The organism is Rhizobium sp. YTU87027 (assembly GCF_050644135.1).
In the GTDB taxonomy this organism is placed as follows: domain Bacteria; phylum Pseudomonadota; class Alphaproteobacteria; order Rhizobiales; family Rhizobiaceae; genus Rhizobium.
Window position 1 is genome coordinate 2,955,001 of sequence record NZ_CP098440.1, and the last position, 110,354, is coordinate 3,065,354.

116 protein-coding genes, 2 tRNA genes and 2 pseudogenes (1 of these 120 running past the window's edge) are annotated in these 110,354 nt (G+C 60.8%); 58 read left to right on the top strand and 62 right to left on the bottom strand.

The genetic code is table 11. The annotated features are described in order from the left end of the window. The first annotated feature begins 246 nt into the window (after positions 1-246). Positions 247-2,187, top strand: coding sequence for a M23 family metallopeptidase (locus NBG89_RS14630; RefSeq protein ID WP_431320551.1), 1,941 nt, complete (start codon positions 247-249; stop codon positions 2,185-2,187). Positions 2,188-2,245: 58 nt separating this feature from the next. Here the strand turns inward: NBG89_RS14630 and clpB are convergent, their stop codons facing one another. After that, entirely contained in the window at positions 2,246-4,849 is a 2,604-nt protein-coding gene (gene clpB, locus NBG89_RS14635; RefSeq protein WP_431320552.1) for an ATP-dependent chaperone ClpB, read from the bottom strand. A 44-nt stretch (positions 4,850-4,893) separates the two neighbouring features. Between clpB and NBG89_RS14640 the strand changes: the two genes are divergently transcribed. After that, complete coding sequence (locus tag NBG89_RS14640; protein WP_431320553.1) at positions 4,894-5,109, top strand: hypothetical protein; 216 nt, start codon at positions 4,894-4,896, stop codon at positions 5,107-5,109. Here the strand turns inward: NBG89_RS14640 and NBG89_RS14645 are convergent. Next, positions 5,102-5,374, bottom strand: a complete 273-nt coding sequence (locus NBG89_RS14645; protein ID WP_431322699.1) for a DUF1214 domain-containing protein — start codon at positions 5,372-5,374, stop codon at positions 5,102-5,104. The two genes, NBG89_RS14640 and NBG89_RS14645, sit on opposite strands and share 8 nt — an antisense overlap. Then, a complete protein-coding gene (locus tag NBG89_RS14650) occupies positions 5,287-5,829 on the bottom strand; it encodes a DUF1214 domain-containing protein (RefSeq protein ID WP_431320554.1) in 543 nt (180 codons plus the stop codon). The genes NBG89_RS14645 and NBG89_RS14650 overlap by 88 nt, the downstream gene beginning before the upstream one ends. Positions 5,830-5,869: 40 nt before the next feature. Between NBG89_RS14650 and NBG89_RS14655 the strand changes: the two genes are divergently transcribed. Continuing rightward, positions 5,870-5,995: a hypothetical protein gene (locus NBG89_RS14655; protein WP_431320555.1), complete on the top strand. Its 126-nt coding sequence runs from the start codon at positions 5,870-5,872 to the stop codon at positions 5,993-5,995. A 115-nt stretch (positions 5,996-6,110) separates the two neighbouring features. Here the strand turns inward: NBG89_RS14655 and NBG89_RS14660 are convergent, their stop codons facing one another. The 5 genes from NBG89_RS14660 to NBG89_RS14680 form a co-directional block, all read right to left on the bottom strand. Further along, on the bottom strand, positions 6,111-6,896 hold the full coding sequence (locus tag NBG89_RS14660) for a DUF4167 domain-containing protein (protein WP_431320556.1): 786 nt from the start codon (positions 6,894-6,896) through the stop codon (positions 6,111-6,113). A 344-nt stretch (positions 6,897-7,240) separates the two neighbouring features. After that, the gene (gene prmC / locus NBG89_RS14665) at positions 7,241-8,122 is read right to left on the bottom strand and encodes a peptide chain release factor N(5)-glutamine methyltransferase (RefSeq protein WP_431320557.1); all 882 of its coding nucleotides are present in this window, start codon (positions 8,120-8,122) and stop codon (positions 7,241-7,243) included. Next, complete coding sequence (gene prfA, locus NBG89_RS14670; RefSeq protein WP_088704679.1) at positions 8,119-9,198, bottom strand: peptide chain release factor 1; 1,080 nt, start codon at positions 9,196-9,198, stop codon at positions 8,119-8,121. Before prfA ends, prmC begins: the two co-directional genes overlap by 4 nt. 28 nt (positions 9,199-9,226) lie before the next feature. After that, on the bottom strand, positions 9,227-11,494 hold the full coding sequence (ptsP, locus tag NBG89_RS14675; RefSeq protein WP_431320558.1) for a phosphoenolpyruvate--protein phosphotransferase: 2,268 nt from the start codon (positions 11,492-11,494) through the stop codon (positions 9,227-9,229). Positions 11,495-11,583: 89 nt separating this feature from the next. Continuing rightward, positions 11,584-12,858, bottom strand: a complete 1,275-nt coding sequence (locus NBG89_RS14680) for an aspartate kinase (protein ID WP_088693687.1) — start codon at positions 12,856-12,858, stop codon at positions 11,584-11,586. A gap of 368 nt (positions 12,859-13,226) precedes the next feature. On the opposite strand from NBG89_RS14680, the gene NBG89_RS14685 reads away from it, so the two are divergent. From NBG89_RS14685 to NBG89_RS14695, 3 genes are all read left to right on the top strand, one after another. Then, on the top strand, positions 13,227-13,439 hold the full coding sequence (locus NBG89_RS14685; RefSeq protein WP_431320559.1) for a hypothetical protein: 213 nt from the start codon (positions 13,227-13,229) through the stop codon (positions 13,437-13,439). Between the two features lie 56 nt (positions 13,440-13,495). After that, positions 13,496-14,599, top strand: coding sequence for an NADH:flavin oxidoreductase/NADH oxidase (locus tag NBG89_RS14690; RefSeq protein ID WP_431320560.1), 1,104 nt, complete (start codon positions 13,496-13,498; stop codon positions 14,597-14,599). Between the two features lie 181 nt (positions 14,600-14,780). Further along, complete coding sequence (locus NBG89_RS14695) at positions 14,781-16,988, top strand: CHASE2 domain-containing protein (protein WP_431320561.1); 2,208 nt, start codon at positions 14,781-14,783, stop codon at positions 16,986-16,988. On the opposite strand, the gene NBG89_RS14700 is transcribed toward NBG89_RS14695, so the two are convergent. Continuing rightward, positions 16,985-17,947, bottom strand: a complete 963-nt coding sequence (locus NBG89_RS14700) for a FecR family protein (protein WP_431320562.1) — start codon at positions 17,945-17,947, stop codon at positions 16,985-16,987. The two genes, NBG89_RS14695 and NBG89_RS14700, sit on opposite strands and share 4 nt — an antisense overlap. A gap of 189 nt (positions 17,948-18,136) precedes the next feature. Between NBG89_RS14700 and ubiG the strand changes: the two genes are divergently transcribed. Further along, positions 18,137-18,886 carry a bifunctional 2-polyprenyl-6-hydroxyphenol methylase/3-demethylubiquinol 3-O-methyltransferase UbiG gene (ubiG, locus tag NBG89_RS14705; protein ID WP_431320563.1) on the top strand — a complete coding sequence of 250 codons (750 nt, stop codon included), beginning with the start codon at positions 18,137-18,139 and terminating at the stop codon, positions 18,884-18,886. 10 nt (positions 18,887-18,896) lie between these two features. On the opposite strand, the gene NBG89_RS14710 is transcribed toward ubiG, so the two are convergent. The 6 genes from NBG89_RS14710 to NBG89_RS14735 form a co-directional block, all read right to left on the bottom strand. Beyond that, a complete protein-coding gene (locus NBG89_RS14710; RefSeq protein ID WP_431320564.1) occupies positions 18,897-19,775 on the bottom strand; it encodes an SDR family NAD(P)-dependent oxidoreductase in 879 nt (292 codons plus the stop codon). After that, positions 19,772-20,557 (bottom strand): hypothetical protein, encoded by a 786-nt coding sequence (locus NBG89_RS14715; RefSeq protein WP_431320565.1) that lies wholly within the window; start codon positions 20,555-20,557, stop codon positions 19,772-19,774. The genes NBG89_RS14710 and NBG89_RS14715 overlap by 4 nt, the downstream gene beginning before the upstream one ends. A 10-nt stretch (positions 20,558-20,567) precedes the next feature. Then, positions 20,568-21,155 (bottom strand): protein-S-isoprenylcysteine O-methyltransferase, encoded by a 588-nt coding sequence (locus NBG89_RS14720; protein WP_088693695.1) that lies wholly within the window; start codon positions 21,153-21,155, stop codon positions 20,568-20,570. Between the two features lie 57 nt (positions 21,156-21,212). Next, positions 21,213-21,791, bottom strand: coding sequence for a hypothetical protein (locus NBG89_RS14725; RefSeq protein ID WP_431320566.1), 579 nt, complete (start codon positions 21,789-21,791; stop codon positions 21,213-21,215). 151 nt (positions 21,792-21,942) lie between these two features. After that, the gene (locus tag NBG89_RS14730) at positions 21,943-22,074 is read right to left on the bottom strand and encodes an ABC transporter (protein ID WP_088693697.1); all 132 of its coding nucleotides are present in this window, start codon (positions 22,072-22,074) and stop codon (positions 21,943-21,945) included. Between the two features lie 170 nt (positions 22,075-22,244). Further along, positions 22,245-22,829 (bottom strand): L,D-transpeptidase, encoded by a 585-nt coding sequence (locus tag NBG89_RS14735; RefSeq protein ID WP_088693698.1) that lies wholly within the window; start codon positions 22,827-22,829, stop codon positions 22,245-22,247. Between the two features lie 294 nt (positions 22,830-23,123). Here NBG89_RS14735 and NBG89_RS14740 point away from each other — a divergent pair, with 294 nt between their 5' ends. After that, positions 23,124-23,879, top strand: a complete 756-nt coding sequence (locus NBG89_RS14740) for an SDR family NAD(P)-dependent oxidoreductase (RefSeq protein WP_431320567.1) — start codon at positions 23,124-23,126, stop codon at positions 23,877-23,879. Here the strand turns inward: NBG89_RS14740 and NBG89_RS14745 are convergent. The 4 genes and pseudogenes from NBG89_RS14745 to NBG89_RS14760 form a co-directional block, all read right to left on the bottom strand. Beyond that, positions 23,876-24,304, bottom strand: coding sequence for a DUF1178 family protein (locus tag NBG89_RS14745; RefSeq protein WP_431320568.1), 429 nt, complete (start codon positions 24,302-24,304; stop codon positions 23,876-23,878). The genes NBG89_RS14740 and NBG89_RS14745 overlap by 4 nt on opposite strands. After that, positions 24,301-25,158, bottom strand: coding sequence for a carbon-nitrogen hydrolase family protein (locus NBG89_RS14750; RefSeq protein WP_431320569.1), 858 nt, complete (start codon positions 25,156-25,158; stop codon positions 24,301-24,303). Before NBG89_RS14750 ends, NBG89_RS14745 begins: the two co-directional genes overlap by 4 nt. Before the next feature lie 9 nt (positions 25,159-25,167). Then, complete coding sequence (gene grxC / locus NBG89_RS14755; RefSeq protein ID WP_088693702.1) at positions 25,168-25,425, bottom strand: glutaredoxin 3; 258 nt, start codon at positions 25,423-25,425, stop codon at positions 25,168-25,170. Between the two features lie 32 nt (positions 25,426-25,457). Further along, positions 25,458-26,230 (bottom strand): annotated as a pseudogene (locus NBG89_RS14760) (ComF family protein). Positions 26,231-26,322: 92 nt separating this feature from the next. On the opposite strand from NBG89_RS14760, the gene NBG89_RS14765 reads away from it, so the two are divergent. Next, a complete protein-coding gene (locus NBG89_RS14765; protein WP_431320570.1) occupies positions 26,323-27,207 on the top strand; it encodes a methyltransferase domain-containing protein in 885 nt (294 codons plus the stop codon). 8 nt (positions 27,208-27,215) lie between these two features. Here the strand turns inward: NBG89_RS14765 and NBG89_RS14770 are convergent, their stop codons facing one another. The 6 genes from NBG89_RS14770 to NBG89_RS14795 all read right to left on the bottom strand — a co-directional run bounded on the left by NBG89_RS14770 (position 27,216) and on the right by NBG89_RS14795 (position 31,333). Next, a complete protein-coding gene (locus NBG89_RS14770) occupies positions 27,216-27,380 on the bottom strand; it encodes a Flp family type IVb pilin (protein WP_088693710.1) in 165 nt (54 codons plus the stop codon). Between the two features lie 66 nt (positions 27,381-27,446). Continuing rightward, on the bottom strand, positions 27,447-27,764 hold the full coding sequence (locus NBG89_RS14775; protein ID WP_088693704.1) for a hypothetical protein: 318 nt from the start codon (positions 27,762-27,764) through the stop codon (positions 27,447-27,449). 123 nt (positions 27,765-27,887) lie between these two features. Then, a complete protein-coding gene (mutT, locus tag NBG89_RS14780; protein ID WP_088693705.1) occupies positions 27,888-28,301 on the bottom strand; it encodes an 8-oxo-dGTP diphosphatase MutT in 414 nt (137 codons plus the stop codon). After that, complete coding sequence (locus NBG89_RS14785; RefSeq protein WP_431320571.1) at positions 28,298-29,119, bottom strand: GNAT family N-acetyltransferase; 822 nt, start codon at positions 29,117-29,119, stop codon at positions 28,298-28,300. Before NBG89_RS14785 ends, mutT begins: the two co-directional genes overlap by 4 nt. Further along, positions 29,088-30,329: a bifunctional glutamate N-acetyltransferase/amino-acid acetyltransferase ArgJ gene (gene argJ / locus NBG89_RS14790; protein WP_431320572.1), complete on the bottom strand. Its 1,242-nt coding sequence runs from the start codon at positions 30,327-30,329 to the stop codon at positions 29,088-29,090. Before argJ ends, NBG89_RS14785 begins: the two co-directional genes overlap by 32 nt. 116 nt (positions 30,330-30,445) lie before the next feature. Continuing rightward, positions 30,446-31,333: a peptidylprolyl isomerase gene (locus NBG89_RS14795; RefSeq protein WP_431320573.1), complete on the bottom strand. Its 888-nt coding sequence runs from the start codon at positions 31,331-31,333 to the stop codon at positions 30,446-30,448. A 246-nt stretch (positions 31,334-31,579) separates the two neighbouring features. On the opposite strand from NBG89_RS14795, the gene secA reads away from it, so the two are divergent. The 3 genes from secA to NBG89_RS14810 all read left to right on the top strand — a co-directional run bounded on the left by secA (position 31,580) and on the right by NBG89_RS14810 (position 37,165). After that, positions 31,580-34,294: a preprotein translocase subunit SecA gene (secA, locus tag NBG89_RS14800; protein ID WP_431320574.1), complete on the top strand. Its 2,715-nt coding sequence runs from the start codon at positions 31,580-31,582 to the stop codon at positions 34,292-34,294. A 164-nt stretch (positions 34,295-34,458) separates the two neighbouring features. Beyond that, positions 34,459-35,871 (top strand): lipopolysaccharide biosynthesis protein, encoded by a 1,413-nt coding sequence (locus NBG89_RS14805; protein ID WP_431322700.1) that lies wholly within the window; start codon positions 34,459-34,461, stop codon positions 35,869-35,871. A gap of 4 nt (positions 35,872-35,875) precedes the next feature. After that, a complete protein-coding gene (locus tag NBG89_RS14810; RefSeq protein ID WP_431320575.1) occupies positions 35,876-37,165 on the top strand; it encodes a GNAT family N-acetyltransferase in 1,290 nt (429 codons plus the stop codon). 21 nt (positions 37,166-37,186) lie between these two features. Here NBG89_RS14810 and NBG89_RS14815 read toward each other — a convergent pair whose 3' ends face one another. Continuing rightward, the gene (locus NBG89_RS14815; RefSeq protein WP_431320576.1) at positions 37,187-38,815 is read right to left on the bottom strand and encodes an AMP-binding protein; all 1,629 of its coding nucleotides are present in this window, start codon (positions 38,813-38,815) and stop codon (positions 37,187-37,189) included. A gap of 181 nt (positions 38,816-38,996) precedes the next feature. Here NBG89_RS14815 and NBG89_RS14820 point away from each other — a divergent pair, with 181 nt between their 5' ends. Both NBG89_RS14820 and NBG89_RS14825 read left to right on the top strand, forming a co-directional pair. Continuing rightward, positions 38,997-39,977 (top strand): aldo/keto reductase, encoded by a 981-nt coding sequence (locus NBG89_RS14820; protein WP_431320577.1) that lies wholly within the window; start codon positions 38,997-38,999, stop codon positions 39,975-39,977. Positions 39,978-40,048: 71 nt separating this feature from the next. After that, positions 40,049-40,843 carry a class I SAM-dependent methyltransferase gene (locus NBG89_RS14825; protein WP_431320578.1) on the top strand — a complete coding sequence of 265 codons (795 nt, stop codon included), beginning with the start codon at positions 40,049-40,051 and terminating at the stop codon, positions 40,841-40,843. Here the strand turns inward: NBG89_RS14825 and NBG89_RS14830 are convergent. Beyond that, complete coding sequence (locus NBG89_RS14830; protein ID WP_431320579.1) at positions 40,840-41,424, bottom strand: TetR/AcrR family transcriptional regulator; 585 nt, start codon at positions 41,422-41,424, stop codon at positions 40,840-40,842. The genes NBG89_RS14825 and NBG89_RS14830 overlap by 4 nt on opposite strands. Positions 41,425-41,548: 124 nt before the next feature. Here NBG89_RS14830 and NBG89_RS14835 point away from each other — a divergent pair, with 124 nt between their 5' ends. The 3 genes and pseudogenes from NBG89_RS14835 to NBG89_RS14845 all read left to right on the top strand — a co-directional run. Then, positions 41,549-42,847, top strand: coding sequence for an MFS transporter (locus NBG89_RS14835; RefSeq protein WP_431320580.1), 1,299 nt, complete (start codon positions 41,549-41,551; stop codon positions 42,845-42,847). A gap of 112 nt (positions 42,848-42,959) precedes the next feature. After that, a tRNA-Leu gene (locus NBG89_RS14840) sits at positions 42,960-43,044 on the top strand. A gap of 190 nt (positions 43,045-43,234) precedes the next feature. Continuing rightward, positions 43,235-43,978 (top strand): annotated as a pseudogene (locus NBG89_RS14845) (sulfatase-like hydrolase/transferase); the annotation flags it as partial. 129 nt (positions 43,979-44,107) lie between these two features. Here the strand turns inward: NBG89_RS14845 and NBG89_RS14850 are convergent. Next, complete coding sequence (locus tag NBG89_RS14850; RefSeq protein WP_431320581.1) at positions 44,108-45,238, bottom strand: ArnT family glycosyltransferase; 1,131 nt, start codon at positions 45,236-45,238, stop codon at positions 44,108-44,110. 273 nt (positions 45,239-45,511) lie between these two features. Between NBG89_RS14850 and NBG89_RS14855 the strand changes: the two genes are divergently transcribed. The 3 genes from NBG89_RS14855 to NBG89_RS14865 all read left to right on the top strand — a co-directional run bounded on the left by NBG89_RS14855 (position 45,512) and on the right by NBG89_RS14865 (position 48,517). Next, positions 45,512-47,263, top strand: coding sequence for a cation:proton antiporter (locus tag NBG89_RS14855; RefSeq protein ID WP_431320582.1), 1,752 nt, complete (start codon positions 45,512-45,514; stop codon positions 47,261-47,263). 122 nt (positions 47,264-47,385) lie between these two features. Then, positions 47,386-47,982 carry a YqaA family protein gene (locus NBG89_RS14860; RefSeq protein ID WP_431320583.1) on the top strand — a complete coding sequence of 199 codons (597 nt, stop codon included), beginning with the start codon at positions 47,386-47,388 and terminating at the stop codon, positions 47,980-47,982. A gap of 22 nt (positions 47,983-48,004) precedes the next feature. Further along, positions 48,005-48,517 (top strand): disulfide bond formation protein B, encoded by a 513-nt coding sequence (locus NBG89_RS14865; RefSeq protein WP_431320584.1) that lies wholly within the window; start codon positions 48,005-48,007, stop codon positions 48,515-48,517. 21 nt (positions 48,518-48,538) lie between these two features. Here NBG89_RS14865 and NBG89_RS14870 read toward each other — a convergent pair whose 3' ends face one another. Both NBG89_RS14870 and NBG89_RS14875 read right to left on the bottom strand, forming a co-directional pair. After that, on the bottom strand, positions 48,539-49,096 hold the full coding sequence (locus tag NBG89_RS14870) for an HNH endonuclease (protein ID WP_007527985.1): 558 nt from the start codon (positions 49,094-49,096) through the stop codon (positions 48,539-48,541). Positions 49,097-49,207: 111 nt separating this feature from the next. After that, a complete protein-coding gene (locus NBG89_RS14875; RefSeq protein WP_431320585.1) occupies positions 49,208-49,894 on the bottom strand; it encodes a DNA-3-methyladenine glycosylase family protein in 687 nt (228 codons plus the stop codon). Between NBG89_RS14875 and gluQRS the strand changes: the two genes are divergently transcribed. Continuing rightward, positions 49,893-50,774, top strand: coding sequence for a tRNA glutamyl-Q(34) synthetase GluQRS (gene gluQRS / locus NBG89_RS14880; protein ID WP_431320586.1), 882 nt, complete (start codon positions 49,893-49,895; stop codon positions 50,772-50,774). The genes NBG89_RS14875 and gluQRS overlap by 2 nt on opposite strands. Here gluQRS and NBG89_RS14885 read toward each other — a convergent pair. Further along, complete coding sequence (locus NBG89_RS14885) at positions 50,739-51,653, bottom strand: YihY/virulence factor BrkB family protein (protein ID WP_088693464.1); 915 nt, start codon at positions 51,651-51,653, stop codon at positions 50,739-50,741. The two genes, gluQRS and NBG89_RS14885, sit on opposite strands and share 36 nt — an antisense overlap. Before the next feature lie 77 nt (positions 51,654-51,730). Between NBG89_RS14885 and NBG89_RS14890 the strand changes: the two genes are divergently transcribed. The 7 genes from NBG89_RS14890 to NBG89_RS14920 all read left to right on the top strand — a co-directional run bounded on the left by NBG89_RS14890 (position 51,731) and on the right by NBG89_RS14920 (position 57,129). After that, positions 51,731-52,564: an SDR family oxidoreductase gene (locus NBG89_RS14890; protein ID WP_431320587.1), complete on the top strand. Its 834-nt coding sequence runs from the start codon at positions 51,731-51,733 to the stop codon at positions 52,562-52,564. A gap of 20 nt (positions 52,565-52,584) precedes the next feature. Beyond that, positions 52,585-52,788 (top strand): twin transmembrane helix small protein, encoded by a 204-nt coding sequence (locus NBG89_RS14895; protein WP_007790735.1) that lies wholly within the window; start codon positions 52,585-52,587, stop codon positions 52,786-52,788. A 24-nt stretch (positions 52,789-52,812) separates the two neighbouring features. Next, positions 52,813-53,391: a cob(I)yrinic acid a,c-diamide adenosyltransferase gene (locus NBG89_RS14900; RefSeq protein ID WP_088693462.1), complete on the top strand. Its 579-nt coding sequence runs from the start codon at positions 52,813-52,815 to the stop codon at positions 53,389-53,391. Positions 53,392-53,434: 43 nt separating this feature from the next. Next, positions 53,435-54,226, top strand: a complete 792-nt coding sequence (locus NBG89_RS14905; RefSeq protein ID WP_431320588.1) for a rhomboid family intramembrane serine protease — start codon at positions 53,435-53,437, stop codon at positions 54,224-54,226. 168 nt (positions 54,227-54,394) lie between these two features. After that, a complete protein-coding gene (locus NBG89_RS14910; RefSeq protein WP_431320589.1) occupies positions 54,395-55,144 on the top strand; it encodes an electron transfer flavoprotein subunit beta/FixA family protein in 750 nt (249 codons plus the stop codon). A gap of 25 nt (positions 55,145-55,169) precedes the next feature. Further along, complete coding sequence (locus NBG89_RS14915) at positions 55,170-56,099, top strand: electron transfer flavoprotein subunit alpha/FixB family protein (RefSeq protein ID WP_431320590.1); 930 nt, start codon at positions 55,170-55,172, stop codon at positions 56,097-56,099. 148 nt (positions 56,100-56,247) lie between these two features. Beyond that, positions 56,248-57,129 carry a 3-hydroxybutyryl-CoA dehydrogenase gene (locus NBG89_RS14920; RefSeq protein ID WP_088693457.1) on the top strand — a complete coding sequence of 294 codons (882 nt, stop codon included), beginning with the start codon at positions 56,248-56,250 and terminating at the stop codon, positions 57,127-57,129. 41 nt (positions 57,130-57,170) lie between these two features. Here NBG89_RS14920 and NBG89_RS14925 read toward each other — a convergent pair whose 3' ends face one another. The 4 genes from NBG89_RS14925 to tlpA form a co-directional block, all read right to left on the bottom strand. Next, on the bottom strand, positions 57,171-57,701 hold the full coding sequence (locus NBG89_RS14925; RefSeq protein ID WP_431320591.1) for a hypothetical protein: 531 nt from the start codon (positions 57,699-57,701) through the stop codon (positions 57,171-57,173). 434 nt (positions 57,702-58,135) lie between these two features. Next, positions 58,136-58,429 (bottom strand): YciI family protein, encoded by a 294-nt coding sequence (locus NBG89_RS14930; RefSeq protein ID WP_431320592.1) that lies wholly within the window; start codon positions 58,427-58,429, stop codon positions 58,136-58,138. Positions 58,430-58,442: 13 nt separating this feature from the next. Then, on the bottom strand, positions 58,443-59,024 hold the full coding sequence (locus NBG89_RS14935) for a TetR/AcrR family transcriptional regulator (RefSeq protein WP_431320593.1): 582 nt from the start codon (positions 59,022-59,024) through the stop codon (positions 58,443-58,445). A gap of 247 nt (positions 59,025-59,271) precedes the next feature. Then, complete coding sequence (tlpA, locus tag NBG89_RS14940) at positions 59,272-59,934, bottom strand: thiol:disulfide interchange protein TlpA (RefSeq protein ID WP_431320594.1); 663 nt, start codon at positions 59,932-59,934, stop codon at positions 59,272-59,274. A 41-nt stretch (positions 59,935-59,975) separates the two neighbouring features. Between tlpA and argH the strand changes: the two genes are divergently transcribed. The 6 genes from argH (at position 59,976) to NBG89_RS14970 (ending at position 66,874) form a co-directional block, all read left to right on the top strand. Beyond that, positions 59,976-61,376 carry an argininosuccinate lyase gene (argH, locus tag NBG89_RS14945; RefSeq protein ID WP_431320595.1) on the top strand — a complete coding sequence of 467 codons (1,401 nt, stop codon included), beginning with the start codon at positions 59,976-59,978 and terminating at the stop codon, positions 61,374-61,376. Positions 61,377-61,455: 79 nt separating this feature from the next. Then, positions 61,456-61,650: an LPS translocon maturation chaperone LptM gene (lptM, locus tag NBG89_RS14950; protein ID WP_088693451.1), complete on the top strand. Its 195-nt coding sequence runs from the start codon at positions 61,456-61,458 to the stop codon at positions 61,648-61,650. Positions 61,651-61,662: 12 nt separating this feature from the next. After that, a complete protein-coding gene (gene lysA / locus NBG89_RS14955) occupies positions 61,663-62,931 on the top strand; it encodes a diaminopimelate decarboxylase (protein WP_431320596.1) in 1,269 nt (422 codons plus the stop codon). Positions 62,932-63,103: 172 nt separating this feature from the next. Next, the gene (locus tag NBG89_RS14960; RefSeq protein ID WP_431320597.1) at positions 63,104-65,794 is read left to right on the top strand and encodes a TIGR02302 family protein; all 2,691 of its coding nucleotides are present in this window, start codon (positions 63,104-63,106) and stop codon (positions 65,792-65,794) included. 121 nt (positions 65,795-65,915) lie between these two features. Beyond that, positions 65,916-66,248 carry a hypothetical protein gene (locus tag NBG89_RS14965; protein ID WP_431320598.1) on the top strand — a complete coding sequence of 111 codons (333 nt, stop codon included), beginning with the start codon at positions 65,916-65,918 and terminating at the stop codon, positions 66,246-66,248. Positions 66,249-66,424: 176 nt separating this feature from the next. Then, on the top strand, positions 66,425-66,874 hold the full coding sequence (locus NBG89_RS14970; protein WP_088693448.1) for a hypothetical protein: 450 nt from the start codon (positions 66,425-66,427) through the stop codon (positions 66,872-66,874). Positions 66,875-66,897: 23 nt separating this feature from the next. Here NBG89_RS14970 and NBG89_RS14975 read toward each other — a convergent pair whose 3' ends face one another. The 3 genes from NBG89_RS14975 to NBG89_RS14985 form a co-directional block, all read right to left on the bottom strand. Beyond that, positions 66,898-67,257 carry a response regulator gene (locus tag NBG89_RS14975; RefSeq protein ID WP_007789408.1) on the bottom strand — a complete coding sequence of 120 codons (360 nt, stop codon included), beginning with the start codon at positions 67,255-67,257 and terminating at the stop codon, positions 66,898-66,900. 137 nt (positions 67,258-67,394) lie between these two features. Beyond that, positions 67,395-67,937, bottom strand: a complete 543-nt coding sequence (gene hpt, locus NBG89_RS14980) for a hypoxanthine phosphoribosyltransferase (protein WP_007528026.1) — start codon at positions 67,935-67,937, stop codon at positions 67,395-67,397. 65 nt (positions 67,938-68,002) lie between these two features. Next, positions 68,003-68,722: a hypothetical protein gene (locus NBG89_RS14985; RefSeq protein WP_431320599.1), complete on the bottom strand. Its 720-nt coding sequence runs from the start codon at positions 68,720-68,722 to the stop codon at positions 68,003-68,005. Positions 68,723-68,871: 149 nt separating this feature from the next. On the opposite strand from NBG89_RS14985, the gene ftsE reads away from it, so the two are divergent. From ftsE to NBG89_RS15005, 4 genes are all read left to right on the top strand, one after another. Next, the gene (gene ftsE, locus NBG89_RS14990) at positions 68,872-69,531 is read left to right on the top strand and encodes a cell division ATP-binding protein FtsE (RefSeq protein ID WP_431322701.1); all 660 of its coding nucleotides are present in this window, start codon (positions 68,872-68,874) and stop codon (positions 69,529-69,531) included. A 55-nt stretch (positions 69,532-69,586) separates the two neighbouring features. Continuing rightward, positions 69,587-70,534, top strand: coding sequence for a cell division protein FtsX (locus tag NBG89_RS14995; protein ID WP_431322702.1), 948 nt, complete (start codon positions 69,587-69,589; stop codon positions 70,532-70,534). Between the two features lie 68 nt (positions 70,535-70,602). Continuing rightward, positions 70,603-71,313 (top strand): YdcF family protein, encoded by a 711-nt coding sequence (locus NBG89_RS15000; RefSeq protein ID WP_431320600.1) that lies wholly within the window; start codon positions 70,603-70,605, stop codon positions 71,311-71,313. An 84-nt stretch (positions 71,314-71,397) separates the two neighbouring features. Then, on the top strand, positions 71,398-72,195 hold the full coding sequence (locus tag NBG89_RS15005; RefSeq protein ID WP_431320601.1) for a lysophospholipid acyltransferase family protein: 798 nt from the start codon (positions 71,398-71,400) through the stop codon (positions 72,193-72,195). 4 nt (positions 72,196-72,199) lie between these two features. Here the strand turns inward: NBG89_RS15005 and NBG89_RS15010 are convergent, their stop codons facing one another. Next, complete coding sequence (locus NBG89_RS15010; RefSeq protein WP_431320602.1) at positions 72,200-72,733, bottom strand: gamma-glutamylcyclotransferase; 534 nt, start codon at positions 72,731-72,733, stop codon at positions 72,200-72,202. Positions 72,734-72,784: 51 nt separating this feature from the next. On the opposite strand from NBG89_RS15010, the gene NBG89_RS15015 reads away from it, so the two are divergent. Beyond that, positions 72,785-73,783: a DUF2125 domain-containing protein gene (locus NBG89_RS15015; RefSeq protein ID WP_431320603.1), complete on the top strand. Its 999-nt coding sequence runs from the start codon at positions 72,785-72,787 to the stop codon at positions 73,781-73,783. Positions 73,784-73,785: 2 nt separating this feature from the next. Here the strand turns inward: NBG89_RS15015 and NBG89_RS15020 are convergent, their stop codons facing one another. From NBG89_RS15020 to NBG89_RS15030, 3 genes are all read right to left on the bottom strand, one after another. Continuing rightward, on the bottom strand, positions 73,786-74,715 hold the full coding sequence (locus NBG89_RS15020) for a prephenate/arogenate dehydrogenase family protein (protein ID WP_431320604.1): 930 nt from the start codon (positions 74,713-74,715) through the stop codon (positions 73,786-73,788). Next, on the bottom strand, positions 74,712-75,821 hold the full coding sequence (gene hisC, locus NBG89_RS15025; RefSeq protein WP_431320605.1) for a histidinol-phosphate transaminase: 1,110 nt from the start codon (positions 75,819-75,821) through the stop codon (positions 74,712-74,714). The genes NBG89_RS15020 and hisC overlap by 4 nt, the downstream gene beginning before the upstream one ends. 106 nt (positions 75,822-75,927) lie before the next feature. Next, a complete protein-coding gene (locus tag NBG89_RS15030; RefSeq protein WP_088693439.1) occupies positions 75,928-76,704 on the bottom strand; it encodes a class I SAM-dependent methyltransferase in 777 nt (258 codons plus the stop codon). A gap of 54 nt (positions 76,705-76,758) precedes the next feature. On the opposite strand from NBG89_RS15030, the gene gloB reads away from it, so the two are divergent. Together gloB and NBG89_RS15040 are read left to right on the top strand one after the other, a co-directional pair. Next, positions 76,759-77,529: a hydroxyacylglutathione hydrolase gene (gene gloB, locus NBG89_RS15035; RefSeq protein ID WP_088693438.1), complete on the top strand. Its 771-nt coding sequence runs from the start codon at positions 76,759-76,761 to the stop codon at positions 77,527-77,529. Next, entirely contained in the window at positions 77,529-77,951 is a 423-nt protein-coding gene (locus NBG89_RS15040) for a cupin domain-containing protein (RefSeq protein ID WP_431320606.1), read from the top strand. Before gloB ends, NBG89_RS15040 begins: the two co-directional genes overlap by 1 nt. Before the next feature lie 3 nt (positions 77,952-77,954). Here the strand turns inward: NBG89_RS15040 and yddG are convergent, their stop codons facing one another. Together yddG and NBG89_RS15050 are read right to left on the bottom strand one after the other, a co-directional pair. Further along, the gene (gene yddG / locus NBG89_RS15045; protein WP_431320607.1) at positions 77,955-78,851 is read right to left on the bottom strand and encodes an aromatic amino acid exporter YddG; all 897 of its coding nucleotides are present in this window, start codon (positions 78,849-78,851) and stop codon (positions 77,955-77,957) included. A gap of 29 nt (positions 78,852-78,880) precedes the next feature. After that, entirely contained in the window at positions 78,881-79,657 is a 777-nt protein-coding gene (locus NBG89_RS15050) for a DUF3108 domain-containing protein (RefSeq protein WP_431320608.1), read from the bottom strand. A 237-nt stretch (positions 79,658-79,894) separates the two neighbouring features. Here NBG89_RS15050 and rpmB point away from each other — a divergent pair, with 237 nt between their 5' ends. The 4 genes from rpmB (at position 79,895) to NBG89_RS15070 (ending at position 82,653) form a co-directional block, all read left to right on the top strand. Continuing rightward, positions 79,895-80,191: a 50S ribosomal protein L28 gene (gene rpmB, locus NBG89_RS15055; RefSeq protein WP_007528060.1), complete on the top strand. Its 297-nt coding sequence runs from the start codon at positions 79,895-79,897 to the stop codon at positions 80,189-80,191. A gap of 119 nt (positions 80,192-80,310) precedes the next feature. Further along, the gene (locus tag NBG89_RS15060; RefSeq protein WP_431320609.1) at positions 80,311-80,946 is read left to right on the top strand and encodes a queuosine precursor transporter; all 636 of its coding nucleotides are present in this window, start codon (positions 80,311-80,313) and stop codon (positions 80,944-80,946) included. 200 nt (positions 80,947-81,146) lie between these two features. Then, positions 81,147-81,488: a hypothetical protein gene (locus NBG89_RS15065; RefSeq protein ID WP_431320610.1), complete on the top strand. Its 342-nt coding sequence runs from the start codon at positions 81,147-81,149 to the stop codon at positions 81,486-81,488. A 139-nt stretch (positions 81,489-81,627) separates the two neighbouring features. Continuing rightward, complete coding sequence (locus NBG89_RS15070; RefSeq protein WP_431320611.1) at positions 81,628-82,653, top strand: porin; 1,026 nt, start codon at positions 81,628-81,630, stop codon at positions 82,651-82,653. A gap of 43 nt (positions 82,654-82,696) precedes the next feature. On the opposite strand, the gene NBG89_RS15075 is transcribed toward NBG89_RS15070, so the two are convergent. From NBG89_RS15075 to NBG89_RS15090, 4 genes are all read right to left on the bottom strand, one after another. After that, positions 82,697-83,728, bottom strand: coding sequence for an esterase-like activity of phytase family protein (locus NBG89_RS15075; protein WP_431320612.1), 1,032 nt, complete (start codon positions 83,726-83,728; stop codon positions 82,697-82,699). A gap of 20 nt (positions 83,729-83,748) precedes the next feature. After that, positions 83,749-85,650: a cobaltochelatase subunit CobT gene (gene cobT / locus NBG89_RS15080; RefSeq protein WP_431320613.1), complete on the bottom strand. Its 1,902-nt coding sequence runs from the start codon at positions 85,648-85,650 to the stop codon at positions 83,749-83,751. Positions 85,651-85,662: 12 nt separating this feature from the next. Further along, the gene (gene cobS / locus NBG89_RS15085) at positions 85,663-86,655 is read right to left on the bottom strand and encodes a cobaltochelatase subunit CobS (protein ID WP_007528066.1); all 993 of its coding nucleotides are present in this window, start codon (positions 86,653-86,655) and stop codon (positions 85,663-85,665) included. Between the two features lie 312 nt (positions 86,656-86,967). After that, a complete protein-coding gene (locus tag NBG89_RS15090) occupies positions 86,968-87,579 on the bottom strand; it encodes a J domain-containing protein (protein ID WP_088693429.1) in 612 nt (203 codons plus the stop codon). A gap of 100 nt (positions 87,580-87,679) precedes the next feature. Between NBG89_RS15090 and NBG89_RS15095 the strand changes: the two genes are divergently transcribed. Continuing rightward, positions 87,680-87,961: a BolA family protein gene (locus tag NBG89_RS15095; RefSeq protein ID WP_088693479.1), complete on the top strand. Its 282-nt coding sequence runs from the start codon at positions 87,680-87,682 to the stop codon at positions 87,959-87,961. Between the two features lie 68 nt (positions 87,962-88,029). Here NBG89_RS15095 and NBG89_RS15100 read toward each other — a convergent pair whose 3' ends face one another. The 4 genes from NBG89_RS15100 to NBG89_RS15115 form a co-directional block, all read right to left on the bottom strand. Further along, positions 88,030-88,509 (bottom strand): DUF2938 domain-containing protein, encoded by a 480-nt coding sequence (locus NBG89_RS15100; RefSeq protein ID WP_431320614.1) that lies wholly within the window; start codon positions 88,507-88,509, stop codon positions 88,030-88,032. A gap of 67 nt (positions 88,510-88,576) precedes the next feature. Then, a complete protein-coding gene (locus NBG89_RS15105) occupies positions 88,577-89,887 on the bottom strand; it encodes an HlyC/CorC family transporter (RefSeq protein ID WP_088693427.1) in 1,311 nt (436 codons plus the stop codon). Then, positions 89,884-91,014 carry a 3-dehydroquinate synthase gene (gene aroB, locus NBG89_RS15110; protein ID WP_431320615.1) on the bottom strand — a complete coding sequence of 377 codons (1,131 nt, stop codon included), beginning with the start codon at positions 91,012-91,014 and terminating at the stop codon, positions 89,884-89,886. Before aroB ends, NBG89_RS15105 begins: the two co-directional genes overlap by 4 nt. Then, entirely contained in the window at positions 91,011-91,601 is a 591-nt protein-coding gene (locus NBG89_RS15115; RefSeq protein WP_088693425.1) for a shikimate kinase, read from the bottom strand. The genes aroB and NBG89_RS15115 overlap by 4 nt, the downstream gene beginning before the upstream one ends. Before the next feature lie 146 nt (positions 91,602-91,747). Between NBG89_RS15115 and NBG89_RS15120 the strand changes: the two genes are divergently transcribed. The 5 genes from NBG89_RS15120 (at position 91,748) to NBG89_RS15140 (ending at position 95,539) form a co-directional block, all read left to right on the top strand. Continuing rightward, positions 91,748-91,924: a hypothetical protein gene (locus NBG89_RS15120; RefSeq protein ID WP_007789465.1), complete on the top strand. Its 177-nt coding sequence runs from the start codon at positions 91,748-91,750 to the stop codon at positions 91,922-91,924. 4 nt (positions 91,925-91,928) lie between these two features. Then, on the top strand, positions 91,929-92,882 hold the full coding sequence (gene xerD, locus NBG89_RS15125) for a site-specific tyrosine recombinase XerD (RefSeq protein ID WP_431320616.1): 954 nt from the start codon (positions 91,929-91,931) through the stop codon (positions 92,880-92,882). A 63-nt stretch (positions 92,883-92,945) separates the two neighbouring features. Next, positions 92,946-93,899, top strand: a complete 954-nt coding sequence (locus NBG89_RS15130) for an acetyl-CoA carboxylase carboxyltransferase subunit alpha (protein WP_431320617.1) — start codon at positions 92,946-92,948, stop codon at positions 93,897-93,899. 187 nt (positions 93,900-94,086) lie between these two features. Beyond that, positions 94,087-95,310: a L,D-transpeptidase family protein gene (locus NBG89_RS15135; RefSeq protein ID WP_431320618.1), complete on the top strand. Its 1,224-nt coding sequence runs from the start codon at positions 94,087-94,089 to the stop codon at positions 95,308-95,310. A 4-nt stretch (positions 95,311-95,314) separates the two neighbouring features. After that, on the top strand, positions 95,315-95,539 hold the full coding sequence (locus NBG89_RS15140; protein WP_431320619.1) for a sulfurtransferase TusA family protein: 225 nt from the start codon (positions 95,315-95,317) through the stop codon (positions 95,537-95,539). Between the two features lies 1 nt (position 95,540). Here NBG89_RS15140 and NBG89_RS15145 read toward each other — a convergent pair whose 3' ends face one another. Both NBG89_RS15145 and NBG89_RS15150 read right to left on the bottom strand, forming a co-directional pair. After that, positions 95,541-96,710, bottom strand: a complete 1,170-nt coding sequence (locus tag NBG89_RS15145; RefSeq protein WP_431320620.1) for a CobW family GTP-binding protein — start codon at positions 96,708-96,710, stop codon at positions 95,541-95,543. 12 nt (positions 96,711-96,722) lie between these two features. After that, a complete protein-coding gene (locus NBG89_RS15150) occupies positions 96,723-97,850 on the bottom strand; it encodes a D-alanyl-D-alanine carboxypeptidase family protein (RefSeq protein WP_431320621.1) in 1,128 nt (375 codons plus the stop codon). Between the two features lie 156 nt (positions 97,851-98,006). Between NBG89_RS15150 and NBG89_RS15155 the strand changes: the two genes are divergently transcribed. The 3 genes from NBG89_RS15155 (at position 98,007) to NBG89_RS15165 (ending at position 100,732) form a co-directional block, all read left to right on the top strand. Continuing rightward, positions 98,007-99,170: a M20 aminoacylase family protein gene (locus NBG89_RS15155; RefSeq protein ID WP_431320622.1), complete on the top strand. Its 1,164-nt coding sequence runs from the start codon at positions 98,007-98,009 to the stop codon at positions 99,168-99,170. A 73-nt stretch (positions 99,171-99,243) separates the two neighbouring features. Further along, a tRNA-Arg gene (locus tag NBG89_RS15160) sits at positions 99,244-99,320 on the top strand. Between the two features lie 1,058 nt (positions 99,321-100,378). Further along, positions 100,379-100,732 carry a hypothetical protein gene (locus NBG89_RS15165; protein ID WP_431320623.1) on the top strand — a complete coding sequence of 118 codons (354 nt, stop codon included), beginning with the start codon at positions 100,379-100,381 and terminating at the stop codon, positions 100,730-100,732. Positions 100,733-100,781: 49 nt separating this feature from the next. Here the strand turns inward: NBG89_RS15165 and NBG89_RS15170 are convergent, their stop codons facing one another. From NBG89_RS15170 to NBG89_RS15185, 4 genes are read right to left on the bottom strand one after another with little or no spacing between them, the layout of a single operon-like run. Next, entirely contained in the window at positions 100,782-101,579 is a 798-nt protein-coding gene (locus NBG89_RS15170) for a 3-methyl-2-oxobutanoate hydroxymethyltransferase (RefSeq protein ID WP_431320624.1), read from the bottom strand. A 30-nt stretch (positions 101,580-101,609) separates the two neighbouring features. Then, positions 101,610-102,836, bottom strand: a complete 1,227-nt coding sequence (locus NBG89_RS15175) for an NAD(P)/FAD-dependent oxidoreductase (RefSeq protein ID WP_431320625.1) — start codon at positions 102,834-102,836, stop codon at positions 101,610-101,612. Positions 102,837-102,846: 10 nt separating this feature from the next. Then, positions 102,847-103,161, bottom strand: a complete 315-nt coding sequence (locus tag NBG89_RS15180; protein WP_431322703.1) for a MocE family 2Fe-2S type ferredoxin — start codon at positions 103,159-103,161, stop codon at positions 102,847-102,849. Between the two features lie 34 nt (positions 103,162-103,195). Then, positions 103,196-104,284, bottom strand: coding sequence for a fatty acid desaturase family protein (locus tag NBG89_RS15185; RefSeq protein WP_431320626.1), 1,089 nt, complete (start codon positions 104,282-104,284; stop codon positions 103,196-103,198). 142 nt (positions 104,285-104,426) lie between these two features. On the opposite strand from NBG89_RS15185, the gene NBG89_RS15190 reads away from it, so the two are divergent. Beyond that, positions 104,427-105,458 carry a LacI family DNA-binding transcriptional regulator gene (locus tag NBG89_RS15190; RefSeq protein ID WP_431320627.1) on the top strand — a complete coding sequence of 344 codons (1,032 nt, stop codon included), beginning with the start codon at positions 104,427-104,429 and terminating at the stop codon, positions 105,456-105,458. Between the two features lie 71 nt (positions 105,459-105,529). On the opposite strand, the gene NBG89_RS15195 is transcribed toward NBG89_RS15190, so the two are convergent. Further along, positions 105,530-106,180, bottom strand: a complete 651-nt coding sequence (locus NBG89_RS15195) for a ThuA domain-containing protein (RefSeq protein ID WP_431320628.1) — start codon at positions 106,178-106,180, stop codon at positions 105,530-105,532. A gap of 175 nt (positions 106,181-106,355) precedes the next feature. On the opposite strand from NBG89_RS15195, the gene NBG89_RS15200 reads away from it, so the two are divergent. Then, positions 106,356-106,502 carry a hypothetical protein gene (locus NBG89_RS15200; RefSeq protein ID WP_431320629.1) on the top strand — a complete coding sequence of 49 codons (147 nt, stop codon included), beginning with the start codon at positions 106,356-106,358 and terminating at the stop codon, positions 106,500-106,502. A gap of 7 nt (positions 106,503-106,509) precedes the next feature. On the opposite strand, the gene NBG89_RS15205 is transcribed toward NBG89_RS15200, so the two are convergent. After that, positions 106,510-106,776, bottom strand: a complete 267-nt coding sequence (locus NBG89_RS15205; RefSeq protein ID WP_431320630.1) for a BON domain-containing protein — start codon at positions 106,774-106,776, stop codon at positions 106,510-106,512. A gap of 188 nt (positions 106,777-106,964) precedes the next feature. Here NBG89_RS15205 and dxr point away from each other — a divergent pair, with 188 nt between their 5' ends. After that, complete coding sequence (gene dxr / locus NBG89_RS15210; RefSeq protein WP_431320631.1) at positions 106,965-108,158, top strand: 1-deoxy-D-xylulose-5-phosphate reductoisomerase; 1,194 nt, start codon at positions 106,965-106,967, stop codon at positions 108,156-108,158. Further along, a complete protein-coding gene (locus NBG89_RS15215) occupies positions 108,085-108,774 on the top strand; it encodes a phosphatase PAP2 family protein (RefSeq protein WP_431322704.1) in 690 nt (229 codons plus the stop codon). Before dxr ends, NBG89_RS15215 begins: the two co-directional genes overlap by 74 nt. 94 nt (positions 108,775-108,868) lie before the next feature. On the opposite strand, the gene hemA is transcribed toward NBG89_RS15215, so the two are convergent. After that, a complete protein-coding gene (gene hemA / locus NBG89_RS15220; protein WP_431322705.1) occupies positions 108,869-110,083 on the bottom strand; it encodes a 5-aminolevulinate synthase in 1,215 nt (404 codons plus the stop codon). Between the two features lie 191 nt (positions 110,084-110,274). Next, positions 110,275-110,354: the 3' portion of an FAD binding domain-containing protein gene (locus tag NBG89_RS15225; protein WP_431320632.1), read on the bottom strand. It continues 718 nt past the right edge of the window; only the last 80 of its 798 coding nucleotides appear in the window; its start codon lies off the right edge, out of view; its stop codon occupies positions 110,275-110,277.

The following is a 110,354-nucleotide window of genomic DNA, read 5'->3' on the forward strand; positions in this document are numbered from 1 at the left end:
CAGAGGCGAACATTTCAGTCCGGAGATTGCGCCAATAGCCGGATCATTTCCAAGAAAATAGGGGCCGAAAACGCGATGGCGAGGTTCTTCGCCCTCACATCTTCACAATCAGATGGTCTCAAGGGCGAATGATTTGGGTACGCACATGCGCGCTCATTTGACTTCTATTGCCAAACTATGCACTTTTCGGCGCCAGCCAACGCTGCCCCCGAAGACGCCCACCGAAAGGACGCGGATCCACCTGCCATGATGACGGAGAAGATGATGATCCGCTCGTTCGGCAACGAGCCGCCGCTTCTCGCCGATGGCAGGCGCGCACCCGACCGCCGCGAGGTTTCATTACGCTGGCTTTCGGGTACGTTCCTCACCGGCATTACATCGAGCGTGCTGATGGGCGTGGCCCTCTTCGCCGCACTGGACGGTCGCCAGCAGCTGGCGATCCCTGCCGAGGCCTACGCCAATATCAATACCGAGGCTCATGCCGATACCGACGTGACGCGCGGCAGCCGCCTGATTGCCTCCGCGATTGCCGCCAAGCCGTCGGACCGCAAGATCATGGAGGTCTCGACCGTCGTCCACGAGGGCGACAAGGAAGTTGTCCGCCGCCAACCCTTCGCACGTGTGAAGATGACGCTGGCCGCCAACCACGTCGCGACCGAGGACTATCCGAGCTTCAACCCCTTGACGATCTTCTCGGCGGACGAGCCCGATGCACAGCCGAACGTTCGCACCGGGCAGATCTACGGTTCCGACGTGGAGTCGGAAGTCAGCCTGAAAACGGTGGCCTATCCCACCACGAAGGATGGTCTTCAGGTCGCGCCCGGCATGACGCTAGACGAGATCGAGGAGAACGTGCGCTCAAACGGCTCCATCCTCACCGATGGCGCAGCCCAGGTAGCGGCACTCTACTATGTCGACCCCCGGCGCTTCTCTACCGATGACAACGACGTTGACCTGACAGCCGGCCTGACGGCGCGCGTGCTCGAGCAGAACATGACGGTCTCCGCACCGGAGTCGATCACCCCGCAGACGGAAGAGTTCGCCGACGATATCATCCCGGTGCGCCAGGTGACCTCGATCATCAAGGCGATGACGGATTCGGGTTATCCGGAGCCGCAGGCCAAGGGCCTGTCCGGCTATCTGTCGCCAATCATCGGATCGGACGACCTCGAAAAAGGCGATGTGCTCCGCATCGGTATCCTGCAGAAAGGCGAACAGGCCAAGATCATTCGCGCCAGCGTCTACCGCGGCAGCCGCCATCTTGTCACCGTGGCGCTCGACGACCACGATCGGTTCGTCGCCGGCCACGAGCCACCGCAAATCGATGCGGTCACGACCGCCTTCGACGACAGCTCGACATCGATCCCGTCCAACCAGAATCTGCCGCGCGTCTATGATGGTATCTATCGTGCGGCGTTGTCCTACGGCATGACCAAGGACATGACCGCGCTGATCATCAAGTTGCTGGCGAGCAGCGTCGATTTCCAGGCGGAACTGCGCCCGACCGATACGCTGGAGGCCTTCTTCTCCGTTGCCGATTCCAACGGGCAGGCAACGGCTGCTTCCGAGCTTCTCTATGTCAATGCCCGCTTCGGTGATACGCAGACCCGCTTCTACCGCTTCCAGGATCCGGAAGACGGTTCGATCGACTACTTCGATCAGGACGGCAAAAGCATTCGGCAATTCCTGCTGCGCAATCCCGTCCCGAACGGCATCTTCAAATCAGGCTTCGGCATGCGCCGGCACCCGATCCTGGGCTTTGCCCGCATGCATACCGGTGTCGATTGGGCGGCGCCGCGGGGCACGGCGATCATCGCGGTCGGTAACGGCACCGTCGAGAAGGCCGGCTGGGACTCCGGCGGCTACGGCAACCAGACCATCGTCCGCCATGCCAACGGCTACGAATCCTCCTACAATCACCAGAGCGCCATTGCAAAGGGCGTCGTTCCCGGTGCCAAGGTGCGCCAGGGCCAGGTGATCGGCTGGGTCGGCACAACAGGCGAATCCACCGGTCCGCATCTGCACTACGAGATGATCGTCAACGGCACCAAGGTCGACCCGCTGCGCGTACGTCTGCCAGGCGGCAAGTCGCTGAACGGCGAAGCGCTGGCAAAGTTCGAGGACGAACGGCAGCGCATCGACACTCTCCTCGGCAATCAGCCGCCGCCGCAGGTCGCCAGCAATTAACAGTATCCAACAAAAATGGCGGCCGGAGCCGCCATTTTCCTTGGGACTGTCGCGCGCCTTAAGCCGCTTCGTTGGCCGCAGAATTCCGTGTCCGGAACAGCAGCCGGTCCGTACCGCTGGTGATTTTCACCGTGGAGCCGTCAGGCACCTGCCCGGAAAGGATCTGTTCGGCGAGCGGATCCTGCACATGCCTCTGGATCACCCGCTTCAGCGGACGCGCGCCATAGACCGGGTCGTAACCCTTGTTGGCGAGCCAGTTCCGAGCATCGTCGTCGAGTTCGAGCGTGATCTTGCGCTCGGTAAGCAGCGCTACCAGACGCTTCAGCTGGATATCAACGATCGCGCCCATTTCCTCGCGCTTCAGGCGGTGGAATAGAATGATCTCGTCTATGCGATTCAGGAATTCCGGCCGGAAGTGACCGCGCACAACCTCCATCACCTGCTCGCGAACCGCCTCGCTGTCGTCCCCTTCCTTGAGCTGGGTCAGGTACTCGGCGCCGAGGTTCGACGTCATGATGATCATCGTGTTGCGGAAATCGACCGTCCGGCCCTGACCATCGGTGAGGCGGCCATCATCGAGAACCTGCAACAGGACATTGAAGACGTCGGGATGCGCCTTCTCGATTTCATCGAATAGCACGACCTGGTATGGCCGGCGGCGAACAGCCTCGGTCAGCGCGCCACCTTCATCATAGCCAACATAGCCGGGAGGAGCACCGATCAGCCGGGCCACGGAGTGCTTCTCCATGTACTCGGACATATCCATGCGTACCATCGCCGTTTCGTCGTCGAAGAGGAAGCGAGCAAGCGCCTTGGTCAGTTCCGTCTTACCGACGCCGGTCGGGCCGAGGAAGATGAACGAGCCGATCGGCCGGTTCGGATCCTGCAGTCCGGCACGGGCGCGGCGGACGGCACGCGACACGGCCTGAACCGCATCACCCTGGCCGATCACCGATTTCGCCAGCTCGTCTTCCATCCGCAGCAGTTTGTCGCGTTCGCCTTCCAGCATCTTGTCGACAGGAATGCCGGTCCAGCGGGAGACGACATGCGCAATGTTGTCGGGGGTCACGACCTCCTGCACCATGGCGCTGCGATCGCTGTCCTGCTGCTCCGCTTCGCTGAGTTTCTTTTCCAGCTCCGGAATGACGCCGTAGGTCAACTCGCCGGCGCGTTGGAACTCGCCCTTGCGCTGAGCAATCGCGAGTTCGTTTCGAGCCTCGTCCAACTGCTTCTTGAGGTCTGCGGCCAGGCCGAGCTTCTGCTTTTCCGCCTGCCAGCGGGCCGTCAACGCATTGGCCTCTTCCTCCAGGTCGGTCAGTTCGGTTTCAAGCCGCGTCAACCGGTCGGCAGAAGCGACATCCGTTTCCTTCTTCAAAGCTTCGCGCTCGATCTTCAGCTGCATGATGCGCCGATCGAGTTCGTCGAGCTCCTCAGGCTTGGAATCCACCTGCATGCGCAGCCGCGCAGCGGCTTCGTCCATCAAGTCGATTGCCTTGTCGGGCAGGAAACGGTCGGTGATGTAGCGGTTGGAAAGCGTCGCAGCCGCAACCAGGGCCGAATCCGAGATGCGAACCTTGTGATGCTGCTCGTATTTTTCCTTGAGACCGCGCAGGATCGAGATCGTGTCCTCGACCGTCGGCTCCTCGACCATGACAGGCTGGAAGCGGCGAGCAAGGGCAGGATCTTTTTCGACATGCTTGCGGTATTCGTCGAGCGTGGTCGCACCGACGCAATGCAACTCGCCGCGGGCAAGCGCAGGCTTGAGCAGATTGGAGGCGTCCATCGCCCCATCCGCCTTGCCGGCACCAACAAGCGTGTGCATTTCGTCGATGAAGAGGATGATCTCGCCGTTTTCGGCCTGCACTTCGTTGAGCACGGCCTTCAGCCGCTCTTCGAACTCGCCGCGATACTTGGCACCCGCAATCAGCGCGCCCATGTCGAGCGCCATCAGCTTCTTGTCCTTGAGTGACTCAGGCACATCGCCATTGACAATGCGCAGCGCAAGACCTTCGACAATCGCGGTCTTGCCGACGCCGGGCTCACCGATCAGCACTGGATTGTTCTTGGTGCGGCGCGACAGAACCTGGATCGTGCGGCGGATTTCGTCGTCACGGCCAATAACAGGATCCAGCTTGCCCTCGCGAGCCTCGCCAGTCAGATCGCGGGCGTATTTTTTCAGCGAGTCGAAGCCCTGTTCGGCATTCGAGCTGTCGGCGGTGCGGCCCTTGCGGATTTCGTTTATGACCTGATTGAGCGCAAGTGCGGTGACGCCGGCATTCTTAAGCGTCGTCGACGTCGAAGCCGAAGACTCGATCGCCAACGCCTGTAGCAGGCGCTCGACGGTGACAAAGCTGTCGCCAGCCTTCTTGGCTGCCTCTTCGGCCGTCGAAAGAACCTTGGCAAGCGGCTGCGCAAGATAGATCTGCCCGTTGCCGCCGGAAACCTTCGGCAGCTTGGCGAGCGCGGCATCGTTGGCGAGGCGCGCAGCCTTGGGATCACCACCTGCGCGTTCAATCAGCGATGCGGCCATGCCCTGGTCGTCGTCAAGCAGCACTTTCAGAACATGTTCGGGCGTGAACTGCTGGTGCCCCTGCGCAAGCGCATAGGTCTGGGCGGACTGAATAAAACCGCGCACCCGCTCGGAGTATTTTTCGATATTCATGCTGTACCTCCATGGATCGCCCTGCCCTTATAAGGCACAGGCCGATGACTGAGATTGAGCTCCCTCAAAACGGCAAGCCCATTGTTCCACCACGTTTGGGATTTGTGGTTGAAGAACTTGGGCTGGATATGGTGGAGGATTTGAAAAGTTTAAAGGGGGGCAGGAAGCGAAAAACCCCGGGCCTTGCGACCTGGGGTTCATATTTTGTATCGGTCTCCGCAGGATGGCTTTTGCCAGCGGACAGTCGCTGGCTCACTTGATTTCTTCGATGTCATTGGGCTTCCAAGAACCGTCGAAGGCGGGCTGCGTCGGTCCGTAAATGCGAATGTAGCTGAACCAGCCGCGTCCGGGCTGGGTCTTGATCCAGCGACCCTCGCCATCTTTAGGCGGCGTAGGGCCAAAATAGAGATCGACCGGCTTGGATGTATCGATGTCCTTCAGCTCGAGAGCGAGCGCAAGGTCGCCTTGTTCTGATCGGTCTGGACCTCCGAACGCGTCTGTGCGTCGTAAAGCGTTACAGACCAGAACAGCTTGCCTGAAACTGGCTGCGCGATAGTCAGCTTGTATGACTTGCCGCCGTCCAGAAACGCACCGCTACCGTCTCGCGCGCCGAGCCAATACAGCGACCCGGCACCGGCAGACCGCCGGAACATGGCCGGCGACGTAACAATCGCCTGTGCGAACCAGCGATCGCGTGCCTCCAGATCAACGCCCATCGGCGTCTCGAACTGTGCTTCGTTGGGAACAAGACCGACCCACTCCCACTTGCGGTCCGGCCATGCGAAGCGATCGGGCCGGTCGCTATCGAAGGCCGATGCGATAAGCTGGTCTCGACCAACCTTCGCGGCCTTTTCAATGATAGCCTTCGCACGATCGTCTGGAGCAAACGGCTTACCCTTTTTGATACCGAGCGTCGCAAGCAGCCCGTACATAGGCGTGAACTTCTCGACCAACGGCTCCTCATCAATGATCCGGTTCAACACCTGCCAGAACTGGATATTGTCCTCTCATTTGAGAGATGTGCTGTCCATTGTCCTGTCGGTCGTATCGATGATCGGCATGGGTGTCGGCTTCCTAGGCGTTGAAAAATCCAAGTACGTTACGGTAACAGCCGCGGCGTTTGCGCTGAGCTTTGCGCGGTGGTGATCGAGGAAGATGGCCCGCGCCTGTTGTCATTAGCCGCGATCACCTGGGGCATGGCCACAAAAAAGGTCGCTCCGAGGAGCGACCTTCTACCACCAAATCGGATCGCGAGATCCGGTTATTCCGAAGCGGCATCCGCCAAAGCAGGAGCATCGCTGGGCTCTGCACCCTCGGCCGAAGCCTCGCCTTCTGCGGCGCGGCGCGGACGACGCGGACGGCTGCCGGCAGTGCGGCGACGCGGCTGGCGTTCGCGTGGCTGGCCCGCGGCACTTTCCTCGTCCATCGAAACCTCTGCCGGGATACCTTCGATCTCCGGCTGCGGACCGCTGCCATCGATGACTTCGGGCTGCGGAGCTGCAACTACGGCTTCAACCGGAGCAGGCTGCTGTTCCTGACGCCGCGGCTGGCGCGGTTGCTCGTCATTACGACGTGGCGGCTCATCGTGGCGGCGCTGCGACTGCTCGCCCGAACGGCGCTGCTGATGCTCATGCTGCTGACGCGGCGGCTGGACGATGACGACATCGTCGTTGTCGATGCCTTCGACATCGTCGCCCTCGCGCTCGACGCCTTCACTGAATTCATTGCGGTCGTCGCGCTGGAAGCGCTCCTGCATCTGGGCCTGTGCGGCAGCAATGATGCGGTTATAGTGTTCGGCATGCTGCAGGTAGTTTTCGGCGATGACACGGTCACCCGAGCTCTGCGCGTCGCGAGCGAGCTGCGCATACTTTTCAGCGATATGCTGTGCGGTACCGCGGATCTTAACGTCTGGGCCGGAGCTGTCGTAGGTCCGCGTCAGCGGATTGCCGCCCTTGCGGTTGAAGTTGTTGTTATTGTTATTTCCACCACCGCCGCCGCCGTTGTTGCCACGCCCGCGACCGCGCTTGTTCTGCTGTCCTGGCCTCATAGATCGTTCACCTGAATTCTCTGTTTGTTGTGGAGTTATGGCACCAACCGCCGTGGCCGGTTCACCGGCTCAGGGCCCTCGTGCCGCAAGCATACTGCGCCTTCGCGCCAACCTGCCGCTTGTTCTCAAGTCAGTTTGACTGATTCACGCATTGGGTCGTGTTCAACCTTTGAAGCTCTCGTTTAAAAGAGCGGACCCCCGAGGCCGAGCTAGTATCGAACGACTCACCGTTCTGTCCTATCTCTCCAATGCGCAGGGTCAACCTATATTGCTTCCCGTGGAAATCCAAGCGTTTTCTTCGCAATGGCACCAATGTCCTGTTCGATGCTTTAAGCTGTCACGCATCACTTGAGCGCGAACACAAGCGCCCGGTCATTCTGGCCGTAATCCTTTACGGATTCCAGAAGCTTGAAGCCCTCAGCCTCGAAAACGTCTGTCACGTCATTTCGCTGGTCGTAGCCGATCTCAAGTCCCACAACGCCGTTCGGCTGCATGAACCTTGCCGCATCCTTGGCGATGGTTCTGTAGGCGTCAAGTCCATCCTGGCCGCCATCCAGTGCGGCATGGGGATCAAATTTCGTCACTTCGGGAGCGAGAGTGTGAACAACCTTAGAAGCGATATAGGGCGGATTTGAGACAATCGCATGAAACGCGCCGTGGATATTTTCAAACCAGCTGGACTGAATGGCTTCAAAGCGATCCTGCAATCTGTTTCTTTCCGCGTTTGATTGTGCCGTCCTCAACGCATCAGCCGATATATCGCTGCCGACGCCTGACGCTTCCGGACATTCGCTCAATAGCGCCAGGCATATCGCCCCGGTTCCGGTTCCCAGATCAAGGATATGGATATGGCCCTCGGTATTTGCAAGATCACGCAGATAAGGAAGCATCGTATCGACGAGAATTTCCGTATCGGGCCGTGGCTCAAGGGTCTCCACGGAGAGCGACAATGGCAAACCATAGAACTCGCGTTCGCCGAGAATACGGTGAACCGGCTCATGCGCCAACCGGCGCTCGATCGCCTGCTCGATCATTGCCGTCTGATCTGTGCTGACGGTTTCGCCGCCACGCGTCACGATGGCGGTCGTCGAAAGTCCAAGCAGCCCTGCGACGAGCACACGAGCGTCAGCCGGAGCGCTGTCGATGCCAGCTTCGGTGAAGCGACGGCGAGCCTCAGCCAGCAATTGGGAAACCGTAGGCTCGGCCTGTTTCCCGCTCATGCTCATTGCTGCTCGCCGAGTTGTGCCAACTGGCTCGCCTGGTAGTCGGCCATCAACGCATCGACTACCTCGTCGATTTCGCCGACCATCATCCGATCGAGCTTGTAGAGCGTCAGATTGATGCGGTGGTCCGTCACCCGCCCCTGCGGGAAGTTGTAGGTGCGGATGCGCTCCGAGCGGTCACCGGAACCAACCTGGCTCTTACGGTCGGCGGAACGCTCGCTTTCGGCGCGCTGGCGCTCGGCGTCATAGAGGCGTGAGCGCAGAACCTGCATCGCCTTGGCGCGGTTCTGGTGCTGCGACTTCTCAGAGCTGGTGACCACGATGCCGGTCGGCAGGTGGGTAATGCGAACGGCAGAGTCAGTGGTGTTAACGTGCTGGCCGCCGGCACCAGAGGAGCGCATCGTATCGATGCGGATGTCTTCCGGCCGGATCTCGATGTCGATTTCCTCTGCCTCCGGCAGAACCGCGACGGTGGCGGCCGAGGTATGGATGCGGCCGCCGGCTTCCGTTTCGGGGACACGTTGGACACGGTGGACGCCGGATTCGAATTTCAGCTTGGCGAACACGCCCTTGCCGGTGATCGTCGCGATGATTTCCTTGAAGCCGCCCGCTTCGCCGTCGCTCGACGACAGCACCTCCACCTTCCAGCCATGAGCGGCTGCGTAACGCTCATACATCCGGAACAGGTCGCCAGCAAAGAGCGCAGCCTCGGAACCGCCCGTGCCGGCACGGATTTCCAAAATCGCGCTCTTCTCGTCGGCCGCGTCCTTCGGCAGCAACAGGATCTGGATTTCCTGCTCCAGCGCCTCCAGCCGCTCCTTCACGTCAGGGAGTTCCAGCTCGGCCAGATCGCGCATTTCGCGGTCCACCGACCTGTCGTTCAGCAAGGTTTCGAGGTCCGCGAGCTCAGCTATCGCCTTCTCGTAGGCGCGGATCTTCGTGACGACGGGCTGCAGCTCGGAATATTCGGAGGCAAGCTTGACGTAGACATCGGCCGAAGGGCCAGCCGACATGCGCGCTTCGATCTCGCCAAAACGGCGTTCCAGCTCGCGCATCTTTTCAACGGGAAGCTTCGCCACCCTTCACTCCGATTCTGCTTGTCTTCAACTAAAGAGGAATATTGTGAGCGTCGGCGAAGTGGGCAAGCACGTCGCGCATCGGGGTCGCCGACTTGGTATCGTCAAGCGCCTCGTTCACCACCTTTGCCAGCGCCTCGGCGTCTAGGCCGAGCAACATCGCCTTGACCGGACCAATAGACGCCGGCGACATCGATACCGAACGGAAGCCGATGCCGAGCAGTGCCATTGCCGAGATCGGCTTGCCGGCCAGTTCGCCGCACAGCGTCACCGGCGTATTATTGCGCTCGCCCGCACGCACGATGTCGCGCAGGATCCTGAGGAACGGTTTGCCCAGCGGATCGAAACGGTCGGAAACGCGCGCATTGCCGCGATCGACCGCCATCGAGAACTGGAAGAGGTCGTTCGAGCCGACCGAAACGAAATCGACCGCCGCCATCAGCTCGTCGAGCTGCCAGAGCAGCGCCGGCACCTCCAGCATCGCGCCGAATTGCAGCTTGCGCGGCAGGCCGTGGCCGAAGCGGGAAAGGTGTTGAACTTCCTTCTGCAGGAGCTCACGCACCGCAGCGATCTCGGAAACTTCGGTCACCATCGGCACCATCAGCTTCAGCTCGATGCCGGCAGCCGCCTTCAGCATGGCGCGCAACTGCGTGCGCAGCAGACCCGGACGATCGAGCGACAGGCGGATCGCCCGCCAGCCGAGCGCCGGATTTTCTTCTTCGTGGCCACGGAAATAGGGAACGACCTTGTCGCCGCCGATATCAAGCGTGCGGAAGGTCACGACCCGCCCGGCTGCCTGCTTCAGCACGTTGCGATAAAACAACTCCTGCTCTTCCGCCTTCGGCATGGTGGAAGCAATCATGAACTGCAGTTCGGTGCGGAATAGACCGATCCCTTCGGCGCCGGAGTCCGAAAGCTGCGGCAAATCAACCAGCAGTCCGGCATTCATCATCAACGATACGCGTTGCCCGTCCTTGGTGCGCGGCTCGACGGAGCGCAGCGCCCGGAACTGTTCCTGCCGGCGGGCGCGGAACCGCACTTTTTCCTCGTAGGAGCGCTGATGCTCCGGCATAGGGCGAAGATGCACATGCCCGCCATCGCCATCGATGATGACGGCATCACCGTTTTCGGCGAGCGCCACCACACCGGCAGCCTGCCCGATCACGGGAATGCCCATGGCGCGCGCGACGATCACCACATGGCTCGTCACCGCGCCTTCTTCCAGCACGAGGCCACGCACATTGGCACGCGGATAATCGAGCAATTCGGCGGCGCCCATGGCACGCGCCAGAATGATGGCGTCGCTCGGGAAACCATCCCCCGCGGTGCGGCCGGTATAGCCCGTCAGCTGCCGCAGCAGCCGGTTCGCGAGATCTTCAAAATCGTGCATCCGCTCCCGCAGATAGGGATCGGTCATGCGGATCATGCGCGCCTTGGTGTCGCTCTGCACCTTCTCGACCGCGGCTTCCGCCGTCAGGCCGTTGCGGATCGCCTCCTCGAGCTTACGCACCCAACCCTGGTCGTGGGCAAACATACGATAGGTTTCGAGAACCTCGCGGTGCTCGCCCTCCATCGATACGTCGCGCTGCGACAGAAGGTCGTCGATCGAGATGCGAAGCGACCCGAGCGCCTCACCCAAGCGGCGGATTTCCTTCTCGGAATCCTCGTTCAGCAGGTTGGTGACGACGATACGCGGCTCGTGCAGCACGACATAACCGAGGCCGATACCTTCGTTATAGGTGTCACCATCGATGGTCACCGAACGTGTCAGGTCGAGTTCGAGACCGGGCTTGGTGATTTTCTTGAGCTCACCGGTGGCGATCATCTCGGCCAGCACCATCGCGGTCGTCTCGAGCGCTTCGAGCTCTTCTTCGCGGTAGGTGCGGCTTGCCTTGTTCTGCACGACCAGAACGCCGAGCGAACGACCCGTGCGCAGGATCGGCACGCCGAGGAAGGAATGATAGATCTCTTCGCCGGTTTCCGGCAGGTAGCGGAAGGCTGGATGCGATTGCGCGTCGGATAGATTGAGCGGCTGCGCCGATGCCGCGATCGTACCGACTAGGCCCTGTCCCATCTTGAGTTGGGACAGGTGGACCGCTTCCTTGTTCAGACCTTCGGTTGCATAGAGTTCGAGCACGCCGTCGGCACGCAGCACGTAGACGGAGCAGACCTCCGCCACCATGTTGCCTGCGATCTGGCGAACGATCCGGTCGAGACGCTCCTGCGGCTCCAGCGGCTCCGCCATCAACTCGCGTAGCCGCTTGAGCAGCACGCGCGGACCGCCAGAAAGGTCTCTCATTGCGTCTCAAGCTCCAAAACAAACATCAAAGTCTGACAGCCATTGGCCGCGTGACTTTTCAACTTGAACGCGCGGCAGCCTGTTCAGAATCAGTTCTTATCCAGACCGTAGCAGGAATGCAAAGTCCTGACAGCGAGTTCTGCATACGGACCGTCGATCAGGATCGAAATTTTGATCTCGGACGTCGTGATCGCCTTGATATTGATGCCCTTGTCGGCCAGCGCCTTGAATGCGGTGGCGGCAACGCCCGCATGGCTGCGCATGCCGATGCCGATGACGGACACCTTCACAAGACCCGATTCGTTCTGAACGACGTCGTAGCCGATCTTTTCCTTGTTCTCGCCGAGGACCTTGATCGCCTTGTCGACGTCGCCCGACGGGACCGTGAAGGTCATGTCGGTCTTCGAGCCATCTTCGGAGATGTTCTGGACGATCATGTCGACGTTGATGTGGCTTTCGGCCAGCGGTCCGAAGATCGCGGCGGAAACGCCCGGCCGGTCTGCAAGACGGCGAAGGGAGATCTGAGCCTCATCCTTGGCATAGGCGATGCCGGTGACTACTTCCTGTTCCACGATTTCATCCTCGTCACAAATCAGCGTTCCGGGCGGATTCAAGAAGTCACCCATGCCCGGAGCATCGGGATCTTCGAAAGAGGAGCGCACGAAGGTACGGACCTTGTGCACCATGGCAAGCTCGACCGAACGAACCTGCAGGACCTTCGCGCCGAGCGAGGCCATTTCGAGCATTTCCTCGAAGGCAATCTTCTTCAGGCGGCGTGCTTGTGGCACGATGCGCGGGTCCGTCGTGTAGACGCCGTCGACGTCGGTGTAGATGTCGCAGCGATCGGCCTTAACCGCAGCCGCGATCGCAACCGCCGAGGTATCCGAGCCGCCGCGGCCAAGCGTCGCGATGCGGTTGTCGGGTCCCAGACCCTGGAAACCGGCGATGACGGCAACCTGGCCTTCGCCCATACGCTTGATGATGTCGGAGCCATCAATATCGAGAATGCGTGCGGCACCATGGGCGTTGTCCGTCCGGATCGGGATCTGCCATCCCTGCCAGGAGCGAGCATTGATATCCATCGCCTGCAGCGCGATCGCGAGCAACCCGGAGGTCACCTGCTCGCCGGATGCAACAACGGCGTCATATTCGCGGGCATCGTAGAACGGCGAATTGGCGCCGACAACCTTCGGCGTGCCCTGCACCCAGCCGACCAGCTCGTTGGTCTTGCCGGACATGGCCGAGACGACGACCGCCACTTCATGGCCGGCATCGACTTCACGTTTCACATGGCGGGCAACGTTCTTGATGCGGTCCAGATCAGCGACGGAGGTCCCGCCGAATTTCATTACGATGCGTGCCATATGCCTCTACCACGACCTAGTGCCGAGAGAGACCAAAGCCAGACCCGGCATCACGAACCCTGCATGGAGCCGCATGGCTGAAGAGCCAGGAATTGGGAGTTTCTGGAACCCTTCTAAGGCCCTGCGCCCCAAGGGCCCAAGTTGCCGCGTCTCTTAGCGAGTTTGTAGGGGGGTGGCAAGGTGTGGAAAGGAGATTGCCGGCGTGCCGGCGTGGAAGGCAGAAGCCATCCTTGAAGTGGACACGCACGGCGCTATTTCTGCCCATCTGCTCTACCTTTCACACACAGGACAGTATGGGGAGCGATTTGCCTTTGGACGAAATGAACCACGCTGAGCGCCGACGAAGCTTGGTGCACCTTGAAGGACTGATGGCAACCCTGAAGCCTCTTGCCAATGCAAGCGAGAACACAAAGCTCTGCGTGGCGATGACAAGGGTGCAGGCGCTCTTGCGGGACAGTCTTGACGAAATGGCCGAAGCATCGAATCCGGTCACCGATGAAATTGTCGAGGAGGCCGTTCAAATCGTCGCAGAGATTGAATTCAGGCTGACGATGGGCCTTCGTTCTGGCACCGTTCATTAACATACGGACAACAGAAGCAGCCGGTCCTTGCGTCCATGTTTTAGAGGGGATCAAGCTTGTCGCAGCCCGTTCTGTTCACACCGTTTCGCGTCCGCAATGTTGAGCTGGCAAATCGGATCGTTATTGCGCCGATGTGCCAGTATTCTGCCAAGAATGGCTGCATGACCGATTGGCATATGATCCATCTCGGTCAACTGGCTTTGTCAGGCGCCGCGTTGCTGACGATCGAGGCCACGGCGGTCGTTCCCGAGGGACGGATCACGTTTGCGGACGTCGGGCTCTACGACGATAGCACCGAAGCGGCAATGGCCCGCACTCTCGAAGCCATCCGCCGTTGGTCCGATACGCCAATTGCCGTGCAGCTTGCCCATGCTGGTCGCAAGGCGTCCACAGAGGTTCCTTGGCGCGGCGGCTCGCCGTTTCCTCCCGATCATTCGAATGGCTGGCAGACCGAGGCTCCGTCCGCGATTGCTTTCAATCCCAACTCTGTGCCGCCGACGGCGTTGGATCGGGAGGGCCTGAAACGCGTACGGGACGCATTTGCCGCCGCCGCGGTTCGCGCTGCGAGGATCGGCATCGATGCTGTTCAGATTCACGGCGCACACGGCTATCTGCTGCATCAGTTCCTGTCCCCGTTGTCCAATCAGCGCTCCGACGAATATGGCGGCTCGCTCGAAAACCGCATGCGGTTTCCTCTAGAGGTATTCGAGGCCGTTAAGGCGGCCTTGCCGTCCGACAGAGCTCTGACGATGCGGGTGTCGGCAACGGACTGGGTCGAGGGCGGCCTGGACATCGATCAAGTCATAGCCTTTGCGCAGAATCTTAAATCAAGGGGATGTGACGCAATTCACGTATCCAGCGGCGGGCTTCATCCCGCCCAGCAGATCCCCATTGGCCCCAACTACCAGGTACCGCTCGCGCGCGCGATCAAATCTGCCATCGATATCCCTGTTGTCGCTGTGGGCCTGATCACCGAACCGATACAAGCCGAAGCCATTGTCGCCACCGGCGATGCCGATCTTGTCGCTCTCGCCCGCGCGGTCCTCTACGATCCCCGTTGGCCGTGGCATGCTGCAGCTGAACTCGGTGGCCAGGTGAAGGCCGCCAACCAATATCTCCGCTGCCAGCCATCGCAGTTCAAATCGCTATTCGTGACCTGACGGCGGCCTGTAAGCGTTCAGCTAGGGCTCCGTACAGGCTATCGCGATATCGGAACTCCCGCCGCCCGAAAGGCGCAGTTGCATCACGCCACGGAAACAGGCAGCCTGACTGCGCCGAGAAGACGCCGGACATGCACCGACCTGCGTCCATCGCCTCCGACGCAAGGGCTCCGACTGCAAAATGACGCGTGCGCAGCAAATCGGCGTTATCATTGGCCTCGCGATCGTCGCAGCCTTTACGGTGCTGCGAGCGAGCGACCCGCCGCTCCTGCGGCAGCTGCGCGACATCACCTTTGACGAATACCAGCGCATTTCACCACGCGCTTTCGAGCCGACGCCCGTGCGCATTATCGATATCGACGAGGCATCGCTCAAGGAATTCGGCCAATGGCCCTGGCCGCGCGACCGGCTTGCGCTGCTCGTCGAACGGCTATCCGACATGGGAGCCGCGGCGATTGCTTTCGACGTCCTGTTCGCCGAACCTGACCGCCTCTCGCCGCGCACGGTCATGCGCGACGTCGCGGGCGTTGACCCTACGCTACTGAGCCGGCTGCCTGACAATGATGAACTTTTCGCCGAGGCAATCGCCGGGCGCCCTGTGGTGCTCGGTTTCGGCCTGACGACCGAGGGTAACTACCGACCACCGGTGAAGGCAGGTTTTGCCTTTACCGGCGAAAGCCCGGTCAATGCCCCTCCGCGGCTCGATGCGGCAACACCGGTGCGCCCGCAACTGCAAATCAATGCCACGGGCCTCGGCCATATCAGCCTCAACCCCGGCAATCCCTCTGCCGTCGTACGCAAGGTGCCGCTCTTTTTGACCGACGGTGAGCAGCTTTATCCAAATCTCGCGATCGAGGCTCTGCGCGTCGCTCAAGGCGCTTCAACCTACGTTCTTGCCGCCGCTCCCGAAGCTCCAGACACGCTGACATCAGTCAAGATCGGCGAGTTCGTCGTACCGGTCACGGCGAGCGGTGAACTGTGGCTATATACCAGTCCTGATGTCGCCGAACGCTATATCTCCGCCGGCAAGATCCTTGCCCCGCAGGGCGTCGATCCGCAAATCGCCGCCGCCATCGACGGAAGCATCGTCTTTGTCGGGACATCCTCTGCCGGTCTGCAGGACATCCGCACGACTGCGCTCGGCCAGAACGTCCCCGGTGTTTCCATGCACGCCCAGACCGTCGAGCAAATCCTGACCGGACACTTTCTCTCCCGGCCCGATTGGGCAGATGGCATGGAAATCCTCGCGATTGCGGTATTGGGCACGATCCTTGTGGTGCTTACGACCTTCGTCAGCCCGGCCGTAGCACTCGCCTGCGGCCTTTGCATCACGGCGCTAGCGCTCGCTGCTTCATGGTTTGCCTTTTTCTCCTGGGGCCTGCTCTTCGATCCGCTCGCACCAATCATTGCCGGCTCGATCATCCATTTCGCCGCCACCTCCTTTCGTATCCTCGTCATCGACCGCGAACGGCGCGAAGTCCGCCGCGCCTTCGGGCAGTATCTCTCGCCCTCGCTGCTCTATCGGATTGAGCACACCCGCAATGCGATGCGCCTTGGAGGCGACGACCGCGAACTGACGGTGATGTTCGTTGACGTTCGCGGTTTCACCGAACTCAGCGAGCGGCTGCAGCCGGCCGAAGTCGTCCGCTTCCTGAACACGTTGCTCGATGCGCTGAGCCGCCACGTGACCGCCAACGAGGGCACGCTCGACAAGTTCATCGGCGACTCGATCATGGCCTTCTGGAACGCCCCGGTGGATGTGCAGGACCACCCTGCGAAGGCAGTCCGCGCCGCCCTTGCCATGCGTGAAACGCTCGCTTCACTCAACGCATCGGATGCATTCGGCTTCGGTAGGGAGTATCAGGTCGGCATTGGCATCGGCATTCACACAGGCCTTGCCTGCGTCGGCAACATGGGGGCCGAGACGCGCTTCAACTATTCCGCCGTCGGCGATGCGGTGAACGTTGCCGCGCGTATCGAATCCGCCTGCAAGGAAGTTGGCTTCGACATCCTCGTCTCGGAGACCACGGCCGGCGAACTATCACATTTCGCGCTCCTCGACGCCGGCCTGCTTGGGCTGAAGGGCAAAAGCAGCAGGGCGCGCCTCTACGCTGTTGTCGGCGGTGAACACGTTCGGAGCTCCGGCGCCTTTGCTGACATGCAGCGCATTCATTCGGAGCTTGTCGCGGCACTCCGCGCCCATTCGCCGGATAGCCGGAAGATGCTCAACATCGCCAAGCTCAAGGCAGCGGAACTGACGGCAACATTGCCTCAATTCTACAGCCGCCTCGGGCGTCGCGCCGACCACTTCCGTGACAGCCAAGCTACCGACGACGATAGCACTCGGGTGGGCTTGCCGCGCGAAACCAAGTTGCATCTTGAGCCTTAGTAATTGCCGCTGCGGCCTTCGCGACCATAACCACCGTCGCGATCGTGGTCGTCGTCATCATCCCCGTCATGCCCTCGGTGATCACGGTCATGGTGGTCTCGATCGTGGTGGTCCCGATCGTGGTGATGATGCTCGGGCTTGTCCGGTTTATCCGGTTTATCCGGCGGATTCGGCGCCTGTTGCGGTGTCTGCTGTGGAGCCTGCGGCGCTTGTTGTGGCGCCTGCGGTGCAGGTCGCTCCTGCTGTTGCTGTGGCTGCGGCCGATCCTGGCGGTCCTGGCGCAACGATGCCAGCCCACAACTGGTGCGAATGCCGCCAAGTGCCCCGGAAAGCTGCTGATCTCCGGAAAGGAACGGCAATGCGCGTGGATTGCTGAGTGTCTGGAGCGTACGGCGGTCAACCTTGCTGGGATCGGTCATCCTGCCGCCGCGTGTTGCAATCACGCAATCGCACTGCTGACGCAGCTGCCTGCAGCCGCCAGGCCCGCAGAAGCTTGCCGCGCCGTTCAACAAGACGATGGCGGTCGTGCCATTTGGTCCGACGTAGAAATCGAAGGCCGTGCCGCGTACCCCGATGGTTCCGGCCGGCGTCACGATCGAATAGGCCGAGGAGGCCGAATTGCCGCTGATCCACCGGAACGTCCCCTTCGCCGCCTTGATTGAAAGCCGCTTCACCGACGCAGAATCGTCATAGACGAACTTGTCGATCACCACCGTTGAACCGGCGCCAACCGCAAGCTTCGTGCCGTCCTTGAAGATGAACTGCCCGAGGCCGGATGTGGAGGTTCGAATGCGCTCATCGCGGTGAACTGGTGATCGAACGACGAGTGGACCGGTTTCGCCCGTCACCTCCGTACGGATCAATGTCGCCTGCCCCACCGGCTCGGCTGAAAACGCCTGCATCGGCCCAAACAACGCAACAAACAGGCTCGCAACGACAGCACCACAGAAGCGAGACATGGTCGACCCCCAACAAACTATCAGTATATTAGCATATTGTTAACTTTAGCGTCTCCTCATCTTCTTGGTGTAGGCAGCGTCACAGTTCGCCTTACCTGAAAGTTGCTTGCGACACCGCATCCCCCATCCGCTCTTGACTTCCGCGCGGCTTCGTCCGACTTCACTCGGAACGAATGCGAGGAACGGAACATGAGCGAAGCGGCAAAAAGCACGATCGACCAAGGAGAGGTGGACCGCTTCTCGGCGATGGCGGCGGAATGGTGGAGCCCTACCGGCAAGTTCAAGCCGCTGCACAAGTTCAATCCCGTACGGCTCGCGTACATCCGCGATAAAGCCGCGGAAAACTTCGGACGCGACATCCGCAGCGCGAAGCCGCTGGACGGTCTTCGCGTTCTCGATATCGGCTGTGGCGGCGGCCTGCTGTCGGAGCCGGTTGCGCGCATGGGTGCCAGCGTCGTCGGTGCGGACCCGTCGGAGAAGAACATCGGCATTGCCTCGACGCATGCCAAGGCGTCTGGCGTGCCTGTCGATTACCGCGCGGTAACGGCCGAACAACTTGCGGAAGCCGGCGAGACCTTCGACATCGTTCTCAACATGGAAGTCGTGGAACACGTCGCCGACGTCGATTTCTTCCTGGCCACCTGCGCCCAGATGGTTCGGCCGGGCGGCCTGATGTTTGTCGCGACCATCAATCGGACGATGAAGGCCGCCGCGCTCGCCATCTTTGCTGCGGAAAATATCCTGCGGTGGCTGCCGCGCGGCACGCACCAGTATGAGAAACTTGTCCGCCCGGAAGAGATTGAAAAGCCTGTCACGGCAAACGGCCTCTCGATCATCGATCGCACCGGGGTCTTCTTCAATCCGCTGTCAAATCAGTGGAATTTGTCGAAGGACATGGACGTGAACTACATGATGCTGGCGAAACGCGCCAGCCAATAGCCGTTGGGGCTCAGACGCCCGCTCGGCGCGCCTGCCGTGAGCCGCAGCACTCCTTGAAAGGCTTGCCGGAGCCACAAGGACACAAGTCGCGACTGCGCCGTTGCAGGCGACCGATCAAAGGCACCTTCACCGCCGATGGCAGAGCGGATGCCAAGAAGGCCACTAGCTTCGCCGAAAAGCCTGGCACCATCAGGCGGCGACCGGACTTGAACCCGCGCCAGGCGCGCTCTGCCACATAGTCGGAGCTGAGCTTCGGGAGGATCTTGAACAAGGTAGCCCGGCCCGCGCCTGACCGCTCCAGGAACTCCGTCGCAACGGGTCCGGGCGCGACACAGGTTACCGTCACGCCGGTCGCTTTGACCTCTTGATGCAAAGCCTCCGAAAAGGAGCGGACGAAGGCCTTGCTGGCATAGTATAGCGCCATGTTCGGACCCGGTGTGAAGCCGGCAATGGAACCGAGATTGAGCACGCCGCCGTGCCCACGGGCGACCATTTCCGGCAGGAATTGCAGCGTCATGTCGGTCAGCGCGCGAATGTTGAGGTCGACCATCCCAAGCTGGTCGGCAGTCGGCAGCGTCGTCGCCGGACCGCGCAAACCATAACCAGCACTGTTGACCAAAACGTCGCAGACCAAGCCGTGGGACGTGAGGAAGTCCTTCAGTCGTGTCGAGGCGTCGGCCGCAAGAAGATCGAGCGAAAAGGTGAACGCCTGGCCACCCGCCGCTTTCACATCATCTGCTGCAGCAGCCAGTCCATCCGACGACCGTGCAACGAGGACGACAATCGCACCTTCGCGCGCAGCGACATTGGCGATAGCTCGGCCAATGCCGCGGGACGCACCGACGACGACGACGGCGGGGCGCAACGTTTCACGCTGTTGGTCTGTCATGATACCTTTCCCGACGCCACTTCGCCCGGGGTTGCGCCAGTTGACGCCATGCCCCGAACTTCGTCCGTGACCGCTCCGTTCAGGATATTTTCGAAGCGAATCAGGGCGCGGGCGACATTGGCACCGTCCATGACGCGATGGTCATAGTGGATGCGGACGGTGACCGTTCCGTCTTCGGAGATCGAGCCATAGTTGAAAATCGTGGTCAGCGGCGTCATCGGATTGAGCGATTCTGCGCCAAGCCCCGAATAGACCGAGAGTTGGAATGTGCCGAAGCGGCGTCCGCGTTGCCGCCCTAGATTGAGCCCCAGCCACATCAGCAGCCAACGGATCGGGCCAGGCGCACGCGCAAATTTCAGCGCCTTGCGGAACTGCTTGATTTCGTGAATCGGCTTTGACCGGGCAGCAAGAAACAGTTGCTCGATCTCGGCTATCGACCGATGCTCCGGGTCTTCGATCGTGCTCAGCAGAACGATCCGCTCGCCCTCGTACTCGCGCTCGTGGGCCACGGAGGCGATACTGACCGGATATTCGTAGAGCTGGGGCCGGGGCAGCTTGACATAAGCGCGCCGCAGGTCCGGCACATCCTGGCTGAGCAGCGCATAGCCCTTCAGAAACAACACTGTCCAGGATGTCTTGCTCTGCTGCGCCGTCCGCGCCTGTTGCAATGGCCCGAGGTTCATCTGTCGCTGCACCGTCACGCGCGGCACACCGATCGAGAACCGCATCAGGTCCCCAACCAGCCGTCGTGATGGTGATAGTTTGATGGCACGTCCCCGCATCAGGCGTCCTCTAGTAGATGTAGGGGATAATTCGCTTCGTCCGGTCCATGTAGGCGCGATACTCAGGGCCGAAAATCTCCAGCATCATGCGCTCTTCCTTGTCGACCCGCAAAAAGAAGAGGACTGCGAAGCCAATCACGCCCGCTAGGCCAACCACCCAATTCGCCAGCAGAAACGCCTGGCCGAGCGCCATCAGCAGGAACGACGTATACATGGGGTGGCGGACGAGTGCATAGGGACCATGAGAAATCAGCTCGTGCTTCTCGCGAATCTGCAGCGTGATCGACCAGTTTCGGCCGAGCGCCTTGTGAGTCCTGCGGAAGACCCACATAGCCGAGCAAAACAATACCGCGCCGAGGATCACCGCCCATAGATGCGCCGTATAGTCGGCAGCTTCAGGCTTCCCCGTGGCGACATAAAAGCCGGGAACGAACGCGAGTCCTATGAGCGCGGCCGAAAGACCAAGCACTTCTACTCCCGAGCGACGGTCGCTCACAACCCTCGTTCGCCTCGCGCGACGTTCCGAAGGATAGCGAATTGCGTACCAAGCAATGATGCCAAGCACCCATATGATTTTGCCAATGAGAGCGACGCTCAATTCAGATCACCGGAGCCCTTCATGTGGAAGCGATGACCCGACGGGCTCGCTCCGCACTCACGTATTCATCTCTCGAAGCTTTGTAATGAACTCTTGCGGACGAAGCCAGATGCTGGGCGTCTTGTATCCCATGGAACTGGCGATCTCGCCGACGAAATTGTTGCAATTATCCACGGTGGCCTGCCACAACTTCGATTTTGCCTGCAGTTCCCGAATGAAGGCGACGGTCTTGTTATACTCGGCTTCAGTCAGCAAAATCCTCCAGCTTGCCGAACGATAGGCTTCCTCAAGATCGCCATCCGTTGCGCCGGTCGTTGCCGGTACGGGAATGAAGTGCCCAAGGACGTAAGGCGCGGCATCGGGAGAAGCAGGCGCAAGACCGGCGACCTGCGGATTGATCATCCCGCCGGCCTTGTTTAGGCGCCCGAAGACCGCATAGGTATGGCCATAGGTCAGGGCGTAGCGCGAACGGAATTCGATGAAGTATTGGCCGTCGCGCTGTACGGCTTTGCCGACTTGCGCACCATTTGCGTCCGAGGTGAACCTCGGTTGCGGTGGCTTGTCGTCCGATTGGCAGGATGTGAGCGCGAGAGCGATGAGAAACAGGAGGGATAGGTGGCCTTTTGCAAGCGTCATAACTACGCTTCATCTCCGAGATCGAATGAGCACAGACCACCAAGCAAAAGTGCCAGCCTAAGGTTGTGCATTTGCCCGAAGGCAGCCCGGCTCCGACAACGATTCGGGGGAGGGGCTACGAAGTCCCTCCCCCTTGCTCAAAGGTCAGGTGTTACTTAGTGATTGGTGCGGCCTCTGCCACCGGCGGCGGGGCTTTGCCCTTGCCTTTACCAACTGCTCCGCAAGCCGTCAGGCTCGAAACGGAAAACAACGCAACAAGGCACATGATTAGGATTCTGCTCATCAAACTAGTCCTCTCCGTTAGCATGGAATAGGTTATCGAAGGCAACGATTCTACTAATAGCGGTAAATTAGCTGCAAGCCAAGTGCAGAAAGGGCACAGTGCCACCTCGCGTCGCGCAGGCGACGCGCAATGCTAACAGACGGTGGCAATATCGATACAAAATGTAAGTATCATATGACCAAAACGCTGGTCCCCACGGGCGCGCGGCCGTAGAGGTGAACGATGTCTTCATTTGTCATGCGGATGCAACCATTCGACACCGCCTGTCCGATCAGCCACGGTTCATTTGTCCCGTGGATACGGAAGTAGGTATCCTGCCCGCCACGGTAGAGATAGAGCGCCGCAGCACCGAGAGGATTGTTTTCCCCTCCGGGAACCCCCCCAGCATACTGCGCCAACCGCGGCTTGCGTTCGATCATGCTCGCAGTCGGCGTCCATGATGGCCACTCGGCCTTCCGCCCGACAACGGCATTGCCCTTCAGGGTGAGACCTTCTTCCCCGACCGCAACACCATAGCGCGTGGCACGGCCTTCGGCCTCGACATAGTAAAGATAACGCTCGTAGGTGTTGACAATGATGCTACCCGGCTGTTCGCTGCCCGAATACGCAACCTCCCGTCGCCGATTGCGGTAGCTGGTGGCACCTGTCGAAGCAAAGGGATTCCCTATCGGCCAACTCGCTGTGGTGCATCCAGAGGTCATCAAAGCCACACAGCCCAAGATTAGGCCACGGCGCGTAATATGGTCGTTGTCCATCGTTACCTGCTGATTATGGTGAGCCCTATTGCCTTCCTTTAGCATCCCATTGTTTTCAGGCCAAGCCATCGTCGGATCGCTCCGGCGCTCTTCTGTGCAGAAACCTCCCTATCGTTGTATAAGTCCTTCATAATGTCCCCCAATGAGAAGGCACCTCTTGCGGTAACATGTGCCGCAAAGCTAGGTTGGAACGGTTCGCGCCGTAACGTCGGCGCCTACACGGAGGATTTCAAGGAGGTTGCAACTGTTCGCGTTTGAATTGATCTGGCTGCAGGGGAGCGGTAGCAAGAAACAATGAATCTTGGTTTCGAAGGAAAAGTGGCGATTGTCACGGGCGCAGGCTCGGGGATTGGCGCGGCCATCTCCCGGCAATTGGCTGAGGAGGGTGCGCAGGTTGTTGTCGCGGACATCAATGCCGAAGCAGCAGAGCGCGTTGCTGCGGAGATTCGCGAAAAAGGGGGAAAATCTCGCCATTTTGTCGTCGATGTTACCGATGCGGCGGCGGTTGAAAAGCTGGTTGCAGCAACCGCCGATGCGTGCGGCGGCCTGCATCTTGCGGTCAACAATGCGGGCGTCGATGGTGTGCGCAGGGCGACGGGAGACTACCCGCTCGACAACTGGCACAAGCTGATGGACGTCAACCTCAACAGCGTTTTCTACTGCATGAAATACGAAATCGGGGCCATGCTGGCTGGTGGCGGCGGGGCGATCGTCAACGTGTCGTCCGTGCTCGGTGCCGTCGCATTGCCGATAGCATGCGCCTATACGGCGGCCAAGCACGGTGTCGTGGGACTGACAAAGGCGGCCGCGATAGAGTATGCGCGTCTGGGCATCCGCATCAACGCGGTCGGCCCCGGCTGGATTGAAACACCGCTTTCGTCAGAACATCGCGATATCGCGAGCAGCCGCCGCATGGAGGCACTGCAGCCGATGGGCAGGCGCGGCACACCGGAGGAAGTGGCAGCACTCACCTGTTTCCTATTGTCGGAGCAGGCAAGCTTCATCACCGGCAGCTACCATCTCGTAGACGGAGCTTACAGCGCGCACTAATTCACATCGTCGGGCAGAACAGGCAGGGCGGCAATCTCGATGCCCTCGTCAAGAAGCGCTTGCGCTTCATCCATAGTGGTCTGCCCGATGATCCCGCGCGCGTCGCTCTCTCCATAGTGGATCTTGCGCGCTTCCTCGGGAAACCGCGTTCCGACGTCCTCGGAATTGGCTTTGATCGTCGCGACGGCCTCTTTCAGCTTCTGGAACGCGTCCCGACGCATCGTATCCATCGCGAGCGTCTGCATCTCGTCCTTCTTGCGCGCCGTCGAGACGGAGGGCGCCATCAGGAGCTTGGAGATGGATGTGGAATTGCAGACGGGACAGGTCAGAAAGCCCGATGCGACCTGGCGATCGAAATCGGCACTTTCGGAAAACCAGCCTTCGAATTCATGAGCATTTTCACAGCGCAGGGAATAACGGATCAAGCGGCCACGCCTCCTGCGACTTCCCCTGCAACCCTCTCGATGGAAAAATCACGGTCGTTTTTCAGGTTCGGAATCTTGTCGTGGGCGGCCTTGACGGCAGCGGTGTCGATGTCGGCGAGAATGACAGCTTCGCCTTGCGGACCGGCCGAAGCCAGCACCTTGCCCCACGGATCGATGATCATCGAATGACCAAAAGTCTCGCGCCCGTCCTCGTGACGACCGGCCTGAGCAGCGGCAACCACAAAAACGCCGTTCTCGATTGCGCGTGCCCGCAGCAGGATTTCCCAATGCGCTTCGCCCGTCTGCTTCGTGAAGGCAGCAGGTACGGTCATTACTTCGGCCCCGGCAACGGCCTGGGCGCGGAAAAGCGCGGGGAAGCGAACATCATAGCAAATCGCAAAGCCCATTTCGGCGAAGGGAAGCGACAACACGCGCGCCTCGGAGCCCGGGCGGTAGGCCGCGCTCTCGCGCCAGCTCTCGCCGTTGTCGAGATCGACGTCGAACATGTGGATCTTGTCGTAACGATTGAGGATCTTGCCGTCGGGGCCGAAGAGATAGCCGCGGTTGGCGAGCTTACCGTCATCGAGCGCGATGGCGGTGGAGCCCACGTGCGTGAAGATGCCCAGATCCCGGGCCAACTCCGAACCGGTTCGGACGATGACATCGTTGGTTTCGTCGCGCAGCAACGCCTTGGCAGCCGCCCGGTCGCGCTGCAGCATGCCTGTCATCTCAGGCGTCTGCACATACGTCGCGCCCCGGCCTGCAGCCTCGCGGACGAGGCGCGCCATCGCCGCCGCGTTCCTCTCGGGATCGACGCCGGAACACATCTGGATGGCGGCCGCCGTAAACGTCATCGTTCTTCCTTATGCCGCAAGCAGAGGATCAAGCCCGCCGGCACGATCCAGCGCATAGAGATCATCACACCCGCCAACATGCTGCTCGCCAATGAAAATCTGCGGAAAGGTCGTGCGACCGTTGGACTTGCCGATCATCTCCTGGCGAAGCTCCGGCGCAGAGGTTGCATCGTGCTCGACGAAATCGACGCCCTTTTCGGACAGCAGCGATTTGGCGCGCGCGCAATAACCGCAGGCTTGGCGCGTATAGATGGTGACGGGTGCCATGAGGACTCCAGACAATACAGGTTATCTTTTCGTCATATAGTTTCTGAAAGTGCCCTTGCAAAGGTCAAAACCGTGATGTCCGGCTCCTGCCTTGCGCAGTACCTTCGCTGCCGCAGCGACCGTGGCACCAGTCGTATAGACATCGTCGACGAGGATTAGCCGCTTACCGAAGACATCGTTGTCCCGCGACTTGGCGATGGCAAAGACACCGCGAACATTTTCCTCGCGCGCCTTTGCGCCGAGGCCGACTTGCGGGCGGGTGCGCTTGATGCGCGTCAGCGTTGCCGGCAGAAGCGCCTTGCCGGATTGCTGCGCGAGATGACGCGCCAGTTCGGCCGCCTGGTTGAACTTGCGCGAAAACAGGCGGCTTCGATGCAGCGGCACCGGCAGGATGGCGTCGCAGCGTTCGACCATCCCGTCACTCGCCCTTAGCATCCACCGAGCCATCATCGGCGCGAGATCTGTTCGGTCGCGGTATTTCAGGCCGTGCACCAGCTGCCGCACCGGTTCGTCATGAAAAGCCGCAGACCGCAACCGGTCGAACGGCGGCGGATTGGCGATCGCCTCGGCGCTGAGGATGCCAGACCCAAGATCATGCGAGAACGGTATACCTAGCACTTCGCAATACGGCTGTTCGATGAAACGCAGCGGACCAGCACGCCGGACAAAGACCGCTGTGACGGCCGGTGGCGATGCCGCAAACCACGCATCCCGGCGGATAGACGAGGTCCGCCAGTAACCCGAGGGGACGCGCCGGAAGCGCCCTTTTCAACTGCATGGAAGATCGTAATCTCCTAAGGCCCATTGGCTCTCAACCCTGTCGCGAAAGACTAGCGCGTTTCGCCTCCGAGGAAAATCGCCTTGCCGCGCCTGCCCTGCAGGATTATTCACTGCGCCATGGACATGATCTTCGACCAGGCCCGCATTGCGGCAAACCGCCATCGCGCGCTTCGCAACCACGACCCCAAGGCGGCGTTCCTCCTTGATATCGCCGCCGAGGAACTGGGTGAGCGCCTTGCCGTAGTCGAACGCACATTCGAACAGGCAGTCGAGCTGCATGGTGCCACGGGCGCTGCAGCCCGCGCAGCGGTGGCGACCGGCAAGATCCGGCAACTGACGCGCGTCGAGAGCGAGCAGACCTATGCAAAGGCGGACGAGCCCTTTGTCGAGGCCGCGTTGGAAGAGGTTCCACTGGAGCCGCAGTCGGCAAACCTGGTGCTGGCGCCACTGAGCCTCCACCTGACCAACGATACGCCCGGCGTTTTCATCCAGATCCGTCGCGCGCTGAAGCCGGATGGGCTCTTTCTTGCCGCGATCCCTGGGGCCGGCACGCTGCAGGAACTGCGCGAAGTGCTGCTGGCGACGGAAATCGAGATGACCGGAGGCGCGAGCCCGCGGGTGATCCCCTTTGCTGACGTCCGCGACGTCGGCGGCCTGATGCAGCGCGCCGGCTTCGCCCTGCCGGTGATCGACGCCGAGACCTATACCGTGCGCTACGACTCGATCTTTCCGCTGATGAAGGATCTGCGGGCAATGGGCATGAGCAATCCGCTGATCGCGCGCAGCCACAAGCCTTTGACGCGCGCCTTCTTTCTACGCGCGGCCGAAATCTACGCCGAACGTTATGCTGATCCGGACGGCCGGATCAGAGCAACCTTCTCGATTATCTATGTCTCGGGGTGGGCGCCGCACGAAAGCCAACAAAAGCCGCTTCGCCCTGGCTCGGCGAAGGTCAGGCTCGCCGACGCGCTAAGGGTCGAGGAGCACAAGCTGAAACAGTAGAAATCGGCTTAGTTGGGGAACTGATCCGCGATATAGCTCAAGACGCTGTTGATATTGCCGCCAATCGCCTGTGCCCCACCGATGAGAGCGACGGATATGAGGGCCGCAATCAGGCCGTATTCGATCGCGGTTGCGCCGCGGATGTCTGCCAGAAATGCTCTTACCACTCGCATATCCACCTCGGCGCTAAAGCGGCAGTCGTCCATCACGTTGCAGCTGCCGCCACAGCAACGCCAGTCTCAGCAGCCAGCTCCGTTTCCGTAACCCTGGACCACGCAGACGGAACCCGGGGTGTCCTGAAGAACGCTCTGGCGAATCGTGTAGCGCTTGCCGTTCTCGCTCTTCGGTATCGAGCCCGTTGTAATCGTATCCAATTCGGACGGCGCGCTGGCAAAGACGCTCGACTTGGATTTGTCGGCAAGCATCGGCGTCAAGATCAGAGTCAGGGCAACAACAGCGGTGCCAAACAGCAGTGCGATGTTGAGCGCACCCGTTCTGCTCGAGGCAGTCGAGGCCTGTTCTTTTTCTCTCACAGCTTTCCAGAAATCGTCGTCCATGCGTCAAGCCTTTTACACACACGCCAGTTGCTTGATTGAGGCCGATATTTGGCAGAAGGTGTTAAACGATCGATTAATATCCACACCCAAATCGGACGCTTGCGGGATAATGATCAGAAATTTCTAAAGTAGATCCTGCAATATCGGAATAAGCGGCTCGTCAGCCGGTGGCATCGGGTAGTCGCGCAGGGCCTGTGGCCTCACCCATTTCAATGCCTGCCCTTCCTTCCCGTGCGGAATTCCTTCATAGCGCCGGCAGATATAAAGCGGCATCAGTAGGTGGAATTTCTCATAGGTATGGCTCGCGAAACTCAAGGGCGCCAGGCAGGCGACCTTCGTCGTGATCCCAAGCTCCTCATGAAGCTCGCGCACCAGCGATTCTTCCGGCGTCTCGCCTTGCTCCACCTTGCCGCCGGGAAACTCCCAAAGTCCGGCAAGCGATTTTCCCTCAGGACGTTGCGCCAGCAGAATGCGCCCGTCGGAATCGATCAACGCGCAAGCGGCGACGAGAAGGATGCTTCGGGTTCCGTCGCTCATCGCGATAGCTCCTGCCGCCAATAGGAATAGCGGTAGGCCTCATGGAAGCCGAGCCTCTCGTAAAGCGCCAATGCCGGAGCGTTCGTCGCCTTGACCTGCAACCAGGCGGAACGGGCGCTGCGCATCCTCGCCCAGCGCAGAGCCGAGGTCAGGATTTCCAAGCCAAGTCCCTCGCGACGGCGCTCCTTGGCGACGGAAAGCGACATAATGCCGGCGAGGTCATTGTCTTGAACGCAAAGAACGGTCGCCACCGGCCCCGTCTGCGCATCCTCGATCATGAAGAGGCCCGATGGCGGCTTGATCGCATTTATGATCTCGGCCAGCGCGGGCTTCAGCTTGGACGACACGCCATCGGTTGTCAGATTGGCATCCACAAAGCGGCCGATATCGTGCGTCGGCAGGTGATCGAGCGTATCCGGCAGCTCCGCATGTGCAAGATCGCAGGTCATCACGACCGTCTCGTCGAAAGGCACCCACTGCTGCTCCCGTACGAGATCGATTAGCACCGGCGAAGCGAGCGGCGTCTGACGAAGAACAGCCGCACGACCATAGGCTTCGAACTTGCGGCTTGCCTTCGCGAGCCGGATCTCGACATCGCGGTGATCGGACGGATCGAGCGGCACGATTGAATTCAGCCGATTGGACGGATGCCCAGCCGTCAGCCGTATCTGCCAGCTGCCGTCATACTGCACGGACGAGGCCGGCCAGGCTCGAAAGCCAACGGCCTCCAGCCTGCGCACGAGCGGCAGATTTGCCTTCTTGGGTAATGCTTCAGTCAATGGAAGATCAGCTCCGGTAGTCACCGTTGATGGCGACATACTCCTTTGTGAGGTCGCACGTCCAGACCGTGGCGACGCCGTTTCCGAGACCGATGTCCACCTTCACAGGAATATCCTGCTGTCTCATCACGTTGGTCGCGGCTTCCTCGGAATAGCCGGCGTCGCGCTCGCCATTGACGGCGACCCGTACGTCGCCGAACCAGATCGCCAACCGATCGCGATCGGCCATTTCGCCCGACTTGCCGACGGCCATGACGATGCGGCCCCAGTTGGCGTCCTCGCCGGCGGCCGCCGTCTTGACGAGCGGCGAATTGGCAATCGACAACGCGATCTTCTTGGCCGCGGCATCGCTCTCGGCGCCGGTCACAGTGATCTCGAGCATCTTGGTCGCGCCCTCGCCATCGCGAACAACCTGCAGCGCAAGATCCTTGAGGAGATCGTTGAGGGCAGCGCGGAACGAGCCGAGGCGCAGGTCGTCCGCCTTCTCGACACGGACCTGACCGTCTTCGGCGGTCGCACCCGTTGCAAACAGCATCAGCGTGTCCGACGTCGAAGTATCGCTATCGACCGTCATAGAATTGAACGTCGGGTCGACACCGGCCGACAGGAGTGACTGCAGGGCAGCGGGAGCGATATCAGCATCGGTGACGACGAAAGAGAGCATGGTCGCCATATCGGGCGCAATCATGCCGGCGCCCTTGGCGATCCCGTTGATCGTCACCTTCACGCCGCCGATTTCGGCAGTGCGGGTCGCGACCTTCGGATAGGTATCGGTGGTCATGATCGCCTTGGCCGCCTCGAACCAGAAGTCGCCGGTCGCGTCCTTGTGCATCTGATCGAGAACGCCAGAAAACTTGGTGGCATCCAGCGGTTCGCCGATAACACCGGTGGACGCGAGATAAATTTCGTTCTCGCCGCAGCCAACGGCAGCCGCCGCCGACTTCGCGGTCAGGGCCGTCGCCTCGCGGCCTTTCAGGCCGGTGAAGGCATTCGCATTTCCGGAGTTGACGACGACGGCACGTGCTGCGCCATGCGGCAGGTTTGCGCGGCAGAAATCGACCGGCGCCGAGGGGCACTTCGAGCGGGTAAAGACACCCGCCACAGCCGCCGGCTTGTCAAACACCATCATCAGTACATCGGTGCGGTTCTTGTACTTGATGCCGGCTGATGCAGTCGCCATGCGTACGCCACGCAAATCGGGCATCGTGGCATAGGATTTCGGAGCGAGCGGAGAAACGGAACCGGACATGGCGATCGACCTGATGGCTGAATGGATTTCCAGGCGAAGTGTAGCCAGCTCGCTCAGCGGAAATACGACAACGAATAGTGAAGGGCCCGGGAAGAACCGGGCCCTACCTTTAGATTTTATTGCTGCGGCTGCGGCGCGGGCTCATCGCCCGGCTGCGGCTGCTTGTTGGCATCTTCGTAGCCCTTGCGCAGCGCCTCGTCGGTGATGTCAACCTTGGACTTTTCCTTGGCGGCAGCAAGAAGCGCGAGATACTTGTCGCGCATGACGAGCTGGCGAACCTGGTCCTTGACCTGATCGAAGGCCGGCGGAGCGGCATCGCGCTTATCCTCGACGAGGATCACGTGATAGCCGAAGTCGGTCTTGACCGGTGTCTTGGTGTAGGTGCCCTTTTCAAGCGCGAAGGCGGCCTCTTCGAATTCCTTGACCATGCGGCCCTTGGTGAAATAGCCAAGATCACCGCCGTCGGCCTTGTTCGGATCGGTGGACTTTTCCTTGGCGAGATCCGCGAAGTTCTTACCGGCGTCGAGCTGCTTGATGACTTCCTTGGCCTCGTCCTCGGTCTTCACGAGGATGTGGCGGGCGTGCACTTCTTCCTGCTTCGGCAGAGCAGCGACTTCCTTGTCGTAGCGCGCCTTGACTTCCTCATCGGTAACCGTGTCGACAACGTGCTTCTTGAAATAGGCGTTGTGCAGTTCGCGATCGGCGAGATACTGCATGCGCTTCTTGAATTCGGTGGTCTGGTCGAGCTTTTCGGCAATCGCATCCTGCGCCAGCAGCTTGACGTCGATGGCGGCGGACAGAGCGGCGATCTTCTTCTGGTCCTCCGGCAGCTGCGCAAGCTGCGGGTCGAGATTGGCGACGGCCAGATCGAGATCGGACTGATGAATCTCGACATCGCCGACCTTGGCAATGACGGCATCCGGCTTGTCTTCCGCACGGACAGGCGCCTGGAACGCAACGAAAGTTGCGAACGCCATCACAGCGATTTTGTTGTAGTTCAACATCAAATAACCCTTCACAGTTAAACCCACCGGCTTCAACGTCGTGAATCCAGCCTGAAACAGCCATCAACACCGGAATGTGGCCTTTCTATATCAGCCAAATCCGTTGACATCATTCGACCCCCCTCTTATCTGTCACGCAACCTCGCGTCCAGAACAGTTTCCTGGCGTTTCGAGACGTGTGCCTGAAATTCGGCCGGGCAGCGGATAAGAAAAGCCGGGGAATATTATTGAGAAAGGACCAGTCATATGGTCAGCTTTGGCGGTCTAGCCCGCAAAATATTTGGCTCTGCCAATGATCGCCGCGTGCGGTCTTTCCAGCCGAACGTCGCAGCCATCAACGCCATCGAAGAGAAAACGAAGGCCCTGAGCGACGAACAGCTGGCTGCCCAGACCGTCGAATTCCGCAAGATGCTGGCAGACGGCAAGACGCTGGACGATATTCTCGTGCCCGCTTTCGCCGTTGTGCGCGAGGCGTCGCGCCGCGTCCTTGGCCTGCGACCTTTTGACGTACAGCTGATCGGCGGCATGATCCTTCATAGCGGCGACATCGCGGAGATGAAGACCGGTGAGGGCAAGACGCTCGTCGCCACGCTGCCGGTCTATCTGAACGCACTCGCCGGCAAGGGCGTGCATGTCGTCACCGTAAACGACTATCTCGCCCGCCGCGACGCCGCCACGATGGGCAAGATCTACGGCTTCCTTGGCCTGACCACGGGCGTCATCGTTCACGGCCTGTCGGACGAAGAGCGCGCTGCCGCCTATAATTGCGACATCACCTACGCAACCAACAACGAACTCGGCTTCGATTATCTGCGCGATAATATGAAGTACGAGAAGAGCCAGATGGTCCAGCGCGGTCACAACTTCGCGATCGTCGACGAAGTGGACTCGATCCTCGTCGATGAAGCGCGCACGCCGCTGATCATCTCCGGTCCGCTCGACGACCGCTCCGATCTCTACAACACGATCGACGCCTTCATTCCGCTTCTCTCGGAAGGTGACTACGAGATCGACGAAAAGCAGCGCTCGGCCAATTTCTCGGAAGAAGGCACCGAAAAGCTGGAGAACCTGCTGCGTCAGGCCGGCTTGCTGAAGGGCGCTTCGCTTTACGACATCGAGAACGTGGCGATCGTCCATCATGTCAACAACGCGCTCAAGGCCCACAAGCTGTTCCAGCGCGACAAGGACTACATCGTCCGCAACGACGAGATCGTCATCATCGACGAGTTCACCGGTCGCATGATGCCGGGCCGCCGCTATTCGGAAGGTCAGCACCAGGCGCTGGAAGCGAAGGAAAAGGTGCAGATCCAGCCGGAAAACCAGACGCTGGCCCAGATCACCTTCCAGAACTACTTCCGCATGTACGACAAGCTCGCCGGCATGACCGGTACGGCGCAGACGGAAGCGGAAGAATTCGGCAACATCTATGGCCTCGACGTCGTCGAAGTGCCGACCAACCTGCCGATCCAGCGTACGGACGAGGACGACGAGGTCTACCGGACGTTCGAGGAGAAGTACAAGGCGATCATCGCCGAGATCGCGGACGCGCAGAAGCGCGGCCAGCCGGTTCTTGTCGGCACGACCTCGATCGAAAAGTCCGAATATCTGGCCGATCTGATGCGCAAGCAGGGCTTCAAGGACTTCCAGGTTCTGAACGCCCGCTACCACGAGCAGGAAGCCTATATCGTCGCGCAGGCCGGCGTGCCGGGTGCGGTAACAATCGCCACCAACATGGCAGGCCGCGGCACCGACATTCAGCTCGGCGGCAACCCTGAAATGCGTGTCGAGCGCGAGCTTGGCGAAGTAGAGCATGGTCCGGAACGCGACGCAAAGGCCGAAGCGATCCGCGAAGAGATCAAGCAGCTCAAGGAAAAGGCACTCGCAGCCGGTGGCCTCTACGTCATCGCGACCGAGCGCCACGAAAGCCGCCGCATCGACAACCAGTTGCGCGGCCGTTCCGGTCGTCAGGGCGACCCGGGCCGCTCGAAGTTCTACCTGTCGCTTCAGGACGATCTGATGCGCATCTTCGGCTCCGACCGCATGGACAGCATGCTGCAGAAGCTCGGTCTCAAGGAAGGCGAAGCGATCGTCCATCCCTGGATCAACAAGGCTCTCGAGCGCGCGCAGAAGAAGGTCGAAGCCCGCAACTTCGATATCCGCAAGAACCTCCTGAAGTACGACGACGTTCTGAACGATCAGCGCAAGGTGATCTTCGAACAGCGCCTCGAGCTGATGGAATCGCCGAACATCTCCGAAACCGTTTCCGATATGCGCCGTGAGGTCATCGAAGACCTCGTCGATAAGCATATTCCGGAACGCGCCTATGCCGAGCAGTGGGACGCGGCAGGCCTGAAAGAACGGACCGCCGCCCTGCTCAATCTCGATATGCCGATCGAAGACTGGGTGAAGGAAGAAGGCATTGGCGAGGACAACATTCGCGAACGCCTGACGGAAGCGTCGAATGCGGCCTTCACCGAGAAGACCGAGCGCTTCGGTCCCGATATCATGCACTACGTCGAACGCTCGGTCGTCATGCAGACGCTCGACCACCTGTGGCGTGAACATATCGTCAACCTCGACCACCTGCGCTCCGTCATTGGCTTCCGCGGCTACGCACAGCGCGATCCGCTGCAGGAATACAAGTCGGAAGCGTTCGAGCTCTTCACCTCGCTCCTCAACAACCTACGCGAAGCAGTCACCGCACAGCTGATGCGCGTCGAACTCGTGCAGCAGGCGCCGGCTGAGCCGGAACCGCCATTCATGCAGGCGCACCATCTCGATCCGAATACAGGTGAGGACGATTTCGCGCCCGCCTACTTGGCTTCGGAAGTTGTTGTCGCCCCGGAAAACCGCAATCCGGCTGACCCGTCGACCTGGGGCCATGTCGGCCGCAACGAGGCCTGCCCCTGCGGCTCCGGCAAGAAGTTCAAACACTGCCACGGCGCCTTCGCGCAGGCTTGAGCCTAGCCACAGCCAACGCTTTGAAAATGCCGCCTCCGGGCGGCATTTTCTTTTGTGGGAACCGCGCTTCGCCTCAAGCGCCGGCGCGCTACTACAACCGTTTCTTAACGCTGTTCTGCCAAGACTTCGGCTAGGATTTGCCTGAAGAGTTTTGCGTGTTTGTGATGGCGGTCATTGAGACGGCGGAAAAGATGCTGCCTGCGGGTCTGCGCCCGGCGGGTAGTCGTATGCTGCGCTCACTCGCGACCGTCTTGACCGCGCGGGGCGACAAGGCCGCCGCGCAACGTATGGCGTTGACCGCTTTCTCGATCCGCATTGTCAGCGCCGCCCTCGCCTTTCTGTCGCAAATCGTCCTGGCGCGCCTGATGGGCGAATACGAGTATGGGATCTTTGTATTCGTCTGGGTCCTGATCGTCCTCTTCGGCGATCTTTCCTGCCTCGGCTTCCACACCGCCATCGTCCGCTTCCTGCCGCAATACAAGGCGGTCGGCTCTTTTGAGAAGATTCGTGGGCTGACCGGCACAGCCCGCATCTTCGGCTTGCTTTCCGGCACAGCCGCGCTTGCCATCGGCATGATCGCCCTGCAAGTCTTCCGCGACAGGCTCGAGAGCTACTACGTCGTGCCGATCTTCCTGGGACTGGTCGCCATGCCTATGATCGCCCTCGGCGATATTCTGGAGGGCACGTCGCGTGCCAACCACTGGCCGGTCATGGCGCTAAGCCCCGCCTACATCGTGCGGCCTCTTCTCATCATTCTTTTCATGTTGACTGCGATCAGCCTTGGTGCGCCGCGTACGGCGGTGACGGCGATGCAGGCCGCGCTCGCCGCCACCTATGTCACCGCCGTCGGACAGTACGTCGCAACTCTTCTGCGATTGCGCCGTCACTACAACGAAGGCCCGCGCGAGGTCGATTTTCTCGGCTGGCTCGGGGTCGCCTTCCCAATCTTCCTCATCGAGGGGGTCAGCTTCCTTTTGACCAATTCTGATGTGGTCGTAGTCGGCATCTTCCTCGAACCGCACGACGTCGCGATCTACTTCGCCGCCGCCAAAACGATGGCGCTGGTTCACTTCATCAATTTTTCGGTGAAGGCAGCCTCCGGCCCGCGCTTTTCAAGCCTGATTGCCGAGGGAACACGTCAGCAACTCGCCGTTGCCGCGATCGACGCTGCAAGATGGACGTTTTGGCCTGCACTCGCCATTGGGCTCGCCGTCGTCGCCGCCGGTCACTTTCTCCTCTCGCTGTTTGGCGGTGCTTTCACGGCCGGCTACATCGTGATGGCGATCCTGCTGGCGGGTATTCTCGCCAAGGCCCTGGTCGGCCCGGCGGAAACGCTGCTGATGATGGCGGGCAAACAGAACATGTGTGTTCTGCTCTACGCCGGAGCGCTGGCGGCGAATATCGGCCTCAACCTGCTCCTCATCCCCAGACTGGACATCGCGGGCGCGGCGATCGCCACGGCTTCGGCCATGGGCGTGGAAGCCATCCTCCTGCATTTTGCCGTCCGGCGCGCGCTTGGCATCGCGCTCTTCGCATTTGCCACGCCTCCCACGGCCAAGACAGACATGGAAGCTTGATAGAATGGCGCGCAATCCTCCAGCTACCGAAACGACCGACGTTACGACGAACCGCATGGTTCACGAGCTTGCGGCTCTGGATCTCGACACGCCACGGGCGGATGCGCGCATCGAGATCGGCCGACCGGGGCGCGAGCTCTGCCTCTATTCCGGCAGGCTGGGATACGAACTGCAGGAAGAACTCGACTTCCTGTCAAACCGTGCCATGGAACCGAACGTTTTCTTCACGGGACGCTTCCTCGCCCCGGCCATGCCGCGGCTTGACGACAGGCAGGTGAATTTCGCCCTATTGCGAGACCAGAGCGAATCCCGCAGCCGCATGCGCTTCCTGATGCCATTCTCCGTGGAAAAGCCAGGCTTCGCTGTTGGCCCCTCGATCGTGCGCGTATGGTCGAACAGCTTTGCACCGCTCGGCACACCGCTAATCGATGCCGAGGACGCCGGTGAGACGCTGGACAACCTCTACAATGGCCTGACACATCGCGATCTGCGCTTGCCGCCGATTCTGGTGTTGCCGGATATCAGGCTGAACGGCATCTTCGCACGCATGGCAAGGGCGGTGGCCATCGACCGCAACCTGCCGATCACCATCGCCAATCCTTATCAGCGCGCCATGCTGCAGAGCGACGAGGAAGCAGCCGCCTATCTGCGCGATGCGATTTCTTCATCGCATCTGAAGGAGATGCGCCGGCAATGGCGTCTGCTCGAGGAGCTGGGTACGGTGGTCTACAGCGTTGCCCGCCAGCCGCGCGACATCCACGTGCGCTTCGAGGAGTTCCTTGCGCTCGAGGCCGGCGGCTGGAAAGGCAAGAAACGCAGTGCGCTGGTGACGGATCGCTACCACACCGCCTTTGCCCGCGAGGCCGTTTCCAACCTCGCTGCCGTCGACGCCGTGCGTGTTCACACGATCGACCTAAATGGAAAGGCAATCGCCTCGATGGTGGTCTTGATGATGGGCGGCGACGCCTATACGTGGAAGACGGCCTATGACGAAGCCTATGCCCGCTATTCGCCAGGCAAGCTGCTGATGGGCGAGTTGACGGAATGGCACCTTGACGACGCCAACATCGTACGTTCCGACTCCTGCGCTATTCCAGATCACCCAATGATCAATCGCTTCTGGAAGGAGCGGGAGGATATGGGGACCATGGTGATCGGTCTCGATCAGAATGGCGACCGCGACGTGCGCCAGGTGGCGGCCCAGCTTCACATGTACAGCAGCACCCGCAACGTTGCGAAAATGCTGCGACAGAAGATCATGTCGCTCGCCCGGCGCGGCAAGTCTCCTCCGTGAGCTCCGCGCGCGGCAAACGTCTCAACCCGCGCTTGCCCGCTCTCTGAGAAGGCGGCGGATCACCTTGCCTGTTGTCGTGAGCGGCAGTTCCGAGACGAATTCCACCTCGCGCGGATATTCGTGCATCGAGAGCCGCATCTTCACCCACTCGCTGATATGGGAGGCCAATCGATCGCTTGGCTCGAACCCCGGCGCCAGCACGACATAGGCCTTGACGATCTCGGTACGAACGGGATCGGGTTTGCCGACGGCGGCGGCGAGCTGCACGGCCGGATGGCCGATGAGGCAATCCTCGATTTCCGCCGGCCCGATGCGATACCCTGCGGACGTGATGACGTCGTCATCCCGGCCGAAGAAAGTGACATAGCCGTCCGCATCCTGGCGCCCGATATCGCCCGTTAGCAGCCAGTCACCAACAAACTTCCGCTCAGTCGCCGCGCCATCGTTCCAATAGCCAAGGAACATCACCGGATCCGGCCGACGGATGGCGATCTGCCCAGTTTCACCAACGGGAAGCTCCTCCCCGGCTTCGCTGACGATGGCCACGCGATGCCCGGGCACCGGCCGACCGATCGCACCAGGACGGCTGATGCCGATCGCGGCGCTCGATGACAGCACGAAATTGCACTCCGTCTGCCCGTAGAACTCGTTAACGGCAATCCCAAGCGTCCGCTTGGCCCATTCCAGCGTTTCGGCGCCGAGCGACTCGCCCGCCGCGCCGATCGTGCGCAGCACGAGGTCGTACTTGGAACGTGGGTCGGGCACCACCTTCAGCAGCCGGAGCGCCGTCGGCGGGATGAAGCCGTTGCGCACCTTCATCTCGGCCATGATGCGATAGGCCATGTCGGCATCGAATTTCTGCGCCGGCGACGAGACGACGGGAACGCCGAGCAGCAGGCTTGGCAGCAGCGCATTCAGCAGGCCGCCAGCCCAGGCCCAGTCCGACGGCGTCCAGACCTTGTCGCCCGTCTGCGGGAAGCCCTCATGGGCGAATTGCATTCCCGGTATGTGCCCGGCCAGCACCTGATGGCCGTGCAGGGCGCCCTTCGGCGGACCGGTCGTTCCCGACGTGAAGATCATCAATGCCGGATCATGGGGCGCCGTCTTCGCAACCTCGAAGACCGGCGGATGGCCCGCCACCAGCGAGGCAAATGATCGTGCGCCTTGCCCATCGCCATCGACGCTGACGACCTCGGTCAGATCAGGGAGCCGACCACGGATTTGGCTGACGCGGTCCAGCCCGAATGTGTTGGTGACGACTGCGGAAGCGCCTGCCGTCCGCAGCCGGTATTCAAGCGCCTCGACACCGAAGAGCAGTGCCAGCGGCAGCGCGATCGCGCCCATCTTGTAGATCGCGACATGGGCGACGACCGTCTCGAAGGACTGAGGCAGAAGCAGCGCGACCCGATCGCCCTTCTTCACCCCCAACGACACCAAAGCATTGGCGAGCGACGACGAACGGTCCGCCAGCTCGCGATACGTCATCGAGAGGTGGTTGCCATCAGGACTGAAATGCTCAAGGCAAACACGCTCCGGCGCCCGCTCGGCCCAGTCGTCGCTGACCGCACGGCCAATATTGAAATCCTCCGGAATGTCCCACGCAAAATCGCGGTAAAGGTCTTCATAGCGATCGCGTTGCGGCAGTCTCATCGGCGGAAATCCAGTCAAATGCTGCAGCAGCTAACACCCGGAACTCCGTTTACGCAAGCGCGAGAGGCGAGGAGGGCCCGGATCGGTCACAAAACTTTTGTGTGAGTGACAGACACTTTCGTGTTTGCCGCGCTAGATCAAAGGGCGCGCTGGGTAGCGACTCGATGTTTGGAGCGATTTCATGGACTACGTCAAATTTGGCGGCACTGGCCTGGAAGTGTCGAAGATCTGCCTTGGCTGCATGACCTTCGGCGAGCCTGGCCGCGGCAACCACAGCTGGACGCTCGGTGAAGAGGACAGCCGTGTACTGATCAAGCAGGCACTGGATCTCGGTATCAATTTTCTCGACACCGCCAATACCTATTCGGATGGCTCCTCGGAGGAGATCGTCGGGCGGGCCATCAAGGATTTTTCAAAGCGCGACGAGATCGTACTCGCAACCAAGGTCTTCAACCGCATGCGGCCCGGCCCGAACGGCGCCGGCCTGTCGCGCAAGGCGATTTTCGACGAGATCGACAACAGCCTGCGTCGCCTCGGCACCGACTATGTCGACCTCTACCAGATCCACCGTTTCGACCAGACGACACCGATCGAGGAAACGCTGGAAGCGCTGCATGACGTCGTGAGGGCAGGCAAAGCGCGCTATATCGGCGCGTCTTCCATGTATGCTTGGCAGTTCGCCAAGATGCTCTACACCTCGCGCGCCAATGGCTGGACGCCCTTCGTCAGCATGCAGGATCACCTGAACCTGCTCTACCGGGAGGAAGAACGCGAAATGCTGCCCTTCTGCCTGGATCAGAAGATTGCCGTCATTCCCTGGAGCCCGCTCGCCCGCGGTCGGCTGACGCGTGACTGGGATGAGAAGACGACCCGCAGCGAGACAGACGAGTTCGGCAAGACGCTCTACAAGCAGGCGGAAGACGCCGACCGCACTATCATTGGCGTCGTCGGTAAGCTGGCCGAGAAACATGGTGTCTCCCGCGCCCAAATCGCGACGGCCTGGATCCTGCAGAAAAGCGCTGCGACGGCGCCGATCATCGGTGCGTCGAAAGCCAACCACCTGACCGACGCGGTTGCGTCACTCGCCGTCAAGCTGACACCGGACGATGTTGCCGCACTCGAGGAGCCTTACGTCCCCCACCACGTCGAAGGTTTCAAATAACGCGACCATTTGGAGATTCCCGGTCGCTTGCGTGACGCCGACGGCCAGCAACTCCCCTCAAGGATCTTGCCATGACGACCATTCCCTTCAAGGCACGCCGCTTTCAGTCCACGGCCGCCTATTACACGCGCTATCGCGTCCCCTATCCTGATGAACTCATCGAGCGGGTCGCTGAACGTGCGGGGCTCGCAGCCGGTGAACGGGTGCTTGACCTCGGCTGCGGGCCGGGTCAACTCGGCATCGCCTTTGCGCGACTCGCCGGCGCTGACGTCACGGGGCTCGATCCCGAGCCGGAAATGCTGGAAGCTGCACGTACCGATGCGGCCGCTGCTGGTGTCGATGTCACATTCACCAAAGGGTCGTCATACGATCTCGGTCCGCACTTCGCGCCGCTCAAGATGACGGTCATGGGGCGCTCCTTCCATTGGATGGATCGCCCGGCAACGCTGAAGGCTCTCGACGAGATTACCGTTCCCGACGGCTGCGTCGTGCTGTTCGGCGACCGCCACATCTCCTCGACGCCGGATTGGCGACAAGCGGTTAACAAGCTCGCCGAAACCTTCGCCCCGGAGCGCAATGCCGATCGCGAACGGCGGAAGGGGCCGGATTGGGTCGAGCATGAAAGCATCCTGCTTCGCTCGCCGTTCAGCGATCTGGAAAGGATCTCGGCTATAAGGGAACGCAAGCTCAGCCTCGACGATATCGTCGGTCGCGCCTTCTCAACCTCGGTGACATCGCCCCAGGCGCTCGGCGAAAGAGCAATTGCCTTCGAGGCGGACCTTCGCGACACCCTCCTCAAGCTTTCGCCCGAGGGCACCTTCACTGAGGTGGTGGAAATCGGCGGTCTGATCGCTCGTCGAGGCTAACCGTCAGTTCTGTTCGCAAGGGAAAGCACATCGCGCGTCGTATAGAGAAAGTTATCGGAGAGCTCGCGACTCTCGACGGCGCGCGCCAGGATCACCGCACCCATCATCGCCGAAAGCGTCGCAAACCCCTTCTCGCGGCGCTCTTCTGGAGTTTCGCCGCGAACGATCTCGCAGAGAATATCGACAAGCATCGAAAGCCCGTCATTGAAGGTTTCGCGCACTGCCCCGCGGCTTCGGCTGACCTCCTGGGCAAGCGAGGCAAAGACGCAACTCCCGCCCGGATCATCGACGCTGCAACGCGACAGATAATGATTGAGCAGCGCGTCGAGGGGTCCTTCCGGCGCCGAAGCGATGATCTCATTCCAGCGGATCTTCACCTTTTCGATCAGCGCGCGGCTCACTTCCAGCGCCAGTTCTTCCTTGGATTCGAAATGCCCGTAGAAGCCGCCATGCGTCATTCCGGCGGCCTTCATGATCTCGGCGACGCCGATGCCGTCGAAGCCTTTTTCCCGAAACAGCACGCCTGCGACCTGCAGGATCTTCTCGCGATTTTCGGCAAATTTCTCTCGGCTGACCCGCATTCATTTCTCCGCAATTAGCAGCTTGACAATTTATATGACGTCCATCATCAATACGCAACAATTATGATGACCATCATCTAAAAGCTTCCGATAGTCTCCGACAACCTCAAGACGGGACGGCCACATGGTATCGACTGCACTTGCCTCATCGCTGGCGCGACGCAACATCCACTATGGATGGGTGGTCGTCGCGGCAACCTTCCTGACCATGCTGGTGACAGCCGGCGCGATGGGCGCCCCGGGCGTCCTGATCAAGCCGCTTCAGGACGAGTTCGGCTGGGAAACCTCACAGATATCCTCCGCGCTTGCCGTGCGCCTGCTTCTCTTCGGGCTGATGGGACCGTTCTCGGCGGCCTTCATGAACTATTTCGGCATTCGCAAGGTCATCGTCTTCGCCATGGCCCTGATCGGCAGCGGCTTCGTCGGTTCTCTGTTCATGACTGAGCTCTGGCAGCTGCTGCTGCTCTGGGGCGTCGTCGTCGGCTTCGGCACGGGGCTGACCGCCATGGTGCTCGCGGCGACCGTATCGGCCCGCTGGTTCACCAAGCACCGGGGCCTGGTGGTGGGCATGCTGTCGGCGAGCTCAGCCACCGGCCAGCTGGTCTTCCTGCCGCTCATGGCAGAACTGACCGAACGCCACGGATGGCGCGGAACGGTCTTTTTCGTCTGTGGCATGATCATGCTTGCCGCTCTTCTGGTGCTGGCCTTCATGCGCGACCGCCCCTCCGACCTCAATCTGCCGGCCTTCGGTGATGAACAGGTCACGCCGCACGTGCCGCCGCAGGGGGGCCTGTTGGCAATGCTGGCAACCCCGATCACGGTTCTCAAGGAAATCTCCGGCACGTCGACCTTCTGGATTCTCTTCGCCACCTTCTTCATCTGCGGCCTCAGTACCAACGGCCTGATCCAGACGCATTTCGTCACCCTCTGCGGCGACTTCGGCATCGTCCCGGTCGCTGCCGCGAGCGTCCTTGCCGTCATGGGCATTTTCGATTTCTTCGGCACGATCGGCTCCGGCTGGCTTTCGGACCGCTTCGACAATCGCTGGCTGCTCTTCTGGTACTATGGCCTGCGTGGCCTCTCTCTGCTCTTCCTGCCCTTCAGCAACTTCAGCTTCTATGGCCTGTCGATCTTCGCCGTCTTCTACGGCCTCGACTGGATCGCCACCGTGCCGCCAACCGTCAAGATCGCCGCCGATCGTTTTGGTCGCGAAAAGGCCGGCCTCGTCTTCGGCTGGGTCTTCGCCGGGCACCAGCTCGGAGCCGCAACAGCGGCCTACGGCGCCGGCTGGTCGCGCACGGAACTGCAGAGCTATCTGCCCGCCTTCTTCATCGCCGGAGCCTTCTGCCTGCTCGCCTCGATCCTCGCGATCACGCTGAAGAAGTCCGGCGTCCATCAGCCCGCCGCCGCCGGCGCGCATTGACACAGCTTCCGGCCGCAGGCCGGAAACTCCAATAAATCAAGCCGAGAACTTCGCCCGCCGTCTTGCGCGCGCGGGCGAACGCATGCTAGACAGCCGACCGTCGGTATCCGTTGCCCCATTGGCGGAATTGGTAGACGCGCTCGACTCAAAATCGAGTTTCGAAAGAAGTGCTGGTTCGACCCCGGCATGGGGCACCAAAAATCTCGAACTAGCCAAATACTTGACCGTGATTTGAACGACTTTGGCTTCCCATCTGCTGCAGCAAGACATGGGCTACTTCCGCGCGAGCTCAGCTTGTGCGATAATAAACCACAGTCTGCATTTACTGAAAAATTTTGCGTGAAAGAATGACGGCACGGCGTGCCGGCATGGGGGCGAGGCTGCCCTGACGTCGTCGGTTCTGTCATGAAGTACCTGAAGGACAACGGGCTCGAGAACAACACGATCCTTGCCTTCTCCACTGACAACGGCACCGAGACCTTCACTTGGGTCGACGGCGGGCAGACCCCGTTTGCGGGTGGCAAGGGAACTGTCATGGAAGGCGGCTTCCGCGTGCCGATGATCATCCGCTGGCCCGGTCACGTACCGGCAGGGAAAGTGGAGAATCCGATTGTCTCAGGGCTGGATTGGTTCCCCACTTTCGTCGCAGCGGCCGGCAATCCGAACATCGTCGGCGAGCTCCAGAAGGGCAAGCAGATCGGTGATCAAACTTACAAGGTGCATCTTGATGGTAATGACCAGACCGACCTGATCACTAGCAAGGGCCCGTCGCAACGGCATGTAGTCTTCTATTTTGCCGAGTCCACTCTAGGTGCGGTGCGCATCGACGACTTCAAGTACCGGCTCACCGATCAGCCGAATGGCTGGTTTGGCGCCACGGTCAAGCTTGACTGGCCAATCCTCGTTAACATCCGCTTGGACCCGTTCGAGCGCACGGGCCTCGGCCAGTCGCTCTTCGCGAAGGACTGGTGGGCTTACGAGTTCTGGCGCTACGTCTTCCTGCAGCAGGAAATGGGGAAGGCCGCCCAGACCTTCCTTGAGTTCCCGCCCATGCAAAAAGGCGCAAGCTTCAATCTGGAGGCTCTGAAAGAGGAGTTGGACAAGAAGATGGCCAGTCAAGCGGCACGGTAACAGACGCTCGCGCGCACTAAATCGAGGCGGACGCCCTTGTGGCGGCCGCTCCGGTACCGAGCAACCAGTGACTCCGCCGGCAAAAGCTCCTTTCGCTCTCTGCAAGAATGGCAGCGTCCTGCTGCACCCTCAGTGGAAGCTCCCCGCAAAGACGATGCCCAGGGAGATAAAGATCACCGCCCCGACAAGCCCCATAAGCTTGCCGGTGGCACCGGCGACTTGAACGCCTGCCGCATCCACCTTGAGCGCCAGATACAGGGGAAAGGCCACGAAGAAGATCGAGATCCACTTCGGACGCATCATGGTCGCGTCGACGGCAAGCATGATTGCGAAGACCAGGAACATGCTAATAGCGAGCATCCAGCCGATCACTCGGGTCCATTCGCTGCTCGCGACGAAGATTGCGCGGATGTGACCACGATAGACGACGGCAAGGATCGCCACCGTCAAGGCGGAGCATTTGACGATCGATGCCAAAAGCTGCCAGGTGGCCAACAGCTGGATAGGAGCTGCGTGGCTCGCCACTCCCTGCATCTTGCTCACCGTGTCGCCGGCCGCCGCATCCAGATGGGTCAAAGCCCAGTAGACATGCGGCCCAGCGACGACGAGGCCCACCGCGATGGTGGCCGCCAGCCGCCAGTTGAGGACCAAGCGCCGCATACTGGGTTCGAGCAGGAGCGCGACAACGGTCGAGACGGGGATGATCGCAAAATTGTACTTCGCAAGGAATCCGATACCGGCCGCTGCTCCGAGAAGCGCGTAATTGCCGGTCGATGCGCGCTCGTCCATTCGTGCCAGCACGTATAGGAAGAATGCAACGGCCGCGAAGGCACCAATGCTGTGGGTCAGATCCCGCTGCGCAAGCAGAAAGACAGCAGGTAGGCTCAGCAGACCGAGAACCGCAATCCAGACGGTATTTCGTGCTCCCACCAATTTTTGGGTTGCCAGCCCGAGAAACACGCAGCTCACCAGCAGCGTAGCATTCTTCAGGAATGCGAGCGTGTCCACCGACACGCCGAAGACCTTGCCAAAACAGTAGAACAGCCAGTTGTAGAGCGGCGGCTGATCGCCGTAGCCCAGTTGCAAGGCATGCGCGAGCCTGATCTGCTCGGCCTCATCGGACCCGAGATCGCCACCGCGAAGGAGCCTGAGGGCAAAGCTTGCCGTGAAGTACGTCGCCAATAATAGGACAGGCAGAAGCGCGTCTAGCCGCGCAGCGCGTGGCGCGGAGACGTATGAACCATCGGTAGTATCAGTCAATTCGTCCCCACGATCGGCTTGAGCGGATCTTCACCGACCGGAACATGCAATTCTTCTGATGGACTGTATAGCGGCTCACCCACCATTTCAGGCACTTGCCAGCACCGTTCCGAAGAAGTGTGTTGCCTCAACGCAACGCTTACGCAACCGGCATTCGCAGCATTGCTGCCTCAATTGGGCTCTACCCAGCAATTGGGCGGCCGCAGCAAATCAACTGTTTAATTTCTCGAGCGTTTCGGCCAAACTGCGCCCGCCAAGAGGGAAAGTGCACGCGTGCATCAGGAAGTCTCGCTTATTGCCACAGTTGCCGTCAGTTTCGTCTTTGCGGCGATACTCGGCTATATCGCCGACCGGCTGCGGCTGCCGCCGCTTGTCGGATACTTGCTGGCGGGTATCGCCATGGGGCCCATGACACCCGGCTTCGTCGCCGATGCTGGGCTCGCCAGTCAATTAGCGGAGATGGGCGTCATCCTGCTGATGTTCGGCGTTGGCTTGCATTTTTCCACCGCCGATCTACTCGCGGTGCGCGGCATCGCCGTGCCCGGCGCAATCGCACGCATCGTTATCGTTACCCTGCTCGGTGTCGTCCTCGTCAAATGGTGGGGCTGGGGGCTTGGCGCGGGGATCGTCTTCGGCCTCAGCCTGTCAGTAGCAAGCACGGTTGTACTGTTGAAAGCCTTGGAGGAGCGGAATCTGCTCAACTCGGCCAGCGGCCGCGTGGCCGTTGGCTGGTTGATCGTCGAAGACCTTGCCACGGTCCTGGCATTGGTGCTTCTGCCCGCCGTCGCCGAATTGCTTGGGGGCCATGCCGCCGGCGGCGGCCTTGCACAAAGCGTCGGGCTGCCGCTTCCAGTGACCATTGCCCTGACGCTTCTGAAGGTCGGCGCGTTTGCGGTCATGGCGGTCTTTCTCGGACCAAAGATCGTTCCCTGGCTCTTGACGCTGGTCGCCCGAACCGGTTCACGCGAACTCTTCACCCTGACGGTCCTCGCCATTGCGCTCGGCATCGCGTTCGGGTCGGCGAAAATCTTCGGCGTCTCCTTCGCTCTCGGCGCCTTTTTCGCCGGCGTCGTGATGAGTGAATCCAATCTCAGCCATCGGGCGGCTGCCGATTCGCTACCGCTGCAGAACGCCTTCTCGGTGCTATTCTTCGTATCCGTCGGCATGCTGTTTGATCCTTCGATCCTGGTGCGCCAGCCGATGGCCGTGATCAGCGCGCTGGCGCTGATCATCGTCGGCAAGACCATCATCTCCTTCCTCATCGTGGTCATGCTCCGCTATCCGATCGGAATGGCGCTGACCGTCTCAGGCGGACTGGCACAGATCGGCGAATTCTCGTTCATTCTTGCAAGTCTCGGCATTTCTCTCGGGCTACTGCCGAATGACGGGCAGGATATCATCCTCGCGTCCGCCATTATTTCGATCACCCTCAATCCACTTGTCTGCATGGGTGCCGAAGCGCTGCACACCCAGGTCCACGCCAGATGGCCGACGCTCAGCAATCACTTCGGTCGCCGCCGGCATGAGATACTCGGCCGCGAACTTGAGAAGATCCGGGCGGTCAACGAGGCGCGCGAGCGCAAGCACCAGCTCGAGATGCAGGAGCTTATCGAAACCTTCCCATTGTTTGCAAAGGTAGACGAAGATTCTCAGGAGGAATTGCTGCTCCTCTTCCGGCCGAAATCCGCCTTGCCCGGCGAGCGTGTTGTCCGCAAGGGCGACCGAGGCGATGGCATGTATTTCCTATCATCAGGCGCTGTGGAGGTGCAATTGCCCGGCGGACCGATCCGGCTGGAGCCCGGTGCGTTTTTCGGCGAGATGGCGCTGCTCAGCGGCGGGCGCCGCACCGCGGACGTCGTCGCTGTGGATTTCTGCCAGTTCTTTGTGCTGGAAAGGCGCGATTTCAACATGTTCACCGCAAAGCATCCCGTTTTGCGCCATGCCGTCAGCGAAATGGCGCGCGAGCGAACGGAAATGAACGTCATGCGGCAAAGGCACAACCAGCCTTCCAGCGTCGCCTCGTGAGCGCCGCGCTCAGTTTGATCACGAAGATTTTTTTGGCGCGTCACCCTACGAACGACACAGCGACCATTTACAGCCGCACCGACGCCCCATAAAGCTCATGCGCTCGACGCGAAAGGATTGGAATGCTCCGCAGACTCTACGACTGGACCATGTCTCTCGCGGGCCGGAAATCGGCCGAAGTCTGGCTCGCCGTTATCGCCTTCGTCGAAAGTTCCATCTTTCTTGTTCCCGCCGACGTTCTCTACCTGCCGATGGCGCTCGCAAAGCCGGAGCGCGCCTACCGCTACGCGCTGGTCGCGACGGTCGCGTCCGTCCTCGGTGGCATCGCCGGGTGGATGCTCGGCTACTACGCCTATGACGCGATTGCCCGTCCGATTCTGGAATTCTACGGAAAGCTCGATGCCTTCGAGCAGCTCCGGCTCTATATCCACGACGAGTGGGAAATCCTGCTGCTGCTGCTCGTCACCTCAGGCCTGGCACACCTGCCGCCGATCAAGGTGGTGACGATCCTCGCCGGCGTCATTCACATGAATCTCGGCTTCTTCATTATCTCGGCGATTGTGGCCCGCGGCGCGCGCTTCTTCTTCCTCGCGTGGCTGCTGCGCCGTTACGGTGAGTCGATCCGCCATTTCATCGAAAAACGTCTCGGGCAGATAGCGGGCATTATTGCCGCCGTCGCCATCGCCCTCGGGATTGCCTATAAACTACTTGCCCATTGAGCCATTTGCGCGGAGTCTGTTCATGCCTGCCTCGTTTTCCCTTGCTCGCCCGGTCGTCGGTTATTCGCTGGTGCTCGCCCTCGGCATGGCGGTCGTGGTCGGCACCGCACTCGGCTTCCAGTATCTTGGCGGCTACATCCCCTGCGCGCTCTGCCTGCTGCAGCGCCAGCCCTATTACTATGGCATTCCGATCGCGATCCTCGGCGCGGTCGCTTCCGCGGTCGGCCTTCCCAGCTGGATTGGTCGTGCATTTCTGCTCGCCGCCGGCATCCTGATGGTCGTTGGCGCCGGCATGGGCGTCTATCATGCCGGTGTCGAGTGGCATTTCTGGGAAGGGCCAGCCACCTGCTCCACAACAGCCGGCAGCATGACACAAAATGCCGGCGACCTGCTGAGCGAATTGAACAGCATCAAGGGGCCGTCCTGCACCGACGCAGCGCTGCGCGTCCTCGGCCTCTCCTTCGCCGGCTGGAACGTGATCACAAGCGTCGTCCTGGCGGCCTTCGCCTTCATCGGCGTCCGCAAGACGGCCTGAGCCTGACGAATGGCGGCCTGATCAGGGCTGCAGTTCGCTATCCCAGTAAAGATAGTCGAGCCAGCTGTCGTGCAGGTAGTTCGGCGGGAAAAGCCGACCATTATTGTGCAGGTCCTGCACCGTCGGCTGGTAGGGCTTCTGATTCGGGAACATGCCAGCCTGCTTGGGCAGCTTGCTGCCCTTTCTGAGATTGCAGGGAGAGCAGGCTGCAACGACGTTTTCCCATGTCGTCTCGCCGCCATGCGCGCGCGGAATGACATGGTCGAAGGTCAGATCGTCATGCTCGCCGCAATACTGGCATTCGAACTTGTCACGCAGGAACACGTTGAAGCGGGTAAAAGCCGGATTGCGGGAAGGCTGGACGTATGTCTTGAGGCAGACGACACTTGGAAGCCGCATCGAGAAGCTCGGTGAAGACACCGAATGTTCGTATTCAGCAATGATATTCACACGGTCGAGAAACACCGCCTTGATCGCGTCCTGCCAGGACCACAGCGACAAGGGGTAGTAACTCAGGGGCCTATAGTCAGCGTTCAGGACGAGCGCTGGCAGGGCCTGTGGGGAGACTGCAATCGTCAAGGGACTCTCCTGATCGATTCGGCATCTGCACCCTTATATTAGGCCGGTTGTGACGGCATTGTGAAGTCTAATAAATTCAGGCATCAATCCTGTTATTCACGGCACCGCTGCCTAGTCGATCGGCAGCACGCCACGTCCGAGCCTGACGGCGTAATAAGCCCAGAAAAGCCTGGCCGCGACGGATCGCCACGGCGACCACGCGCCGGCCAAGGACGCCAGTTCGCGCGCTTGCGGGCGAGCAGCGAGACCGAATGCCGCAGCCACCGCGTTTTGCAGGGCAACGTCACCGGAGGGAAAGACGTCTGCGTGGCCACCACAGAACATCAGATAAACCTCGGCTGTCCAGGGACCGATACCCTTGAGCGCCGTAAGTTCAGCCAGCGCCTCCTCAGGTGGCAAGGCGGAGAGCGCGAGAAGATCGAGGCGACCTGAGGCAACAGCTCCGGCAATTCGCAAGAGCGTGTCCGCCTTGGCACGCGACAGGCCAAACTCTCGCCAAGCTTCGGGACGGAGGAGCACATAATTCTCCGCCGTCAGCACGCCTTCGGCTGGCTGCATCCGCCGCCAGATCGCTTCGGCGCTGGCGCGCGACACCATTTGCGAGACGATAATGTGGGCAAGCCCCTCGAAACCGGGTTCACGCAACCGCAAGGGAAGCGGTCCGGTCTCCGCTGCAATGGCAGCAAGCCGCGGGTCTAGCCGAACCAGGTTCGCCAACCCCTCCGTCACATCATCATCGCTGCGAATGATCAACACGCTTCCTCGCGATCCCACCGAATCCATGGCAGAAGAAAGCATGACCGCGATTCCTCGTCAAAAGCCTGTCTTTCGTTTTGCGCCCAGCCCCAATGGCCCGCTCCACCTTGGCCACGCGCTCTCGGCCCTTCTAAACCGGGACATGGCGGCATCGACGGAAGGACGCTTTCTGCTGCGCATCGAAGACATCGACCTGACACGCTGTACGCCCGAATTCGAGGCTGGCATCTATGCCGACCTCGAATGGCTGGCCATAAACTGGGAACAGCCCGTGCGGCGCCAGTCGGAGCATTTCGCGGAATACCAGGCAGCCCTTGAGCGGTTGATCGACCTCGGCTTCGCCTATCCCGCGTTCATGACGCGAGGCGAGACAAAAACACGGGTTGTCGCCGCCGAAGCAAATGGCACTCCCTGGCCGCGAGACCCCGACGGCTCGCCGCTCTATCCTCCAGACGATCGCGAGCGCGCCGAATACGACCGGCAGCAGCTGCTTGCATCGGGCGTAAAGCAGGCATGGCGGCTCGACATGGGCAAGGCCTTGGAGGCAGTGGGCGCCACCCTTTCTTGGGAGGAAACCGGCGACGGCAATCGTGGCCTGATCGCCGCAAATCCCGGTGCCTGGGGAGATGTCATCCTGTCGCGGTCGGATGCACCGTCAAGCTACCATCTCTCGGTCGTCCTTGATGACGCCCTGCAGGAGGTTACCCACGTGGTTCGCGGGCTCGATCTCTTTCATTCGACGTCGGTGCATCGATTGCTGCAGACATTGCTCGGCCTGCCGGCACCGATCTATCACCACCATCGCCTGATCACCGATGAGGACGGTCGAAAACTCTCCAAGAGCCAGAGCGACACCGGGCTCGCTGAACTCCGCGGGCGCGGGCTTTCACCGGCCGATATCCGCCGCCTTGTGGGGCTTTGACGTCTTGCTCTGCCCCCTGCCCAGGAAATTGTTCTTGAAGATCGCGCGTACGCGAAACTTCAGGAGGGCCGCATTGATCTCAGCGCCAATGATGAAGATCACGCCGACCATATAGAGAAAAATCAGAACGATCATCACCGACGCCAGACCCGCATAGGTCGCGGTGTAGTTGGCGAACGTCGCCAGATAATAGGCAAAAATCAGGGCTCCCGCCAACCAAAGCAGCAGCGTCACAAGCACGCCTGGCACAACGTCGAACACACGGCGCCGCCCGGCCGGCAGCCACAGGTGAACGACGAAAAGGCCGACGGTCAGCATGAACAGCGTTCCGTAGACGCGCCAGCTGAAGACGACTTCGAGCGTATCGGCGAAAAGCGGGAACCACTGGCGCGCATAGTCGAGGGCAAGCGGCACGGCCACAAGCAGGATACTGACGGCGGCAAAGATAATGACGGCGATGATGACATAGCCAAGGCTTGCAAGGCGGGTGATGTACCATGGCCGCGTTTCCTGAACACGGTAGGCGCGGTTCAGCGATATCCGCAGCGCTTCGACCCCGTTCGAGGCAAAGTATGCCGCCGCCAGAACAGACACGGTCAGCAGACCGCCGCGCGGCACCGTCAGGACCTGGATTACCTGGTCGACCAACGGCTTGGCGATCGCCTCCGGCCACGTATCGAAGATCAGATGGATTGCCCGATCCGAGAACTGGTCGGCACCCAGAAAGGTTGCAAGCGTGGTCCCGAAGATGAGAAACGGAAAGACAGCCAGAAGCGTAGACAATGCGACATGGCTCGCCATCGCGAAGCCGTCGTCTTCAATAAGGTGGCAGATAGCATCGTAGACCACATCATAGAAGATGCGCATTATCTTCGGCATTCCGTCTCCCGGCTTTGGTCGTTGTGTCGCCCGTTCGAATATGGGAAACCACTCCCATTTTGTACAGGAATCATTCCATGTCGGATCAGCGTACAATCATCGTGACAGGATGCTCTTCCGGGATCGGCGCGCATTGCGCCCGGGCGCTGAAAGCCGACGGCTGGCGAGTCTTTGCCACGGTACGCAAATTCGATGATTTGGCACCGCTCGAAGCGGACGGCATCGAAGTCTTCCGCATGGACTACACCCGCCCCGATACAATCTCTGACTTGGTGCGAGATGTGACCGCACTGACAGGCGGACGCATCGATGCGCTCTTCAACAACGGCGCCTACGGGCAACCCGGCGCGGTCGAGGACCTTCCGACCGAGGCCCTGCGCGCTCAGTTCGAAACGAACGTCTTCGGCTGGCACGAGCTGACGCGCCAGATCGTGCCGCTGATGCGCAAGCGCGGCCAGGGCCGGATCGTCCAGTGTTCATCGATCCTCGGCGTCGTGCCGTACCGTTTCCGCGGCGCCTATACCGCCTCCAAATTCGCTCTCGAGGGTCTGAGCATCAGCCTTCGCATGGAGCTCCAGGGTAGTGGTATCCACGTAAGCCTGATCGAACCGGGTCCGATCACCTCCCGCTTCACCGCAAACGCGCTCGCAAAGATCAATGAGAATATCGACATGAAAAACTCGGTGCATGCGGCAGATTACCGCCGTCAGCTTGCACGGCTTGACGGATCGGGCCGTCCCAATCGACATAAGCTCGGTCCGGACGCGGTCTATGCCGTGTTGAAGCACGCATTGAACTCGAACAATCCGAAACCACATTACCCCGTAACCACGCCGGCAAAGCAGGGGATGGTGCTGAAAAGGCTGCTGCCCGCAGACCTTTTCTACCGCCTGATGCGCTGGGTGGACTAATCAGGAAAGCCAAAGCCAGCATGTCCACGGTCACCTACATCCTCGCGATCATCGTCATGGGCATCGTCGCCCTGGTACTGATTCGCGGCCTCTTCAACATGATGAAGGGCGGCAACCCGAACCTTTCCAACAAGCTGATGCAGCTGCGTGTGCTGCTGCAGGCGATCGCCGTGCTCCTGATCATGCTGACGCTCTGGCTGACTGGCGGCGGCCGCCCTAGCTAAGACGGGAAAAGAGAGGGGGCAGGTATGGTACGGCTCAACAAGATCTACACGAAGACCGGCGACGACGGCACAACCGCACTCGTTTCCGGGCCACGTCGGCTGAAATACGATCTGCGCGTCGAGGCCTACGGCACGATCGACGAGGCCAACTCCGCCATCGGCGTCGCACGGCTTCATATGCAGGGCATGCCCGTCCTTGAGAGGATGCTGACGCTCATCCAGAACGACCTCTTCGACCTCGGCGCCGATCTTGCGACACCTGACGACGGCAAGCCGCCGGCACACGAACCGCTGCGCATCGTCGATAGCCAGGTCGCACGCATCGAGAGCGACATTGACGAGTTGAACGCCGATCTTCAGCCCTTGAAGTCCTTCGTGCTGCCGGGCGGGCACTCGGCGGCTGCTCACCTTCATCTCGCCCGCACGATCGCACGCCGCGCCGAGCGGCTGATGGTCGAGCTTGCCCGGGCAGATGGCGAGGTCGTCAGCGACGCCGCATTAAAATATGTCAATCGGGTTTCGGACTTCCTTTTCGTCGCCGCCCGTCACGCCAATGACCGCGGCCATGCCGATGTGCTTTGGGTTCCCGGAAAAAACAGGTAGGTTCCTCCGCAATCATGTGACGCGAACGCCGGGGGCAGGCTTCATGTTCATACCGCTGCACGACGCCAATACGCTGAAGCATATCAAGGTCCAATGGGTCACCATGGGGCTGATTGCGGTGGATCTCGCGGTTTGGCTCTTCACCGGGGTTGTCGCCAGCCAATCCGTGTCGCAGGCCACGATTGTCGGCCTGGGTTACATTCCCGCGGTTGCCTTTCACCACGCGAGGCTGGAACCGGCGCTGGCCTTCATCCCGGAACCGCTAACCTACATCACCTACTCCTTCGTGCATTCCGGTTTCTGGCATCTTGCTCCCAACATGCTCTTCCTTTGGGTCTTCGGCGACAATGTCGAGGACGCGATGGGGCACCTCCGCTTTCTTGTCTTCTATTTGCTCTGCGCGGCGGCCGGCGCTCTCGTCCATGGCCTCGTGGGGACGACATCGGAGGCACCGCTTGTAGGCGCCTCCGGCGCGATCTCAGGCGTGGTGACGGCCTACGTCGTCTTGCATCCTCGCGTAAAGGTCTGGGTGCTGGTGCTGATGCGCGTGCCGCTGCCGCTGCCGGCCTTCGTCCCGCTCCTTCTCTGGATTGGCCAGCAATTCGTGATGCTGGTCCTGGAGCCCGATGGCAGCATCTCCTGGGGCGCCCATGTCGGCGGCATCGTCGCCGGCGGCCTGTTGGTCCTTCTCATGCGCCGCCGTGGCGTCCCATTGTTCGATCGGGAAGTCGTCACCCCGAGAGCTGTCAAAGACCGTCCCACAGCCAACCCGGCGATGGTCGCGGCACCCGGCGAGCAGTTATGCCCGCGCCCTCCCTGGAACAGGCAGCAGTGACAATATTGACGTGAACGTAAACGTCATATATTGACGAGCTCAATTTGCCTGTCTGCGCCATGGAAGCGTTGTGTTTGGAGGAAAAACGCGTATCCATGTCGCCATTCGACAATCGGAGCAGCGCCGAAACGCGCATTTTCTTGGCGAAAGAGTTGAAGGAAGGACCCCATGAAAATTCTCGTCCCCGTGAAGCGGGTGGTTGACTACAACGTGAAGATCCGGGTGAAGCCGGATGGCACGGGCGTCGAGCTTGCGAATGTGAAGATGTCGATGAACCCGTTCGACGAGATTTCCGTCGAGGAGGCGCTCAGGCTGAAGGAAGCCGGCAAGGCCGAGGAGGTGATCGTCGTGTCGATCGGTCCGGCCAAGGCGGAAGAGACGCTGCGCACCGCGCTCGCCATGGGCGCCGACCGGGCGATCCTGGTGGAGACAGACGATCAAGTCGAGCCGCTCACTGTGGCCAAGATCCTGAAGGGCGTCGTCGACGCCGAACAGCCGGGCTTGATCATCGTCGGCAAGCAGGCGATCGACGACGACTCGAACCAGACCGGCCAGATGCTGGCGGCCCTGCTTGGGCTCGCCCAGGCGACCTTCGCCTCGAAGATTGAGATCGGTGACGGCAAGGCTCAGGTGACGCGCGAAGTCGATGGCGGCCTGCAGACGATCGAGATCAAGCTGCCCGCCGTCGTCACCTCGGACCTGCGCCTGAACGAGCCGCGCTATGCCTCGCTGCCGAACATCATGAAGGCGAAGAAGAAGCCGCTCGACAGACAAGCTCCTGCCGATTTTTCCGTCTCCACCGCGCCGCGCCTGAAGGTCTTGAAGACCGAGGAACCATCGGGCCGCAAGGCCGGCGTCAAGGTCAAGTCGGTCGCCGAGCTGGTTGAGAAGCTTAAAGTCGAAGCCGGCGTCCTCTAAGGTTCCGAGACAGGGAGATATATCCATGGCCATTCTTCTTCTGGCTGACCACGACGGCAGCCACCTTTCCGACCAGACCGCCAAGACGCTGACGGCGGCCGCCAAGATCGGCGGCGACGTCACCATCCTCGTCACCGGCGCCGGTGCCAGGGCTGCGGCCGATCAGGCCGCCAGGCTGTCGGGCGTGTCCAGGGTGCTCCTTGCCGAGGATGCAAGCCTCGCCCACAATCTCGCCGAGCCGCTGGCCGCGCTGATCGTTTCGCTGGCAGGCAGCTACGACACGATCATCGCCGCCGCCACCTCGACCGGCAAGAACGTCATGCCGCGGGTCGCAGCTCTTCTCGACGTCGCTCAGGTTTCGGAAATAACAGAAGTTGTTTCTTCCGACACCTTCAAGCGGCCGATCTATGCCGGCAACGCCATCCAGACGGTGCAGACGACCGACGCCAGACGCGTCATCACCGTGCGCACCGCCTCGTTCGCCGCCGCTGCCGAAGGCGGTTCGGCTCCGGTCGAAACCATCGCCGCCGCTGCCAATCCTGACCTGTCGACCTTCGTCAAGGATGCACTGTCGGCCTCCGACCGTCCGGAACTGACGTCTGCGAAGATCATCATCTCGGGCGGCCGCGCGCTCGGCTCGGCGGAGAAGTTCAGGGAAGTCATCCTGCCGGTGGCCGACAAGCTCGGCGCCGCCGTCGGCGCAAGCCGTGCCGCCGTCGATGCCGGCTACGCCCCGAACGACTGGCAGGTCGGCCAGACCGGCAAGGTCGTCGCGCCTGAGCTCTACATCGCCTGCGGCATCTCCGGTGCGATCCAGCATCTCGCCGGCATGAAGGACTCGAAGGTCATCGTCGCCATCAACAAGGACGAGGAGGCCCCGATCTTCCAGGTCGCAGACTACGGTCTCGTCGCCGATCTCTTCGATGTCCTGCCGGAATTGCAGAAGGCGCTTTGAACCGAGCATCTGCCTTCATTTCGCACTTGCGAATGACTGGAAAATTATCATTTTAAGGGCTACTACTTCTGCCGGGCGATCATTTGCCCGGCAGTTCTGTTAGAAAAATGCGGCAGCGCGGGGGCGTATGCCGAGCGGGGGTTTGGAGATGAACGCGGTGTTGAAGACGATTGGTATCATCGGCGCAGGCCAGATGGGTTGTGGCATCGCGCAGGTCTCGGCGGATGCAGGCTACAAGGTCCAGCTCTACGACCTCTCCGACGAACGCGTCCAGCACGGCCTTGCCACTATCAACGGCAACCTCGCCCGCCATGTGACGAGCGGCAAGATGACGGACGACGAACGCTCCGCCACCCTCGCGCTGATTTCCGGCTCCTCCGACATCAACGATCTTGCCGCTTCCGATCTCGTGATCGAAGCGGCGACTGAGGACGAAAGCGTCAAGCGCAAGATCTACGCCCAGGTCTGTCCGGTCCTGAAGCCGGAAGCGATCCTCGCCACCAACACGTCCTCGCTCTCGATCACCCGGCTTGCCTCAGCCACCGACCGGCCCGAACACTTCATGGGCATTCATTTCATGAATCCGGTTCCGGTCATGAAACTCGTGGAACTCGTCCGCGGCATTGCGACCGACGAAGTGACCTTCGCGACAGCCAAGGAATTCGTCGCATCGCTGGAAAAGACCGTGACGGTCGCCGAGGATTTCCCGGCTTTCATCGTCAACCGCATCCTGCTGCCGATGATCAACGAAGCGATCTACACACTTTACGAGGGCGTCGGCACCGTCGATGCCATCGACACCGCCATGAAGCTCGGCGCCAACCATCCGATGGGACCGCTGCAGCTTGCCGATTTCATCGGCCTCGACACCTGCCTGTCGATCATGCAGGTGCTGCATGACGGCCTGGCCGACTCGAAATATCGTCCATGCCCTCTGCTGGTGAAATATGTCGAAGCCGGCTGGCTCGGCCGCAAATCCGGCCGCGGCTTCTACGACTACCGCGGCGATACGCCGATCCCGACCCGCTAAGACATCACCAATCTCGCAAGACCACGAGATATGGGCGCCGCCTATGCGCCGCGCGCGTCACGCTTCGCCTGCGAAACAGCGCCGGCCTTCCGCAATCTGCCTCGCTCCATCGGACGGATGAGATTCTTGCGCTTTGAGCTTTCGATCGAGTGCATGCCTGCATGCGCCTGGCGTGTGTTGAAAGCCTCGTCCTTCTCGCCTTTCGCTTCTTTCTTTCGCGCCAACGCAGCCCGCAGATTCTCGACCATCCGAACTTTAGCAAGCATTCTGCGCCGACGGGCTTGTTCGGCATTCACACTGCGTACGCCCATGGCAAGAACTTCGAGTTTGGCTCGCGTGCCCGTATCCTTGCGCGCTGGCGTCGCCCCTTTGGGTTGCACCTTGCCTCGGATTTCCCTGCGCTGCCTGTTCGCCTCGCTCTGCGCCCGATCGCGCCTTTCGCGTATTCGCTTGGCGAGATCCGAGAGATCCGCATCCGACAAGTCCTGCATGGCCGGATGGTGGGTTTTCTGAACGAGCTGCCATTCGTCCGCCGTGAGCAACCGCTCCGCCTGCTTGCGCGAAATTGCCATTAACGCCTCCTACGCTGTCGCACCAATAGACTGAATTGCGTTCTGTAGTGCTCGCCTGCTCCCCGAGCGGAGCGAGCTGAAGCTTCAAAAGCTTGGGAGACGCCGTCCCTTGGGCATCAATGCGGTCGCGGCTCCAACTTATCGCTAAGCGCGCGATGGCGTCCCCTTCACAATCTAGCGCCGCACGACCGGGTCGGCAATGGGCCTTCAATATCGCTGGTCGCACGATCTATTTCGAGCACGCACTCCAGGTTGTCGACGCTCACGAGCCGGCCACGGCTTCCCCTCCGCATGGCGCATCCGCCTGCGGTGTCCAAACCATCGCTCCGGAGAGCCCACGCAAATGCCGAACCTCATATGGTAGGCGAAGAATTCGGGCGCGGCGGCACACCAGCGGCAGCGAGGGCGTCTATCCGGGCCAGGCACAGTCGGGCTCATGCTGGCATCTTCACGAAATCCAGCGCGGCAATGGTCCGCTTCGGGTCAATCTCATAGGTTTCGGCGGTTACGATCCCCTGCGCGACGAAAGGGTCGGCGGCGATACGTGCGTCGTGGTCGGCCCGGCTTTCGCCGTTGGCGAAGATAGCACCCCCGGCGGCTGGTTGAAGCGAGCCGACGCAGAGGAACACGCCATCCGCAAAGCCCCGCGCGATCCAGTCGTTGTGGGCCGCCATGAACTCGGCCGCGGCGGCACGGTTGTCGGCAAATTTCAGGAAGGTGACAAGCATCGGCGCTCCTTGGTCAGTTTGGAGAGGGAAGGTCCGGCAAGGTTGCCAGCCAGTGTTCGATACGGGCGACTTCGCTGCGGATGAACGATTCGTCGCGGAGCGCCGTGGCCATGACTGCCACCCCTTGCGACCATGTCAGAAGATGCAGTGCCAGCGTCTCGGCTTGATCGCCGGCGCCAAATGCGCGGAACTGCCCGGCGAGCCAGTCGCGGAATAGCATCAGGATTTCGGCCGCGCGGCCTTGCGCGACATGATCGAGCTTGGCGAGTTCAGAGGAGAGTGTGCCGACAGGGCAACCAAATGCCATGATCTTCGCCCGGTTGGCGATCAGCATATGAATGAAGGATAAGATGCGCTCGCGGGGGCCCTCGCCATCGGCTTGCCAACCATCGAGCATCGCGCGCGTCCTCTCCATGCGGCGCGTGATCACGGCGTCTAATATTGCGTCTTTGGTCTTGAAATGGTGATAGAAATTGCCGCGCGAGATGCCTACGGCGGCTGCGATGTCGGCAAATGACGTCGCCTCGAATCCACCCTCGTAAAAGAGCGAGTCGGCCGCTTCGATTATCAGTTCACGAGTAGATGACTCCGGCATTTAGGTCGGTTGTCCTAGTTTGATGAAGCATCACTAGGACAACTGACCTATTTTGTCAAAGCCGCAATCTCTCGCAAGATTCCGACCATTCGCGACAAGCTCTCTGCTCGCGGACTTGTCAAGATAGTTTCTGTCGGGGAACTCACGGGCAAAACGGCCACAAGCGGCCGACACCAGCCGAATGGCTGGTTTGGGCCGATAGGCGACGCTGACCGATGATCGCATCGGTCACAGCACGCCTTGCCGGCTACGACCCCACCGCACCCCTGATCAGCGCCTTGGCGTCGTCGCTGTCCCAGGCGGCCGGGCCGTTCATGGCGGAGATCAGGCAGCCCTTGCCGTCGATCAGAAGCGTGACGGGCAGGCCAAAGGCAAGGCCTTCCTTTTTCAGGCTGTTGAACACCTCGATCGTGTTGTCGCGGTAAAGCTGCAGCGCATCGACGCCGATTTCGTTGAGGAAGGCCTTCGGCTTCTCGTCGTCGCCGGTATCGATGTTGACCGGCACAACCTGGAATTTGTCGCTGCCCAACTCCTTCTCCAGCGCGTTCAGCGCCGGCATTTCCTCGCGGCACGGTACGCACCAGGTTGCCCAGAGATTGAAGAGCACGGTCTTGCCGGCAAAACTATCGAGCGTCATCGGCTTGCCGTCGGCGCCCTTGAAGGCAACGGTGGTGAGCCTGCGGTGCTCATCAGGTGCAACCATCGCCGCCACCTGTCCCTTGAGCAGTGGCGCAATCCTCGTGGCGGTCTCTTTTGCCGCCGCGCATTCGCCCGACGCCGTTTGCGTCCCGCCATTGCCAGACCCGGCTTCCCTGATGTAAACCGCTGCCGCACCGGCAATAATGCCTGCGACGGCCGCGATCCCGATCAGCTTCAGGGATGGCAGGCGCAGGGGCGTTCTTGTCGTCATTTCATTCTCCGAAACACGCGTTCTTCAAGGCAGGCATCGTCATGGCCGACAGCACGGACACCAAATCCTCCAACCAGATGTGGGGCGGACGTTTCGCTTCCGGCCCAGATGCGATCATGGAGGAGATAAATGCCTCGATCGGTTTCGACAAGAAGCTGTTTGCCCAGGACATCCGTGGTTCGATCGCTCACGCCACCATGCTCGCCCACCAGGGCATCATCCAGGCCGATGATAAGGACAAGATCGTCCAAGGGCTAAACACGATCCTGTCAGAGATCGAAAGCGGCAATTTCGAGTTCTCCCGCAAGCTCGAAGACATTCACATGAACGTCGAAGCCCGCCTTGCGACGCTTATCGGCCCGGCCGCCGGCAGGCTCCACACCGCCCGCTCGCGCAACGACCAGGTGGCGCTCGACTTCCGCCTCTGGGTGAAGGAGGAGCTGCAGAAGACCGAGCAGCTGCTGACCAATCTGATCGCAGCCTTCCTCGACCGCGCCGAAGAACATGCAGACACCGTCATGCCGGGCTTCACGCATCTGCAGACGGCACAGCCTGTGACCTTCGGCCATCACTGCATGGCCTATGTCGAAATGTTCGGCCGCGACCGCTCGCGCGTCCGCCACGCCATCGAGCATCTGGACGAGAGCCCGATCGGCGCAGCCGCCCTTGCCGGCACCGGCTATCCGATCGACCGCCACATGACCGCCAAGGCGCTCGGCTTCCGCGAACCGACCCGCAACTCGATCGACACCGTCTCGGACCGCGATTTCGCCATCGAGTTCCTGGCGATCGCGGCGATAACAGGCATGCACCTGTCGCGTCTGGCGGAGGAAATCGTCATCTGGTCGACGCCGCAGTTTGGCTTCGTACGCCTGTCGGATGCCTTCTCGACGGGCTCGTCCATCATGCCGCAAAAGAAGAACCCGGATGCCGCCGAGCTGGTGCGCGCCAAGACCGGCCGTATCAACGGCTCGCTGATCGCGCTTCTGACGATCATGAAGGGCCTGCCGCTCGCCTATTCCAAGGACATGCAGGAAGACAAGGAACAGGTCTTCGATGCGGCCGAGAGCCTGGAGCTGGCGATATCAGCCATGACCGGCATGGTCCGTGACATGACTGTTAACACCGCGCGCATGAAGGCTGCCGCCGGCTCCGGCTTTTCGACGGCGACCGACCTTGCCGACTGGCTGGTGCGCGAAGCCGGTCTGCCATTCCGCGACGCCCATCACGTCACCGGCCGGGCAGTGGCGCTTGCCGAGAGCAAGGGCTGCGATCTTGCCGAGCTTTCGCTTGCCGATCTGCAGGCAATCAACGCTGGTATCACGGACAAGGTCTACGACGTGCTGACGGTCGAGGCGTCGGTCGCAAGCCGCAAGAGCTTCGGCGGCACGGCACCTTCGGAAGTGCGCAAGCAAATCGCCTACTGGCGTGCCCGCAACTGACCTCAACAATCAGGGTGCACAAGCTGGATAAACTTCGCTATGAAGATGTCCACCAGTGCCGCTTCCCAAGAGGAATTCCATGCAGAAGAGCTTGCCGCAGATCGCCCGCCTGACGGTTGTTTTCGCCGTGATCGGCCTTGCCGTCGCCGGGTGCGGGCGTAAAGGCGATCTCGATCCACCGAGCGCGAACGCGACGAAGGGCGGAGATTCGTCGAAGCCGACCAAACAGCCCGGCACCGTCGACCGGCCCTTCATCCTCGATCCGCTTCTCTAAGAGACAACCGACGTGAACCATTTCGAGTACCGCGACGGCATCCTCTACGCCGAAAACGTTCCCGTTCCGGAGATCGCCAAGGCTGTCGGCACGCCCTTTTATGTCTATTCGACGGCGACGCTTGAGCGCCACTACAAGGTCTTCGCAGCGGCGTTCAACGATGTCGATGCGATGGTCTGCTACGCCATGAAGGCGAATTCCAATCAGGCAGTGCTGAAGACGCTCGGCAATCTCGGCGCCGGCATCGACGTTGTCTCTGAAGGCGAGCTGCGCCGCGCGCTCGCCGCCGGCATCCCAGCATCGCGCATCATGTTCTCCGGCGTCGGCAAGACACCGCGCGAAATGGACTTTGCGCTTGAGGCCGGCATCTATTGCTTCAACGTCGAGTCCGAGCCGGAACTCGAGATCCTCAACCAGCGCGCCATCAAGGCGGGCAAACGAGTACCCGTCTCCTTCCGCATCAATCCCGATGTCGACGCCAGGACGCATGCGAAGATCTCGACCGGCAAGAAGGAAAACAAGTTCGGCATTTCCTGGGAGCGTGCCCGCGCCGTCTATGCCCGCGCCGCGACCCTGCCCGGCATCGAAGTGACCGGCATCGATATGCATATCGGCAGCCAGATCACCGAACTGCAGCCATTCGAAGACGCCTTCAAGCTGCTGCGCGAGCTGGTCGGCACGCTTCGCGCCGATGGCCACGACATCCACCACGTCGATATCGGCGGCGGTCTCGGCATCCCCTACAAGGAGGATAACAACCCGCCACCGCTGCCCGATGCCTACGCCAACATCGTCAAAGGCCAGCTGCGCGAGTTGAACTGCAAGATCGTTACCGAGCCTGGCCGGCTGATCGTCGGCAATGCCGGCATCCTGGTGACCGAAGTGATCTATGTGAAGGATGGCGGCGAGAAGACCTTCGTCATCGTCGACGGCGCGATGAATGACCTGATCCGACCGACCCTTTACGACGCACACCATGAAATCCGCCCCGTCGTGATCTCAGCGGCGAACGCGCCGCGCATCAAGGCTGATGTCGTCGGCCCCGTCTGCGAAACCGGCGATTTCCTGGCGCTCGACCGCGAGATGGCAATGCCGAAGCCTGGCGATCTCTTCGCCGTCTCTTCCGCCGGCGCCTATGGAGCGGTCCAGGCCGGCACCTACAACAGCCGTCTTCTGGTTCCCGAAGTGCTCGTCAAGGGCAGCGATTTCCACGTGATTCGGCCGCGCGGCACCTATGAAGAGCTGATCGGCCTCGATTCCGTGCCCGCCTGGCTGGATTGATCCCGCTCCCGAGAAAGCATCACTTTTTGGCGAAGAACCGTGAAAAACCGGCATTGAACGGCGCTTGCCCTCGCCTTCGCCACAAAGAATGTTATCTTTGACGGAGAGCGAACTGCCCCGGCGATCGCCGTAAGTGCACTCTGCCTTCGAAAGCCAGCTCGCGGAGACCGGATTGAATAAGAGCTCCAGCAAGGAGAAACACGGTGCATTTGCCCTGAAGCCGTCCTTGGCACGGCTGGTCGCGGCAAAGCGCTTTCTGGCGCGCCTTGTCCTGCTGTCCGAGCAGATCCTGCCCCTGCTGTTGCCGATTCTCTCGGTCGTTGCGCTTTATCTCGCGGCATCCTGGTTCGGCGTCTTCCGCTACACGCCGGACTGGCTTCGCCTGGCACTGCAGATTGGCTTCGCGGTTGCCTTCGTCGCCGCGCTCCTTCCCCTTCGCCGACTTTATTGGCCAGACGTAGCTGCTGCGGATCGGCTGCTTGAACAGCGCAACGGCCTGCAGCATCAGCCTGTTGCCGTTCAAGAAGACGAGCCCGCAACCGATACGCCCGTCGCTCGCGCCCTCTGGCGTGAGCACCAGACGCGGATGGCGGAGAAGATCGCGGCGCTCGATACCGGTTTCCCCCGCCCCGACATCGCCTCCCACGACCGGCTGGCGCTGCGCGCTGTTCCGGCTTTGCTTGTGGCGATGGCTTTTGCCTATTCGCTGTCGGCGAGCGGCGGATCGATTTCAGATGCGCTGCAGCCGCGACCGACACCGCAGGCAAGTGATCCTGCCGTGCGGATCGATGCCTGGGTCACGCCACCCTCCTACACCGGCCGCGCTCCGATCTACCTGACGGCAAACGGCACCGAGCAGGGACCGATCCGCGTTCCCGAACTCTCGAACCTCACGGTTCGGGTCAGCGGCGGCAAAACAGCCGAGAAGGTCGTCTTCCGGCATGAGAATGGCGAGGCGCAGGATATCGCGCCCCAGAAAGTGGCCAAGCAGCCCGCGACGCCGCAGGCTGAAGGCGCACCTGCAACCAACGCCGCTCTGTCGGCCACCACGCATTTGATGAAACTCGAGGAAAACGGCAGGCTCGAGGTCAACGGACGTATATGGAGCTTCGACGTCATTTCCGATAAGGCGCCGGAGATCGCCTTCAATGGAATGCCGAAGCCAACGGTCAACGGCGCGCTTGAAATCGGCTTTATCGTCAAGGACGATTACGGCGTGCAGGAAGCGCGCGCCGAGATCGTTCCCGTCGACTCCGACCCGGCCGCAACGCCGCTCTACCCGCTACCGGACTTCCGCCTGGACATCCCTCGCCGCAATTCGCGGGATGCCAAGGGGCTGACCAGCAAGAACCTCACCGAGCATCCGCTTTCGGGCAAGCGGGTTCGCATTACTCTCGTGGCAAAGGACGCAGCAGGCCAGACCGGTCGTAGCCCGCCGCACGAGATGACGCTGCCCGCTCGCCCATTCAATGAACCTCTTGCCGCAGCCGTCGCCGAGGAGCGGCAGGTCTTCGCGCTGGATACACGGAAGATGCCGGAGGCGATCGCGCTCAACGAGGCGCTGACGATTCGCCCGGAAGAAACGATTCCAAGCCTGACGAACTACCTGCTGCTGGAATCGGCGCTAACACGCATGAAGCTCACCAAGGGCGAAGATGCGATGAAGGACACCGCCGATTACCTCTGGGATATCGCGATCGGCATGGAGGATGGCGATCTTTCGCAAGCCGAGCGCAACCTGCGCAATGCCCAGCAGAATCTGGCGGATGCCCTGCAGCGCAATGCACCTGATGCCGAGATAAAGAAGCTCATGGACGAGCTGCGCAAGGCGATGCAGGAATACATGAAGGAGCTCGCGCAGCGCATGCAGAATGCGCCCATGCAGCCGAACCAGAACGCCCAGAACATCATTCGCCAGCAGGATCTGGAGCGGATGATGGACCAGATCGAGAATCTGGCACGCTCGGGCAACCGGGACGCGGCCCAGCAGATGCTTTCCGAGCTGCAACGGATGATGAACAACCTGCAGGCCGGAAGACCGCAGCAGGGACAACAGGGCCAGGACAACAGCCAGATGCGCCAGCAGATGGACAAGCTCGGCCAGATCCTGCGTGACCAACAGAAACTGATGGAAGAAACCTTCAAGCTGGATCAGCAGTTGAAGGACCGCATGCAGCGCGGCGATCCCAACATGGGCATGAACGATCCTTTGCTCGACGACATGCCGATGGACAACGACGGTATGCAGCAGGATCAGCAGCAGGGCCAGCAAGACCAGGGTCAGGACCCCAACCAGCAGGGCCAGAACCAGCAAGGCCAGAACCAGCAAAGTCAATCGCCGTCCGACCAGATGACGGCCGAGCAGTTGCGCGAAGCCCTGAAGCAGTTGCGTTCACGCCAGGACGAACTCGGCAAGCAGCTCGGTGAGCTGCAAAAAGGTCTAGGCGACATGGGCATCAAGCCCGGCCCAGGCTTCGGCCAGGCCCAGCGCGAAATGGAAGGCGCCGGACGCGAACTCGGTCAAGGTCATGGCGAACCGGCCATTCAGGGCCAAGGACGTGCGTTGGAAGCGTTGCGCCAGGGCGCACGCGACATGATGAACCAGATGATGCAGGCCATGCAGGGCCAACAGGGACAGGGTCAGCAGGGCCAGGTCGGGCAAGGCAACCAGAACGGCCGCGACCCGCTTGGCCGTCCGCGCCGTGCCGAAGGACCTGATTTCGGAGATCAGGTAAAGGTACCTGATGAAATCGATGTGCAGCGCGCCCGCGAAATCCTGGACGCCATTCGCGAAAAGCTGGGCAACAACCCACCGCAGGAAATCGAACGACGCTATCTGGAACGCCTGCTGGACATCCAGTAGTCCCAGTTGCGCCAATTCGGGTCACAATCCTGTGAGATTCGCCGCCCCGACGCCGCAGATGCCTATGTGTCTACTGTGACGCGAGGTTGCGTCGTTTTGGGCACGAGTTGAGGGTACTTCCATGAAAACGGAATTGGGGCTGATCGCAGCTGTCGCTCTTGGATTCGGCATGGCTGCTGGCACGGCAAGCGCATGGGATATCGGTGGTTTTGCAACAACGAACAGCGGCAGCAAGACGCTCGCCGCGGACGGCTACGAATCGAGCCGAAGCGGGCGGGATTCGGACGCCTATAGACCGGCTCCCTACAGCATGGAGACAACGGGAAGCATCTCGTCCAATCGCTCCATGGGGCGGCGACCCATCAACTGTCCTCCGAAGCCAATTCCCGGCACGCTGCAGACGCAGGGCGGAAACAGCGGAACGACGATAAATCCCGCCTGCCCCGACTATTGACAGGGCACGGTTGGTTGGACTTTACCGATTGCGCCACCGTCTCCATCTAGCGGGGACGATGGCATGCACGCACATGACCTGACGGACGCCAGGCTGCTAATTTCGTCGCCGAGGCTAGCCCTGACTGGCGAAAGCTTCGTATTGTCACCCTGCAAGTGATTAACGATAGCGATTCGATGGCAATTCTCTTCAAGACGGTAATCGGTGAAAACGCAGCATTTGAGCTGATCGAGAACGCACTCTCCCGGACCGGCGATTACGATGGCTACCTCAACGTCGTGGCAGACGAAGGTGAGAAGACTCTCTCCTGGTCGCCCGGCATGCATGCCGAACAATTCCAGGCGGAGATCACCGAGATCCTCCGTTCGACCTGGGACATTTGTCGTTTCTGGGTGATCTACGAACGGCGCGACGATCGGCAGGATGCCGAGGCCAACGCTATCCGTAATGCGGCGTTCAGACTGACGCGTGGCTATGCTGGCGTCATTGTCGTGACGCTCAGCCTGCTCCACAAGCGCGACAACCTGGCCGATATCGAACTGATCTTTGTATGTTTTCAGCAGGACTTCCAGCGCCGCAATTTCCGCGTACGCTACGAAGGCAAATTCATCCCCGATGAGGGCTGAATGGTCGAGGAGTGCCGTTAGCCTCAGGCGGCCAAAGCACGCGCGACGGCCTTGCGGATGTCAGGCAAGGCAAAGGGCTTCGAGACGACATCGACGATCTTTTCCGCCAGGTCGTCAGCGCGCTCACGCTGTTCCGCATAGCCGGTCATCAGCAGGATCTTCAGCGCCGGGAAGGCGGATTTTGCCTGATGCGCCAGCTCAATACCGTCCATCACGGGCATTCGGATATCCGAGAGCAGCAGGTCGTAGACGCCGTCCCTGAGTTTTTCCAGTCCTTCCGCACCGTCGGCGGCTTCTTCGGTCTCATGACCGTCAAGACGCAAAGCGCGGGCTACGAAAGAACGCAGGGAATCCTCGTCTTCCGTAATCAGAATTTTTGCCATGGTGTGCATCACTCCGTTTCATGCCCCGCAACGGAAATCACACGACTTTCCTTTGCGATCGGTAAACGGCGGGAAGGGATGGACGGGATGGTTAACAACCCGTCTTATCCTGGCACAGTCAGGGTCAGCCTCTGACCCTAAGCGTCGCCGGTGACCACGCCCACAAATGGGAGTTCGCGGAACGCGTAGGCGACATCCATGCCGTAGCCGACGACGAAATAGTCGGGGCATTCAAAGCCGACATAATCGGCTTCCAGTTTTTCCTTGCGCTTGACGCTCTTGTCGAGGAGCACGGCAATCGTGACGTTGCGTGCGCCGCGCTCGTAGAGCAGTTCCTTAGCGAACAGCAGTGTGCGGCCGGATTCCAGAATGTCGTCGATCAGGAGAACGTCGCGATCCTTCACGTCGCTATCGATATCCTTGACGATCCGAACGCCTTGCGAGACCGTGCCGGTGCCATAGCTCGACAGCGTGATGAACTCGACTTCGGGCGCTAGGCCGCTGTCATGCAGGGCGCGAATAAGATCGGCTGCAAAGATGAACGAGCCCTTCAGCACGGCAATGACCAGCAGGTCCTTCGTCGGTCCCGCTGCGATCTGCTTCGCCATGGCATGGTTGCGTTCGGCGATCTGCTCGGCGGTGAAGAGTGGTTCAATGTTTTTTCCGCGCACGACGGGCATAAGAAGGCTTGCTCCATGAATAGAAGCACAAGCCGTTACCACAAACGTCGCAGCGAAACACCCCTTTAGAGCCTTTCAGGCATGAAGGAGAGCCGGACTTCCGGCATTTTTCCACCCGCGTATTGCACTCTTGTCGAAAATCCGCGGCTTTGGCCGCCGTAAATGACATCCGTAGGCGGGTTGATCACGATGCTCGCGGTCAGTTGCTCGCCGGCAAAAAGGTCCGCGCGGATCGGGCGCACGACCTGGGTGGTACCGCTCTGATTGTCTATGATGCCGTTGATCAACAGTACCCGCATCCCGTTCGCGTCACGAGGCGTCATCGTGACGTGCGAGAAGTGCAGCGGCGAGTCTGTCGATGCAGCTTCGCTTTGGGAGAGGCCGGAGAAGCCACCGAAGAGACCGAACACGAGCACCGACAGTGCGAGCACGAGCGCGGCGAAGGTCTTTGCCGATGCCTGCTGCAACCAGGATTCGCCCGCTCGAATGAATGTTTCCATCAAGGCGCGCGGGAATGAAGGCTGGATCACCGAAGGCGCCGAGGATCGACGGCGATTATCGTTGAAGCTCCGTGCATTGAAGGTCCGGGCGCGACTGTTCGCGATCACCACGAATTCGGCATCGGCCACATCGACCGGTCGAGTTCGGCGGGCCTCGCGCGTGGTCGGCTCTGGCGGCAGAAAATCATAAGCGCGGCCGGGCGCCTGGCGTCTGAACGAGGAGGAGGTCATGATGACTGCCTTTCCGGTGTCCACATGGTTTCTGGCCGAACGGAAATCCGGCATTGAAACGAATCCTGCTCAGTCGTAAATTTTAATGGTTAATGCTTCGCAAAGATCGCCATCAAAGTGGCGTCTTTCCGGTAAAATTTACTGGTTGTTAATGGTGTTGGTTAACAAGTCGTGCGGTGAACAAACAAAAGACTGATCTACCGTTGATCCACTTCGAAAATGTCGGTTTGCGCTATGGCATGGGCCCGGAAATCCTCCGAGACCTGACATTCGACATTCCGAAGAAATCGTTTCAGTTCCTGACTGGCCCTTCCGGCGCCGGCAAAACTACGCTATTGCGACTGCTGTTCCTCTCGCTGCAACCGACCCGCGGACTGATCCGCATGTTTGGCCGTGAGATTTCCGATATTCCGCGCCCCGAACTGCCGCTGCTGCGTCGCCGCGTCGGTATCATCTTCCAGGAATTCCGGCTGCTGGACCATCTGACCACATACGAGAACGTGGCGCTGCCGCTGCGCGTTCGCGGCAAGGACGAGAGCTCCTACAAGACCGACGTGCTCGAGCTCCTGAAGTGGGTGGGCCTTGGCGAACGCATCAATGTCCTGCCGCCGGTTCTGTCGGGCGGCGAAAAGCAGCGCGCCGCAATCGCGCGTGCATTGATCGACCGTCCCGAGATCCTTCTCGCCGACGAGCCGACCGCGAACGTCGACCCTCCGATGGCCCGCCGCCTGCTCAATCTCTTCCTCGAACTCAATCGTCTCGGCACGGCGGTTGTGATCGCCACCCACGATCTGGCGCTGATGGACCAGGTGGAAGCCCGCCGTATGATCCTCTCGGAAGGGCACCTTGATATCCATGACTAAAGCTGCGTCCAAACCGCCGACAGAGGCGACGCCGAAAAGCCAGAAGCGGCCGGAGATGAAGGTGCGCCCGACGGCGCCGATCCTGCCTTCCGCCAACATTCAGGGAAATGCGCTGATGGTGGTCATTGCCATCATGGCTTTCCTCGCCTGCCTGACGCTCGGCGGCGTCAGCATGGTGCGCTCGACGGCAGCCAGCTGGGAAAGCCAGATTTCCCGCGAGATCACCATCCAGATCAAGCCCGATGACGGGCTGGACATGGACAAGGCTCTGGCACAGGCGAAGGATCTCGCGCTCACCTTCGTCGGCACGAAAACCGGCCAGATCGTCGACGAGGCGGCAACGGCCCGCCTCCTCGAGCCTTGGCTCGGCACGGGGCTCGACATCAAGGAGCTGCCGGTTCCGCGGCTCGTGATCATCACCATCGACGAAAACAACCCGCCCGATTTCGAGGCGATGCGCTCGCTGCTGAAGGAGAGCATCCCGCAAGCCTCGCTCGACGACCACCGCACATGGGTCGATCGACTGGTTTCGATGGCCCATACCACCGTCTTGATCGGCACCGGCATCCTGCTGCTCGTCTTTTCGGCGATGGTTCTGACCGTCGTCTTCGCGACACGCGGCGCCCTTTCGGGCAACCGCCATATCGTCGAGGTACTTCATTTCGTTGGCGCGGAAAGCTCCTTCGTCGCAACCGAATTCCAGAAGCATTTTCTGAAGATCAGCCTGAAAGGATCGGCGGTCGGCAGCGCTCTTGCCGCACTCTTCTTCCTGACCGCTGGCTTCCTGCAGAGCCGCACGCTGGCTACCCCGCAGACTGACCAGGCAACGGCTCTCTTCGGCACGTTTTCGGTCGGTGCGCTTGGCTATGCCGGCATCTTTGCCACCATGATTGTCATCGCCCTGCTCACCACCTTCACCGCCCGGTTGACGGTCATGCGGACCATTTACGAGATCGATACGCTGCGTTCCGATCCAACACGGGCCGATGGGCTCGTGAATTGAGCTTTACATGCCTTTTTTGCCATGAAAGCGTCTGTTCGCCGCCGCAATCTGCATATATTTTCCGATTCATGAGCATGGGCAACATGTCGCGCACCCCGATTCGCCCGGAAACGGAGCTTGCCCGCTCCGAAGGAGGACCTGCGCGCCGCGGTCCTGTACGGCGCATGCTGCGCTGGGGCGGCGTTGTCTTTGTGCTTGCCGCCGCGCTGATCTTCGGCGGCTTCCTTCGCTTTGCCGATTCCGTGACGACCCTGAAGCCGCCACTCGATCCGCGCGCCGATGCGATCGTTGTTCTGACGGGCGGTTATCAGCGTATCGACCAAGCTGTCGAGTTGCTGCAGAAGGGCGCCGGCAAGCGCCTGCTGATTTCGGGCGTGCACCCGACAACCACGCCGAAGCAGATCCGCAGGATGACCCAGGCCTCGCCGGAGCTATTCTCGTGCTGCGTCGATGTCGGCTACGATGCGCTCGACACGATCGGCAATGCCCAGGAAGCATCCAACTGGATTCACCAGCGCGGCTACAAGAGCGTCCTCGTTGTCACCAACAATTACCATATGCCGCGCAGCCTGGCGGAACTCGCCTATGTCGATTCCGAAACGCAGTTCATTCCCTATCCTGTCGTGAACACGGATCTGAAGACCAGCAACTGGTTTACCGATCCAAACGCCATGCGGGTCATGCTCGCCGAATATGTGAAAGTGCTCTTTGCCGGCGCCCGCAATTTGACTGGTCTCGGCCGTCATCCGGGGCTGCGTTCGGCCGGCGTCTCGGGCTGAAGCCGAAGGAAACCTTTTTCTGATGGTCAATATCGTGTAGGAGGGCGAAACCGCCTTTTGCGGACATTGGTCTCGGGAAAGTTTATGATCGCCCTGCGTTCCGTTCTCTTCAACACGATCTTCTACGCCAACCTCATCGTTCGCATGATCGTGCTCTCCCCCTATTACTTCGTGGTGCCACGCAAGGTCGCCTACCAGATACCGAAGAATTGGGCGCTGTCGAGCCACTGGCTGATGGAGAAGATCGTCGGCACGACCTTCGAGATCGAGGGCATGGAGAACCTGCCGGACGGCGGCTATATCCTGGCGCCGAAGCATCAGTCCTTTTGGGACACCTATGCCCTGCTGCCGTGGCTGAAGGATCCGGTCTACATCCTGAAGCGTGAGCTGATGTGGATCCCGTTCTTCGGCTGGTATGCCAAGAAGCAGCGGATGATACCGATCAACCGCGGTGCGCGCGGCAAGGTGATGGTCGAGGCGTTGAGGCGCACGAAGGAAGAACTGGCAACCGGCCGCCAGCTGATCATCTATCCCGAGGGAACCCGCCGACCGCCTGGCGCCGAGCCGGTCTACAAATACGGTATTGCCCGTATGTACCGCGACCTGCAGCTGCCGGTCGTGCCGGTCGCCATGCATCCTGGCCTCTTCTGGCCGCGACGCCGCTCGATGCGCTATCCCGGCCATTTCAAGGTCCGGATACTGCCGCCGATCCAGCCCGGCATGGATCCCGATGCCTTCTTTGCGCATCTGATCGACGTGACCGAGACGGCGAGCGACGAACTACTGCTCGACACCGTCAAGCGCAATCCGAACCTACCTCTTCCGCCGACCGCTGTCCAACGGCTCGCGCAACTGCAGAAGGCGAAGGCGGCGACGGCCTGAGCTTTCAGCCCCCGTTTCGCAGCCGCTCCACTTCGCCGACCACCTGCTCCAGCCAGTGGTCGCGAATGCCCATCTCCTGCAGGTGCGCCAGCGTATTGAAGACATAGGCGTCGTTCGGTCCTGATTTGCCCTGCGCGCCGTGGACGACCTGTGCCGCCGCGATCGCGTCGAGCCCGCCGGCATATTGCGTGTGCTGGCGATCGACGACATAGGCGATCGCCTTGCTTGTTCTGCCATCAGCCAGTTGCAGGGGCAGGCAGCGCTCGAGATAGACATTGGTTACCAGCTCTCGCTCCCTGAGATAGTCGACCGTCTCGTCCCACTCGTCCGGCGCAATCCGGAAGGCCATACCCCGGCACGAACCGCCACGATCGAGGCCTAGCACCAGGCCCGGATTCTGCTCGGTGCCGCGATGCACCCAGGAATGCACGCAAAGCGAACGCCGATAGCCACGGACAAGAGCCTGAGAACGCTCCAAAAACTCGAAGCCCGGATTCCACATCAGTGATCCGTAGCCAAATACCCAAAATTCGTCCATATCGCACGCCAGACCGACATTCCCACTCGCGAGTCACCATTGGAGAACATCATGGCAGCGTCAAGCCCATCCCGCAGCGGCAGGAAATTCTGGATGCTCGGCGGCGGTATCGCCTTGGTGATCGCGCTTTATACCGGTGCCTGGTTCTATGCCGCGTCCGAGTTGAAAAACACCGTCTTGAGGGCAATCGCACCCGGCAATACCGCTGGCGTCAGCGGCGAGTGCACAGATATCGACTTCCGCGGCTATCCGTTCCGGATCGGGCTGTTCTGCTCGAAGGTCGATGTCGACGACACCGTCAACGGCGTATCGGCAAGCTTCGGCGAGCTGCGCTCCGCCGCGCAGGTCTACGCTCCCGGCCACATCGTCTGGGAACTCGACTCCCCTGCCGAGATCCGCAGCGCCCATGGTCTGACGCTGAATGCCGAATGGGCAAGCCTGCAATCCAGCCTGATCACCAAGTTGAAGGGCATCGACCGCTCCTCGACCGTCATCGACGGGCTGAAGGGCACCGCCGTCTCCGCGCAGACAGGTCAGACGATCAATTTCGACGCCGCCCATACGGAAATCCACCTCCGCCAGAACAATGGCGACCTCGACGGCGCAATCTCCGTGACGGATTCCAATACGGCGATCAAGGACTGGCCCGCCTTCCCCAAGCTCTCGGCGAGTGCTGACGTGACGCTCGCCGGCAAAGCCGGCATGATCGACGGTAGCGACCAGAAGGGGCTCTACGGCGCCAGTGGCGAACTGCGCAAGGTCGTGGCCGACATCGGTGACGGCAAGGTCATGACTCTGAGCGGCCCCTTCTCCTTCGATGAGGAGGGCTACCTGTCGGGCAAATTCAAGCTGGAGATCGAACAGCTTGGCCCCTGGCGTGACAGCGTCAAACAAACTTTCCCTGAGATCGCCAAGACCGTCGATACCGCCGCCAAGCTCTTGAAGGCGCTGGCCGGCGGCGGCGACAAGGTTTCCGTCGATCTCGTGGTGGCGCGTGGCAATGCCACCGTCGGCGGCTTCATTCCATTGGGATCGATTCCGCCGATCTGAAATCAGGCATTCTTCTCGAGCGGATGCGGGCGACCGAAATCGGGCGCATCGACATCCTGACCGGCCTGGATGATAGAGCGGCGGATGGAACGGGTGCGGGTGAAAAGATCAAAGATCTTGTCGCCTTCGCCCCACCGAATGGCCCGCTGCAGATAGGCGAGATCCTCGGAGAAACGCGCCAGCATTTCGAGGATCGCATCCTTGTTGTGCAGGCACACGTCGCGCCACATGGTCGGATCGGAGGCGGCCAGACGCGTGAAGTCACGGAAGCCCGATGCGGAATACTTGATGACTTCCGATTCGGTGACCGCCTCGAGATCATCCGCCGTGCCGACGATGTTGTAGGCGATGATGTGCGGTAGGTGGGAGACGATGGCGAGCACCTTGTCGTGATGCTCCGGATCCATCTCGTCGACCTTGGAGCCGAGCGCTTCCCAGAACTGCCGTAGCGTTTTCAAGGCCGTTGCATCAGTGCCGGCGACCGGCGTGAAGATGCACCAGCGTCCTTCGAAAAGCCCGGGAAAGCCGGCATCCGGACCCGACTTCTCCGTACCCGCCAGCGGGTGGCCGGGAATGAAATGGACATGCGGCGGCATGTGCGGCTGCATCTGCGCGATAACCGAAGCCTTGGTCGAACCGACGTCGGTGACGATCGCGCCGGGCTTCAGGCTGCCCGCGATTTCCTTCGCCACGCTCTCCGACGCCCCGACTGGCACCGACACGATGACGAGGTCCGCATCCGTCACCGCTTCGGCCGACGACGTCGTGTAGCGGTCGCCGAGTTGCAGTTCCTCGGCCCTCTTCAGGGTGTCTGCGCTTCGCGTCGCGATAACGACTTCCTTTGCGAGGCCAAGCCGTTTGATGTCATGTGCAATGGAGGAGCCGATCAGGCCGATCCCGATCAGCGCAATGCGATCGAACTGCACGGTCATGACTTGCGTCCCATAAACTCTCCGAGCGCCTCTATGACGCCGCGGTTCGCCTCTTCGGGACCGATGCTCATGCGCAGCGCATTCGGGAATCCGTAGCCCTTCACTGCACGCAGGATGTAACCACGGCTGGTCAGGAACTCATCGGCTTCAGGCGCGCGCTTGCCGTCGACATCGGGGAAGTGGATAAGCACGAAGTTTGCGACCGATGGCGTCACCTTGAGACCGATAGCTTCGAGCGCGCCCGTCATCTTCTCGATCCACATCTGGTTGAAGGAAGCGGCCTCCTGCGTGAACGCCTGGTCGCGAATGGCCGCAGCACCTGCGGCAATCGCCGCCGCGTTCATGTTGAACGGGCCGCGGACGCGGTTGACCGCATCGATAATATCGGCCGGGGCGTACATCCAGCCGACGCGAAGCGCGGCCAGACCATAGACCTTGGAGAAGGTGCGTGTCATGACGACATTCGCGTTCGACGAGACGATCTCGATGCCGGCTTCGTAGTCGTTGCGACGAACATATTCCGCGTAAGCGGCATCGAGCACCAGAACGACGTGCTTCGGCAGAGCTGCCTGCAGGCGGCGGATTTCACTGACCGAAACATAGGTACCGGTCGGATTGCCGGGGTTGGCAATGAAGACGATCTTGGTCTTCGCCGTGACGGCGCCCAGAATGGCATCGACGTCGACCGCCTGATCCTTCTCCTTGACGACGACCGGGGTCGCCCCGGCACCCATGATCTGGATCTTGTAGACGAGGAAGCCGTGCTCGGTGATGATGCCTTCGTCGCCCGGCCCGAGATAGACATGGCAGAGCAGGCCCAGCAACTCGTCCGACCCGTTGCCGCACATGATGTTGACAGGGTTCAGCCCATGCACGGCTGCGATCGCCTCACGCAATTCCGTTGCCTGGCCGTCCGGATAGCGCTCGAGACTGCCGGCAACATTGCGGAAAGCTTCGATCGCCTTCGGGCTCGCGCCGAGCGGCGTTTCATTGGAGGAGAGCTTGTAGACGCGTGCAACACCCGGCGCGTGTTCCTTGCCCGGCACATAGGCGGCAATATCCAGGATACCGGGACGCGGAACGGGCTTGCTCTTCTCTTCGCTCATGGGATCGACCTTGGAAAATACCGGGAGAAATTCGGCTGAAAACTGCCCTGTGGCAATAGAACGGAAAGGCGGCCTTGTCGAGTACCGCAGGACCTAGGTCCTGACCCTAGCGGCTGCGCGTCGTTGGAACGCCGTGTGGCGCCAGAACCGGCACGAAGACGCGCCGCGAGGCGCGGGCGGCAACCGGCAGGCCCTGATAGAGCCGCTTCTGCGCCTCGACAACGATCACACCGGAAAATGCCGGCCATAAGGTGCGTCCCACGCGATCGAAGAGGCTGCGCAAGCGCATCATGGTGCGCAGCTTCGAGGGCGGAAAAAACAATGCCTCCGCCGTCGCGCCCGGCGTGAAATTGGTCTCGCGCAGGAGATTAGTCAGTTGGCCCCGCGAATAGGGTCGCCCGGAGCCGAACGGCGTGTGCTCCATGCGCGCCCAAACCCCCCGGCGGTTCGGAACGACGATGACCAGGCGCCCGCCTGGCGCCAACACCCGCCACAGCTCCTTCAGAGTTTCCCGCGGGCTCTCCGCAAACTCGAGGGAATGGACCATCAGCACCCGGTCGATCGAGGAATCGGGCAGCGGCAATTCCTCATCGAAGATCAGAGCTGTCGAGGACAGCGCTCCTACCGGCCAGTTCACGGCGCCCTGCCCTGCCGGCATGAAGGCAAACGTCCTCTCGGTGTCGGACTGGAAGCGATCCAGGAAGGGCACGACGTAGCCAAGACCAACGAGACGCTCCTGCGGCAACCGGACCCATAGCGAGGAAAGCGCCATGGCGATCGACTGCTCGGCGATACGTCCGAGGTCGGAATGATAGAACTGGCGTAGGTCGACGATATCAGCGTGCATCGCGGTAAATGTTATCAATAGGCTGTTGGACTTCAAGGCACGACCCTCTACATTCCCGGTATACCCGCGATAAAGAGGCTGCCTGAGACTATGAAACCTTTGGATTTAGACGTTTTTCTCTGCCGTACCGACAATTTTGGCGTGCTTGTCCACGATCCTGAAACCGGCTTGACCGCTTCAATTGACGCTCCCGATGCAGGCGCGGTCGAGAAGGCGGCAATCCGCCGCGGCTGGACGATCTCTCATATCTTCAACACCCATCACCATACCGACCACGTCGAAGGCAACCTCGCGCTCAAGGAGCAATATGGCTGCGAGATCATCGGCCCGATCAACGAGGCGGTGGCGATTCCCGGCCTCGACAAAACGATGGCCGACGGCGACACCTTCCTGTTCGGCGACCACGCGATACAGGTCATTGAGACACCCGGGCATACGGCCGGACATATCTGTTACCACTTCGTCGACGACAAGCTGCTCTTTGCCGCCGACACGCTGTTCGCACTCGGCTGCGGGCGGCTCTTTGAACGCCCGGCCGCCGATATGTGGCACTCGCTGCAGAAGCTTGCGGTGCTGCCCGATGAAACTGCCATCTATTTCGGCCACGAATATACCCTGTCCAACGCGCGCTTTGCGCTGACCATCGATCCGGACAATCAGCGCCTGATAAGCCGTGCGGCCGAAATCGAAGCGCTGCGGGCCGAGAACAAGTTCACGATTCCGACGACGCTGGCGCTGGAAAAAGAGACCAACCCCTTCCTGCGCGCGGCCGATCCCGCCATCCGCCGCAACCTCTTGATGGAAACCAAGACCAATGAGGAAGTGTTCGCGGAAATCCGCCGACGCAAGGACAATTTCTGATGACGCCGGACGATATCATTGGCGAACTTGGAATGCAGCCGCATCCCGAAGGCGGCTGGTACGTGCAGACGTTCCGCGACACCGAGGGTGGATCGCGCGGACACTCGACGGCGATCTACTATCTCTTGAAGGCGGGGCAGCGATCCCACTGGCACCGTGTCCATGACGCAGCCGAGGTCTGGCACCACTATGCGGGTGCGCCGCTGGCGCTCCATCGCTCGCAAGACGGCAAGAGCAGCGAGACGCTGATGCTTGGCACGGACATTCTCAATGGCGAGCGCCCGCAGGCGATTATTCCCGCCAACTGGTGGCAGTCTGCCGAAACACGCGGAGACTATACGCTGGTCGGATGCACGGTCGCGCCGGGCTTCGAATTCACGTCCTTCGAGATGGCGCCGCCGGACTGGAAGCCGGTCGGCTGAAATTTACTCCGCGGCAGCGCGTTGTTCGACGGTCGTGGCCTGCCGCCGGAACATCTCGTTTGCCGCCAGCACAGCGCCGCCGGTAACCAGCACGCAGGCGAGCGCGATACGCCAGCTCGGCTCGGCGAAGCCGAACAGCGTCAGGTTCAAGGTCGATAGAAGCGGCGCGGCATAGCTTGCGGCGCCGAGGATCTGGATATCGCCGTTCTTGACGCCGTAGTCCCAGGCATAGAAGGCCGCGCCGACCGGGAAGAGCCCGAGGCCGAGAACCGCAACCCACTGCGATGCCGCCTGTGGCCAGACCGTTGTCTCGAGGCCGAGATGGCAGACGAGCGACAGGATCGAGGTCGCCATACAGAAGCCGGTAACGACATCGGTCGAAACCGCCTCGAAGCGACGCGTCAGCAACGAATAACCGGACCATGTGAAGGCGCAGAGGAAGGCCGCGCCATAGCCGACGGCATAGGCACCATCGAAGCTGATGCCATTGCGGCCAACAATCAGGAAGGTGCCGCAGAGACCGGCCAGTGCCCCGGCGACGTGATACCAGCGCAGGCGTTCACCCGGCAGCAGCGCCGATCCGACGACAATCAGCAGCGGCCAGAGATAGGCGATCAGCCCGGCTTCGACCGCCGGTGCGTTGCGCAATGCCGTGAAGTAGAGAAAGTGATAGCCGAACAGGCCGGCAATCCCAACGATCCAGACCTTGGCCGGCTGCTTGAGGAAAGCCAGCCGCGACGGATTGAGGATCAGCACGAGGATGCCAGGAATACTGCCGATCGCAAAGCAGATGGCCGAGAGCTGGAACGGCGGCATCGTGCCGGAGGCGGCTGTGAACAGTGCCAGGAACGACCACATGAGGATGGCTGCAAAACCGATTAGCGTTGCCCGAAGCTTCACCTGTCCCCCTTGCGGAGACTCTCGCTCCGTCAGCTTGCGCCGTATTTCACCGCGGTAATCGTCACCGGTCCGTATTGCGTCGGGATGCGGACGTAGACCGGAGCATATACATTTGCCGCATCCGACTTGGCAAACCAGATTTCCATCCGGCTGCTCTTGCTCAGATAGTCGATATCGCTGCGGCCTTTCTTATAGCCGGAGCGAGGGACAAACCGCACGCTGCATACGATCGCCTTGCCACTGAAGCCCGCTGTCGAGAAATCCTGCGAGCCCTTGGGTGAAAGCACCAGGTCCATGCGCATCTCCCCGTCATAGATCGGCAGCTTCTGCGCGCAGACATTGGCATCGGCAGGGAAGATCAGACCTGAGATCGGATCGAGGACGGAGCGCATGTCGCTTGCCGGCACGCTGACCCAGTTATTGGGAGGCTTCCGAGGAGGCTTCACGGTTGTCGAGGTGATGTCGCCGTTGTTGTAGCGCACCTCATAGGTGCGGGCGCGCTTGCCGCTCTTGTAGTACAGATAGTAGCGAGAGGCCTGCAGTCGGTCGCCGCGCAACACGCCGTCGACGCTTGTCTTAGCCGAGATATTGGTGACGAGGTCGGCAAGGCCGGCCGAACTGATATCGCCGGACACCCTGTAGCTCTTGTCGTCTTCGATCTTCGTCAGGAAGGCGGCGCGGGCGATCGTCAGGATGCCAAGCGAAACCCTGTATTCCGTGCGATGCACGATCTCGCTTGCGCTGGCGGGAATCGCCACCAGCGCCGCGACCGTGGAAATAAGAATGCGCTTGCCCAGATGAGCCATGAAATGAACCTTGTTCAGGCGGCTGGTAAAGCCGTTGATAACGGTCTATACGCCTGTCTCTCGATGAAGCAAACACGAGCTTTTTGACAGAATTGCGGGAAATGCCAAGGTTTGGCTTGACGCGCACGGCCTGTCTGACTATAGAACCGCAACTTTCCAATCATGGCCTGATGGATTGCAACCCGGTTTTGCGCGGGCATGCAACTGATGGCCGAGAAAAACAAGAATAGGTGTTCCATGTCCCGCATGTGCGAATTGACCGGCAAGGCAGTCCTCGTTGGCAACAATGTCAGCCATGCCAACAACAAGACCAAGCGCCGGTTCCTCCCGAACCTGTGCCAGGTTACGCTGATCTCCGACGCTCTCGGCCAGCGTTACCGTCTTCGCGTTTCGGCTTCTGCTCTTCGTTCCGTTGAGCATCGTGGCGGTCTCGATGCCTTCCTGCTGAAGGCAAGCGAAAATGAACTGTCGATGCGCGCTCGTCTGCTGCGTCGCCAGATCGTCAAGAAGACTGCCGAAGCCGCTGCTGCGTAAGCTTCGTCTGCTTCTTCTTCATCATACGGCTTCAAAAGGCTTGCACGGATGATCTCCGGACAAGCCTTTTGCTTTGCCGGTCTCTTCCTCGAACTGGTGGCATACCCCAGGATAAAAAAATGCTGACGACGCGTTCTACGCTTATCTATGTCGCACTGATGACGCTGGTCGTCGTCGCCTCGAACTTCCTCGTACAGTTCCCCCTGAACGCCGAGTTCGCCGGAATCAATCTGGCCGACATCCTGACCTGGGGCGCATTCACCTATCCGGTCGCCTTCCTCATCACCGATCTGACGAACCGCCAATTCGGCCCGCAGGCCGCCCGCAAGGTCGTCTTCGCTGGCTTTGTCGTCGGTGTGGCGCTGTCCTTCTACACGTCGGTCCCGCGCATCGCGATCGCCTCCGGCTCGGCCTATCTCGCCGGGCAGCTGCTTGATATCTCGGTCTTCAACCGCCTGCGCCGTCAGGCCTGGTGGCGCGCGCCGCTCGTCGGCTCGCTGATCGGTTCGATGCTGGACACGGTGGTCTTCTTCTCCTTCGCCTTTGCGGCCTTCTTCGTCTTCTTCGGCCCGAACGATCCGTTCGCGCTCGAAGCCGCGCCGATCCTCGGCGTTTTGACCGCGCAGGCACCTCGCTGGATTTCCTGGGCAATCGGCGACTTTGCCGTAAAGATGATCGTCGGTCTGGTGATGCTGCTGCCCTACGGCGCGTTGATGAACGTGTTGCGCCCGATGCAGGCGGCCCGCGCCAGCTAACCCCATTCAGCCTTGTCGCAAACAAATATAGCGGAGCCTGGCTCCGCTATATTTGTTTGCGCAATCTCTGGAGGACGGTGCCACGACGACACTTTGCTGCCACGCTACCATGCAAGAACTTTTCATATTGCGCGTTAAAATTGTTGCGCATGGCGTTTTTGTGACAAGACTGTCTCAATCACGCCACATGGAGGGTAACCGTGAGCGAGAAACAGAAGAGAGTGTACGAGGCGATTCTAGACGGTGCGACGGAGGGCCTCTCCGGCAATGGGCTTTTCGACTTCGTATTGGAACGCTGCCCCAAGGCAACCAGCAAGAAGATTGTGCGCGCCTCTTTGCTGGCTCTGACGGATCCCGATGTCACTGACCGCAATATTCTCCATACCATCTACGCGCTCGCGATAACCCACAGGATGGATGAAGTCGGTTCGACCAGCGATCCCGACGATGACGAAAATCCGACGGAAAAGAGCCCAGTGCTGCGGAAGTTGAAGAAGAAGCGCGCCGCCACGACCGAGCTGAGCGAAGCCAACCAGATCTGACCGCGAGCAGCCATGATGTTGCGCGTTCACAACAGATCGTATGAAGCGGAACAATGGAAGCCCGTCGCCGCAATATCGTCATGTAACTGTTAGGCACCGCTCATAACCGTTCCCCATCGAGTACCTGTAGGGACCTCCCATGAAGATTCGCACTGCCCTCTTCAGCTCCATAGCGGTGGTCTCAATGGCGTCCGGTGCCTACGCGGCAGACGCGATCGTCGCTGCCGAGCCCGAGCCGGTCGAGTATGTGCGCGTCTGCGACGCTTATGGCTCCGGCTACTTCTATATTCCGGGAACCGAAACCTGTCTGTCGATCGGCGGCTACATCCGCGTTGAAGAGCGTTTCGGTCCCAACCGCTCCGGCACATCCGACTGGTCCTCCTGGACGCGCGGACAGACGACTATTTCGTCCAAGAGCGAAACGGAATTTGGCACGCTGACCGGCGTCATCACGCTCCGCATCAACGCCGAGAACGCGACGAACCAGACGGCTCTTCTGCAGGAAGGCTATATCGACATCGCTCATCTGCGCGTCGGCATGCAGTACTCCTGGTGGGATAACGACCGCAGCATCGGTACCGGCGAAACGGACATCATCTCCAGCAACCAGACGATCCACAACGCCATCCGCTACATGTACGAGACACCGGACTTCAGCGCCGGCGTCATGGTGGATGAACTCGAAGACGCGCCCAAGCCTGCCATACCTGGCGAGCAGCCGAACAATGTCGGCATTGAAGCCCAGCTTTACGGCAAAGTCGGTGTTGTCAGCGGCTACCTTCTGGGAAGCTATGACACCGACGCTGACGAAGGCGCCATTCGCGGTATCCTGTTCGCGGACCTCGGACCTGGCCAGCTCGGCCTCTGGGGCATCTGGGCAAGCGGCGCCAATTACTACTGGGAAAAGTCCGAGTGGACCGTCGGTGCGCAGTACTATGTGAAGCTGAACGACAAGTGGTCGGTTACCCCCGGCTATCAGTATTTCAGCAAGACCTCGTTCGATAGCGATGGCGAATTCACCGGCGGCGACGAGTGGCGCGCGGGTATCACGGCCGACTATAAGATCGCCACGAACCTGACGACCAAACTCAGCGTCCAATACGACGACCCTGATAACGCCGACGACTATGTTGAAGGTTTCCTGCGCTTCCAGCGCAATTTCTGAGCCGTGTTGCAGTCCGCTCAGGCTCGCCGCTCACGACGAGCGCTCATCTCTGTAGGCCAGCCGTATCGCCGGCTCGCGGCTCCACCAACCGGAATTCCAGCATCAGATTGCGCTGCAGGATCGAATGGTTGTCGTCGGAAACGATGACAACATGCGTGGTCCCATCCTCGGCCGTAAAGGCATCCAGGCCTTCCATGTTGTCGATCTGGTAGCCGAAGTCGCCTTGCAGCAATATCTCGCCGTCCATGACGGTCTCTGGGCGGATGTCGGCGGCCTTGATGCGGCGGATACGCATTCCGATGCCGTCCGCCATGTTGAACCGGCGTTCCAGAAGCAGCAGGTCGCCATTCGGCAGGAAGGCTCCGTCCGTGGCGTCGAAATCGCCATAGTGAGCAAGCGACAGACGTCCCTTCAGTGGTCCATCGAGGATCGCCGCATAGGCATTCCCGTCCGTGTCCAGGCTGCGTTCTGCGACGATCAGCGTGCCGCCTTTCAGCGCGCTATCGACAGGTGCAACAGCGATCGTCTCAAAGCCGCGATTGGCACGCAGCGATTTCTTGGGAAAGGGGATGGGGATCGTGTCAGTTGCACGCGACTCCTCGAAGCCCGGATCGGGATAGATGTCGACGCGGTGGTCCTGTTCGAAGGAGACGAGAACCTGGTCCGCGTGCAGCGTCAGGCCCTCGGCATCCATATACCCTTTGCCCTCAAAGCTGCGCCCCGCCCGGTTCTTCATCGGCGTGATCGCGACATCGGTCAGGCCGGACAGGTGCCCCTGCGGATCGCGCTCGATACGGCCTGTCATCCAGTGACCGGTGTCGAGCACGCCGACGAAACGTGTCTTGTCCGATCGAAACCGAATCGACGACAGCGAGCCGAACAGGCGCTGCGGCGAGACCATTTCCAGCCCGCCGAGAAATTCGAGAGAGCCGAACTTGGTCTCATCGGAGCCGATCTTGAAATCGGTGACGAGGCGGCTGCGGACCTCCACGCCGCCTTCGCCGAGCGCCGGCGGCATGAGAGCCGCCAGCCCGAGAGCGATCGAGACCAAGCTGGCGAAGGGCTTCCGGAGCATCCAGAAAGCGTCCTTCGCGCTTAGCCAGCGCGGCGGAGACGACCGCCCCGCGGCTGGACGGTCTTATCTTCGAAAAGCGACGCAAGCTGCTCGGTCATCGCACCGGCCAGTTCGTCCGCATCGACGATCGTCACCGCGCGCCGGTAGTAGCGCGTTACGTCGTGGCCGATGCCGATTGCCAGCAGCTCGACCGGCGAGCGCGTCTCGATCCGGTCGATGACGGCGCGCAGATGCCGCTCCAGATAGTTCCCCGGGTTGACCGACAGCGTCGAATCGTCGACCGGCGCCCCGTCGGAGATCATCATCAGGATGCGGCGCTGCTCGCGGCGAGCCAGCAGGCGATTGTGCGCCCAGATCAGCGCCTCGCCGTCGATGTTTTCCTTGAGCAGGCCTTCGCGCATCATCAGGCCGAGATTGGCACGCGCGCGCCGCCACGGCGCGTCGGCCGACTTGTAGATGATGTGGCGCAGGTCGTTGAGACGGCCCGGCGTTTGCGGCTTGCCGCTGCCGAGCCACTTTTCGCGCGCTTGTCCGCCCTTCCAGGCCTTCGTCGTGAAGCCGAGGATCTCGACCTTGACGCCGCAACGCTCCAGCGTGCGGGCCAGGATATCGGCGCAGGTGGCCGCGACCGTGATCGGGCGGCCGCGCATCGAGCCCGAGTTGTCGATCAGAAGGGTCACGACCGTATCGCGGAACTGCGTGTCGCGCTCCATCTTGAAGGACAGCGCCTGCATCGGGTCGATCACCAGGCGTGTCAGGCGCGCCGGATCGAGGTAGCCTTCCTCGAGATCAAAATCCCAGGAACGGTTCTGCTGCGCCATCAACCGCCGCTGCAGGCGGTTCGCCAGCCGTCCGACCGCGCCTTGAAGGTGCGCCAGCTGCTTGTCGAGGAAGGCGCGCAGGCGCTCCAACTCGGCCGCGTCGCAGAGCTCTTCGGCGGTGATCGTCTCGTCGAATTCCTCGGTGAAGACGTGGTAGTCGACCTTCTCGTTGAAGTCGTCGAACGGCGTGTTCGGACGGCGGGTTTCCCCCGGCGTCTCGGAATCCTCTTCGCCTTCATCCTGCATGTCGTCGTCGGAGATTTCGGCGCCTTCGGTCTCGCCGTCCTCCATCTGCTCGTCGGCGACTTCGCTGTCTTCTACGGGCGCAGCGTCGGAACCGGCGTCGTCATCAACTTCGTCCTGTTCCTGCTCGTCGCCGTTCGGCTGGTCTTCCTGCTCCGATTCATCATCGGACTCCGGCTCGCTATCGTCGTCGCCATAGTCCTCGGCCATTTCCATGGCGGAGAGCATGTGGCGGATCACCTTGGAAAAGGCCTGCTGGTCGCTCATGACGGCGGGAAGGTCGTCTAGGTCGGATCCGGCCTTCTCATCGATAAAGGAGCGCCAGAGGTCGAGTACCTTCCCGGCGGAGGCTGGCGGTTTCTGGCCCGTCAGCTTCTCCCGCACCATCATGGCCATCGCTTCGCCGATCGGCGCGTCCTCCTGCCGCTCGATACCGGAGAAATTCGCCTTGGCGTATTTCTCTTCGGTCATCGAACGCAAGTTGGCGGCCACGCCTTCCATGCGCAGCGCGCCGATCGATTCCACGCGCGCCTGCTCAACGGCATCAAAGATCGCGCGCGCATCGGAGCCTTGCGGCGCCATCGTCGCGTGCACCTTGTCGTCGTGGCAGGCGAGCCGCAGCGCCATCGAGTCGCCAAGCCCGCGCGTCACGGCGAGCTCATGCAGCGTCGGACGCTTGGAAAGCTCCGGCAGACGGATCCGCTCGGCCGTCATTCCAGGGCGTTCATTGGCGAAGGTCACCTCGACGTCGCCGTCACCGGCAATCGCGCGCACGCTGCCGGTTATCGCCCGGCGCAACGGTTCGACGTCGACAGGCGAGCCGGGCTTTGCTTTCGAATTGTCACCGCGAGCAGCCATGATCGGTCGGCCTTAGGCCTCCAGAACGATGTTGGCAGCACTTTCCTTCAGCTCGACGCCGAAAGCGCGCTGGTAGTGTTCGGCCACCAGGGGACGTTCCAGCTCATCGCACTTGTTGAGGAACGTGGTGCGGAAGGCGAACGCGATGTCGCCGAAAATCTCGGCGTTCTCGGCCCAGGTGATAACCGTACGCGGGCTCATGACGGTCGACAGATCGCCGTTCATGAAGGAGGCGCGCGTCAGATCGGCGACGCGCACCATCTTGGAGACGGTATCGCGGCCTTCCTTGTCCTTCCCAAAGCTCTTCACCTTGGAAGCAACGATGTTCACTTCATGGTCGTGCGGCAGGTAGTTCAGCGTCGTGACGATCGACCAGCGGTCCATCTGCGCCTGGTTGATCTGCTGCGTGCCGTGATAGAGGCCCGTCGTATCACCGAGACCGATCGTGTTTGCGGTCGCAAACAGACGGAAGGCCGGGTGAGGACGGATAACACGGCTCTGGTCGAGCAGCGTCAGGCGGCCGGACGATTCCAGCACGCGCTGGATGACGAACATGACGTCAGGGCGGCCGGCATCGTATTCGTCGAAGACGAGCGCGACGTTATGCTGGTAGGCCCAGGGCAAGATGCCGTCCTTGAATTCCGTGACCTGCAGACCGTCCTTGAGGACGATCGCATCCTTGCCGACGAGGTCAATACGGCTGACGTGACTGTCGAGGTTGATACGCACGCAGGGCCAGTTGAGGCGAGCGGCGACCTGTTCGATGTGCGAGGACTTACCCGTGCCGTGATAGCCGGAGATCATCACGCGTCGGTTGTGGGCAAAGCCGGCAAGAATGGCGAGCGTGGTCTCGCGGTCGAAGAGATAGTCGGGGTCGAGGTCCGGAACATAGGCGCTGCCCTGGCTGTAGGCCGGCACGCGGATGTCGGAATCGATACCAAAGACCTCCCTGACCGAAACGGTGGTGTCCGGAAGCTCCGAAATATCAAGGTCAATCTTGCTCATCATGTCTCCAAGGCGGGTGCCCGACACCCGGCCATACTGTCTCAGCCCATTTCGCAACCATGACGCCGCAGTCTACCCCGCGCTCGTTCATGTCGGAACGTCGGCGATGCTTCTCCGGGACTGAAACGAAACCTCGGGGGCGATAATCTACCGCTAGCGAGCATTCTTGAACAAAGTCCCGGACAAGAAACGCCGCGCCCGGAAGTGGCCGAGGCGCCTGTGGGACAAACGCAGAAACTTATGCCGCGATTGCCTGCGGCCTCAGCCGATTTGGGACCATACCTGATTGAAGACCAAGAGCAAGGACGGGAATTAACAAAAACCGTTCTGCTTCAATAATTGATAGGCCTGGATGACGGCGCGGAACCGCTCTTCCGAACCGCGGTCGCCGCCGTTGGCGTCGGGGTGGTGTTTCTTGACCAGTTCCTTGTAGCGGCTCTTGATCTCCGAGGAGGTCGCGCTGGCATCGAGGCCCATCGTGTCGAAGGCCTTGGCTTCCAGGCTTTTCAGCTTGCGCTGCTCAGGGAAGCGCGGGCCGTTTCCCTTGGTACCGTTGACGAAGCCGAAGGGATCGCGCACGCGATAGGAACCGGACCGCATATCGGAATGCAGCGGGCTGTCCTTGGCCGACTTGTTGACGCCGACCGTCCAGGTTGGGCGATGCCCTGTTATCGCTTCCTTCTGATAGCGCGCGATCTCGCCGTCGGAGAGGCCGGAAAAGTAATTGTAGCCCTTGTTGTATTCCTTGACGTGCTCGAAGCAGAACAGAAAGAACTGCCCCTCGGCATTGCGTCCGACGGGAGCGCGATGCACGCCTTTCTTGTCGCAGCCGTCCCACTGACAGGAAGGGGGAGCCTGTTCGGTTTCCTGCTCGCGTTTGCGGCGGGTGCGGATGCGGTCGAAATATTTGGAATCGAGTCTCATGACGGCTCTAATTTTAAGCCTGCGACGAGGCCACAACAAGAATTGACAAACCGGAATGTTGCTGGCTTGGTGGGAACCTTTTTCGCAAAGCAACGAGACCATGACCCTGCAGACCCGCATCGAAGAAAAGCTGACCGCCGCATTCGCGCCGGAACGCTTGAGCGTCATCAATGAAAGCCATCTTCATGCAGGTCATCAGCCTGATATGACGGGGACGGGCGAGACCCATATGCGGGTGCGCATCGTATCCGCCAAGTTTACCGGCATGCCCCGACTGGCGCGACACCGCGCGATCACGGAGCTTTTGAAGCCAGAGTTGGATGCCGGATTACATGCGCTCGCCGTCGAACCGGCAGCCCCCGGCGAACCGGTGCGCTGGTAGCGAGCGCCGCCGCTATATAGGTGATCTGGCCGCACTTTCCAATGCGGCCGGACCGTCCCGGCATGGTTTCAGCGGATCAGAAGCGCCGTCGCGTAGAGCCCGAAGCCGAAGACTGTGTGCGCCACCAGATTGAGGAAGCGAACCTTGTTCGGGTTCGGCGTCTTCGATGCCGCCCAGCCGATGCCGAGGCCGGGCTGCAGCAGGAACCAGCCGGCGCCGACGGTGACGATCGCCCAGATCCACGCCGGCAGAAAGGTCGGTTCCGCCAGCCAGCCGGGACCGACCAGGACCACAAGCAGTATGCCGTAGAGAATGCCGACGGCATAATGGCCAATCCAGCCGAGCGCGAGTTCGCGCTCATAAGGTGCGGCCGTGCCGATGTCGTCGTGGAAAACCTTGCCGTCCTTCAGGTGCCAGAACCAGCGACCGACCGGCGCCCAGTTCGGCAGCGCGCTGCCGGTGGCTTTTGCATACACAATTGCCCAGATGTCCATAAGAACGGTCGCCCCGATGCCGATGACGACAGCCCGCCAGAAAATATCAAACATATCAAATCCATAATGGTGATGTCGCGGTGGTCTCCTCGCCACAGCGACCATGGGTAGGACGCTCGCCTCAGGCCGGACCTGCCTCGTTTTCCTCAGCCGGCCGAATTCGAAGTTTGGTGATGCGGTTCTTCTCTCGCTTCATGACGATGAAGCGCTTTTCGTAGAATGTGAAGGCCTGTCGCTCTTCCGGGATTGTCATCGACTCGTGAATGACAAGGCCTGCGATCGTTGTCGCTTCCTCATCCGGCAGATGCCAATCCAGCGCGCGGTTGAGATCGCGGATGGGGACGTTGCCATCCACCACGATGGAACCGTCCGCTTCCTGCCGCACGCCCTGGATGTCGATGTCGTGCTCATCGGCAATGTCGCCGACGATCTCCTCGAGGATGTCCTCCAGTGTCACGATGCCCTGCACTTCGCCATACTCATCGACGACGACCGCGAAATGCTGCTTGCGGCGCAGAAATGCGTTTAGCTGGGCTTCAAGGCTGGTGCTGTCGGGTACGAACCATGGCTTCTGGGCGATCTTGATGATGTCGAGGTGCTCCGGCTCGGCGTCGCGCTCGGCAAGTGCGCGCAGCAGATCCTTGGAGTGAACCACACCAATGATGTTATCCGTCGTCCCCCGCCAGAGCGGCATGCGCGTGAACGGGCTTTCGAGAATTGTCCGCACGACCACCTCCGGCGGATCATCGGCATTGATCGCCCGCATCGCGGTGCGGTGGACCATGATGTCGGAGAGTTCCAGTTCGCCGAGATCGAGGACACCGCCCAAGCGGTCGCGGTCCGCCTTTACGACCGATCCCTCACGATGCAACAAATCAACGGCGCCACGCAGTTCTTCATGCGCGGAGAGCATCGAGACCTCCCGCGAGAGATTGATGCCAAAGAGCGACAGGATCCGGCGAACGATCGCATTGACGAAAGACGACACCGGACCGACGACGGCGACGAACATCTTGACTGCATAGGCCGTGTTCAATGCAAACCGATCCGGCGTCGAAATCGCCCAGCTCTTCGGCAGCACTTCGGCGAAGATGACCAGAATGACGGTCATCGCCAAAGTCGCAAGCGCAACGCCCGAGTTGCCAAACAGCCCGAGAAACAGACTAGTCGCCAACGACGAGGAGAGGATGTTGGCAAGGTTGTTGCCGATCAGCAGCGCACCGATCAGCCTATCGCGGCGCTCGATGAGCTGGCGCACAATCCCTGCGCGTTCCTCGCCATTGGCTTCGAGCGTGTGAATCCGGCTACGGGATACCGCGGTCAGCGCCGTCTCCGAACCGGAGAAGAACGCCGACATGAGGACGAGGGCCACGATCGAGACAATTTCCGGCCAGTATACGGAAAGAAATGCCAGCGTGCCTTCGAGGGTCATTGCGGGTGCTTCTCCTTGAGGAAGCTCAGTACTTCCGAAGCGGGAACATCATTGGCGACGAAGGACTGCCCGATGCCGCGGGTGAGGATGAAGGTCAGCTTGCCGCCCTTCACCTTCTTGTCCTGAGCAATCGCGTCCATCAACACTTCGGCCGGAGGCAGCGCGCCCGGAATTTCCGACATGCGGGTCGGAAGACCGACAGCCTTGAGGTGGTTTTCGACGCGGCGGGCATCATCCGGACTTGCGAGGTTCATGCGCGCCGAGAATTCGTGCGCCAGAACCATGCCGATCGAAACACCTTCGCCATGTACGAGACGCGAGCTATCATAGGCGGTTGCCGCCTCCAGCGCGTGGCCGAAGGTGTGGCCGAGATTGAGGAGCGCGCGTTGTCCGGTCTCGCGCTCGTCGGCAACGACGACATCGGATTTTGCCTGGCAGCTCGTGGCGATCGCCTCGATGCGTGCCGCACCGCCTGCAAAAACCGCCTGCCAGTTGGCTTCTAGCCACGCGAAAAAGTCAGGCTTGTCGATCAGGCCGTACTTCGCGACCTCTGCATAGCCGGCACGAAACTCACGCGCACTCAGCGAATTCAGAACATCGGTGTCTGCGAGCACCAAGTCCGGCTGATGGAAGACGCCAAGGAGGTTCTTGCCATGGCGGCTATTGATGCCGGTCTTACCGCCGACCGAGGAATCGACCTGCGACAGCAGCGAGGTCGGCACCTGCACGAAACGCACCCCACGGCGCACGATGCCGGCGGCAAAGCCGGAGAGGTCGCCGATCACCCCGCCGCCAAGCGCGATGACGTAGTCGTTGCGCTCAATCCGCGCTTCGAGGACCTTGTCACAAACAGTCATCAGATGCTCGAAGCTCTTGGTCTTTTCGCCAGCCGGCAGCACGAGGGTTGCGGAGGTGATGCCAGCCTGTTCCAAGCTTTGAACCAGCGCGTCAAGATAAAGCGGCGCTACATGCGCGTCCGTAATGACAGCCGCCTTCCGGCCCTTCAGGCGCGAAGCGATCTCAGCGCCGGCGCGTGCGATCAGGCCCGGCCCGATCAGGATATCGTAGGCGCGCTCGCCGAGCGGCACATGAACCTTGCGTTCGGAGGCAGAGGCAATCGCATTCATCGGGCTGCACTTTCGGTTCGGGCGTCGATCATGGCTTTGAGGATCTCCTCAGCCATCAGTTCCTTGCGCACATCGCGCGAGAGGACGGTAAGGTCGGCGAGCTCGTAGATCGGATAACGCGCGTTCATTAGGTTTTCGAGGGTCTGCTTGGGATTTTCTGTTTTGAGCAGCGGGCGCGTATCGCGCTTGCTGACCCGCTCCCAGAGAACATCGAGATCCGCCTTCAGCCAGATGGAGAGGCCGCCCTTCTTGATATGCTTGCGCGTCCGGTCGTTGATGAAAGCGCCGCCGCCGGTGGAGACCACGCGCGGCCCGTTCTTCAAGAGGCGTTTCATGACGCGGCCTTCAAGCGCGCGGAACTCTTCCTCGCCGTAAGCGGCGAAGAGTTCGGTGATGGACATGCGGGAGACCTTCTCGATCTCGGCATCACTGTCGACGAAGGGGATGCCCAACTGATGCGCGACGATCCGGCCAACGGAGGATTTGCCTGCGCCCATCAATCCGACCAGGATCAGATTGCGAGAACCGAGCGCAGCACGAGCCCTGTCTTTCAAGCTTTCGGCAACGGTCAGAACTGGGTCGCTCATTGGTCCATTCACACTTTGTTTGCGAACGGTATCGACAAATGCAGGTGTAGCGTCAAGTCGCGGGCAAGGGAAACGTGGTCCAAATGCATCTTCTTGCACTTGCAAACATGCTTCTTCATAAAGAAGCAGAGCCATGGAGTTACTGAATGCCGAGTTTGTTCCGTTTTCTCGCCATATTGGCGATCATCGCCGGTGCGATATACGGAACGATGTGGGCACTGGTTGCGTTCGTCGAGCCGCAGGAGCGTGACGTGACGATCCGTATTCCGTCCGAGCGGATCAACCCTCCGTCCACCGGCGCCATCAACCCGTCCAAGAAGTGAAACGATGAAGGATCTCGGCTGGGTTCACGTCGAAGCCTTTCTGGAAATGATGAGCGCGGAGCGGGGCGCGGCCGCCAATACACTTTCTTCCTATGAGCGCGATCTTGACGATCTTCACGGCTTCCTGAACGGCAGGGGCGTGCGCCTGCTGGATGCGGCGTCGGCAGATCTGTCGGCCTATCTCTCTTCGCTCGCCGCGCAAGGGTTCAAACCATCGTCCCAGGCGCGGCGGCTGGCGGCGATGCGCCAGTTCTACAAGTTTCTCTACGCCGAAGGCCTGCGCACCGACGATCCGACTGGCGTTCTCGATGCGCCGAAGAAGGGCCGGGCTCTGCCGAAGACGATGGGGGTCGATGAGGTTGGCCGTTTGCTCGAACAGGCGGAAACCGAAGCGCAGGATCCCGCGCCCGGCCAACTGCAGCGGCTGCGGATGCTGGCCCTTCTCGAACTGCTCTATGCAACGGGGATGCGCGTCAGCGAGCTTGTTTCGCTTCCCGCCCGCGTGCTCGATCAGGACGGACGCTTCCTGATGATCCGCGGCAAGGGCAACAAGGAACGTCTCGTGCCGCTGTCGCAATCGGCGATCGTGGCACTGAAGCTCTACGGCCGGATGCTCGCCGCCGAGAACGCTGCCGCCAAGGTGCCACCGGAAAGCCCCTGGCTGTTTCCCGCAGCCTCCCGGGAAGGCTACTTGCCGCGCCAGGTTTTCGCACGTGACTTGAAGAATCTTGCGATCCGGGCAGGTCTCACCCCATCTATGATCTCGCCGCACGTCATGCGGCATGCATTTGCAAGCCACCTTCTCGCCAACGGCGCTGATCTTCGCGTCGTTCAGGAACTGCTCGGACACTCGGATATTTCAACCACGCAAATTTATACGCATGTGTTGGAGGAACGGCTTCAACAACTGGTCCAAACGCACCACCCCCTTGCCAAACAGGCTAAAAAGCAGGAATAGGACCGGCAACAAAGGGCGAGCTCAGAAAAAGTAGCCCCGGCAAAAGGAACGGAAACGCACCTCATGCACAACTATCTCGACTTCGAAAAGCCGATCTCCGACCTCGAAGGCAAGATCATCGAACTGAAGAAGCTCGCCACGGAAGACGAGAGCATCGACACGTCCGATGAAATCGGCAGGCTCGAAGTTCGCGTTCGCGAAGCGATGCTCGACATCTATTCGAAGCTGAACGCCTGGCAGAAGACACAGGTTGCGCGCCATCCGCAGCGGCCGCATTTCGTCGACTATGCCAAGACGCTGTTTCAGGAATTCACGCCTCTCGCCGGCGATCGCAAGTTCTCTGAGGATGCCGCTATCCAGGCGGGGCTTGCCCGCTTCCGCGGCCAGCCCGTCGCCGTTCTCGGCCAGGAAAAGGGCAACGACACGAAGAGCCGCCTAAAGCACAATTTCGGCAGCGCCCGTCCAGAAGGCTATCGCAAGGCGATCCGCGTCCTCGAGATGGCCGACCGCTTCAGCCTTCCCGTCATCACCCTCGTCGATACGGCAGGCGCCTATCCAGGCGTCGGCGCCGAAGAGCGTGGTCAGGCCGAAGCCATCGCCCGCTCGACCGAGATGTGTCTGTCGGTGAAGGTGCCGATCGTCTCCGTCGTCATCGGCGAAGGCGGCTCGGGCGGCGCAATCGCGATCGCCACCGGCAATCGCGTCTACATGCTGGAGCACGCGATCTACAGCGTCATCTCACCGGAAGGTGCGGCTTCGATCCTCTGGCGCGATTCCGCCCGCGCCAAGGAAGCGGCCACCAACATGAAGATCACCTCCGAGGACCTGAAGGCGCTCGGCATCATCGACGGCATCATCAGCGAGCCGCTCGGCGGCGCACACCGCGATCCGGACAGCGTGATCGCGGCAACCGGCGATGTCATTGCCAATGCGCTCGGCGAACTTTCCAACCGCACCGGCGAGCAGCTTCGCAACGACCGCCGGCAGAAATTCCTCAACATGGGCCGCAATTTGTAGTAGTCGAAGAGATGGCTGCGCGGTGAATGAGGCCAAACCTTGGCCACAATAATGTTATCAGTAACATTCCTACTTGCGGGGGACGCGAGCGCGCTTCATAGGCTGCTAAGAGTTTGTGAACCATAGTCAGCCTATGATTCGCTCCGCACCTGGGGCCGGGTTGCATACTGTTGATGGGCTATTTTGAATGCGCATTCGTCATTTTGCATATGTTTCCCTGATGGCTCTGGCCCTGGCCGGCTGCAACGATGCATTGGAAACGGCCCAGGTCGACCTCTCGAAGGTCAAGAACAAGGTCGAGCAGCCGCTACCGCCGAAGATCCTGTCCGAGATGTCGGCCAAGGGCATGCAGCGCAATTCGCCGATCATGATCCGCATCTTCAAGGAAGAAGGCGCGCTGGAGATCTGGAAGGCGAAGACCGACAATCGCTTCGACAAGATCGCCGAATACAAGATCTGCGCCTGGTCGGGCCGCCTCGGCCCGAAGGTGAAGGAGGGTGACCGGCAGGCGCCGGAAGGCTTCTATGAGCTGACACGCGCCAACCTGAATCCGAATTCGAAGTATTATCTCGCGATCAATACCGGCTTCCCGAACCGCTACGACGCCGTCAACGGCCGTAACGGCACCAATCTGATGATCCATGGCGCATGCTCTTCGTCGGGCTGCTACTCGATGACCGACCAGCAGGTGCTGGAGATTTACGCGTTCGCTCGCGATGCCTTTGCCGGCGGCCAGTCGACGGTGCAGCTTCAGGCGTTCCCGTTCCGCATGACGGCGGAGAACATGGTGCGGCATCGCCTCAACCAGAACATCGAGTTCTGGAACATGCTGAAGGTCGGCTACGACAACTTCGAGGTCACCAAGCGTCCTCCTGAGGTGAATTTCTGCGAGAAGAAATACGTCTTCAACCAGCAGGCAACCGACAATGGCGAATTCAATGCGGCCGGGAAGTGCCCGGCAATGTCGACGCCGCCGGCGCTGACGGCTGCCCTTGCCTCCTATGGCAAGACCTACGACGCCGACTACGCCAAAGCCATGAAGAAATATGACGGCATGGCCTGGTACGATCCGAGCGAGGCCGAGCGCAAGGCCGTGGTCGCGAAGCTCAGAAAGGGTCGCGAGCTGGCCTATGCACCAACCGGCACCTCGCTCGAGGCCGGCAAGATGGTCAAGGTCGCCGATCTCGAAGAGATGATGGCGAGCAAGACCGCATCCACGGTTGCCGCAAATGCTGCGCCCGGTGCTGCTCCGGCCACGCCCGAAGCAAAGGAAATCGCCGTCGCCGCTGCCGTTCCGGCTCAGATTCCGGTCCCCACGCCGAGCCCGCTGGCATTCGCGCCGGTAGAGCAGCCGGAATCTGTGGAAGTCGCCTCAAAGAAGCCGTTCTGGAAGTTCTGGGCCAAGGACTGATGGCGTGAGTGCCATTCTCTACGACTTGCGCGGGCTGAAATGCCCGCTCCCGGTGCTGAAGACCCGCCGCAAGATGTCCTCCTTGCCAAGCGGTTCATTGATCCAGGTCGAAACGACCGATCCGCTCGCTGGAATAGACATCCCTCATTTCTGCAACGAAGACGGACACGAGCTCATCGAGACCGCAAAGACCGACACCGGCCACCGGTTCCTCATCCGCAAGGGATAGATCAGAACCGCATGCCCGGCACGGCGAGCGGATTGTCGTTCAGCGCCGTCCGGTCCGGCGTATCGATGCGCGGTTTGCCGAGGAACGCATCGAACAGATCCTTGACGAAGGCGTCCCGCAAATCCTTGGTGATCAGCACCATGCGCGTGCGGCGGTCCTGAGGGTCCGGCCAGGCTGGCAGGCGCGACGGCGGATGGAAGATGCTCTGCACACCGTGAAGCACCAGCGGGCGATCCGGACGGTCCGAGACCGCAACGATCGCCTTCATCCGCAGCAGCTTCTCGCCATGCGCCGAACGCAGGAGGTCGATGAACATATCAAGCGCCATCGGATCGATCGGCTTCTCCTCGATGATCGAGAAGGACCGGATCGAGCTATCGTGGCGGTTCACATCATGCGGGTCCTGGTGATCGTGTCCGTGATGATGGTCATGGTGGTGATGATGCCCGTCAGCGCCGTGGTGATGATGGTCATGATGGTGATGCGCGTCGTGCGTATCCCCATCCAGCAGCCAGCGGCCAACGTCGGCAATCTTGCTTGCCGGATCGTAGAGGCCGTTGACGAGCACGCCCACCTGCCCTGCCTCAGTGCTGTCGGCATCCATCAATGCGGCGCGCGGATTGAGGGCATCAAGACGCGCTTCCAGCGCCCGCAACACCTCCTGCGAAGCCATCGTCCGTTTGGAGAGAATGAGCCGATCGGCAACCGCCGCCTGCTTCACCGCCTCCTCGTGGTTGTCGAGGGTCTGCGCACCGTTGACCGCATCGACCACGGTCACGATGCCATCAAGGTCGAAATTGGTGGCGATGATGGGGTTGCCCATGATCGCCTGCATGACGGGCGCCGGATCGGCAAGACCGGTCGTTTCGATCACGACGCGCTTCACCGGCTTGACGCGGCCGGTCTGCACCGCGTCCATCAGGTTGGCCAACGTATCGACCAGTTCGCCGCGCACGGTGCAGCAGAGGCAGCCGTCCGACAGCTCGATGATCGCGTCGCCGGAGCTTTCCACCAGCAGATGATCGATGCCGACGTCACCAAACTCGTTGATGATCACGGCGGCGTCCTTCATCGCCGGATCCTTGAGGATACGGTTCAGCAGCGTCGATTTGCCGGCACCAAGAAAGCCGGTCAGGATGGTGACCGGGATCCGATCGGAAGCAGCGCTCATCGCGAACTGACCTTAAAAGGAGGTGGCCGGACGCGGCAGCGGCACCGGCACATTGGCGACCGTTCCCGCGGTGTCGGCAGTCGCCAGCTTATCCGGCTGCGGTTCGTTCTGGCCCGGAATAAGCCCCGCGAAGACGAAATTCGGCTCGTGGTCCATTTCCTGAATATAGGGCGACTGAACCTTCATCCGGCCGACTTCGTCGCGTGTCTCGCTGCGCACCTTGGCACCCTTGGCACTGCAGATATCGGCGGTGATGTCGGCGACCTGATCCTGGCCCGGCCCGTAGGGTCGCAATGAGCTGAGCGTATCGGGTGCGGCAAACTGCGAGGTGAAGCCCTTCTGCAGCAGGTCGGCGGAGGCATCCGCGCGCGCCGCGAGACTGTCGGTGCCGAGCACGACGGATATCAAGGTACGACCGTTGCGCGTCGCCGAAGCAATCTGGTTGAAGCCCGAAGCACAGATGAAGCCGGTCTTCATACCGTCGGCGCCGGCGAAGCGGCCGATCAGGACGTTGATGCTTGGTACGTTCTTGGCGCCGGTCGTGATGCCCTCAAGCGAGAAATAGCCGGCATATTGCGGGAAGTCGCGACGCAGCGCGACGGAAAGAACCGCGAGATCGCGCGCCGTCGTGTACTGGCCCTTGCCAGGCAGGCCGTTCGGATTGACGAAATGCGAGTCCGCCATGCCGAGCTTCGCAGCCTCGGCGTTCATCTTCAGCACGAAGGCTTCCTGCGTACCGCCGACGGCTTCCGCAACGGCAACGGCGATGTCGTTTGCCGACTTGACCATCAGGATCTTCAGCGCGCTGTCGAGCGTCAGCTTCTGTCCCGGCTTGAAATACATCTTGGCCGGCGGCTGGGCAGCCGCCCGCTTGCTCATGACAATGGGCGTATCGAGGCTGATCTGGCCGGCGCGAACCGCATCGAAGACGGTGTAGACGGTCATCAGCTTGGTGAGCGAAGCCGGATACCACTTGCGGAACGCTTCCTCATGCTCCAGCACGCGGCCGCTCTGCACATCCACCAGGATATGCGGGTTCGCATAGGCTTGGGCAGAGGCCGAGAGAGCGATGGCGGCTGCGGAAGCTGCGATTGAAAGCGGCCGCAAGGCGGCAAGCAAGCGATTCTGACGCGTCGACACGGTTCGTCCTTAAGATGTCCGGAAGTCTCGAAAGTTTCCCCTATTTAACGTATATGGCCATGACATGGCAAAGGGCCTTGATTAAGTTATTTCTGCGGCATCGTGTCCCCGCGACCCGGTGCTGTCCCCGTTTCGATTTCACGACAGGAAGCTGACATGCCGATTTTGAACAGAGCCGCCGAACTTCAGGACGAGGTGACAGAGTGGCGCCGGCATATCCATGCGCGCCCCGAACTTCTCTTCGCGGTCGAGAACACCGCTGCCTTCGTGGCCGAGAAACTCAAGGAGTTCGGCGTCGATGAGATCGTCACCGGCATCGGCAGAACAGGCGTTGTCGGCCTGATCAAGGGCAAGGGCGAAGGCACCCGCACCATCGGCCTGCGCGCCGACATGGACGCGCTGCCGCTCACCGAAATCACCGGCAAGCCCTGGGCTTCGACAACTCCCGGCAAGATGCATGCCTGCGGCCACGACGGCCATACAGCCATGCTGCTCGGCGCGGCGAAATATCTGGCAGAAACGCGTAACTTCAACGGCAATATCGCGGTTATCTTCCAGCCGGCTGAGGAAGGCGGCGGCGGCGGCAACCTGATGGTCAAGGACGGCATGATGGAGCGCTTCGGCATCGAAGAGGTCTACGGCATGCACAACCTGCCGGGGCTTCCTGTCGGGCACTTCGCCATCCGCAGCGGCGCGATCATGGCGGCCACCGACGAATTCACCATCACCATCAAGGGCCGCGGCGGCCACGCGGCACAGCCCCACCGCACGGTCGACCCGATCGCCATCGGCGCGCAGATCGTCAGCAACCTACAGCTCATCGCCTCGCGAAGTGTGGATCCGCTGCGCTCGGTCGTCGTCTCGGTCACCAAGTTCAACGCCGGCTTCGCGCACAATGTCATTCCGAACGACGCGACGATCGCCGGGACGGTGCGCACGCTCGACGAAGAGGTGCGCAATCTTGCCGAAAAGCGATTGAAGCAGGTCGTCAACGGCCTGGTCGCGGCCCACGGCGCCGAAGTCGATATCGACTTCAACCGGAACTACCCGGTCACCTACAACCACGCGACGGAAACCGGCCATGCGGTGCGCATCGCCGGCGAGATCGCGGGCGCCGGCAACGTCAACGCCGAGATCGACCCGATGATGGGCGGCGAGGACTTCTCCTATATGCTCAACGCCCGTCCCGGCGCATTCATCTTCATCGGCAATGGCGACACGGCGGGCCTGCACAACCCGGCCTATGATTTCAACGACGAAACCATCGCCCACGGCATTTCCTATTGGGTGCGGCTCGCGGAACAGCGCCTCGGCGCCTGAAATCCGACTTCATCCAACACGTGCAAAAGAGCTTGGCTTCCGGCCAAGCCTTTTGTATGCATGACGCTCAAGTGGTCCCGTAGCTCAGCAGGATAGAGCATCAGATTCCTAATCTGAGGGTCACGCGTTCGAATCGCGTCGGGATCACCAGTCTTTTCAATAAGTTATACTAACTTTTGACGATTCCATGTTGCGCCCATGTTGCGTGTTGCTCCCCTTGGTTTCTGGGCGTTCCCCTCGACTATCGGCGAATCCATGCAACACGTGACGCGTTTCGGCACGTAGAACCGGCGCGTTCCGGGCGCCCGTCAGTAGGCGCACGAGAGCGCGTGGGTCGGTCTGAAGCCATGATTGCAGGCGGGATTCACGGAGTGCCGTGGCTGATATTGAAAATCAGGGCGATTTGAATTCTGCTGGGTCGTACAAGCCGAAGCAAACGCGGCCAGCCCGATCAGCATTCCGGCTGCTACGAAAGTCCGAAATTTGCTCATATGTGTCTCCTCAGCAAAGTCCTGCGCTCATCATTGACCGCTGAGTGTTTTTTAGTCCATCCGAGACTTTGGTCCCACTTCGCAAGCGCGCGATGCGCTCCATTTTTGCGTTGTCCCACCCCATCAGACACCGGAAAGCTGCAAGCGAAGCAACTCGCGCGTTGCCAGTTCTCAGACGGAAAACCGCTATTGGGGTGAAGAGCTCTTTGACGCATTTGCCGCCATCGCGCGTAGGCCGTCTCGAATAGTCCGATGAGCGGACTGCGTTACCATTATGGAAAGGGAAAACAGAAGAATGAGCGTCCACACAAATAGGCCGAACATGATGCCGGCCGCGATCAGCCGCGTTGCCGCCCACTGCCAAAACGTGGCAACGTACTTCCCCAACATTCGCACAGATTTTCCATCCACTTGGCTGATTAGCCAATCTCCTGCGCAATATATTGCATGAATGCTCTAGGATTACGACTAAGCTGCAGCATGGATAGAAGATGCGTCTCAGAACTCCTTATTTCATGGGGATTCGGAACGGATTCCTGATCTGGGGTCACGCGTTCGAATCACGTCTGAATCACCAGCGCACCAGCGGTTCAAGAAGTCTCAGTCTGCGCAGCGTGTCTGCTAGCGCTGCTCCGTGGAATGTCCGTTCATCGAACGTTAAGCACGAACATGCAATTCGTGCGATCGGCGAGGGGGGTTAACCTCGACGGAGGCACAATGAAGAAACTGGTCTTGTCCGTGGTCACCGCAGCGATAGCGGCCAGCAGCGTCCTTGCCGTGGCCGAAACGGCTGCGGCTCAAGAATGGCGTCAACCATATTACGACGATCCGCCGCCCCCACGCAGACATCACCACCATAACAATGGCGCGGCGATTGCGGGCGGCTTGGCTGCCGGCGTGATCGGCGGCCTCATCGGTGGCGCGATTGTCAACAACAACAGCGGGCCGCGCTATATCGATCCGCCGCCTCCACCTCCACCGCCGCCGCCACGCTGCTGGTTTGAGGACCGCGACGTTCGTAACGCCTATGACGGCGGCTGGCACACGGAAAGCGTTCGAGTCTGCAGCTAGTCGCTGGAGCGGCGAGCAAGGCCGGGAATTATTCCCGGCCACGCACCACCTAAAGCCTTGTCAGAAACGTCTCCAGCTCCTCGGCATCCACAGGCACGCGATGACGCTCGTCCGGATAGGCACCGCTTTCGATGTCGGCCGCGTATTCGCGGAATGCGGCGATCCGTTCGGCCTGGATGCGGTCATACTCCGCCGCAAGGTTGCGATAGACCTTGGCATGGCGCGGATAGTGCCCGCGGTTGAGGCCCAGCACATCCTCAGAGAAGAGATATTGGGCATCGCATCCGCTGCCGGCGCCCATTGAGATCATCAGCATCGAGGTCCGCTCCGAAATCGCCGTGGCCACTTCGGCCGGCACGACCTCGATCTCCGCGCTGAACGCGCCTGCGGCCTCCAGATCCTTCACCTGCTTGTAGACGAGAGCCGCGGTTTCGGCTGTCTTGCCGACCGCGCGAAAACCGCCGGTCCATGTGGAGTGTGAGGGAATAAGCCCTGTGTGTCCACAGACCGGAATATACTCGTCACGCAGCCGCCGGATCGTCTGCAGGCTTGCGGCACAATAGACGGCGTCCGCAGAAGCTGCCCGCATTTTCACGGCCGAGCGCAGAATCTCGTCGGTGGTGGCGCCGCTCTGACCATACTCGCCGCCCGGGATGGCGAAGCGCCCGGGGGCGGCATCGCGAAATCGCGGATCGAAGAGGAGTTCGGGCGGAACGGAAATCAGGTCGATGCCGGCAGCCTCGGCCGCTTCGGCCTCTTCCAGCGACACAACGCGCAGCATGCTGAGCTGCCGCTTGCCCTTCATTGCCAGGAGGTCATGCACAGTCGGACGCACTTGTTTGCCCATCGCTAATACCTTGAGAATAGGGGTCGCCGGTCAGGCGGCCAGGAGGGATTTCAATTTGACGCTGCTTGCGACTAGCGCCGCCGGATCCGGATGCGCCCGCGCCGCAATCAGCATTTCGGCAAGCCGGATATCGCGGGCGACCGCGTTGCCGCGACCGATGCCGCTGGCAGCAAGCAGCCTGCCGGCCTGATCGAGATGAAAGAGAATGAAAGCGCCGTCGCCGAGGTCCCGGCGCAAATGCCGGACGGCGCCCTCCGCCAAGCCAGCGATCTGCAGGGTTACGTCGTACTGATCGGACCAAAACCAGGGCACGGCGGAAACAGTTTCGCCAAGTCCCATCATGTTGGCTGCGGCCAGAGTTCCTTGCTCCTGCGCATTTCGCCAGGATTCGAGCCGGACACGCCGGCCTCCATAGATCGCCAGCGGGAAGGAGCAGCAGTCGCCAGCCGCGTAGATGTCAGGCGCCGAAGTGCGGAGGAACTCATCGACGGCGATACCATTGTCGATTTGAAGACCGGCGTAAGCGGCAAGCTCCGTATTGGGCGTGGCGCCGATTCCGACGAGCACGAGATCTGCGCTGACCGTGCTGCCGTCGGCCAGTTGAATGATGGCTCCGTCGTTGTCTTCCGCAATCGCGGTGATTGCCACGCCGCAGCGGATGTCGACGCCCTCGAGCGAATGCCGTTCGCAGATCACCCCCGCGACCTCCTCCGGCACGCCTCGCTTCAACACGCGTTCCAGGCCTTCGAGAACTGTCACGTCAGTTCCGAGCACACGTGCCGTCGCGGCAAGTTCCAGGCCGATAAAACCGCCGCCAATGATCACGATATGCTTTCCGGGCACCATCACCGTGCGAAGGGCTGCCGCGTCGGCATGGGTACGCAGCAGACGGATGCGCTTGCTGTCTTCGGCGATCCCGGGAAACGCCCGCGCGCGGGCGCCCGTCGCGAACAAAAGCTTGTCGTAGGCAATGGTACGGCCATCGGAAAGCGTAACGGCCTTTGCATCGGGATCGAGATCCTGAACCGTCACGCCCGTCAGCAGGCAGATTTTGCCCGCGGCATACTTCTCCGGTTCCGCGATGAATTTCGGCCCGGCAGCCTCTTCTTCGGCCGCCTTCGAAAGCGGCGGTCGCTCGTAAGGGGCGAGGGATTCGCTTCCAATCAGCGTGATCTCGCCGTCAAACCCTTTTTCGCGCAGAGCAAACGCCGCGCGTGCGCCGCATTCCCCTGCCCCGATGATCACGAAATGGGTCATGGCGGGCTCCTCAGATCGAAATGAAGACCGTGCCGTCTTCGACCTTCACGGGATAGGTGGCGAGGTTGACGCAAACCGGCGCCCCCTTGGCCTGCCCCGTCTTGTAATTGAAACGGCCATTGTGCTTCGGACATTCGATGATCTCGTCGATGACGAGGCCATCGGCCAGATGGACCTGCTCGTGCGTGCAGAGCCCGTCGGTTGCGAAAAACTCGTCGTCAGGGCTGCGATAGACCGCAAACGTCCTGCCTTGATGGTCGAACCGCATGACGTCTTCCTCGTCGATGTCCTCGACCGCACAGACCTCGATCCATTTTCCGCTCATCATGTCCTCCCAGAACTTCGTGTTTTGTGCTGCGCTATTGGGCGGCCGGCGCAAGTTCGGCGTGGAATTCCTCACGATACGGCCGAGCCGTCGCCGGCAGCTCGCGTTTCAGGAAATAGTCCTCATTGCGCAGTTGGCGCAGGAATGCCGGGAGCATCTCGCGATAACCGGACCAGATCGACGGGTTCGCCGTCGGCAGATCGTGTTTGATCATTGCGTGCAGGCGCGGCAGCGCGTGATAGGGCACCATCGGAAACATGTGATGCTCGACGTGGTAGTTCATGTTCCAGTAAATGAAGCGGCTGACGGGGTTCATGTGAACCGTGCGGCTGTTCAGCCGATGGTCGATGACGTTGTCCGCAAGACCGCCATGCTGCAAAAGACCGGTCAGCACATGATGCCATGCGCCATAGAGCCGCGGCAGACCAATCAATACCAGCGGCAGGATGGACCCCACCGCAATCGCAGCGGCGATCGTGACGACATAGATCGCAAGCCAGATGCGGGCGATCAAGATGGTGCGCGGCTGCTCCATCTCGGGAATGAAGGTCTTCTCCTCCGCGCTGATGACGCCAAAGGCATTGCGCAGCATGTCAACCATCGCATGCCAGACATCGAGAATGCCGAGGAAATTGAAGATCAGCCGCAGCAGGTCCGGCGGGCGCATCACGGCAATCTCGGGATCGCGGCCGACGATCACCGTGTCGGTGTGATGGCGCGTATGGCTCCAGCGCCAGGTCACCGGATTGCGCATGATCATGAAGCAGGCGATCTGATAGACGGCATCGTTCATCCAGCGCGTCTTGAAGGCCGTGCCGTGACCGCACTCATGCCAACGGCTATCGGATGCTGAACCGTAGAGCACCCCATAGGCAAGAAAGAAGGGCACACAGAGCCAGGAGCCCCAGAAGTAGACGCCAAGCCCGGCAAGGACGATCATTGCGCCGAGCCAGATGATCGTGTCGCGAATGGCCGGCGCATCGGAACGCTGCATCAGCGCCTTCATGTCCTTGCGCGGAACCTCGGTGTGATACCACTCCGCCGCCGCCAGCCCCATGTCGACGGCCGTTCGGCCGCTTTCGCCGAGCAGGCTGTAGTCTCGCTTCTTCGTTTGATCCACCATCGCAACCTCCCGCATGCCATCCCTCTCGGCCTGTCCAAACGAGAATATGTTGACTTTCATCAAGCGACAATGCAGCCTTGATGTATTCTATCAAAACCCATCATTACAGCCACATCACAATGATGGATTCTTGCAAGGACTCATGGTGAAGCGACCAACAATACAGGATCTGGCAGATGCTTCCGGCGTCAGCGTCGCAACGGTCGATCGTGTGCTGAACGGACGTCATCGCGTGCGTGAGGAGACAGCCCGGCGCGTCTATAACGCGGCCGCCTCGATCGGCTACCATGCCGTCGGCCTGCTCAGACAGCGCGTGTTTCAGGACCTCCCGCATCACCGGCTGGGCTTTCTACTGCAACGTCCGACACAGTCGTTCTATCAAACGCTCGCTCGCGAAATCGAGCAGGCAGCCAACGCCAACACATCATCTCGCATCACCGCCCAGATCGAATATGCGACGGCGTCCACACCTGCGGCGATCATCGAAACGCTGAAGCTTCTTGCCAGTCGCAACCAGGCGATTGCATTGGTCGGACCGGACTATCCGGCCGTCACGGCCGAGGTTGAAAGTCTGAAAGCCAGGGGCATCGCCGCCTTTTCCATTCTGTCAGATCTCGCCAGTGGCGTCCGCCAGGGCTATGTCGGCCTGAACAATCGAAAGGTCGGGCGCACGGCCGCGTGGATGATCGCGAAGGCCGCCAAGAGACCCGGCAAGGTCGCCTGCTTCGTCGGCAGCCACCGCTATCACGGGCATGAGCTGCGCGAGATCGGCTTCCGCTCGTATTTTCGCGAGAATGCGCCAGATTTCGAGGTTCTCGAAACACTGATAAACCTCGAGACCCCGGAGATCACGCACGAGGCCACCATCAACCTGCTCAAGCAGCACCCCGACCTCGTCGGTTTCTATGTATGCGGCGGCGGCATGGAAGGTGCGATCTCCGCTGTCCGCGAAGAAGGCCTCGCGGGCAAGCTTGCCGTGGTCGTCAATGAACTGACACCGGACTCGCGCGCAGCACTCGCAGACGATGTGGTGACCATGGCGATCGCAACGCCCGTCAAGAGCCTCTGCAACGAGCTGATCACACTGATGACCACGTCCATCGGATCAGAGGGCGACGCCGTCCCGGGACAGTCGTTCCTGCCTTTCGACATCTACACCTCAGAGAACATCTAACGCCCGGCGGCACGCCGACTTGTCGCAATGTTCCTGCGACCTCAGGTTTGATGTCTTCTCCTCTGAAGCTGTTAGCGTTCAGAGCGCGCCGCCCAGGAAAGGCCGCGGCGAAGAATGAGACGCATATAGGGGTGATCGAACTCGCTCGCGACGTGACCGAGAGCGGAGTAGAAGACACGCCCCTGACCGAATTGGCGCTTGAAGGCGACGGGCATTGTGACGTTGCGGGCAGCCGCGTCATACTCTCCGGAAAAGCTCGTCGTCGCCAGGATTTCGACGGAAGGATCGTAGTGGAGATAGTACTGCTCGGACCGATAGTCGAAGTCGGGAACCCCCTCCATTACAGGATCGTGCTGGCGGGTAACGTTGACACGGAAATCGATGATATTGCCGGGATGGGCGACCCATGTGACGCCGGAGACATATCGGAACGGTGCACTCTCCTTGAACGAGGTCGCAAGCGCGCCATGATGCCCACCGAGACCGAGACCGCCACGCACTGCCGACACCAACGCATCCGCATGCGCCCTCTCTATTTTTTCACCGGTTACGACAGGCACGAGCAGATCCGCTTCACCGATCACAGCTGACCCGAAGATGCCGAGATCGCCGGTCACCTCGACGGCAAAATCATCCTCTCGCAACAACTCCGCAATGCGGTGAGCACACTCCTCGGGTTCGTGGCCGATCCAGCCGCCCCAGACGATGATCGCTCTGCGCATTAGCACCTCCCTTGCCGAACACACTGCGCCGCCGAGACGGCCAACTCTCCTTTACGACAAGACCGATACCACAAACCAGCGCAAGCCTTTGCCAATCACATTTTCTGTCGGCGATCGGAAGGCGGAACTTTTCCGACCCGCAGGGCGTTTGGCGGGAAAGAAAGGAGTGCTTGCCATGCGCATGAAATTGACGTTGCTTGCATTGGCATATCTCACCGTTAGCGGCTTGTTGCTTGCAACCGCCTATAAATCGACGGGGCCGATCACCACGCCAAAGACGGACAGGATCGCAGCCTTCCAGATGGAACGCTTTGCCGGTTGAGGGATAATTACGCTACTTCAATATCATTGCGCACGGGTCTCGTCCCGGCGATAGCCCGCGCGACGACGGTTGCACGCTCGATCTCGGCTGGCGTGGCAACCATGCCCGTCAGCACGATGGTATGATCTTCGAGCGTGACCTTCACGTCCGCAGCATCGATCCCACCAGCCACAGCCAGAGCATTCGCCACGGCCTCCTCGAGCGCGGCGTCCTTGTCAGCGCCGGTCTCGGGCTCGAAGGGTTCGCCGTAGAACGTCGGTTGCTTGAAAACCATTTGCCTTCCTCCTGTCTCAACTACAAAACGCGGCGATTGGCCGATTGGTTTCGCGCCACACTACGAGACATCCCTGCGGGGGCGACCGCGCCGGCGGATCGTTGGACTTCTGCTGCGGCGCACACTTGCCGCTCATTTCAAACCCCTGTACAGCCAGAGCCAATGCAAGAGTTTTGGCGAAATCACCGATGATGGCAGGCGAAAGCGCGCCCAGGCGCCTCAGTATTTTTGGCTCAACCGGCTCGATCGGACAAAACACCCTCGACGTTGTCGAACAGCTGGGCGGGCGGGACCGCTACGAGATCTCCGTCGTCACCGGCAATGAGAACGTCCAGCTTCTGGCGCAGCAGGCGAAGTCTGCCGGCGCCAAGCTGGCGGTCACGGCCAGCGACGGCAAGTATCACTCGCTGAAGGAAGAACTGTCCGGCAGCGGCATTGCAGTCGCCGCCGGCGTATCGGGCCTGGCGGAAGCAGCTGACCTCGATGCGGATTGGGTAATGGCTGCCATTGTTGGTACCGCCGGACTGGCGCCGACGCTTGCCGCTGCCCGCAAGGGCGCCACGATCGCGCTTGCCAACAAGGAATGTCTGGTTTCCGCCGGTGACCTTTTTATCGATGCCGTGGCAAAGGGCGGCGGGCGGTTGATCCCGGTCGACAGTGAACACAGCGCGATCTTTCAATCTCTTGACGAAGACCAGCGGCACGCTGTCGAACGGATCATCCTGACGGCTTCGGGTGGCCCATTCCGCACTTGGTCGCGTGCCGACATGGCGAACGTGACCGCGGCGACGGCGCGTGCGCATCCCAACTGGTCCATGGGGTTGAAGATCTCGGTCGGCAGTGCCTCGATGTTCAACAAGGCGCTGGAGATGATTGAGGCGAAGCACCTTTTCGATGTTCGCCCGGACCAGATCGAAGTGATCGTGCATCCGCAATCGATCATTCACTCCATGGTCGGCTACACGGATGGATCGATCATCGCCCAGCTCGGCAGCCCCGACATGCGGACGGCGATCGGCTACGCACTCGACTACCCGCGCCGGCCGAAGCTGAATGTCGAGCGGCTGGATTTCGCCAAGCTCTCGCGCCTCGACTTCGAGGCGCCGGATGAAGAACGCTTCCCGGCGCTGAGACTGGCGCGCACCGTGTTGGAACGGGGCGGTGTGCAGGGGGCGGTAATGAATGCCGCCGAGGAAATCTCCTTCCACGCCTTCTGCGCAGGCCGCATAGGCTTTCTCAACATGGCTGACATTGCCGAACAGGTCATGGACGACATGATTGAGTATGGTGCTGCGATATCTATGGATGATGTGTTCGCAGCAGATAAAGAGGCACGGCGAAGAGCGGCGGAGATCGTCGCTCAAACGGAGAGGGCGGCGTAAATTACACGCCCCTAGCACGGCAGGCGATCGAAAAAACGCCTTCCTGTGCAACCTCGTGGCCGGGTCCGTTCTAACGATAGCAGCCAGCCGCCTGGCGCAGAATTTTCTCCCAGCGCGACCGAGGCCGCTTTACGCCAACATCTCCGATTTCGTTGCGCCCTTCGGCATAGACGATAGTATCTTGAAGGACTGGAGTTCGTTCCCGAGCGATACCATGGCATTGGCCATCGCCATGGCGACGGCAATTTTCCTCTATTCGCGGCGCTTCGGCGTTTTGTTTTTTATCTGGAGCATCGCCGTCGTTGGGTTTCCGCGTATGTACGCGGGACTTCACTCCATCAGCGACATCATTGGCGGGGCAATTCTCGGTTCGGCGATGACCTTGCTCGTCGACAAGCTTCTCCGCGAGAAGCTCGTGAAAATTCTACGATACTCCTTGGCGAACCACTTTCTGATCACCAACGTTGCGTTGATTTTGTTCCTGTTTCAGGTGGCAACCATCTTCGAAGACGTGCGAGCGTCTGGCGGCGACCTCAAGAACGCCATAAAACGCGAATATCTTGCGACAACACACGACAGGGACGAAATGATCACTGTCCTAGCCCATAGGAACTAGAGCGCCGCACATCCTTTCGGATGCACAAAAGGCGCTCTAACTCTTGCAATCTACGCCGAGCTCTATCGACGAGCGGAAGAGTGACCTGATCCGCTCAAGCCACCTGCCGCGCAAGCGCGCAGCGCGACCAGAGCGAATGCAGGGCGTCGACGAGATGCTCGATGTCGGCATCGCTGTGCAGCGGCGTCGGGGTGATGCGCAGCCGCTCGGTCTTCTTCGGCACCGTCGGGTAGTTGATCGGCTGCACATAGACGCCGCAATTGTCGAGCAGCAGATCGGAGATCCACTTGCACTTGGCGGCATCGCCGACCATGACCGGGACAATATGGCTCGGGTTCGGCATATGCGGAATGCCGCGCTGATCCAGCAGGGCCCTGAGCTTGCGGACCCGATCCTGATGCCGCGCCCGCTCGAACGGGCTGGCCTTCAGATGCTGGATCGAGGCAACCGCACCGGCAGCCAAGGCCGGTGGCAGCGCCGTCGTGAAGATGAAACCAGAGGCAAAGGAGCGGATGAAGTCGCAAAGGGCGGTCGAGGCGGCGATGTAGCCGCCCATGACGCCGAACGCCTTGCCGAGCGTGCCCTCGATGACCGTCAGGCGATCCATCAGCCCCTCGCGCTCGGCAATGCCGCCGCCACGCGGTCCGTACATGCCGACGGCATGCACTTCATCGAGATAGGTCATCGCGCCGTACTTGTCGGCGAGGTCGCAGATCTCCTTGATCGGGGCGATATCGCCATCCATCGAATAGACGGATTCGAACGCGATCAACTTCGGCGCCGTCGGATCGGCGGCCGCCAGCTTGGCTTCGAGATCATGGATGTCGTTGTGCTTCCAGATCACCTTGTCGCACTTGGCATAGCGGATGCCTTCGATCATCGAGGCATGGTTCAACGCGTCGGAGAAGATGATGAGGCCGGGGATCTTGGCGCCGAGCGTGCCGAGTGCCGCCCAGTTGGAGACATAGCCCGAGGTGAAGATCAGCGCCGCTTCCTTGCCGTGCAGGTCGGCGAGCTCGCGCTCGAGCAGAACGTGGTAGTGGGTGGTGCCAGAGATATTCCGGGTGCCTCCCGCACCCGCGCCACAGTGATCGATGGCATTCTTCATCGCCTCGATCACCTTCGGGTGCTGACCCATGCCGAGATAGTCGTTGGAGCACCAGACCGTGACGTCCTTCGGGCCGTCTGGCGTGTGCCGCGTGGCGCGCGGAAAGCTGCCGCGGTGACGCTCAAGATCGGCAAAAACGCGATAGCGGCCTTCAGCGTGAAGCCCGTCCAACTCGCTTTTGAAAAATGCTTCGAAATCCATCATCTGCTCCAGTATCGTGCGACCGTTCTTGCCAACGGTCGTCCGTACGTCAACCCTTTGCCCCCGCTTTACCATCAACTGCGGCAAAAGGCCCATAGTCTTGAATTATATTAATTCGAAAAAACTCGTTTTGGCCAGACACAGCGAAGATCGCGAGGCAGCAACGCCACCTCGCGATCAGGCTGGTTTCATTAGCCTGCCTCGGCGACGGCGCGTTTGGCCATCACTTTGATCAGGTTGGCGCGATATTCCGCACTGGCATGCAGGTCCG

What these genes read in the sequence shown, in the direction of transcription:
- NBG89_RS14630 (WP_431320551.1), top strand. Translation starts at nt 247, where the DNA reads ATGATGACGGAGAAGATGATGATCCGCTCGTTCGGCAACGAGCCGCCG.
- clpB (WP_431320552.1), bottom strand. Translation starts at nt 4,849, where the DNA reads ATGAATATCGAAAAATACTCCGAGCGGGTGCGCGGTTTTATTCAGTCC.
- NBG89_RS14640 (WP_431320553.1), top strand. Translation starts at nt 4,894, where the DNA reads ATGACTGAGATTGAGCTCCCTCAAAACGGCAAGCCCATTGTTCCACCA.
- NBG89_RS14660 (WP_431320556.1), bottom strand. Translation starts at nt 6,896, where the DNA reads ATGAGGCCAGGACAGCAGAACAAGCGCGGTCGCGGGCGTGGCAACAAC.
- prmC (WP_431320557.1), bottom strand. Translation starts at nt 8,122, where the DNA reads ATGAGCATGAGCGGGAAACAGGCCGAGCCTACGGTTTCCCAATTGCTG.
- ptsP (WP_431320558.1), bottom strand. Translation starts at nt 11,494, where the DNA reads ATGAGAGACCTTTCTGGCGGTCCGCGCGTGCTGCTCAAGCGGCTACGC.
- NBG89_RS14680 (WP_088693687.1), bottom strand. Translation starts at nt 12,858, where the DNA reads ATGGCACGCATCGTAATGAAATTCGGCGGGACCTCCGTCGCTGATCTG.
- NBG89_RS14685 (WP_431320559.1), top strand. Translation starts at nt 13,227, where the DNA reads ATGGCAACCCTGAAGCCTCTTGCCAATGCAAGCGAGAACACAAAGCTC.
- NBG89_RS14695 (WP_431320561.1), top strand. Translation starts at nt 14,781, where the DNA reads ATGACGCGTGCGCAGCAAATCGGCGTTATCATTGGCCTCGCGATCGTC.
- NBG89_RS14700 (WP_431320562.1), bottom strand. Translation starts at nt 17,947, where the DNA reads ATGTCTCGCTTCTGTGGTGCTGTCGTTGCGAGCCTGTTTGTTGCGTTG.
- ubiG (WP_431320563.1), top strand. Translation starts at nt 18,137, where the DNA reads ATGAGCGAAGCGGCAAAAAGCACGATCGACCAAGGAGAGGTGGACCGC.
- NBG89_RS14710 (WP_431320564.1), bottom strand. Translation starts at nt 19,775, where the DNA reads ATGACAGACCAACAGCGTGAAACGTTGCGCCCCGCCGTCGTCGTCGTC.
- NBG89_RS14715 (WP_431320565.1), bottom strand. Translation starts at nt 20,557, where the DNA reads ATGCGGGGACGTGCCATCAAACTATCACCATCACGACGGCTGGTTGGG.
- NBG89_RS14725 (WP_431320566.1), bottom strand. Translation starts at nt 21,791, where the DNA reads ATGACGCTTGCAAAAGGCCACCTATCCCTCCTGTTTCTCATCGCTCTC.
- NBG89_RS14730 (WP_088693697.1), bottom strand. Translation starts at nt 22,074, where the DNA reads ATGAGCAGAATCCTAATCATGTGCCTTGTTGCGTTGTTTTCCGTTTCG.
- NBG89_RS14735 (WP_088693698.1), bottom strand. Translation starts at nt 22,829, where the DNA reads ATGGACAACGACCATATTACGCGCCGTGGCCTAATCTTGGGCTGTGTG.
- NBG89_RS14740 (WP_431320567.1), top strand. Translation starts at nt 23,124, where the DNA reads ATGAATCTTGGTTTCGAAGGAAAAGTGGCGATTGTCACGGGCGCAGGC.
- NBG89_RS14750 (WP_431320569.1), bottom strand. Translation starts at nt 25,158, where the DNA reads ATGACGTTTACGGCGGCCGCCATCCAGATGTGTTCCGGCGTCGATCCC.
- grxC (WP_088693702.1), bottom strand. Translation starts at nt 25,425, where the DNA reads ATGGCACCCGTCACCATCTATACGCGCCAAGCCTGCGGTTATTGCGCG.
- NBG89_RS14765 (WP_431320570.1), top strand. Translation starts at nt 26,323, where the DNA reads ATGGACATGATCTTCGACCAGGCCCGCATTGCGGCAAACCGCCATCGC.
- NBG89_RS14770 (WP_088693710.1), bottom strand. Translation starts at nt 27,380, where the DNA reads ATGCGAGTGGTAAGAGCATTTCTGGCAGACATCCGCGGCGCAACCGCG.
- NBG89_RS14775 (WP_088693704.1), bottom strand. Translation starts at nt 27,764, where the DNA reads ATGGACGACGATTTCTGGAAAGCTGTGAGAGAAAAAGAACAGGCCTCG.
- mutT (WP_088693705.1), bottom strand. Translation starts at nt 28,301, where the DNA reads ATGAGCGACGGAACCCGAAGCATCCTTCTCGTCGCCGCTTGCGCGTTG.
- NBG89_RS14785 (WP_431320571.1), bottom strand. Translation starts at nt 29,119, where the DNA reads ATGTCGCCATCAACGGTGACTACCGGAGCTGATCTTCCATTGACTGAA.
- argJ (WP_431320572.1), bottom strand. Translation starts at nt 30,329, where the DNA reads ATGTCCGGTTCCGTTTCTCCGCTCGCTCCGAAATCCTATGCCACGATG.
- NBG89_RS14795 (WP_431320573.1), bottom strand. Translation starts at nt 31,333, where the DNA reads ATGTTGAACTACAACAAAATCGCTGTGATGGCGTTCGCAACTTTCGTT.
- secA (WP_431320574.1), top strand. Translation starts at nt 31,580, where the DNA reads ATGGTCAGCTTTGGCGGTCTAGCCCGCAAAATATTTGGCTCTGCCAAT.
- NBG89_RS14805 (WP_431322700.1), top strand. Translation starts at nt 34,459, where the DNA reads ATGGCGGTCATTGAGACGGCGGAAAAGATGCTGCCTGCGGGTCTGCGC.
- NBG89_RS14810 (WP_431320575.1), top strand. Translation starts at nt 35,876, where the DNA reads ATGGCGCGCAATCCTCCAGCTACCGAAACGACCGACGTTACGACGAAC.
- NBG89_RS14815 (WP_431320576.1), bottom strand. Translation starts at nt 38,815, where the DNA reads ATGAGACTGCCGCAACGCGATCGCTATGAAGACCTTTACCGCGATTTT.
- NBG89_RS14820 (WP_431320577.1), top strand. Translation starts at nt 38,997, where the DNA reads ATGGACTACGTCAAATTTGGCGGCACTGGCCTGGAAGTGTCGAAGATC.
- NBG89_RS14825 (WP_431320578.1), top strand. Translation starts at nt 40,049, where the DNA reads ATGACGACCATTCCCTTCAAGGCACGCCGCTTTCAGTCCACGGCCGCC.
- NBG89_RS14830 (WP_431320579.1), bottom strand. Translation starts at nt 41,424, where the DNA reads ATGCGGGTCAGCCGAGAGAAATTTGCCGAAAATCGCGAGAAGATCCTG.
- NBG89_RS14835 (WP_431320580.1), top strand. Translation starts at nt 41,549, where the DNA reads ATGGTATCGACTGCACTTGCCTCATCGCTGGCGCGACGCAACATCCAC.
- NBG89_RS14860 (WP_431320583.1), top strand. Translation starts at nt 47,386, where the DNA reads ATGCTCCGCAGACTCTACGACTGGACCATGTCTCTCGCGGGCCGGAAA.
- NBG89_RS14865 (WP_431320584.1), top strand. Translation starts at nt 48,005, where the DNA reads ATGCCTGCCTCGTTTTCCCTTGCTCGCCCGGTCGTCGGTTATTCGCTG.
- gluQRS (WP_431320586.1), top strand. Translation starts at nt 49,893, where the DNA reads ATGACCGCGATTCCTCGTCAAAAGCCTGTCTTTCGTTTTGCGCCCAGC.
- NBG89_RS14875 (WP_431320585.1), bottom strand. Translation starts at nt 49,894, where the DNA reads ATGCTTTCTTCTGCCATGGATTCGGTGGGATCGCGAGGAAGCGTGTTG.
- NBG89_RS14885 (WP_088693464.1), bottom strand. Translation starts at nt 51,653, where the DNA reads ATGCCGAAGATAATGCGCATCTTCTATGATGTGGTCTACGATGCTATC.
- NBG89_RS14890 (WP_431320587.1), top strand. Translation starts at nt 51,731, where the DNA reads ATGTCGGATCAGCGTACAATCATCGTGACAGGATGCTCTTCCGGGATC.
- NBG89_RS14895 (WP_007790735.1), top strand. Translation starts at nt 52,585, where the DNA reads ATGTCCACGGTCACCTACATCCTCGCGATCATCGTCATGGGCATCGTC.
- NBG89_RS14900 (WP_088693462.1), top strand. Translation starts at nt 52,813, where the DNA reads ATGGTACGGCTCAACAAGATCTACACGAAGACCGGCGACGACGGCACA.
- NBG89_RS14905 (WP_431320588.1), top strand. Translation starts at nt 53,435, where the DNA reads ATGTTCATACCGCTGCACGACGCCAATACGCTGAAGCATATCAAGGTC.
- NBG89_RS14910 (WP_431320589.1), top strand. Translation starts at nt 54,395, where the DNA reads ATGAAAATTCTCGTCCCCGTGAAGCGGGTGGTTGACTACAACGTGAAG.
- NBG89_RS14915 (WP_431320590.1), top strand. Translation starts at nt 55,170, where the DNA reads ATGGCCATTCTTCTTCTGGCTGACCACGACGGCAGCCACCTTTCCGAC.
- NBG89_RS14920 (WP_088693457.1), top strand. Translation starts at nt 56,248, where the DNA reads ATGAACGCGGTGTTGAAGACGATTGGTATCATCGGCGCAGGCCAGATG.
- NBG89_RS14925 (WP_431320591.1), bottom strand. Translation starts at nt 57,701, where the DNA reads ATGGCAATTTCGCGCAAGCAGGCGGAGCGGTTGCTCACGGCGGACGAA.
- NBG89_RS14930 (WP_431320592.1), bottom strand. Translation starts at nt 58,429, where the DNA reads ATGCTTGTCACCTTCCTGAAATTTGCCGACAACCGTGCCGCCGCGGCC.
- NBG89_RS14935 (WP_431320593.1), bottom strand. Translation starts at nt 59,024, where the DNA reads ATGCCGGAGTCATCTACTCGTGAACTGATAATCGAAGCGGCCGACTCG.
- tlpA (WP_431320594.1), bottom strand. Translation starts at nt 59,934, where the DNA reads ATGACGACAAGAACGCCCCTGCGCCTGCCATCCCTGAAGCTGATCGGG.
- argH (WP_431320595.1), top strand. Translation starts at nt 59,976, where the DNA reads ATGGCCGACAGCACGGACACCAAATCCTCCAACCAGATGTGGGGCGGA.
- lptM (WP_088693451.1), top strand. Translation starts at nt 61,456, where the DNA reads ATGCAGAAGAGCTTGCCGCAGATCGCCCGCCTGACGGTTGTTTTCGCC.
- NBG89_RS14965 (WP_431320598.1), top strand. Translation starts at nt 65,916, where the DNA reads ATGAAAACGGAATTGGGGCTGATCGCAGCTGTCGCTCTTGGATTCGGC.
- NBG89_RS14970 (WP_088693448.1), top strand. Translation starts at nt 66,425, where the DNA reads ATGGCAATTCTCTTCAAGACGGTAATCGGTGAAAACGCAGCATTTGAG.
- NBG89_RS14975 (WP_007789408.1), bottom strand. Translation starts at nt 67,257, where the DNA reads ATGGCAAAAATTCTGATTACGGAAGACGAGGATTCCCTGCGTTCTTTC.
- hpt (WP_007528026.1), bottom strand. Translation starts at nt 67,937, where the DNA reads ATGCCCGTCGTGCGCGGAAAAAACATTGAACCACTCTTCACCGCCGAG.
- NBG89_RS14985 (WP_431320599.1), bottom strand. Translation starts at nt 68,722, where the DNA reads ATGCCGGATTTCCGTTCGGCCAGAAACCATGTGGACACCGGAAAGGCA.
- NBG89_RS14995 (WP_431322702.1), top strand. Translation starts at nt 69,587, where the DNA reads ATGAAGGTGCGCCCGACGGCGCCGATCCTGCCTTCCGCCAACATTCAG.
- NBG89_RS15000 (WP_431320600.1), top strand. Translation starts at nt 70,603, where the DNA reads ATGAGCATGGGCAACATGTCGCGCACCCCGATTCGCCCGGAAACGGAG.
- NBG89_RS15005 (WP_431320601.1), top strand. Translation starts at nt 71,398, where the DNA reads ATGATCGCCCTGCGTTCCGTTCTCTTCAACACGATCTTCTACGCCAAC.
- NBG89_RS15010 (WP_431320602.1), bottom strand. Translation starts at nt 72,733, where the DNA reads ATGGACGAATTTTGGGTATTTGGCTACGGATCACTGATGTGGAATCCG.
- NBG89_RS15015 (WP_431320603.1), top strand. Translation starts at nt 72,785, where the DNA reads ATGGCAGCGTCAAGCCCATCCCGCAGCGGCAGGAAATTCTGGATGCTC.
- NBG89_RS15020 (WP_431320604.1), bottom strand. Translation starts at nt 74,715, where the DNA reads ATGACCGTGCAGTTCGATCGCATTGCGCTGATCGGGATCGGCCTGATC.
- hisC (WP_431320605.1), bottom strand. Translation starts at nt 75,821, where the DNA reads ATGAGCGAAGAGAAGAGCAAGCCCGTTCCGCGTCCCGGTATCCTGGAT.
- gloB (WP_088693438.1), top strand. Translation starts at nt 76,759, where the DNA reads ATGAAACCTTTGGATTTAGACGTTTTTCTCTGCCGTACCGACAATTTT.
- NBG89_RS15040 (WP_431320606.1), top strand. Translation starts at nt 77,529, where the DNA reads ATGACGCCGGACGATATCATTGGCGAACTTGGAATGCAGCCGCATCCC.
- NBG89_RS15050 (WP_431320608.1), bottom strand. Translation starts at nt 79,657, where the DNA reads ATGGCTCATCTGGGCAAGCGCATTCTTATTTCCACGGTCGCGGCGCTG.
- rpmB (WP_007528060.1), top strand. Translation starts at nt 79,895, where the DNA reads ATGTCCCGCATGTGCGAATTGACCGGCAAGGCAGTCCTCGTTGGCAAC.
- NBG89_RS15060 (WP_431320609.1), top strand. Translation starts at nt 80,311, where the DNA reads ATGCTGACGACGCGTTCTACGCTTATCTATGTCGCACTGATGACGCTG.
- NBG89_RS15070 (WP_431320611.1), top strand. Translation starts at nt 81,628, where the DNA reads ATGAAGATTCGCACTGCCCTCTTCAGCTCCATAGCGGTGGTCTCAATG.
- NBG89_RS15075 (WP_431320612.1), bottom strand. Translation starts at nt 83,728, where the DNA reads ATGCTCCGGAAGCCCTTCGCCAGCTTGGTCTCGATCGCTCTCGGGCTG.
- cobT (WP_431320613.1), bottom strand. Translation starts at nt 85,650, where the DNA reads ATGGCTGCTCGCGGTGACAATTCGAAAGCAAAGCCCGGCTCGCCTGTC.
- cobS (WP_007528066.1), bottom strand. Translation starts at nt 86,655, where the DNA reads ATGAGCAAGATTGACCTTGATATTTCGGAGCTTCCGGACACCACCGTT.
- NBG89_RS15090 (WP_088693429.1), bottom strand. Translation starts at nt 87,579, where the DNA reads ATGAGACTCGATTCCAAATATTTCGACCGCATCCGCACCCGCCGCAAA.
- NBG89_RS15095 (WP_088693479.1), top strand. Translation starts at nt 87,680, where the DNA reads ATGACCCTGCAGACCCGCATCGAAGAAAAGCTGACCGCCGCATTCGCG.
- NBG89_RS15100 (WP_431320614.1), bottom strand. Translation starts at nt 88,509, where the DNA reads ATGTTTGATATTTTCTGGCGGGCTGTCGTCATCGGCATCGGGGCGACC.
- NBG89_RS15105 (WP_088693427.1), bottom strand. Translation starts at nt 89,887, where the DNA reads ATGACCCTCGAAGGCACGCTGGCATTTCTTTCCGTATACTGGCCGGAA.
- aroB (WP_431320615.1), bottom strand. Translation starts at nt 91,014, where the DNA reads ATGAATGCGATTGCCTCTGCCTCCGAACGCAAGGTTCATGTGCCGCTC.
- NBG89_RS15115 (WP_088693425.1), bottom strand. Translation starts at nt 91,601, where the DNA reads ATGAGCGACCCAGTTCTGACCGTTGCCGAAAGCTTGAAAGACAGGGCT.
- NBG89_RS15120 (WP_007789465.1), top strand. Translation starts at nt 91,748, where the DNA reads ATGCCGAGTTTGTTCCGTTTTCTCGCCATATTGGCGATCATCGCCGGT.
- xerD (WP_431320616.1), top strand. Translation starts at nt 91,929, where the DNA reads ATGAAGGATCTCGGCTGGGTTCACGTCGAAGCCTTTCTGGAAATGATG.
- NBG89_RS15130 (WP_431320617.1), top strand. Translation starts at nt 92,946, where the DNA reads ATGCACAACTATCTCGACTTCGAAAAGCCGATCTCCGACCTCGAAGGC.
- NBG89_RS15135 (WP_431320618.1), top strand. Translation starts at nt 94,087, where the DNA reads ATGCGCATTCGTCATTTTGCATATGTTTCCCTGATGGCTCTGGCCCTG.
- NBG89_RS15145 (WP_431320620.1), bottom strand. Translation starts at nt 96,710, where the DNA reads ATGAGCGCTGCTTCCGATCGGATCCCGGTCACCATCCTGACCGGCTTT.
- NBG89_RS15155 (WP_431320622.1), top strand. Translation starts at nt 98,007, where the DNA reads ATGCCGATTTTGAACAGAGCCGCCGAACTTCAGGACGAGGTGACAGAG.
- NBG89_RS15165 (WP_431320623.1), top strand. Translation starts at nt 100,379, where the DNA reads ATGAAGAAACTGGTCTTGTCCGTGGTCACCGCAGCGATAGCGGCCAGC.
- NBG89_RS15170 (WP_431320624.1), bottom strand. Translation starts at nt 101,579, where the DNA reads ATGGGCAAACAAGTGCGTCCGACTGTGCATGACCTCCTGGCAATGAAG.
- NBG89_RS15175 (WP_431320625.1), bottom strand. Translation starts at nt 102,836, where the DNA reads ATGACCCATTTCGTGATCATCGGGGCAGGGGAATGCGGCGCACGCGCG.
- NBG89_RS15180 (WP_431322703.1), bottom strand. Translation starts at nt 103,161, where the DNA reads ATGAGCGGAAAATGGATCGAGGTCTGTGCGGTCGAGGACATCGACGAG.
- NBG89_RS15185 (WP_431320626.1), bottom strand. Translation starts at nt 104,284, where the DNA reads ATGGTGGATCAAACGAAGAAGCGAGACTACAGCCTGCTCGGCGAAAGC.
- NBG89_RS15190 (WP_431320627.1), top strand. Translation starts at nt 104,427, where the DNA reads ATGGTGAAGCGACCAACAATACAGGATCTGGCAGATGCTTCCGGCGTC.
- NBG89_RS15195 (WP_431320628.1), bottom strand. Translation starts at nt 106,180, where the DNA reads ATGCGCAGAGCGATCATCGTCTGGGGCGGCTGGATCGGCCACGAACCC.
- NBG89_RS15200 (WP_431320629.1), top strand. Translation starts at nt 106,356, where the DNA reads ATGCGCATGAAATTGACGTTGCTTGCATTGGCATATCTCACCGTTAGC.
- NBG89_RS15205 (WP_431320630.1), bottom strand. Translation starts at nt 106,776, where the DNA reads ATGGTTTTCAAGCAACCGACGTTCTACGGCGAACCCTTCGAGCCCGAG.
- dxr (WP_431320631.1), top strand. Translation starts at nt 106,965, where the DNA reads ATGATGGCAGGCGAAAGCGCGCCCAGGCGCCTCAGTATTTTTGGCTCA.
- NBG89_RS15215 (WP_431322704.1), top strand. Translation starts at nt 108,085, where the DNA reads ATGTGTTCGCAGCAGATAAAGAGGCACGGCGAAGAGCGGCGGAGATCG.
- hemA (WP_431322705.1), bottom strand. Translation starts at nt 110,083, where the DNA reads ATGGATTTCGAAGCATTTTTCAAAAGCGAGTTGGACGGGCTTCACGCT.